This window comes from Peptostreptococcus sp. D1, assembly GCF_900112955.1.
Lineage (GTDB): Bacteria > Bacillota > Clostridia > Peptostreptococcales > Peptostreptococcaceae > Peptostreptococcus.
In genome coordinates this window covers 173,015-288,357 of the sequence record NZ_FONP01000001.1, presented here as the reverse complement: position 1 = coordinate 288,357, position 115,343 = coordinate 173,015, and the positions used below count along the sequence as shown (strand labels likewise).

General features: G+C 32.3%; 105 protein-coding genes and 2 other annotated features (2 of these 107 running past the window's edge). Of the genes, 87 read left to right on the top strand and 18 right to left on the bottom strand.

Going from position 1 to position 115,343, the window contains the following annotated elements:
* Positions 1–1,124, top strand: the 3' portion of a protein-coding gene (locus tag BM120_RS01325; protein ID WP_091992688.1) for a C39 family peptidase. The gene continues 760 nt to the left of window position 1, outside the view; 1,124 of the gene's 1,884 nt are visible here — the last part of the coding sequence; its start codon lies off the left edge, out of view; the stop codon is at positions 1,122–1,124.
* Between the two features lie 97 nt (positions 1,125–1,221).
* On the opposite strand, the gene BM120_RS01320 is transcribed toward BM120_RS01325, so the two are convergent.
* Positions 1,222–2,439, bottom strand: a complete 1,218-nt coding sequence (locus BM120_RS01320) for an aspartate kinase (protein ID WP_091992997.1) — start codon at positions 2,437–2,439, stop codon at positions 1,222–1,224.
* A gap of 397 nt (positions 2,440–2,836) precedes the next feature.
* Between BM120_RS01320 and BM120_RS01315 the strand changes: the two genes are divergently transcribed.
* Both BM120_RS01315 and BM120_RS01310 read left to right on the top strand, forming a co-directional pair.
* Positions 2,837–3,421 (top strand): DUF3793 family protein, encoded by a 585-nt coding sequence (locus tag BM120_RS01315; RefSeq protein ID WP_091992687.1) that lies wholly within the window; start codon positions 2,837–2,839, stop codon positions 3,419–3,421.
* Positions 3,422–3,435: 14 nt separating this feature from the next.
* Positions 3,436–3,864 (top strand): flavodoxin, encoded by a 429-nt coding sequence (locus BM120_RS01310; protein ID WP_091992686.1) that lies wholly within the window; start codon positions 3,436–3,438, stop codon positions 3,862–3,864.
* A 213-nt stretch (positions 3,865–4,077) separates the two neighbouring features.
* Here BM120_RS01310 and BM120_RS01305 read toward each other — a convergent pair whose 3' ends face one another.
* Complete coding sequence (locus BM120_RS01305; RefSeq protein WP_091992685.1) at positions 4,078–4,299, bottom strand: helix-turn-helix domain-containing protein; 222 nt, start codon at positions 4,297–4,299, stop codon at positions 4,078–4,080.
* Positions 4,300–4,315: 16 nt separating this feature from the next.
* Entirely contained in the window at positions 4,316–4,804 is a 489-nt protein-coding gene (locus BM120_RS01300) for a DUF2975 domain-containing protein (protein WP_091992684.1), read from the bottom strand.
* 229 nt (positions 4,805–5,033) lie between these two features.
* On the opposite strand from BM120_RS01300, the gene BM120_RS01295 reads away from it, so the two are divergent.
* The 16 genes from BM120_RS01295 (at position 5,034) to BM120_RS01220 (ending at position 21,839) form a co-directional block, all read left to right on the top strand.
* Complete coding sequence (locus BM120_RS01295) at positions 5,034–6,710, top strand: formate--tetrahydrofolate ligase (RefSeq protein WP_091992683.1); 1,677 nt, start codon at positions 5,034–5,036, stop codon at positions 6,708–6,710.
* A 286-nt stretch (positions 6,711–6,996) separates the two neighbouring features.
* Positions 6,997–7,413: a hypothetical protein gene (locus tag BM120_RS01290; protein ID WP_091992682.1), complete on the top strand. Its 417-nt coding sequence runs from the start codon at positions 6,997–6,999 to the stop codon at positions 7,411–7,413.
* A gap of 1 nt (position 7,414) precedes the next feature.
* The gene (locus tag BM120_RS01285) at positions 7,415–8,410 is read left to right on the top strand and encodes an asparaginase (protein WP_091992681.1); all 996 of its coding nucleotides are present in this window, start codon (positions 7,415–7,417) and stop codon (positions 8,408–8,410) included.
* A gap of 88 nt (positions 8,411–8,498) precedes the next feature.
* The gene (locus BM120_RS01280) at positions 8,499–8,852 is read left to right on the top strand and encodes a helix-turn-helix domain-containing protein (RefSeq protein WP_091992680.1); all 354 of its coding nucleotides are present in this window, start codon (positions 8,499–8,501) and stop codon (positions 8,850–8,852) included.
* 48 nt (positions 8,853–8,900) lie between these two features.
* Positions 8,901–9,701 carry a CRISPR-associated endoribonuclease Cas6 gene (cas6, locus tag BM120_RS01275; RefSeq protein WP_177187340.1) on the top strand — a complete coding sequence of 267 codons (801 nt, stop codon included), beginning with the start codon at positions 8,901–8,903 and terminating at the stop codon, positions 9,699–9,701.
* 72 nt (positions 9,702–9,773) lie between these two features.
* Entirely contained in the window at positions 9,774–11,519 is a 1,746-nt protein-coding gene (cas8a1, locus tag BM120_RS01270) for a type I-B CRISPR-associated protein Cas8b1/Cst1 (RefSeq protein WP_091992678.1), read from the top strand.
* Positions 11,520–11,521: 2 nt separating this feature from the next.
* Positions 11,522–12,403 (top strand): type I-B CRISPR-associated protein Cas7/Cst2/DevR, encoded by an 882-nt coding sequence (gene cas7i, locus BM120_RS01265; protein WP_091992677.1) that lies wholly within the window; start codon positions 11,522–11,524, stop codon positions 12,401–12,403.
* The gene (gene cas5, locus BM120_RS01260) at positions 12,390–13,145 is read left to right on the top strand and encodes a CRISPR-associated protein Cas5 (protein ID WP_091992676.1); all 756 of its coding nucleotides are present in this window, start codon (positions 12,390–12,392) and stop codon (positions 13,143–13,145) included. Before cas7i ends, cas5 begins: the two co-directional genes overlap by 14 nt.
* A gap of 235 nt (positions 13,146–13,380) precedes the next feature.
* A complete protein-coding gene (locus BM120_RS01255) occupies positions 13,381–13,677 on the top strand; it encodes a YeeE/YedE thiosulfate transporter family protein (RefSeq protein ID WP_091992675.1) in 297 nt (98 codons plus the stop codon).
* A gap of 220 nt (positions 13,678–13,897) precedes the next feature.
* Positions 13,898–14,536: a cyclodeaminase/cyclohydrolase family protein gene (locus BM120_RS01250; RefSeq protein ID WP_091992674.1), complete on the top strand. Its 639-nt coding sequence runs from the start codon at positions 13,898–13,900 to the stop codon at positions 14,534–14,536.
* Between the two features lie 39 nt (positions 14,537–14,575).
* Entirely contained in the window at positions 14,576–15,430 is an 855-nt protein-coding gene (locus BM120_RS01245) for a bifunctional 5,10-methylenetetrahydrofolate dehydrogenase/5,10-methenyltetrahydrofolate cyclohydrolase (protein WP_091992673.1), read from the top strand.
* A 20-nt stretch (positions 15,431–15,450) separates the two neighbouring features.
* Complete coding sequence (locus BM120_RS01240; RefSeq protein ID WP_091992672.1) at positions 15,451–17,040, top strand: ClC family H(+)/Cl(-) exchange transporter; 1,590 nt, start codon at positions 15,451–15,453, stop codon at positions 17,038–17,040.
* Between the two features lie 61 nt (positions 17,041–17,101).
* Positions 17,102–18,991: an ATP-dependent helicase gene (locus BM120_RS01235; protein WP_242941518.1), complete on the top strand. Its 1,890-nt coding sequence runs from the start codon at positions 17,102–17,104 to the stop codon at positions 18,989–18,991.
* Between the two features lie 68 nt (positions 18,992–19,059).
* Positions 19,060–19,264: a binding site (T-box leader), on the top strand.
* A 173-nt stretch (positions 19,265–19,437) separates the two neighbouring features.
* A complete protein-coding gene (locus BM120_RS01230) occupies positions 19,438–20,286 on the top strand; it encodes a transporter substrate-binding domain-containing protein (RefSeq protein ID WP_091992671.1) in 849 nt (282 codons plus the stop codon).
* A 129-nt stretch (positions 20,287–20,415) separates the two neighbouring features.
* The gene (locus tag BM120_RS01225) at positions 20,416–21,081 is read left to right on the top strand and encodes an amino acid ABC transporter permease (RefSeq protein WP_091992670.1); all 666 of its coding nucleotides are present in this window, start codon (positions 20,416–20,418) and stop codon (positions 21,079–21,081) included.
* Between the two features lie 14 nt (positions 21,082–21,095).
* Positions 21,096–21,839 (top strand): amino acid ABC transporter ATP-binding protein, encoded by a 744-nt coding sequence (locus BM120_RS01220; protein ID WP_091992669.1) that lies wholly within the window; start codon positions 21,096–21,098, stop codon positions 21,837–21,839.
* A 262-nt stretch (positions 21,840–22,101) separates the two neighbouring features.
* On the opposite strand, the gene BM120_RS01215 is transcribed toward BM120_RS01220, so the two are convergent.
* Together BM120_RS01215 and BM120_RS01210 are read right to left on the bottom strand one after the other, a co-directional pair.
* Entirely contained in the window at positions 22,102–23,784 is a 1,683-nt protein-coding gene (locus BM120_RS01215) for a MutS-related protein (protein ID WP_091992668.1), read from the bottom strand.
* Between the two features lie 296 nt (positions 23,785–24,080).
* Entirely contained in the window at positions 24,081–24,686 is a 606-nt protein-coding gene (locus BM120_RS01210; protein WP_091992667.1) for an ECF transporter S component, read from the bottom strand.
* 301 nt (positions 24,687–24,987) lie between these two features.
* Here BM120_RS01210 and BM120_RS01205 point away from each other — a divergent pair, with 301 nt between their 5' ends.
* The 7 genes from BM120_RS01205 (at position 24,988) to BM120_RS01175 (ending at position 30,298) form a co-directional block, all read left to right on the top strand.
* Complete coding sequence (locus tag BM120_RS01205) at positions 24,988–25,854, top strand: methionyl aminopeptidase (protein WP_091992666.1); 867 nt, start codon at positions 24,988–24,990, stop codon at positions 25,852–25,854.
* 32 nt (positions 25,855–25,886) lie between these two features.
* Complete coding sequence (locus BM120_RS01200) at positions 25,887–26,522, top strand: DUF3841 domain-containing protein (protein ID WP_091992665.1); 636 nt, start codon at positions 25,887–25,889, stop codon at positions 26,520–26,522.
* Positions 26,523–26,669: 147 nt separating this feature from the next.
* Positions 26,670–27,686, top strand: coding sequence for an MBL fold metallo-hydrolase (locus BM120_RS01195; RefSeq protein ID WP_091992664.1), 1,017 nt, complete (start codon positions 26,670–26,672; stop codon positions 27,684–27,686).
* A 341-nt stretch (positions 27,687–28,027) separates the two neighbouring features.
* Positions 28,028–28,546, top strand: a complete 519-nt coding sequence (gene infC, locus BM120_RS01190) for a translation initiation factor IF-3 (RefSeq protein WP_242941517.1) — start codon at positions 28,028–28,030, stop codon at positions 28,544–28,546.
* A gap of 26 nt (positions 28,547–28,572) precedes the next feature.
* Positions 28,573–28,770, top strand: coding sequence for a 50S ribosomal protein L35 (gene rpmI / locus BM120_RS01185; RefSeq protein WP_091992663.1), 198 nt, complete (start codon positions 28,573–28,575; stop codon positions 28,768–28,770).
* 24 nt (positions 28,771–28,794) lie between these two features.
* The gene (rplT, locus tag BM120_RS01180; protein WP_091992662.1) at positions 28,795–29,148 is read left to right on the top strand and encodes a 50S ribosomal protein L20; all 354 of its coding nucleotides are present in this window, start codon (positions 28,795–28,797) and stop codon (positions 29,146–29,148) included.
* Between the two features lie 493 nt (positions 29,149–29,641).
* Entirely contained in the window at positions 29,642–30,298 is a 657-nt protein-coding gene (locus BM120_RS01175) for a TetR/AcrR family transcriptional regulator (RefSeq protein ID WP_091992661.1), read from the top strand.
* Positions 30,299–30,453: 155 nt separating this feature from the next.
* Here BM120_RS01175 and BM120_RS01170 read toward each other — a convergent pair whose 3' ends face one another.
* Both BM120_RS01170 and BM120_RS01165 read right to left on the bottom strand, forming a co-directional pair.
* Positions 30,454–30,795, bottom strand: coding sequence for a hypothetical protein (locus BM120_RS01170; protein ID WP_091992660.1), 342 nt, complete (start codon positions 30,793–30,795; stop codon positions 30,454–30,456).
* Between the two features lie 16 nt (positions 30,796–30,811).
* Positions 30,812–31,222, bottom strand: coding sequence for a YtxH domain-containing protein (locus tag BM120_RS01165; protein ID WP_177187339.1), 411 nt, complete (start codon positions 31,220–31,222; stop codon positions 30,812–30,814).
* A 490-nt stretch (positions 31,223–31,712) separates the two neighbouring features.
* Between BM120_RS01165 and BM120_RS01160 the strand changes: the two genes are divergently transcribed.
* The gene (locus BM120_RS01160) at positions 31,713–32,387 is read left to right on the top strand and encodes a 3D domain-containing protein (protein ID WP_091992658.1); all 675 of its coding nucleotides are present in this window, start codon (positions 31,713–31,715) and stop codon (positions 32,385–32,387) included.
* Between the two features lie 211 nt (positions 32,388–32,598).
* Here BM120_RS01160 and BM120_RS01155 read toward each other — a convergent pair whose 3' ends face one another.
* Positions 32,599–33,168 carry a helix-turn-helix domain-containing protein gene (locus BM120_RS01155; protein WP_091992657.1) on the bottom strand — a complete coding sequence of 190 codons (570 nt, stop codon included), beginning with the start codon at positions 33,166–33,168 and terminating at the stop codon, positions 32,599–32,601.
* 405 nt (positions 33,169–33,573) lie between these two features.
* Here BM120_RS01155 and ruvC point away from each other — a divergent pair, with 405 nt between their 5' ends.
* The 12 genes from ruvC (at position 33,574) to BM120_RS01095 (ending at position 44,556) form a co-directional block, all read left to right on the top strand.
* Positions 33,574–34,068 carry a crossover junction endodeoxyribonuclease RuvC gene (gene ruvC / locus BM120_RS01150; protein WP_091992991.1) on the top strand — a complete coding sequence of 165 codons (495 nt, stop codon included), beginning with the start codon at positions 33,574–33,576 and terminating at the stop codon, positions 34,066–34,068.
* A 23-nt stretch (positions 34,069–34,091) separates the two neighbouring features.
* Entirely contained in the window at positions 34,092–34,703 is a 612-nt protein-coding gene (gene ruvA / locus BM120_RS01145; RefSeq protein ID WP_091992656.1) for a Holliday junction branch migration protein RuvA, read from the top strand.
* 53 nt (positions 34,704–34,756) lie between these two features.
* On the top strand, positions 34,757–35,743 hold the full coding sequence (ruvB, locus tag BM120_RS01140) for a Holliday junction branch migration DNA helicase RuvB (protein ID WP_278335314.1): 987 nt from the start codon (positions 34,757–34,759) through the stop codon (positions 35,741–35,743).
* 24 nt (positions 35,744–35,767) lie between these two features.
* Positions 35,768–36,793 (top strand): tRNA preQ1(34) S-adenosylmethionine ribosyltransferase-isomerase QueA, encoded by a 1,026-nt coding sequence (queA, locus tag BM120_RS01135; RefSeq protein ID WP_091992654.1) that lies wholly within the window; start codon positions 35,768–35,770, stop codon positions 36,791–36,793.
* Positions 36,794–36,815: 22 nt separating this feature from the next.
* Entirely contained in the window at positions 36,816–37,934 is a 1,119-nt protein-coding gene (gene tgt, locus BM120_RS01130) for a tRNA guanosine(34) transglycosylase Tgt (protein WP_091992653.1), read from the top strand.
* A 96-nt stretch (positions 37,935–38,030) separates the two neighbouring features.
* Positions 38,031–38,348, top strand: coding sequence for a preprotein translocase subunit YajC (gene yajC, locus BM120_RS01125; RefSeq protein WP_091992652.1), 318 nt, complete (start codon positions 38,031–38,033; stop codon positions 38,346–38,348).
* 84 nt (positions 38,349–38,432) lie between these two features.
* On the top strand, positions 38,433–38,576 hold the full coding sequence (scfA, locus tag BM120_RS01120) for a six-cysteine ranthipeptide SCIFF (RefSeq protein WP_007789995.1): 144 nt from the start codon (positions 38,433–38,435) through the stop codon (positions 38,574–38,576).
* A gap of 75 nt (positions 38,577–38,651) precedes the next feature.
* Positions 38,652–39,611 carry a cell wall-binding repeat-containing protein gene (locus tag BM120_RS01115; RefSeq protein ID WP_091992651.1) on the top strand — a complete coding sequence of 320 codons (960 nt, stop codon included), beginning with the start codon at positions 38,652–38,654 and terminating at the stop codon, positions 39,609–39,611.
* A gap of 18 nt (positions 39,612–39,629) precedes the next feature.
* On the top strand, positions 39,630–41,618 hold the full coding sequence (locus tag BM120_RS01110) for an LTA synthase family protein (RefSeq protein WP_091992650.1): 1,989 nt from the start codon (positions 39,630–39,632) through the stop codon (positions 41,616–41,618).
* 72 nt (positions 41,619–41,690) lie between these two features.
* Positions 41,691–43,067: a TrkH family potassium uptake protein gene (locus BM120_RS01105; RefSeq protein ID WP_091992649.1), complete on the top strand. Its 1,377-nt coding sequence runs from the start codon at positions 41,691–41,693 to the stop codon at positions 43,065–43,067.
* 26 nt (positions 43,068–43,093) lie between these two features.
* On the top strand, positions 43,094–43,762 hold the full coding sequence (locus BM120_RS01100) for a potassium channel family protein (RefSeq protein WP_091992648.1): 669 nt from the start codon (positions 43,094–43,096) through the stop codon (positions 43,760–43,762).
* Positions 43,763–43,773: 11 nt separating this feature from the next.
* Positions 43,774–44,556, top strand: a complete 783-nt coding sequence (locus tag BM120_RS01095; RefSeq protein ID WP_091992647.1) for a TrmH family RNA methyltransferase — start codon at positions 43,774–43,776, stop codon at positions 44,554–44,556.
* 141 nt (positions 44,557–44,697) lie between these two features.
* On the opposite strand, the gene BM120_RS01090 is transcribed toward BM120_RS01095, so the two are convergent.
* Genes BM120_RS01090 through BM120_RS01075 form a run of 4 tightly spaced genes read right to left on the bottom strand, consistent with a single transcriptional unit; the run spans position 44,698 to position 47,415 of the window.
* A complete protein-coding gene (locus BM120_RS01090; protein WP_091992646.1) occupies positions 44,698–45,003 on the bottom strand; it encodes a DUF5960 family protein in 306 nt (101 codons plus the stop codon).
* Positions 44,996–45,511: a hypothetical protein gene (locus tag BM120_RS01085; RefSeq protein WP_442956738.1), complete on the bottom strand. Its 516-nt coding sequence runs from the start codon at positions 45,509–45,511 to the stop codon at positions 44,996–44,998. The genes BM120_RS01090 and BM120_RS01085 overlap by 8 nt, the downstream gene beginning before the upstream one ends.
* A complete protein-coding gene (locus BM120_RS11030) occupies positions 45,474–46,757 on the bottom strand; it encodes a Y-family DNA polymerase (RefSeq protein WP_442956737.1) in 1,284 nt (427 codons plus the stop codon). The genes BM120_RS01085 and BM120_RS11030 overlap by 38 nt, the downstream gene beginning before the upstream one ends.
* 4 nt (positions 46,758–46,761) lie before the next feature.
* Positions 46,762–47,415: a LexA family transcriptional regulator gene (locus BM120_RS01075; protein ID WP_091992644.1), complete on the bottom strand. Its 654-nt coding sequence runs from the start codon at positions 47,413–47,415 to the stop codon at positions 46,762–46,764.
* A gap of 250 nt (positions 47,416–47,665) precedes the next feature.
* Here BM120_RS01075 and BM120_RS01070 point away from each other — a divergent pair, with 250 nt between their 5' ends.
* From BM120_RS01070 to BM120_RS00970, 20 genes are all read left to right on the top strand, one after another.
* Positions 47,666–47,860, top strand: coding sequence for a hypothetical protein (locus BM120_RS01070; RefSeq protein WP_091992643.1), 195 nt, complete (start codon positions 47,666–47,668; stop codon positions 47,858–47,860).
* 155 nt (positions 47,861–48,015) lie between these two features.
* The gene (locus BM120_RS01065; protein WP_091992642.1) at positions 48,016–48,894 is read left to right on the top strand and encodes a hypothetical protein; all 879 of its coding nucleotides are present in this window, start codon (positions 48,016–48,018) and stop codon (positions 48,892–48,894) included.
* 2 nt (positions 48,895–48,896) lie between these two features.
* Positions 48,897–50,441, top strand: coding sequence for an AAA family ATPase (locus BM120_RS01060; protein ID WP_091992641.1), 1,545 nt, complete (start codon positions 48,897–48,899; stop codon positions 50,439–50,441).
* Positions 50,442–50,520: 79 nt separating this feature from the next.
* A complete protein-coding gene (locus BM120_RS01055) occupies positions 50,521–52,038 on the top strand; it encodes a hypothetical protein (RefSeq protein WP_091992640.1) in 1,518 nt (505 codons plus the stop codon).
* A gap of 336 nt (positions 52,039–52,374) precedes the next feature.
* Positions 52,375–52,598, top strand: a binding site (T-box leader).
* Between the two features lie 45 nt (positions 52,599–52,643).
* Positions 52,644–53,675, top strand: a complete 1,032-nt coding sequence (gene pheS / locus BM120_RS01050; RefSeq protein WP_091992989.1) for a phenylalanine--tRNA ligase subunit alpha — start codon at positions 52,644–52,646, stop codon at positions 53,673–53,675.
* Positions 53,676–53,707: 32 nt separating this feature from the next.
* On the top strand, positions 53,708–56,104 hold the full coding sequence (gene pheT / locus BM120_RS01045; RefSeq protein ID WP_091992639.1) for a phenylalanine--tRNA ligase subunit beta: 2,397 nt from the start codon (positions 53,708–53,710) through the stop codon (positions 56,102–56,104).
* 102 nt (positions 56,105–56,206) lie between these two features.
* On the top strand, positions 56,207–56,782 hold the full coding sequence (locus BM120_RS01040; RefSeq protein ID WP_091992638.1) for a cell division protein ZapA: 576 nt from the start codon (positions 56,207–56,209) through the stop codon (positions 56,780–56,782).
* A gap of 76 nt (positions 56,783–56,858) precedes the next feature.
* Positions 56,859–59,426 carry a U32 family peptidase gene (locus BM120_RS01035; RefSeq protein WP_091992637.1) on the top strand — a complete coding sequence of 856 codons (2,568 nt, stop codon included), beginning with the start codon at positions 56,859–56,861 and terminating at the stop codon, positions 59,424–59,426.
* 17 nt (positions 59,427–59,443) lie between these two features.
* Positions 59,444–60,988, top strand: coding sequence for an NAD(P)H-hydrate dehydratase (locus BM120_RS01030; RefSeq protein WP_091992636.1), 1,545 nt, complete (start codon positions 59,444–59,446; stop codon positions 60,986–60,988).
* A 39-nt stretch (positions 60,989–61,027) separates the two neighbouring features.
* On the top strand, positions 61,028–61,489 hold the full coding sequence (locus tag BM120_RS01025; protein ID WP_091992635.1) for an NfeD family protein: 462 nt from the start codon (positions 61,028–61,030) through the stop codon (positions 61,487–61,489).
* An 18-nt stretch (positions 61,490–61,507) separates the two neighbouring features.
* Complete coding sequence (locus BM120_RS01020) at positions 61,508–62,512, top strand: SPFH domain-containing protein (protein WP_091992634.1); 1,005 nt, start codon at positions 61,508–61,510, stop codon at positions 62,510–62,512.
* A 494-nt stretch (positions 62,513–63,006) separates the two neighbouring features.
* Positions 63,007–63,261 (top strand): DUF6483 family protein, encoded by a 255-nt coding sequence (locus BM120_RS01015; RefSeq protein WP_242941516.1) that lies wholly within the window; start codon positions 63,007–63,009, stop codon positions 63,259–63,261.
* Positions 63,262–63,669: 408 nt separating this feature from the next.
* Complete coding sequence (locus BM120_RS01005) at positions 63,670–65,172, top strand: DUF1846 domain-containing protein (protein WP_091992632.1); 1,503 nt, start codon at positions 63,670–63,672, stop codon at positions 65,170–65,172.
* Between the two features lie 181 nt (positions 65,173–65,353).
* A complete protein-coding gene (locus BM120_RS01000) occupies positions 65,354–66,613 on the top strand; it encodes a 30S ribosomal protein S1 (RefSeq protein ID WP_091992631.1) in 1,260 nt (419 codons plus the stop codon).
* Positions 66,614–66,679: 66 nt separating this feature from the next.
* Complete coding sequence (locus tag BM120_RS00995) at positions 66,680–68,110, top strand: DUF3329 domain-containing protein (protein ID WP_091992630.1); 1,431 nt, start codon at positions 66,680–66,682, stop codon at positions 68,108–68,110.
* The gene (gene ybaK / locus BM120_RS00990) at positions 68,111–68,596 is read left to right on the top strand and encodes a Cys-tRNA(Pro) deacylase (protein ID WP_091992629.1); all 486 of its coding nucleotides are present in this window, start codon (positions 68,111–68,113) and stop codon (positions 68,594–68,596) included. It begins immediately after the preceding gene.
* 155 nt (positions 68,597–68,751) lie between these two features.
* Positions 68,752–69,591: a fumarate hydratase gene (locus BM120_RS00985; RefSeq protein WP_091992628.1), complete on the top strand. Its 840-nt coding sequence runs from the start codon at positions 68,752–68,754 to the stop codon at positions 69,589–69,591.
* Positions 69,592–69,638: 47 nt separating this feature from the next.
* Complete coding sequence (locus BM120_RS00980; protein ID WP_091992627.1) at positions 69,639–70,163, top strand: Fe-S-containing hydro-lyase; 525 nt, start codon at positions 69,639–69,641, stop codon at positions 70,161–70,163.
* Between the two features lie 53 nt (positions 70,164–70,216).
* On the top strand, positions 70,217–71,413 hold the full coding sequence (locus tag BM120_RS00975) for an NAD(P)-dependent malic enzyme (protein ID WP_278335305.1): 1,197 nt from the start codon (positions 70,217–70,219) through the stop codon (positions 71,411–71,413).
* 2 nt (positions 71,414–71,415) lie between these two features.
* Positions 71,416–72,264, top strand: coding sequence for a CvfB family protein (locus tag BM120_RS00970; protein WP_091992626.1), 849 nt, complete (start codon positions 71,416–71,418; stop codon positions 72,262–72,264).
* Between the two features lie 162 nt (positions 72,265–72,426).
* Here BM120_RS00970 and BM120_RS00965 read toward each other — a convergent pair whose 3' ends face one another.
* Positions 72,427–73,170: a HEPN domain-containing protein gene (locus BM120_RS00965; RefSeq protein WP_091992625.1), complete on the bottom strand. Its 744-nt coding sequence runs from the start codon at positions 73,168–73,170 to the stop codon at positions 72,427–72,429.
* Positions 73,160–74,473 (bottom strand): AAA family ATPase, encoded by a 1,314-nt coding sequence (locus BM120_RS00960; protein ID WP_091992624.1) that lies wholly within the window; start codon positions 74,471–74,473, stop codon positions 73,160–73,162. Before BM120_RS00960 ends, BM120_RS00965 begins: the two co-directional genes overlap by 11 nt.
* 616 nt (positions 74,474–75,089) lie before the next feature.
* Between BM120_RS00960 and BM120_RS10805 the strand changes: the two genes are divergently transcribed.
* From BM120_RS10805 to BM120_RS00865, 21 genes are all read left to right on the top strand, one after another.
* Positions 75,090–75,236 (top strand): hypothetical protein, encoded by a 147-nt coding sequence (locus tag BM120_RS10805; RefSeq protein WP_177187338.1) that lies wholly within the window; start codon positions 75,090–75,092, stop codon positions 75,234–75,236.
* Positions 75,237–75,306: 70 nt separating this feature from the next.
* Positions 75,307–75,459 carry a hypothetical protein gene (locus tag BM120_RS10800; protein WP_177187337.1) on the top strand — a complete coding sequence of 51 codons (153 nt, stop codon included), beginning with the start codon at positions 75,307–75,309 and terminating at the stop codon, positions 75,457–75,459.
* 8 nt (positions 75,460–75,467) lie between these two features.
* Positions 75,468–76,016 carry a hypothetical protein gene (locus BM120_RS00955; protein ID WP_091992623.1) on the top strand — a complete coding sequence of 183 codons (549 nt, stop codon included), beginning with the start codon at positions 75,468–75,470 and terminating at the stop codon, positions 76,014–76,016.
* Between the two features lie 610 nt (positions 76,017–76,626).
* Complete coding sequence (gene secA, locus BM120_RS00950) at positions 76,627–78,981, top strand: preprotein translocase subunit SecA (protein ID WP_091992622.1); 2,355 nt, start codon at positions 76,627–76,629, stop codon at positions 78,979–78,981.
* A 110-nt stretch (positions 78,982–79,091) separates the two neighbouring features.
* Entirely contained in the window at positions 79,092–80,453 is a 1,362-nt protein-coding gene (locus tag BM120_RS00945; RefSeq protein ID WP_091992621.1) for a DUF5009 domain-containing protein, read from the top strand.
* Between the two features lie 9 nt (positions 80,454–80,462).
* A complete protein-coding gene (locus BM120_RS00940; protein ID WP_091992620.1) occupies positions 80,463–81,785 on the top strand; it encodes a glycerophosphodiester phosphodiesterase family protein in 1,323 nt (440 codons plus the stop codon).
* A 95-nt stretch (positions 81,786–81,880) separates the two neighbouring features.
* A complete protein-coding gene (locus tag BM120_RS00935) occupies positions 81,881–83,731 on the top strand; it encodes an N-acetylmuramoyl-L-alanine amidase (RefSeq protein WP_091992619.1) in 1,851 nt (616 codons plus the stop codon).
* A gap of 214 nt (positions 83,732–83,945) precedes the next feature.
* Positions 83,946–85,067, top strand: coding sequence for a cell wall-binding repeat-containing protein (locus tag BM120_RS00930; RefSeq protein WP_091992618.1), 1,122 nt, complete (start codon positions 83,946–83,948; stop codon positions 85,065–85,067).
* Positions 85,068–85,103: 36 nt separating this feature from the next.
* On the top strand, positions 85,104–85,766 hold the full coding sequence (locus BM120_RS00925) for a sugar transferase (RefSeq protein WP_091992617.1): 663 nt from the start codon (positions 85,104–85,106) through the stop codon (positions 85,764–85,766).
* 13 nt (positions 85,767–85,779) lie between these two features.
* On the top strand, positions 85,780–86,550 hold the full coding sequence (locus BM120_RS00920) for a glycosyltransferase family 2 protein (protein WP_091992616.1): 771 nt from the start codon (positions 85,780–85,782) through the stop codon (positions 86,548–86,550).
* A gap of 22 nt (positions 86,551–86,572) precedes the next feature.
* Positions 86,573–87,385 (top strand): glycosyltransferase family 2 protein, encoded by an 813-nt coding sequence (locus BM120_RS00915; RefSeq protein WP_091992615.1) that lies wholly within the window; start codon positions 86,573–86,575, stop codon positions 87,383–87,385.
* Positions 87,386–87,395: 10 nt separating this feature from the next.
* Positions 87,396–88,583 (top strand): CDP-glycerol glycerophosphotransferase family protein, encoded by a 1,188-nt coding sequence (locus tag BM120_RS00910; RefSeq protein WP_091992614.1) that lies wholly within the window; start codon positions 87,396–87,398, stop codon positions 88,581–88,583.
* Between the two features lie 41 nt (positions 88,584–88,624).
* Entirely contained in the window at positions 88,625–89,758 is a 1,134-nt protein-coding gene (locus BM120_RS00905; RefSeq protein ID WP_091992613.1) for a hypothetical protein, read from the top strand.
* Positions 89,759–89,794: 36 nt separating this feature from the next.
* Positions 89,795–90,655, top strand: a complete 861-nt coding sequence (locus BM120_RS00900) for a glycosyltransferase family 2 protein (RefSeq protein WP_330389277.1) — start codon at positions 89,795–89,797, stop codon at positions 90,653–90,655.
* Between the two features lies 1 nt (position 90,656).
* Positions 90,657–91,952 carry a UDP-glucose dehydrogenase family protein gene (locus tag BM120_RS00895; RefSeq protein WP_091992611.1) on the top strand — a complete coding sequence of 432 codons (1,296 nt, stop codon included), beginning with the start codon at positions 90,657–90,659 and terminating at the stop codon, positions 91,950–91,952.
* Between the two features lie 7 nt (positions 91,953–91,959).
* Positions 91,960–93,072, top strand: a complete 1,113-nt coding sequence (locus tag BM120_RS00890) for a glycosyltransferase (RefSeq protein ID WP_091992610.1) — start codon at positions 91,960–91,962, stop codon at positions 93,070–93,072.
* A 135-nt stretch (positions 93,073–93,207) separates the two neighbouring features.
* A complete protein-coding gene (locus tag BM120_RS00885; protein WP_091992609.1) occupies positions 93,208–94,659 on the top strand; it encodes a polysaccharide biosynthesis protein in 1,452 nt (483 codons plus the stop codon).
* Between the two features lie 9 nt (positions 94,660–94,668).
* Positions 94,669–96,240, top strand: a complete 1,572-nt coding sequence (gene murJ, locus BM120_RS00880; RefSeq protein WP_091992608.1) for a murein biosynthesis integral membrane protein MurJ — start codon at positions 94,669–94,671, stop codon at positions 96,238–96,240.
* A 109-nt stretch (positions 96,241–96,349) separates the two neighbouring features.
* Positions 96,350–97,840, top strand: coding sequence for a C40 family peptidase (locus tag BM120_RS00875; RefSeq protein ID WP_091992607.1), 1,491 nt, complete (start codon positions 96,350–96,352; stop codon positions 97,838–97,840).
* Between the two features lie 299 nt (positions 97,841–98,139).
* Positions 98,140–100,305: a family 10 glycosylhydrolase gene (locus tag BM120_RS00870; RefSeq protein WP_091992606.1), complete on the top strand. Its 2,166-nt coding sequence runs from the start codon at positions 98,140–98,142 to the stop codon at positions 100,303–100,305.
* An 89-nt stretch (positions 100,306–100,394) separates the two neighbouring features.
* The gene (locus BM120_RS00865) at positions 100,395–101,741 is read left to right on the top strand and encodes an alanine/glycine:cation symporter family protein (protein ID WP_091992605.1); all 1,347 of its coding nucleotides are present in this window, start codon (positions 100,395–100,397) and stop codon (positions 101,739–101,741) included.
* A gap of 177 nt (positions 101,742–101,918) precedes the next feature.
* Here BM120_RS00865 and BM120_RS00860 read toward each other — a convergent pair whose 3' ends face one another.
* Both BM120_RS00860 and BM120_RS00855 read right to left on the bottom strand, forming a co-directional pair.
* Positions 101,919–102,896, bottom strand: a complete 978-nt coding sequence (locus tag BM120_RS00860; protein WP_091992604.1) for an LCP family protein — start codon at positions 102,894–102,896, stop codon at positions 101,919–101,921.
* A 227-nt stretch (positions 102,897–103,123) separates the two neighbouring features.
* Positions 103,124–104,176: an LCP family protein gene (locus BM120_RS00855; RefSeq protein ID WP_091992603.1), complete on the bottom strand. Its 1,053-nt coding sequence runs from the start codon at positions 104,174–104,176 to the stop codon at positions 103,124–103,126.
* Positions 104,177–104,338: 162 nt separating this feature from the next.
* Between BM120_RS00855 and BM120_RS00850 the strand changes: the two genes are divergently transcribed.
* The 5 genes from BM120_RS00850 to ptsP all read left to right on the top strand — a co-directional run bounded on the left by BM120_RS00850 (position 104,339) and on the right by ptsP (position 110,224).
* Positions 104,339–105,127, top strand: coding sequence for a Cof-type HAD-IIB family hydrolase (locus tag BM120_RS00850; protein ID WP_091992602.1), 789 nt, complete (start codon positions 104,339–104,341; stop codon positions 105,125–105,127).
* Positions 105,128–105,166: 39 nt separating this feature from the next.
* Positions 105,167–106,159: an N-acetylmuramoyl-L-alanine amidase family protein gene (locus tag BM120_RS00845; RefSeq protein WP_242941515.1), complete on the top strand. Its 993-nt coding sequence runs from the start codon at positions 105,167–105,169 to the stop codon at positions 106,157–106,159.
* Between the two features lie 52 nt (positions 106,160–106,211).
* Positions 106,212–107,954 (top strand): Eco57I restriction-modification methylase domain-containing protein, encoded by a 1,743-nt coding sequence (locus BM120_RS00840; protein ID WP_091992601.1) that lies wholly within the window; start codon positions 106,212–106,214, stop codon positions 107,952–107,954.
* A gap of 225 nt (positions 107,955–108,179) precedes the next feature.
* A complete protein-coding gene (locus BM120_RS00835; RefSeq protein WP_091992600.1) occupies positions 108,180–108,443 on the top strand; it encodes an HPr family phosphocarrier protein in 264 nt (87 codons plus the stop codon).
* Positions 108,444–108,508: 65 nt separating this feature from the next.
* Positions 108,509–110,224 carry a phosphoenolpyruvate--protein phosphotransferase gene (ptsP, locus tag BM120_RS00830; protein ID WP_091992599.1) on the top strand — a complete coding sequence of 572 codons (1,716 nt, stop codon included), beginning with the start codon at positions 108,509–108,511 and terminating at the stop codon, positions 110,222–110,224.
* A 185-nt stretch (positions 110,225–110,409) separates the two neighbouring features.
* Here ptsP and BM120_RS00825 read toward each other — a convergent pair whose 3' ends face one another.
* Positions 110,410–111,060 carry a hypothetical protein gene (locus BM120_RS00825; protein WP_091992598.1) on the bottom strand — a complete coding sequence of 217 codons (651 nt, stop codon included), beginning with the start codon at positions 111,058–111,060 and terminating at the stop codon, positions 110,410–110,412.
* 265 nt (positions 111,061–111,325) lie between these two features.
* Positions 111,326–112,330 carry a hypothetical protein gene (locus tag BM120_RS00820; protein ID WP_442956743.1) on the bottom strand — a complete coding sequence of 335 codons (1,005 nt, stop codon included), beginning with the start codon at positions 112,328–112,330 and terminating at the stop codon, positions 111,326–111,328.
* 155 nt (positions 112,331–112,485) lie between these two features.
* Here BM120_RS00820 and scfB point away from each other — a divergent pair, with 155 nt between their 5' ends.
* Both scfB and BM120_RS00810 read left to right on the top strand, forming a co-directional pair.
* Entirely contained in the window at positions 112,486–113,859 is a 1,374-nt protein-coding gene (gene scfB, locus BM120_RS00815; RefSeq protein ID WP_091992596.1) for a thioether cross-link-forming SCIFF peptide maturase, read from the top strand.
* Positions 113,860–113,862: 3 nt separating this feature from the next.
* Positions 113,863–115,343 carry the 5' portion of an ABC1 kinase family protein gene (locus BM120_RS00810; protein ID WP_091992595.1) on the top strand. It continues 184 nt past the right edge of the window, so the window shows 1,481 of its 1,665 coding nt (coding positions 1–1,481); the start codon lies at positions 113,863–113,865; its stop codon lies beyond the right edge, outside the window.

The window sequence follows — 115,343 nt, the reverse complement described above, 5'->3', positions numbered from 1 at the left end:
CGAAAAAGGATAATGATAAAAAAATTGAAGACAAAGCTCTTAAAAACGAATCTCTTATTAAGGGTGCTAGCTTCAGAAATGATGTGTATAAAAAAAATAGCAAAAAAAACGAACCTAGAATTAACTTCAAAAAGATGGGACTTGTGTTGTTGGTTGCTTTATTGATTATTTTGTTTATTGCGGCTGCATTGGATAAGTTTTTTTCTAACAGGAATGAAATTTCAAAAAGCACTACAACTACGAAAACTACAACAGCATCTTCTGATTCAAAAAAGACATTAGACAAATCGAAGACGGCTTCTACTGAGACAAAAGAGGAGCAAATCAAGAAAATTGAGGCTATTAGGCCAAAGCTTAGTATAAATGAAGCAGAAAGGCTAGATTATATTATTGAAAATATCGATAGTTATCCTAAGGAATTTATCAATTTGTTAGCTAGAAATCCTGAAACTGTTGATTATGTATATAGCTATAAGGACAAAGATAAGTATAATAACAAAGCACTATCAAGTAATATAAGCTCAAGCTATTATGTTGATGGCTCAGTTCCACTATTCTTGCAATGGGATAGAAGGTGGGGTTATAGACAATATGGAAAAGAAATGATAGGTCTATCTGGTTGCGGACCTACATCATTGGCAATGGTGATAAGACATTTTGACAGCTCATCAGGTGTGAATCCGTATGACGTAGCAAAATATAGTCAGGAAAGCGGATATGTATCTGATGATAATTACACTAGCTGGTCATTATTTGAAAAAGGTCTATCAAAATACGGTTTGACATCTAAGGATATAGTGCCTGTCGAGGCGAAGATGAAGAAGGCTTTGGATGACGGACATATTTTAATAGTTAGTGTGAATCCAGGTATATTTACAGAGAGAGGTCATATTATTGTTATTAAAGGATATAACAAAAATGGTGATTTCTTGATAAATGATCCGAACAGTATAGTCAACACGAACAAATCTTGGTCATTTGATGAATTGAAGGATCAAATTAGAAAAATTTGGGGAGTGAGCTCAACATCTTCAAAGATAAAAGAAGAAGGTAAGTCAAAGGAAACGACAAGCAATAGCAGTAGATCTTCAGAAGATCCAAGTATTATACAGGATATTAATTAATTTTAGTCACTAAAAAATTATCGTAAAAAAATTTGGCGTTGATGGTTTTGGATTTCATCTAAAGTTGAGATTAAAAAACCACCAGCGCCAGTTTTTATTAGTCTATCAAATCAAATTCCTTGGCTAGCTCTCTTACTGCCTTTTCACATTGATCAGAGTCTACAATAACCGATATAGTTATCTCAGAGGTACTTATCATATCTATATTTATACCTGCTTTTCCAAGTGTTCCAAACATTCTGGAAGCAATATTTGAATGAGTCATCATACCTGCACCGACAATGCTTACCTTTGCCAAGTTTTCAGTAATAACAACCTCTCTTGCACCAACATCATTAGAAATTTTTTCCAAAATAGCCTTTGCTTCTCTTGCGTCATCAAGAGAACATGTAAAAGCTATGTCATTTTGATTTTCAGTCTGAGCACTTTGAACAATCATCTGAATACCTATATTTGCAAGCGCTAATTCTTTAAATATTCTTGCAGCTACGCCAGGTTTATCTGGTACTCCAAAAACAACTACCTTTGCTATATTAAAATCGTGGGCAATGCCAGTAATTACTCCATTATGCTCCATTGGTGATACCTCCTTTTTAACAACTGTACCAATATTGTGATTGAAACTTGATCTTACGTGGATTGTAACATTATGTGATTTTCCAACTTCGACTGATCTAGAATGCAAAACCTTAGCTCCTAAATTTGCCAATTCCAACATTTCGTCATAGGAAACTGCTGAAAGCTTCTTTATATTTGGTATAATTCTAGGATCGCAAGCATATACACCATCTACATCTGTAAATATTTCGCACAAATCTGCATTCAGAGCTGCTGCGATTGAAACTGCTGATGTGTCAGAGCCACCTCTTCCAAGAGTGGCAATGTCATGGTTTTCTGTGACACCCTGAAAACCAGCAACAATTATAATATTATCATTTTTTAATTCCTTTAAAAGTCTATCTGAAACTATTTCTGTAATCATGGCCTTGCTGTGGGTTGAATCTGTTTTAATTCCAGCCTGTGGACCAGATAAAGAAAGTGCTTTTTCCCCAAGAGTGTCAATTGCCATTGCTAGCAAGGACATGGAAATTTGCTCTCCAGTAGCCAGCAATTGATCCATTTCTCTCTTCGATGGATTTTTATTTATTTCTTTTGCCAGCTTGATTAGATTATCGGTGGTTTTACCCATTGCGGATACTATTGCAACTACCTGATTTCCTTCTTTTTTTGTAGAAACAATTCTGTTAGCAACTCGCATAATTTTCTCAGTATCTGCTAGAGAGCTGCCACCGTATTTTTGAACTATGATACTCAATAAAATCACCTCACTAAAATAGTATAATCTATTCAATCTGAATTTTTTCGCATGAATATTAAAAATGATCAAATCAAACATAATACAAATATATGCAAAAAACTGCATGAATTGAAAAATTTTCAATAGTTGGAAAAAATATTTGCTAAAAGAATAGTTATAGAACATTATAATAAATTTCCTATGTGTTGTAAATACTTATATTTTAAAAAAATACTATTTAATAAATATAAAAAAATTGGAAATTATCAGAAAAAAATAAGAAAAAATAAATATATTTTAATAATAATTGAAAATATTTTTCAATTGTGTTGACAAAAAAATAAAAACTGAATATAATGATATTAGATAGTTATTGATATTAAAAATCAATAGCTTTGTGGAGGTGATATTTTCTATGTTAAATTCTAAATTCGAAAAGATGCTTGCTAATTATTGTTCGCCTGTTTTGTTGGGGAAAAAAGTATCTAACTTGGTTTCGATAATTAAATCAGAGATACCTGAGATATCAATAGTATTGGAGCAGTATAATTCACAATTTAATAGATATGATTTGTATTTTAAAAATATTTGTGAATGCGAGAATAGGATGCTGATTTTCGTTTATAAGAAGTCTTTGCTAGAAAAGCATTTTTTTGATAAAGAAGTTGGAAGATTGCTGGTTGAGTTTGGATATTCGGCAGATTGTACTTTAGATGAGAATTTGTCAATATTAGAGAAGAGAATGATAAACAGCACATTTCCTCATGAAATTGGTCTTTTTTTGGGATATCCAATAAATGACGTGATGGGCTTTATCGATAATAAAGGACAGAACTATAAGTACTGTGGATATTGGAAGGTTTACAAAAATGTTGAAAAGACTAAGCAAATCTTCAAATCATACGATAATATGAAAAGTATTATTAATAAAAGACTTGATTGTGGAGAATGTATAGAAAATATTTTAATCCGAACAAAAAATAATTTACAGATTGCATAGGTGGAGGTTAAATCATGAAAAAAGTTGGAGTATTTTATTGGAGTGGAACAGGAAACACAGAAAAAATGGCAGAAGCTATAGGTGTAGGCTTGGGAAATGCTGGAGTTGAGTTTGATTTAGTTAATATTTCGAGTGATTCAAAAAGTATATCTGATTATGAAATGCTTATGTTTGGTTGCCCTTCAATGGGAATGGAAGTTCTTGAGGAAGCAGAATTTGAGCCGTTTTTTGAAGAAGCAGAAAAATCGATTTCAGGAAAGAAGGTTGCTTTATTTGGCTCATATGGATGGGGTGATGGCGAATGGATGAGAAATTGGCAGGACAGAGTTAATGATGCTGGTGCCGACTTGTTTGATGATGAAGGATTAATAGTTAATGAAACTCCAGATGACGCTGCGATAAAAAAATGCGAAGAATTTGGTAGCAAGTTCGCACAGTATTAAATATATATAAGATAAAAATGGGGCTGACTTATAAGAGTTCCAAATAGAAGGTATACCCACATTCTCTATATATGAAAATGAATGTAGGGTATGCCTTTTTGTTTGTTTTGTCGCTTACATTACAATTTTATGCAAAAAATTACCGTAAATAAAACCTACGGCAATTTAGTTTTTTTGAGATAGCACTATATTTTTTTAGAAATAATTTGGCAATTATACTTCATCTATGTCATCATCAATGTATTCCAGTATATCACCAGGTTGGCAATTGAGAGCTTTGCATATATCGTTCAAAGTCGAAAATCTTATTGCTTTTGCTTTGCCAGTTTTTAGTATAGACAAATTTGCATTTGTAATAGAGATCTTCTTGGCTAATTCTTTTGAAGATATTCCTTCTTTTATCATTATTAAATCTAAATTTACTTTTATGCTCATTTATATCTCCTTTATTTTATATAGTCAGATCATATTCCTGCTTTATTAGAACTGATTTTTTGTATATATCGGAAATTATAAGTAATACAAGGGTAGCCATCGTAAATACTGTTGTTTCAAATGTAAATACAATTCTAAAAAAACCTATATCAAATAGAGTTATTGCACCTTGAGTGTTATTTGGATTTAAGGATTCTACTAAAACACGTAAAATTGTTATTGCTAGAAAAGAATACGAAATAGTGAAAATTCTATTTGCATTTTCTAATGAAAATGGAGAATGTTTACTACTATGGTATATTTTTATTACATGATATTGAGTAATGATTAGTAAAATCAAGGTAACTGTTGTAAATAATATCTTTGAAATATTATTTATATTAGATGTTGAAATAGCATTATCTCCGAATATAAAATTGATAATGTAGAATATAAAGCCCCCAATATATATTAAAAATAGTGCATGAATAAAAAAGCTCGTGATTTTTTTAAAAAGATTGTTCATATCAATTCTCCTCTCAATATATTTGTTATTGAACTAATTATAACATAATTAATATCGAAAAACAATAATAAAATATCGAAAAACAATAAATAATTTAAACTATATATTGACTAATAAAAAAAAATAATATATACTATAAATACGAAAAATAAAATATAGTTCGTCTTTATACGAATTATTTGTGCTTGAAATATTGTTAATATATTATGTATGGATGGAGGAATGTGTAATGAATTTTAAGTCTGATATTGAAATTGCTCAAGAGGCAAAGCCACAGGATATAAGAGATATAGCAAAGAAAATAGAACTGTCAGAAGACGATATTGAACTATACGGAAAATACAAAGCGAAGATAGATTATAATGTTCTTCAGAGAACAAAAAGTAAAAATGGTAAATTGATTTTAACTACGGCGATAAATCCAACGCCTGCTGGTGAGGGTAAAACCACTACTTCTATTGGTGTAGCGGATGCTCTTTCTAAGCTAGGTAAAAACGTTATCGCTGCTCTTAGAGAGCCTTCAATGGGACCTGTATTTGGAATAAAAGGCGGAGCAGCTGGAGGCGGATATGCTCAGGTTATTCCAATGGAAGATATCAACCTTCATTTTACAGGAGATATGCACGCAATTGGAGCTGCAAATAATCTGTTGGCGGCAATGATTGATAATCATATCTATCAAGGAAACAAGCTTAATATTAATCCAAAACGTGTGGTTTGGAGAAGATGTGTTGATATGAACGATAGGCAACTAAGAAATATTGTGGATGGTCTAGGAAAGAAGGTCGATGGTGTTACGAGAGAAGACGGTTTTGATATCACTGTGGCTTCAGAAGTTATGGCTACATTTTGTCTTTCTAACAATATTTCTGAATTAAAGGAGAATCTTGGTAATATAGTTGTAGGTTACTCTTATGATGGAAAGCCAGTGACTGCGAGAGAATTAAATGCAAATGGGGCGATGGCGGCAATATTAAAAGATGCTTTAAAACCAAATCTAGTTCAAACTCTTGAAGGAACACCGGCAATTATTCATGGAGGACCTTTTGCTAATATAGCACATGGTTGTAATTCGATTATTGCGACAAAGATGGCAATGCATATGAGTGACTATGTTGTTACTGAAGCCGGATTTGGAGCTGATCTTGGAGCAGAAAAATTCTTGGATATCAAGTGTAGAAAAGCAGGTATAAGACCGGATGCTGTAATAATTGTTGCGACTGTAAGAGCCTTAAAATACAATGGAGGTGTAGCAAAGGAAGATCTCAACGAAGAAAACTTAGGCGCTCTAGAAAAGGGATTACCAAATCTGCTAAAGCATATTGAAAATATCACAAAAGTATATAAGCTACCAGCAGTAGTTGCAATCAATAGATTCCCTCTTGATACAGTGGCAGAGCTAGAATTGGTTGAAAAAAAATGTAATGAGCTTGGAGTAAATGTCGCATTATCAGAAGTTTGGGCAAAAGGTGGAGATGGTGGAATTGAAGTTGCAAAAGAGGTAATAAAGCTTATTGAAAGTAACGAAAATAATTTTGAGTACTGCTATGATGAAAATCAAACTATTAAAGAAAAGCTGGATGCAATAGCAACGAAAATATATGGGGCAGATGGTGTGGATTTTACAGCAGATGCACTTAAGCAAATGAAGGAATTAGAAAGTCTAGGCTTTGGCAATCTTCCAATATGTATTGCAAAAACGCAATACTCACTTTCCGATGACCAGACAAAGCTTGGTAGACCAACTGGATTTAGAATAATGGTCAGAGATATGACTGTTTCTGCGGGTGCTGGATTTATAGTAGTATTGACTGGAGCTATTATGAAGATGCCTGGATTACCAAAGCTTCCAGCTGCAGAGAGAATAGATGTTGATGAGAATGGAATTATTTCAGGTTTGTTCTAAAAATTGTGTGTGGTTACCAGAATATTGTACAAAAAAATTTTAATAAATATAAAAAATACATCGGTATTGATAGATTCAATTTGAATAGATTTCAATAAGAATTTTTCAAGACCGATGTTTTTCGTTTTTAAAATACCAAAAATATATCATAAAATGAAGATAACAAAAATATCCAGAGAAAAAATAAAAATAATATGTACATATATAATATTTTTTTATGAATATAAATTTTGTTTTTCATAAAAATGTTGTATAATTATTTACAGAAAAAATTTTTGGAGGAGCTATGAATAAATTAATGATGAAAAATACTATTCTGTCGATAATATCGCTAATAGGTTATCTATTATTGCTGAAAGGCGGAGTGGAAGCGATAATAAAAATAATAAATAGAGATTTTGTGTTATGGAATACCTATATTACAAATGGGGATATAATGACGCTATTAGCATCTATAATCGGATTTCTGATTATTTTGCACAAGATGAGAAACTCAAAGCAAAGTCAGTCAGTTGAAGAAGAAAATAGAAAACATCAGTTCTATAGAATGGTGATAATATTAGTAGTTCTTGTTGGAACGATTGCATATAATAGACCTATGTTCAAGGTAGGTCTGATGAGTATAAAACTGACATATCTAATAATATTTGCACTGGTATTGATAATAGGTGTAAAATTAATAAAGCGTGGAGGAGAGAAATAGAATGAAAAATATTCTTTTGATTGCCACTGGTGGCACAATTGCTTCTAAGCCGACCGATGTAGGACTAGTTCCTAGTATTACTAGCGAAGAAATTATTGAATTTGTTCCCCAAATTGAGAAGCTTTGCAAAATTTCAACAATACAATTAATGAACATAGATAGTAGCAATATGAGTCCCGAAGGATGGATAAAAATAGCAAATTGTATAAGGGAAAGCTATGAAAGGTACGATGGATTTGTAATAACTCATGGAACAGACACATTGGCATACACCGGCTCGGCATTGTCGTATTTGATACAAAATTCAGCAAAGCCCATAGTTTTGACAGGATCTCAGAAGTCAATATATCTACAGGATACAGATGCGAGAAAAAATTTGTATGATTCATTTATCTTTGTATGTGATGAAAAATCCTCTGGTGTTCATATAGTTTTTGATTCAAAGGTAATTGTAGGAACTAGAGCCAGAAAAACGAGAACACATAGCTACAACGCTTTTGATAGTATTGACTATCCAATTGTCGCAATAATTTTTAATGAGAAAGTCATTTACTACATAAATGAAGAAATAAATCAGCCTGTGAAATTTTATGATGAATTAAACTTAAATGTAAATATTATAAAATTGATTCCAGGTATAAGTAATAAAGTGTTTGAATTCGTTGGAGAAATTTCTGATGTGATTGTGGTGGAAGGCTTTGGTGTAGGAGGATTGCCAACCTATGATGATGAAAGGTTGCTTTCTAAGACAATACAAAAATTAACTCAGCAGGGAAAAATAATTGTATTTACAACCTCTGTTCCTCATGAGGGAAGTAATATTGAGGTGTATCAAGTCGGAAATGAGATAAAGGGAAGCATTAATTTGCTTGAAAACTTTAATATGACACTGGAGTCAACAGTGTGTAAATTGATGTGGATAACAGCGAAAACAAAGGTTTTCTCAGAAGTAGAGAAAATGTTTTATAAATCGATTTCACACGATATAGTATATTAAAAAAACAGCTAATTCAGTATTATTAAAGGTTGAACCGACCCCCAGAAGTTAGACTTAAAAATCTAACGATTGGGAGGTCGGTTTTTTCATGGCAAAATATTCTTTTGAAAGTAGGAAAAAAATAGTGTCTGAATACTTATCAGGAAATAAAAGTCCACGCTATTTAGCAAGAAAATATGGTATTACAAATAAGAGGGTAATATTAAATTGGGCAGCTATTTATAAGACACTCGGTGATGATGGCTTAATTCGTTCAAGGAAAAATGAAGATGTATATGTATTGGCAAAAAAGATTTCTACTGATACAAGTGAGCTTAAATATTATGATGTCGATGATAAAGTAGGATGGGAAAAATACTTTCTTTGTAAGAAAAATGTAGGGCGAGTACGTATCAATTATCACGTATTCTACTTTTTCCCTTATAGTACATTATACACGTGATAAAATTTTTCCATCTTTATGTTGAAAGATTATTTTACGTATGCTATCATGAAACTAAATAATGAAATGAGAGTTTGTATAAGTAATATTGTTTCTAAGGAAAGAGGTGGTATTTTGAGAATAACAATTGAGTTTGAGTTAATTAGCCATGAAATTCCTAAAGATAAAGGGAAAATGTTTGCTTCATGGCTGAAAAACTGCATTGAAAAATATGATAAAGAAATGTATAATCTGCTTTACAAATCTGGACCAAAGGATAAAGAGTTTACCTACTCTATATACCTTGGCCAAAATGTTAAGTTTAATAGAGATACGATTACGGTACCAAACGATTACATCAAAGTTTTTTTCTCATGTTATGATTTGGTTCAGAGTATCCATTTTTTTAACATATTTACAGAATCAATAAACAAGTTATACTCATACAAAGGAACTGATTTTATAGCAAGAAAAATTTTTCTTGAAAAAGAAGAAGTTTTCCTATCAGGCGAAGTAATTTTCAAGGCTGTGAGTCCGATTGTTGTTAGAGAACATTACAATAATGATAACGAAAATAATTATTTTCACAATTTAGACACAGTAAAAGGTAAACAAGTTTTTGAGAAAAATATAAAACATAGATTATTGAAAAAGTTTGGCGAAAAGTCAAAATATGATTTGGACAATATAGATATTAAAATTCTGAATAATAGAATGGTTACAGTGAGGCATCATAATATCAATATACCGTCAAATCTATGCGTTTTAAAAGTGCATGCCAAAGAATATATTTTAAAATATCTTTATTATTCAGGCACATTGAGTAGTTTGAATGCAAGTGGATTCGGAATGGTAAGAATGGTGAAATAGTTAAATAAATAATTTGTTAGGTAAAACTATTATTAAAATTTAAATAAAAACTGATGAAAGGGGGAATATTGATTGGAAGATATTATTAAAATAACACTCGGCGATTGGCAATATAACGCAGGGATAGTTGGAATGTACAACATACTGAAGCATTCAGGTAAAGATATTGTTGAATTTACAAGTAATTATGTAAAAGGCGAAAATAAGGAAAATGTTAATTCTAATTTTGAAATATGCTTCCCAATAGAATATCTTGAAAATTTTGCCAATGATTATTTCGATTATTTGATAGACACATATATTAATCAAATCAGTTATGGTAAGATAGTAGGGTTTAAGGTTGATGCTGAAAGAATAATAAGTATTGAATACGAGGATTTTTCTGATGAAAAGATAGTAGAAGCTGTTGAAAAAATCAATAAATATATAAAGAACTGTCTTCACTATTATATTAAGAGTGCTAGTTATAAAGCTGCATTAGAATTAATACCTAATTCCGATGTTTTAGTTAAGGAAATCATTGAAATAAAGTCAATAAAAATTAGTAAAAAAAACAAACCTTCTATTTCAGAAATAAAAAATATTTGCAATAAGCTGATAAAAGTAATTAGCTCATTGGAAGGACCTATGTATAGAAAATATATTGGTGGAAAGAATGTAATTTATACATTGATAAAAAGAAATTGGGATAAAGTAAGCGTGTTGAATGCACAAGTTAAAGAAAAAAATATACTTAAAGAGTTTGACAATTATTTTGTTTTTCCTGCAATCGAATATATGAAAACTGATAAAGTGAAATATAAATATAATTGTTTTTTATGTGATTCAAGAATAAAAGATATGAATAATAATCTGAGTTTTTTGACTAATACTGGTTTTGATGTTGCTAGGAAGTCCTCACATATTTGGAATTTCCAAAATGACATTGCTATTTGTGATGTTTGTAAATTGGTATATGCTTGTATGCCTGCAGGATTTGTATATGGTTTTGATAAGGGCGTTTTTATAAACAGTAATTTAAATATTAAAGCATTGACACACGTGAATTCAAAGCTGAAAAATAATGTGCTAGAAGGTTTTAATAATAACAAAAAAAGTATGACCTATAAGGGTGTGGTAGAGGCAATAATATATGAAAGAAATAATCAAATTATAAAATATGAATTATCAGATGTACAAGTTGTGTTTTTTGAAAATGACAAATATGTATTTAGTATTTTAAGTGAAAATATATTAAATGTTATCTATGAATCTAGAACTCAACTTAACTATATAAAAAATGGTTATTTTGTTGAAAATAAAAAGTACTATTATCTTTATGAGGAGGTTTTAAAGAAATTATTAAACAATCAGAATCTATTTTCATTGATAAATAGATTGATGCACTATTATATTTCAAATAAACGAAGTTGTTTCTTCAGTTTAACAAGTTTAGAATGCATGCTACGTGTAAATTTAAATTATTTGAAAGGGGTTGGACTTATGTCAGAATTGAATAATAGTGATATTTCTATAATAAGAAATTATGGATGGCATGTAAGAATGGGGTATGATTCAAAAGGGGCAGTTAAAAAAATTGACGGTATATCTTATAGTATGCTAAATGCTCTAAAGACTTCAAACGTAAATGCTTTTATGGATTTACTTATTAGATGTTATATGTATATAGATAAAGAGATTCCAAAAAAATTTATCGAATGTTTGTCGACTGAGGAAGAATTCAAGACAATTGGTTATGCGTTTATACTGGGCTTCAATGGTGCAAATTTCGAAAAAAATGAAGAAAAAGATAATAATAAATTGAGTTGGGAGGAATAATCATGAAAATAAAAGGAATAACTATGACAATTGTGTTTGAAGCTGAAAGTGCAAATTATGGTGAATCTGTTGGAAATATAGCGTCTTTAAAAAAGATGTCAAGAGGAAAGGGCGAACAATATACTTACATTTCTAGACAAGCACTATCATACAATATTGTCGAACAGCTAAGAGAACCGTTGGCGAGCGTGATTTCAGAGGGGAGTGCAGAAAAAGGAGTAATTCAGTATAGTAAAGAATGCACGATAAAAGACTTTCCCGAACTAGATTTCTTTGGATATTTGAAAACTCAAAAAGATAGTAACGGATTAAAGCGTTCTGCAAAAGTAAGACTTTCAAATGCAATCTCATTGGAAACATATAAAGGTGACTTGGATTTTCTAACTAACAAAGGGCTTGCTGATAGAATTAATGCGAACATGAATATTGCTCAATCTGAAATTCATCATTCACTTTACAAGTATACAGTTACAATCGATTTGGATGAGATTGGGTATGATGACTCGGATAGTTCAAACATTATTGATTTGAATTTTGAAGAAAAATCAAGAAGAGTTCAAAAACTATTGGATACAATATCTATGTTATATAGAGATATCAGGGGAAGGCGAGAAGATTTGAAACCATTATTCATAATTGGAGGAATTTACGATATAAAGAATCCGTTTTTCCACAATATCGTTGAGGTAAAGGATAATTCTTTGGATGTGAAACAGATAAAAGAGGGATTATTTAGTCAAATTAAAGCCGATACGATGGTTGGAGTTTATAAAGGCAAATTTGATAATAGTGAGGAAATAATTTCTGAATTGAATGCTACAAGTGTTCCTGATTTCTTTGATAGTTTGAAGAAGAGGGTGAAGGAATATTATGAGAGCAATTAAACTTTTTTTAAGACAAGAAACAGCAAATTACAAAAAGGCAAATAGTTTTCAACTAAAAGAAACGTATCCTCTTCCACCATATTCAACAATAATTGGAATGGTGCACAACTTGTGTAGCTACACTGAGTACAAAGAAATGGATATCAGTGTTCAGGGAAAATATTTTTCCAAAACAAATGATTTATTTACTTTATATGAATTTAAAAATGCAATGAAATTCGAAAAAGGCAGGCATAGCATTCAAGTTGGTGAGTATGGTATATCAAGAGGTATTTCAAATACCGAACTTCTGGTTGATGTTGAGTTAATAATTCATATTGTTCCTAAAGAACAATCTCTAATTGAGGAAATATATAACGCGTTTTTGTTTCCTAAAGAATATATAAGTTTGGGGAGAAGAGAAGATTTAGTTGTTTTGGAAAAGCTAGAAATAGTGGAATTTGATGAAATTATACTAGAAAATGATACAGAATTAAGAAATAAGTATTCCACATATATTCCAATTGAAAACTATGTAAAAGAAGATATTGTAATGGGAAAAAGAACAGGCTTTGGTAATATTACAAAGGGAACTATGTATAATCTTACAAAAAACTATAAAATTGTAAATTTTGGAAACAAGAGATCGCCAAAGTATTTTAGAAAATGGAATAAGGTTAAGGTTATCTATGGAACGCATATATCATTGAGTGAAGACATGACTGTATTTTGTGATGGCGAGGATATATTTTTTCTTTCTTAAAGTATTGGGTTATTTCAATACTTATGAAATAATTCTGACATGATTTAATTATTTTTATGAAAAATTAGATATTACAAAAAATAAGCTTGTAATTCAACTATTTATTATTTTTATAAATTTATGTGAATTATTATGATTTTCTTTGTAGCAAAAATTGATGAATTTTTGAAGTGGTGTATCAAAATAAAGAATGATACTCCACTATTTTTTATTATATTAATTTAATGGTTTGTATTTGCTAATTGGTGTTACAAAAGCAGGTTGGGGAGCGAGTATTCCTTATGGTTTATTTACTGCAAAATTATTTTCTCAGACAGCTTCAGCTGACTGGAAAATTACTACAAAATCTGGCGTTTTTTATGCATTAGATAGTCTATGTATGGGATTTGGAACAATACTTTTTAATGTTTGTAATGTTGGTGTACTTTATACACCTATCGTAAATTTCTCACTTTCGAGATGGATATTATTGATAGTATTGGTAGCAGCTGGAATACTTGGAAATAAAGTCGAAAGAAAATTAAATGTATAATGTATTAAAGCAGATTTTTGTTATTTGATATAGGCTCAATTATCACTCGTATAATTCATTTCTTGGAATTTGAATTGGGAGTTTTTGTGATTTATATCATGTACATTTTTTCAGTCTATATATTGTTAAAATCTGTTCGTTCACATATAATAAATAGTGACGAAATTTTTTGTAGGTATGCATGATATTTTCATGCTAAGATTTGTGAAGGGGGTATTGTATGGAAAATAGAAAGTATGTAGAGTTTTCTCTTGAAGATTTTTCAAATGAGGTCGCTGCGAAAAAGACCATGCCAGGTGGGGGTAGTGTTGCGGCATATTGTGCTTCGTTGTCATCCGCTCTTGCATCCATGGTCGGAAATTTTACAGTAGGAAAGAAGAAATATCAACAATATGATGAGGATGTAAGGGTAATTATTGAAAAAGCGAAGGAGTATGAAAAAATTTCTTTGGATTTGGTAGATGAAGATGTCGAAGCATATTTACCACTTTCAAATGCGTATAAATTGCCAAGTGATACAGAAGAAGAAAAGAAATTAAAGCAGATTACGATTCAGGATTGTTTGAAAGCTGCTGCATCAGTTCCATTAAAAACATTACAGATTTCAAATGAAATATTGAAGCTTCATGAAGAACTTTTGGTTAAAGGTTCAAATATGCTAATAAGCGATGTTGGGGTTGGTGTTATGATGTTAAAGGCATCAGTGCTTAGTGCAAAATTAAATATTTTGATTAATATAAAATATATAGATGATGAAAATTTTGTAAACCAATACAAACTGGAGCTAGAGTCTTTGGAGAAAAATATATGTGAGAGCTGTGATAGAATATATCAATCAGTTGTGGAAAAACTTATCTAGCAAAAGAAATTGTAAATATATATGAGGAGGGAATAGTTATTGGAAAATAAAGTGTTAAAGGGCAAGCCTGTAGCAGATAAGCTGACGGAAAAAATAATATCTGAAATTGAAGATATTTTTGTAAAAACTGGCAAGAAGCCAACTCTTGCAATGATTAGAGTTGGGAATAGGGAAGATGATCTTTCTTATCAGAGAGCGGCTTCAAATAGATGTAAAAAGTGTGGAATAGATACTGTTGTCGTTGAACTGAATGAAAATTGTTCGATGGATGAATATATAGATTCGTTGGAAAAACTTAATGGCGACACTTCAGTAACGGCGATTTTGTGTTTTAGACCGTTGCCAAAGGGATTAGACGAAGATGCTATAAAAAATATTATTTCTCCTGAAAAGGATGTGGATTGCTTTTCTCCTATTAATTTAGCTAAGCTGTTTTCTGGTGAAAAAGATGGATTTGTTCCTTGTACGCCGATGGGTGTAGTAGAAATTCTCGATTTTTATGGAATTGATGTTGAAGGAAAGAATGTTGTAGTAATAGGAAGATCGATGGTAGTTGGAAAGCCTCTTTCGATAATGCTGACAAATAGGAATGCAACAGTAACTATATGTCATTCGAAATCCAAAAATTTGAGCGAAATATGTAGCAAGGCTGATATATTGATTTCTTGCATTGGTGTTGGTCGTTTTGTGAAAAAAGAATTTGTCAGAGAGGGTGCGGTCGTTATTGATGTTGGTATCAATTTTGACGAAGATGGAAATATGATGGGCGACGTCGACTATGACGAGGTTTTAGAGCAATCTGGAGGAATAACTCCTGTTCCGGGTGGAGTTGGAGCAGTAACGACTTCAATATTGGCGAGCCAGGTATTAAAAGCGTTTAAAAATACATTATAATTCTTTTTAGAGGTGATTTTATGTTTATTAGACGTGCAAGAAAAAATCGTGAGGAGCAGAGTATAGGTGATATTCTCGAATCTACTAAAACTCTAAAATATAATATGATTTTTTACTCCTTCTTAATCGGGATACTCAGTGGTCTTGTGATTGTTGCATACAGAATTTTGGGCGAAAAGTTATTTGAAATTGTAATTGAATTATATGGAAAAGCATCAGGAAAACCGCTCAATATGGTAGTAGTCCTTCTGTGCCTTATCATTGCTTCATTATTCATATCTTTTTGCGTAAAGCAAGAGCCTAATATTTCAGGCTCTGGTATTCCTCAAGTAGAAGGAATTATTACTAGAAGAATTAAGGTAAATTGGAAAAAGGTGTTATTCTTTAAATTTATTGGTGGGATAATTTCATTGGCTGCTGGATTGTCAGTTGGTAGAGAGGGTCCATCAATTCAGATGGGTGCAGCAGTTGGAGAAGGTGTTTCAAGAAATGCGAATAGACTTGATAGCGAGCAAAAGTATCTTATAACAAGTGGTGCTTCTGCAGGCTTGGCTGCAGCATTTAATGCACCCTTGGCAGGTGTTATGTTTGCATTGGAAGAGGTTCATAAAAATTTTTCGCCTGTCGTTTTGACATCTGCCATGATTTCAGCAGTAACTGCGGATATGGTTAGCAAATCCATTCTTGGTATGAATCCATCTCTAAGGTTTTCTGTTTTAAAAATTATTCCTATAAAATATTACTGGACACTGATAATATTAGGTGTTTTGGTAGGCTTAAGTGCTTACATATTTAACCATGGGTTACTTATTACAAAGCATTTTTACAAAAAATTGCCTATAATATTAGAGCTCAAAATAATGATACCATTTATTTTTTCTGGAATTTTGGGGATGACAGTTCCACAGTTAATTGGTGGTGGTCATGAGATAATTACCAAGCTGAGTGTAGTCGATTATAGTATTATAGCATTGCTTGCCTTTTTAGTTATTAAATACTTGTTCACATTTATATCCTTTGGCTCTGGCGTGCCAGGAGGAATTTTCTTTCCATTGTTGGCATTGGGTGCAATGATAGGTAGTATATTTGGAATTTTTTGTGTAAAGTTTTTAGGGATACCTAGGGAGTATATTATTAATTTTGCTGTATTGGCGATGGCTGGACATTTTGCTGCTATTGTTAAGGCTCCAATTACTGGGATAATACTTATTTTTGAGATGACCGGTTCATTTGAGCATCTGCTATCACTCGCTTTAGTGGTTTTCTCAGCCTTGATTACATCAGATTTGCTTGGAGTCGAGCCTGTGTATGATCTATTGCTAAAGGGTATTTTGACATCAAAGGGAAAGGATATCGAGATTATAGAAAATGATAAAAAAACTCTGATGGAATTTGCTGTACATATGGGAAGCAAGGCTGAGGGTAAGTATATATCGGAAATTGATTGGCCACAAAACTGCTTGGTGGTATCTGTATACAGAGGTGATACTGAAATTTTGCCAAGAGGAAAGACTATGATATTGGAGGGGGATATGCTGACTGTTATGGTAAATCAATCAGACTACCCGAAAATGTTGGATTATTTGAATGAGCTTACAATAGGTGCGTAGTGGAATTATTTTCCATGTAAAATAAATAATTTATCTAAAAAAATATAAAGGAGGGATTGGATTGTCTAACATATTGAATACATTAAATCGAAATCAACGTATTGCCGTTGAACATATTGATGGACCTTGCTTGGTTCTTGCCGGACCTGGATCTGGAAAAACAAGAGTAATAGCACATAGAATTTATAATATGATAAAAAACCATGATATCCCTCCTACCAGAATTTTGGCTATTAGCTTCACAAAGGCTTCATCGGACGATATTAAGAAAAAAACACTTGATTTTGCAAGGGATGACAGAGTGAAGAAGGTTAATTTCGGTACCTTTCATTCTTCGTTTTTTAGGATATTGAGAAAATATAGTGGAATTAATCTTGAGGATATTATTTCAGAAAATGATAGATATAAATTGATGAAAATTGTCTTGAGGCAGCTTAAAATTTCAAACATCAGTGATGATGATATAGCTGCGATATTGTCAGATATTTCTTATGTTAAAAATGAGATGATTGAGCCGATATTGTATAATTGTGAATCTTTTGAATCAGAGGTTTTCTCACAGATTTTTGACCTTTATGAAAGAGGAAAAAATAGTGTTAACAAGATTGATTTTGATGATATGCTTATTATGACATACAAGCTGCTGTTGGAAAATGAAGATATTTTGGAAATAGTGAGAAGTGTATACAAATATATTCTAATTGATGAATTTCAAGATGTAAATAAAGTCCAATTTGAAGTAATTAAATTGATTGCCAAGCCTCTGAACAATGTCTTTGTAGTTGGCGATGAGGATCAAAGTATTTATGGATTTAGAGGTGCAAGACCTGATTTTATGTTAAATTTTTCAAAGTATTTCGATGCTGCTAAAACTGTTATTCTGGAAAAAAATTACAGATCTGATAAAAATATTGTAGAATTGTCGCAAAGACTGATAAAAAACAACAAAAATAGGTACGAAAAAAGAGTATTTCCATACAGAACGACAAAAGGAAATATCTGCTATATTTATCCAAAGGATATTGAAGATGAAGCAAATATTATCGCAGAAGGAATAAAAAATGCTGTGGAAAAAGAAGAAAATGAGTATTCTGATTTTGCCGTTATTTATAGGACAAACAGGCAGTCAAGAGCACTTGTTGACTCGTTTATGAATAATCGAATACCGTTTGTATTAAAAGATTCAGCAAAAAGTATTTTTGATCATTGGGCAAGCATGGACATGATTGCATATATGAGAATTGCCATGAATATTGCTACAAATGAGGAATGGGCAAGAGTTATTAATAAACCATTTAGATATATTTCGAAAATAGCAGTGGATAAAGCGGTTAAAAGTGTGGATTTTTTTGAAGCTTTACTGAATAATCCTGATATAAAAGAGTTTCAAAAAAGAGATTTAAGGGATGTATATGAAGATTTGTTGTATATTCGAACACTGGCACCAGAGTATGCGATTTCATATATTAGAACAACCTTGGATTATGACAGATACATACTTGAATACTGTCATGAAAGGAAGATAAAAGCAAAAGGTATTGTGGATATTTTAGACGAGCTTGAGAGCTCATCAAAAAGCTTTAAATCTAGCTTCGACTTTTTTAAGCATATTGATGAGGTGCGAGAAGAGCTTAAAAAGAAAAATATCCAACAGAAAAAAAGCTCTTTGGACGATTTGCTAGATGAAGGTGTTGTATTGACTACAATGCATAGCTCCAAAGGGCTTGAGTTTAAAAATGTTTTTATTGCTGGAGTCATTGACGGAATAGTTCCCTATATTAATTCTGAAGATGAAAATATAGATGAAAATCATGAAGAAGAGGAAAGAAGATTATTTTATGTTGGAATAACTAGGGCAAAAGATAATTTGACAATTAGTATTCCAGCAAAGAAATATAACAAAAAAGCTGAAAAATCAAGATTTATAAAAGGTATAGAAAATGAATTTTAAAAAAATAAAAAAATATATTGACAATAGTTTATTCGGTGAGTATAATATAGTTCATAGCTAAATAGTTTATAAAATCAGTGATAGAGAAAGTAGCTTTACCGAATTTTCAGCGAGTTGGGGTATGGTGTGAGCCCAATATTGGAAGTATTTGTGAAAAGAGCTCTGGAGATTATTGGAAGAAATTTAGTATTCTAATAGGTTTCCCGCCTTAAGGGGTTGAGAGGGCAGTTTATCTGTCAATAAGAGTGGTAACGCGGTATATTCGTTTCTTGGTCATTTATGACTGAGGGATTTTTTTATACATGATTATTCTTATTGTGTAGCTGTCAACAAGAGTGGTAACGCGGTATATTCGTCTCTTGGTCATTATGGCCAAGAGACTTTTTTATAAATTAAGGTTTATTTTTTAAAAGATTTTTAAAGTATTTTGATAAGGAGTTACAAAGATGAAAAAAGGATTAAAGAAATTAATGGCATTGGGATTAGTAGCTGTATTGGCAGTAGGTATGGCAGGCTGTGGAAGTAAAAAGGAGGAAAAAAATTCATCAGCTGGAGCAACTAAGCTTGAGCAGATTAAGAAGGATGGAAAGTTAATTGTTGGTACTTCACCAGATTATCCTCCATTTGAATTTATTATTTCAGAAGATGGAAAGAGTAAGATAGTTGGAGCTGATATCGAATTGGCACAAAAATTTGCTGACAAATTGGGAGTAAAGCTTGAAATTAAATCGATGGATTTCGATTCACTATTACCGGCACTGCAATCTGATGCTGTTGATTTAGTAATTACAGGTATGACGCCTGATGAAACTCGTAAAAAATCAGTAGACTTTACAGATATTTACTTTATGGGTAAAAATGGTGTGATAGTGAGAGATAGCGATTCTGGAAAATTGAAATCAGAAAATGACTTAAAGAAGATGAAGCTAGGTGTTCAAAAGGGATCTACTCAGGAAATATATGTTAAAAAACAGTTAAAAATTACTGATTACAAGGCTTTAACATCTGTTCCGGATTTAGTAATGGATTTGAAGAATGGAAATATAGATGCGGTAGTATTAAATGATAAAGTTGCAAGCATAAATGCAGGAAAATATGATGGCGTAAAAGTTGTTGAAAGCTTAGCATTAACTAGCGGTGGAGATGAAGAATTGATGGCGGTAGCAGTAAAGAAAGGCGACAATAAAGAGCTACTAGCAGCATTGAATGAAGAAATTAAGACTCTAAAGGATAGTGGAGAATACGATAAGATATTGGCTAATGCAGTTGACCTAGTATCAAAAGAAAAGAAATAATTAGCTTAATTTAAGCTAATTATACTAATAATGTAATATATGTAACAAACATAGAGATAAAAATAAGTATAGAAATTAAAATAAACATAGAAACAAAAGAAGATCAGGATTTTTTTAAGGAGTTAGATTATGGGATATTTATTAGATTATTCGGACCTGTTTGTAAAAGGTACGAAGGTTACGATATTGCTATCGATTGTTGCGTTATGCTTTGGATTTGTTCTGGGGTTAATTGCTTGTATAGCAAAAATTTCAAATTTTAAAATTTTCAAGGTTATTTCAAATATTTATATAGAGGTAATAAGAGATACACCTTTGATGGTTCAGCTGTCAATTATATACTTTGGTTTACCGACCTTGTTGAATATCAAATATCCAGATTTTTTGGGGCTTGGTCCAGAATTTACAGCCGGCGCAATAGCATTGACTCTTAATTCAGGTGCATATATAGCAGAAATATTGAGATCAGGAATCGAGTCAGTAAACAAGGGTCAAATGGAAGCAAGTCGTTCCTTAGGAATGAACTACTGGCAATCAATGAGATATGTTATTGTTCCACAGGCAATTAAAAACATATTACCAGCATTGGCGAATGAATTTGTGTCACTTGTAAAGGAAACTGCAATTGTTTCTACAGTAGGTATTATGGATATTATGTTTGTTGCTGGTGCTGTAAAGAACACTACATTTAAATCATTTGGACCATACTTGTTAGCCGCTTTGGTTTACTTTGTACTTACATTTGTTCTTTCAAGATTGGTTGCTCTTCTTGAAAAGAAAATGGCAGCTAAATAGGGAGGTTGTATGAAATGAAAGAAAAAGAGGTTTTACTAGAAATAAAGGATTTACATAAATCATTTGGAAATCTTGAAGTAATAAAGGGTATAGATTTAGAAATTGATAAAGGTGATATCGTTGTAATAATCGGTCCATCCGGCTCAGGAAAAAGCACTGTCTTAAGATGTATGAATTTGTTGGAACAGCCTACAGCTGGAGATATAGTGTTTGAAGGTCAGAGTATAATGGAAAATAAAAAGAATATAGATAAAATCAGAGAAAATATCGGCATGGTTTTTCAAAATTTTAACCTATTTCCAAATAAATCTATAATAGAAAACATCACTCTTGCACCTATGAAAGTAAAAGGAATAAGCAAAGCAGATGCTGAAAAAAAGGCAGAAGAATTGCTTACAAGAGTGGGTCTTATAGAAAAAAAGAATTCTTTCCCTAATCAGTTATCTGGTGGACAACAGCAGCGTATTGCTATTGCAAGAGCTTTGGCAATGGAACCAGATATGATGCTGTTCGACGAGCCTACTTCAGCATTAGATCCAGAAATGGTTAAGGAAGTTCTTGATGTTATAAAAGAGCTTGCAGATGAAGGAATGACAATGGCGATAGTGACTCATGAAATGGGATTTGCAAAAGAAGTTGCTGATAGAGTTATTTTCGTTGATGGAGGAAAAATTGTTGAGGACGGTTCGCCTGAGGAAGTATTTAATAATCCAAAGAGCGAAAGAGCAAAAGACTTCTTTGCAAAAATATTAATATAAGATTTTTAAGAACAAAAATGAAAATAGGAAATAAAGTAGTTAATTATTCAAATCAATCTAAAGTTTTAGAATGATTTGTTTATATTATACATAATCTAGTATTGAGAAGTTTGTTAGCTATTGCTTTCAAAAGCTTTTCATACCTAGGTAGAAATCTCCTTATCAAAAACAGTGTAGCAAATTTGCTACACTGTTTTACGGTTGTAATTGATTTAAATTATCGTCAACGTTATTTGACATGGAGTCTTTATTTTGAAAAATTCTAATAATCTCGTGATTTTACAACAGGTTCATTTAGTGCCTCCAAGTAAATTTCTTTTGGAAATCCTACAATTCTAATTATTTCGAGAGCATTTGTGCTTTTAGCAGGACCATTTTTTAGCTTGTAATCAAACTTCATATTGTCATTTTCAATCAGCTCGCTAAAGTGATAGTTTTCAAAATGATTTAGTGAAGAAATAAGCTCCAAGTCATGTGTAGCAATAAACATCGATGTGTCATGTTTATTAGATAGGTAATTAAGAAGTGCAAATGTCGAGTTAATTCTTTCAACAGTGTTTGTTCCTCTAAACAGCTCGTCCATTATTATCAAGTGCTTAATATCATTATTTTTTACAGAATCCACGATTTTTTTTACAGCTTTTGCTTCAGACATAAAGTAACTATCACCACTTGAAATATCATCCTCACTATTCATTGAACTTGTGATTTTATGAATACAACATATAGCTGATTCTGCAAAGCATATTCCAAAGGTTTGTGCAAATATCTGATTGATACCAATTAATTTCAAAAATGTTGATTTCCCAGAGGCATTTGATCCAGATAATATTATTTTGGGATTACACACTGTTATACTGTTCGGTACAGGTGATTTTAAAAGAGGGTGATATGTATTTTCGTAGTGAATAACATCGCTATCCCATTTGACCTTGCAATAATTTTTGTTATAATCAAGGTAGCTTGCCATGCCCAAAACAGCATCAAGCTTTCCGACTTCCTCAACCAATATTCTGATATCGTTTATATGATTATTAATCAAATCCCTTACAAGGAAGAAATTAATTGGTTCAATTAGAAAAAACATTGAAACCAAAGTAGACAACGCAGACATTTCAGAGGTCATATCATTAAATGAAGTGTATCTAGCTAGTTTAGAATTTAATTCATTTAGATTATCTGTGGTAGCTGTTATTTTATTTATTCTGTCGTAAAGAATGTCTGGAGATAATATCTTTATTCTGTTTGCAACTTGTATAATTTTTCCAATTTCTTTAAAGTTTTTCAAGTGCGAGTAGATTTCTTTTTTTATTTTTTCGCTTAGTACAATATTTGTTAATAATGACACTATTAGCAATATTAATGCAAATTTTTTGTTAATAAAGAATAGTAATATGGAAAAAAGTGGAAGTGCTCCTAATACAATATATATTTTTGGATTAAATTCACTTGGATCAATTCCATTTTCTAGAAATAGTGAAACATCTGTTTTTAAGTTTTCGCCAATTTTTGCTAAACTTTGCTTGATTCTTTTTGCTGTTGGTATATTTGATTTTATTTCAGAGATCTCACTAAATGTTGTTTCAATATCATCAATATTGTATTTGGGATTTTTAAGAAGATATTTAAGCATAACCGTTCCTAAATATGACTCGGTGTGATCTATTTCTGAAAGCAATAAATCCATATTAAAATCATTCCAGGTTTTATCATTGATTTCTGAGTTTTTTGATATGTATTTTGATAATAAAATAATATTATTATTTTGTTCCTTTTTTTCTTTTTTTGTTCCCCAATTTGTATCTATAGATTTTTTTATATAATCTGAATATCGTATTTTTAAGATCAAATTGTATATGGCAATGAAAATGAATAATATAAATGCGAAAAAAATAATCTCATACAATTTATCAATATTAGTAAAAAGTGAATCAAAATCCTCCATGAAATATCCTCCTCTAAATATAGTTAGAAATAGATTGAAAAACAAAACTGTTTACTGAGAATATTATATCATAATAATTTACTAAATACTACAATAGGCTAAATCATAGAAGCTTATAGCGTGGTAGCTTGTAGAAAAATTATTATGCTAAAAATTATTTATTTCAACAAAAAATAAAAAAATAGAAGCAACATATTATAAAATGACAAAGCATTTTAGTGGAGTATAATAATGGTACTTCTATTTCAAATTAGGCATTTTATGATAATACTTATTTTTATAATTAAATATAAGTATTATGCTGCTTTTTTACTTTTTTGATAGTTAACCAATAAATTAGATTTAATTAGTATTGGTCTTAATGATGCATATATCAAATTGGCTATTACGACTGTTGTTATTGCATTGAAAAAAGTGACTCCTGCACTCAATTTTGCTAAAATTGTAGCTGCATCTGTTGGTTGACCTATTATATACACTTTGTAAAAATACCCAACAATTGGATCTGCTACGACATTAAAACCCATTCCGATTATTGAAGCAATAATCGCCCATTTAATAATATATTTTTTGTCATCACTTCCATTTATCTTTGCGTATTTATGAGCAATTGCTCCAACAATAAGTCCTATACAAAGCTTTAAAATAAATGTTTTTGGAGCAACAATTATATATACTGGATCTAGTAGATCGGCAATAGTCATACCAATAGCACCTGCTAATCCACCGTATACACCACCTATTAATAATGCTGCTAACACCAAGAATACATTTCCAAAATGTATTGAAGTTGCATCTCCACCTGGAACTGGAATCTTTATTTGCAAAAATGTGAAAGTCACAAAGCAAAGTGCAGCTAATATTGCTGTTTGAGTAATCAAAGTAAGTTTTTCGTTTCTCATGTAATCCTCCTTATCAAATTTTTTATTATCAATCCATAATTATCGACGTAATTTCTATAAATAAAACAATTACTACTTCATGATACAGATACAATTTTATATACTATTTCAAATAAAGTCAATTATAATGGTATTTTTAATATAAAAAACAAAATTGTATCGATACAATTTTCGGCTAATCATAACTTTAAAAAAAATGTTATAGAACAATACAAAATGTGGTATCATTAAATATATAATAGAGATGTAGCTTAGAGAAAAGGAAGGGGAATGTGGTGTAAAGTTGCACCATGGTAGAATTATGCAAAATAGAAATGATAAGTGCTGGTGTGGCAGCGAAAAAAAGTATAAGAAGTGCCACATGGAAATTGATGAAAAAATAAGAGAATTTGAGCTAAAAGGACACATAGTTCCTGATAGGGGTATGATAAAAACGCCTAGAGAAATAGAAATGATCAAGGCTAGTGCTATAGTAAACACAGGTATATTAGACCATGTGTCTAAAAATATAAGGGTTGGTATGAGTACTGAGGATATTGATAAGCTGGTTTATGATTTTACGACTGAGCATGGTGCTATTCCAGCACCTCTTGATTATGAAGGATTTCCAAAGAGCTGTTGTACTTCGATCAATAATGAAGTTTGTCATGGTATTCCTGACAAGAACGTTATTTTAAAGGAAGGCGATATTATTAATGTTGATGTTTCGACTATTAAGGATGGTTATTTTTCCGATGCATCGAGAATGTTTGTAATGAAAGGAGCCTCTGATGAAGCGAAAAAATTAGTCGAAATTACGAAGGGGTGTTTGGAAGTAGGTATTGAACAGGTTAAGCCATGGGGACATATAGGGGATATTGGAGCTGCCATTCAGGAATATGCTGAGTCTAGAGGATACTCTGTAGTAACGATGTTTGGTGGGCATGGAATTGGTAATGAATTCCATGAAGAACCTTTTGTTTCTCATGTGGGAGTGAAGGATACAGGTATGCTGATGGTTCCAGGGATGATTTTTACGATTGAGCCGATGATAAATATCGGAAAGCCTCAGGTTTATGTTGATAAGAAAAATGGTTGGACTTCGTACACAAAGGATGGAAGTCTTTCAGCACAATGGGAACATCAGATATTGGTAACTGAGGATGGTTATGAAATAATTTCTTATTAAGGGAATTTAATCAATGAATCGGAGGTGTTGATATGGACTATAGTAGAATTAATCCGTACTCGAGAAACGGTAAAACTTTGCTATTTACTAGCCAAGATGAGAGATCGCTAAAAGTATTGGAAGAAAAAGGAAGATTTATCAATAAAAAAATATATATTAAGGAACATATGGATGATATTTCTCCATTGATACTGATGTGTTATGATTGGTTTGTCGATGCTGCAAAGGAGAGAGTCTCAAAACCAGATGATGTGGAATATCAGATTTGGTGCTCTGTCAGTGCCAGGAATTGTATGAGACCATACGAAGGTGAAGTTGCGTACGTTCTTGAGGTTCCAAACGAGGAGATAATATATTTTGATGGATTGAAATGGGACTATGTTCTGAATTTACACTATGTTCCGACGAACGATGATGATTTGGAAAAATACAGGGCTGAAATCAAGGAAAAAGGATATAAAAATTCTTTTGAATTTATTCAAGGTCGCTATGCTAGACAGTACCCATTGGAAGAAAAACGAATAAAGGATAGTTGGATTAGAGTATTCGACGTGGATAGCTGGAATATTTTTTGTGTCCAAGCAAATATATGGGAAATAAAAAAAGATTGGATTAAACATATAGTGAGACCAGGAGAGTCCATACCTGAAGAATATATATTGGACTAGGACTGGCAATTTAAGGTACTACTATACATTTGTATAGTAGCACGTGATTAAATCCACATCGAAGTATTTGCTTAAATATACGGACGATGAAATATATAAATAAATTTATTTTAGAGTGATTATTAGGGAAGATGTGAGAGGTTAAAAATGGAACAATTATGTAAAAATATTTACTCCTTTCCTGTTGTATTGCCAAACAGCCCATTAAAAGCTATTCATATTTATGTAATAAAGGGTGAAAATGAGAGCTATGTGCTGGATACAGGGTACAATATGAAAGAGTCCAAAGAAAGTATGGTCGCTGGTCTAAAGGAGCTTGGACTACAGATTAAAGATGTTTCGCTGATAGTTACACATCTTCATTCTGATCATTCAGGCTTGATATCTTATTTTTACGAGGAAGGCTGCGATATTTATACGAGTGATGAAGATGGAAAATTGCTTGAGATTACAGCTACTGGAGAATATTGGAGCAAATCGTTGGATTTGATAACAAAATATGGAATAGAAGAAGAGTTTGATGTTACAGATAATCCGGGATACAAATATCAGCTATCAAGTCAGTTTGAGTACACAGCTCTAAAAGAGGGTGATACGATTGATATTGGAGAGTATTGCTTTGAAGTTCTGGATTTGGTTGGTCACACTCCGGGACATATAGGCTTATATGAAAGAGAGCATAAGATATTATTTTGTGCAGATACTATTCTAAATACAATCACTCCGAATATTACTTTTTGGGGGGTTGAGTACAAAAATATGCTAGAAAAGTATCTAAATACAATACATAAATTGAAGAAATTAGATGTAGATTATTGCTTTTCAACACATAGAGATCTGGTGACCGACCATAAAGCAAGAATTGATGAAATTACAGAGCATCATTTTGAGAGATTGGCTGAGGTGTTTAATTCACTAGAGGATGGAAAAGAATATACGATTAGAAATATTGCATCTAATATTAAATGGAGAATCAGAGCAAATAGCTGGGATGAATTTCCGCCAGCTCAGAAATACTTTGCTTCAGGTGAAACAATGGCTCATGTAGAGCTGTTGGTGAATTATGGATATGTCAATATAAGGGAAAGCAATGGAGTATTGTATTTTTCGAGAAATAAGAGTAATATTGATGATATAAGAGATAAGATTATTATTCAATCATAGTAAGTTTGTTATTGTAGCTTAGTTAATATGATATTTTAAATACAATAATTTAAATATGATATTTTGAAAATCATATTTTGAAAAACATTGTGCTTAACGAATTTTATGAAGATTTTCACATAATAGCGAAAAAAACTATTGACATATATGCATAGTATGCTGTATAGTAGATAGGTAGATAAAAACAAGTAGAATCCGTTCTCACCTTACGGCAATGCTTAGTAAGGTTAATAAGTTTATGCGTACAGTGTTTTTTGTCGCTCAATTTGAACTTATGGCGGATTTTATAATCCGTCTTTTTTTATTTTAGTAAGTGTATTTTAAACGACAAGAAAGTAGAGGTGTTCTGTATTAGTAAGGAATTAGCAATCAATGAGGAAATCAATGTAAAGGAAGTAAGAGTATTATCTGAAGCTGGTGAACAGTTGGGGATTATGCCTACGAAAGAAGCTTTGAATATCGCAAATTCAAAGAATTTGGACCTTGCAATGATATCGCCAAATGCTGAACCACCTGTTTGTAAAATGATGGACTATGGAAAGTACAAATATGAGCAGGCAAGGAAGGAAAAAGAAGCGAAGAAAAAACAGAAGACTATTAATATCAAAGAAGTAAGACTTAGACCAGGTATTGGTGACAATGATTTGAAGACAAAGGCAAACCAAGCTGTCAAGTTCCTACAAAAGGGAGACAAAGTTAAGGTTGAGCTGAGATTTAGAGGTAGGGAATTAGGTCACAAAGATATTGGTAAAGAAGTCATGCATAAGTTTATTGGAATGTTAAATGAGTTTGGAGAACCAGGAAAGCCCCCAAAATTTGAAGGGAATAATATGGTTGCAATAATAGATCCAAAGAAATAGATAATAATTGAGAGGAGGACTTTGTTATGCCAAAGATGAAGACACATAGAGGTGCAGCAAAAAGATTAAAAAGAACAGGAAGCGGTAAGTTGAAAAGAGCGAAGGCTTATAAGAGTCATATACTTACAAAAAAATCAGCTAAGACTAAAATGAACTTGAGACAATCTACATTAGTTAGTGATGGAGATGCAAGAAGAATAGCACAGTTATTACCATACAAGTAAGATTAAGGATACGGAGGATTTAAAATGGCAAGAGTAAAGAAGGGTATGAACGCCCATAAGAGACATAAAAAAGTATTAAAGCTTGCAAAGGGATACCAGGGATCAAGAAGTAAGCTTTACAAGACTTCAAACCAGTTCGTAATGAAGGCATTGAAGAATGCTTATATCGGTAGAAAGCAGAAAAAGAGAGATTTCAGAAAGCTTTGGATTCAGAGAATAAATGCTGCTTGTAGAATGAATGATATGTCATATTCTAAGTTCATGAACGGTCTAAAGAAGGCTGGAATAGAAGTAAATAGAAAGATGCTTTCAGAATTAGCTATTGCTGATCCAAATGGATTTGCACAGCTAGTAGATGTAGCTAAGAAGAGCCTATAATTAGATATTTTGATTATTGACCTTGTAAATTTGATTTCAAATTTGCGAGGTTTTTTTATTTTTTGAAGTTCTAAACAATTTATTCTGTTTTTTAAATCTCTGAATATATATTGTAAAAACATATAATAAGTATAGGTAATAACCATGATTATTATAGTTAAAAAAACTTATAAAGATAGTTGTGATATGATAAGATTTCTATTAATAACAATAATGTATATTAATTTATTGCTTATGATATGTATTTATAATGCTGGCTATTTGTATTAGTATTATTAAAGCGTTTAGACAAGAAAGAAAATAGTAGTGCTTTTAAAATGTTTTTCTAAAAATAAGGGTTTATTTATTTCGACCCTTATTTTCGTGGAGTATTTTATTGCCTATAGAATACTTGAGGTGTAGGTATAGAAAGATTTCTAATATATTTTTCTTTAATTATTTGAGATTTCGTTGTATACTATTTCTATTAAAGTTATTTTATAGGAGGTTTTGAATGAAAGAATTGAATTCTTACAAGATTATGAGCATGAAAAATCTGATAAATTCTGCTAGGACAATTCTTGAAAAAGAAGGCATAGATGCTATAACAATCAGAAAAGTGGGGGATTTATCTGGATTTAACAGTGCGACAATGTATAATTATTTTGAAAACTTGGAGCATTTAAAAGTTTTCGTGTGTCTTTTTTCATTTGAGGAATATTTAGATGATATAAAGAATTATATCAAGAAATCTGATGATGAGATAATGTATAATTATTTTGCTGTATGGGAGTGTTTTCTGCTTCATACCATGAAAAATGTAGATGTGTTTTATACTCTGTTTTTCAATCAATTAAATAGAAGTATTTCCGAATATGTTGACGAGTATTATAGTGTTTTCCCTAGAGAAGAAAAAGACTATGGTGATGTAATTAATTCAATGTTAAAAAACTACTCAATAGAAAGTAGAAACATACTTATGGTGAAAGATATCGCAAGAAAAGGGTATATTGAAGAGAGTTCAATTGATTTCATTAATGATCTTACATCGTTTACATACGAGTCTATTCTGTTTAGAGTGTATAAAGGCTTTATGAGTCCAGAGGAAGGAAAATCTCAAATTATGAAGTATGTAAGGTCGATACTTGAATCGAAGCTAATAAAAAAATAGAGCAAATATTTTCTAATATTAATGGTTTGATTTATATATTACAAATATTGCAAAAAAATAGATAAAAATAATTGTTTTAAATTTAAAATGCCGTCGGTAAAGCTGTTTTACCAACGGCATTTTTTGTAAAAATTGTATGAATAAGTGTAATTCTATTATTTCTTCTTCATAACATCCTTAACTATTCCAGCGACATCGATTGATGTTTTTATTCCGGTTTTAATTTTTTCCTTTGCTATCAGTACATCGGATGAAACATCGACTGCCACATCTGTAATATCCTTTGCATTGTCCACCACCTCGTCAACACTTGATACTATAGAAGGTAATTTTGCTATGGTAAGACCAACATTTGTACTATTTCTTACTATTAAGTCATCAATGCTAGAAATTAGATTTGCCAACTTTTTCAGAACGATAATTAGAAAAACTAGAGCAATACAGCCTAGGATTGCTAATATAAATAAAATTGTCTGTGTATTTACTGTAACTGTCATCTTAAACTTTCAACTCCTATTTGTTATCTTTCAATTCGGATTTATCTGCAAATTCCGAATTAGATTTTTCGATTTCATCTGGTTCTTTTATAAATGAGGTCTTAATTTCGATTAAATCATTATTTTTGCTGAAGTATTCTTTGATTCTTCTTTTTGATTCTGCTATTTTGGCTTTTTTATCCTCGATTGAGCTTTCGACACTTTTTAGCATTTTTTTTGATTTGTTTTCCAGATTTTCTTTGGTATTTCCTATGTCAGATTTTATTTTTAGGATGGTTTCTTTTCCAGATTTTGGTGCAAGAAGCAGTCCACATACAACTCCAATGACTAAGCATGGTAAGGAATACTTTGCAATATTAGCAATTTTCCTTTTTCTTCTTGAACGTATAATTTCTTGCCTTTTTCTTTTAATTGCATTTATTATCATATTTTTGCAGCTCCCTTTCATCAAATTGCGTATTGAAAAAACATATTTTGTTAATTGTTTTTTCTAAATATTACTTTATCTATAATGATATACTTTATAGATAAGTATGTCAATTGCAAGAGGAATACTAATTGATTTTATGGATAAAGTTGAAATGGAGACATCTGAAAAAATATAAGGAGCACAAAAAAAGATTACAAGAATGTAATTTTTTGTAGGTTAAAAATGTTGAAAAAGCAATATAATTTATATTGCTTTAAATATCAAGACAAAAAAAGTTGCATTTTTGTAAAAAATATAATAGAATATAAAAGTATTGTAAATAAAAATGTCAAAAATGTTACTATAAAAATTTTATGATTTGATTTAAGTAACAAAATAGAAACTATCTAAAAAAATCAATTTGCACAAAAAGAGAATAAAGAAGCTTATGGCATTTTTGTTCTCTTTATTAAGCAAGCTTTATTTTGGATACTAAATGGAGGTTAATATGATTAAAAGTATTAAATTGAAGGTATGTGTTTTATTTACTGTATTGTTATTGGGAATGGTAGTGCTGATATCAGAAGGATCAATTTCTTTCGCCGAGACTACAAGCAATGCTCAGTCAACTATTTTAAGAGGATGGAAAAAAGAAAATAACAAATATGTATATATTAATTCAAAAGGGAAAAAACTTATAGGCTGGAATAAGCTAAATGGGCTTATGTATTATTTTAGTACTAAAGGTGAGATGGTTACAGGAGTGCAGGTAATAGCTGGAAAGCAACATTTATTTGGAGATGATGGTGTTTATAAGGGTGTACTATCTGTAAAAACAACACAAAATGGTGCTGATTATGCCATAACGGGAGGTAAGACTTATTATTATGACAAAAAGGGAAATAAATTAGGTACTGGTAAGAAGTATATTTCTAACGCAAGTGCTTACACAGGAGATACTACTACTGCTTCAGGACAGAGACCAAGATGGGGAACGATAGCTGTTGATCCGAAGGTGATTCCTTTTGGTTCCAGGGTTTATGTTCCGTATTTTGATAAAGTGTTTATAGCAAATGATACTGGTGGAATCATCAAGGGAACGATGATAGATATATTTATGAATTCTGCAACAGAAATGAATAATTTTGGTAGAAGAAACCTTGAAATAATCGTCCTTGACTAAGCTAGGTTGGATATATTTAAATTAATAGAGAATGTATTGTACGCATGTACTTATGCGTACAATACATTCTCTATTTAATTAATATTATTATAATATTCGATATAATCGGAAATAATTTTCACTAATCCCAAAACAATGTACGTATTTGATTTTGTATAATGATGTTTGTCTGATTCTTTTATCGCACAAGACATCGAATAAGACGATTTTTTCATAATACTTCCTTTGTATTACTTGCAAAGTAAAGCACTGAAACATTGTGAGCTGAGTTATTTTCAAGCTTATAGCTCATCCTTGGAATAAATCTTATGGTATCACCCTTTTTTAATACAACAGATTCTTTGTTTTCAGTACATACTGTTAACGTACCCTTTTCTACCAGAATTAACTCCTCAAGTTCATTTACACCAAATGGTACTAATGGTGTTTCTGTATGAGGATATAAAGTTATTCTAAACAAGTCGGCACTAAGGTTAGTAGACTTTTTTGTCAGTAATTGAAATTCTATATTGCTTTTTCTTGAATCCTTGATGTACCCTTGATCTTCAACTCGTTTTACAAGCTTTTCTAGACTAACTTGATCCTCAAATAATGTAGAAATGGAAATGTTCATAGTTCTTGCTATTGAGTCTAATACACTTAGACTCGGATTTCCGATTCCTCTTTCTAACTGGCTTAGTAGAGCTGTACTAATACCAGATACTTTAGAGAAATCCTTTATAGTCAAATTTTTCATTTTTCTATAATTTGTTAAGCGTGTTCCTATCTGTTCAATGTCCATCGAATAACCCCCTTACTAAATAAAGTAATTTTTTTCCAAACAACAAAACAACGAAATCAATGCGATTAATGGCTCTATAATAGGTTAAATGAATAATCGCAAAACAATTATATCATTTTTTTATAATAAATGATAGCTATTATTGTAAAAATTTTTAAATTTAAATAGTTAATTTTAATGTATTATTGCTTTTTCAACAAAAAACAATAACGCACTATTTTGTTATATTAAATATTTTTTTATTATAATATTTACAGAGCTTATATTTATGAAATTTTTGTTATTGAAAGTAAGGAAATTATGGTATAATTATTTAACAGTGTTTTCTATTTATGAAATTCTATTTTTATTGAGCAGTTGAATTTCAGAAAATGAATAAAATTGAGGAGTAGATTGACAAATTTTATGATAATATTAGGAATTGACCCTGGATTAGCGATAATTGGTTATGGGGTTATTGAATACAAAAACAATAGATTTAGAACTATAGATTATGGGGCAATTACTACTCCAGCTAAAATGGATAATGTTGATAGGCTGGAACTTATTTATAAGGGGATGGATGAGCTGTTCAAAATGTATAATATTGATGAGATTGGAATCGAAGAATTATTCTTCAATAAAAATGTTAAAACTGCTATAACAGTTGCTCAGGCAAGGGGAGTAATTTTATTATCATGCAAGCATAATAATAAGCCTGTGTTTGAGTACACTCCTTTGCAGATTAAACAAGGTGTTTGTGGTTATGGTAGAGCGGATAAGTCTCAAGTTCAAAAAATGATTACATCTTTTTTGGGATTAAAATCTATACCAAAACCAGATGATGTAGCTGATGCTTTAGCTGTAGGTATTTGTCATGCTCATGCGAATAGACTTGGGAAAGAATTAAGCAAGTATTAATAAAGGATGGTATTGATAAAGGTATGATTGCGTATATTAAGGGAATAATTGAAGAAATAGGAATAGACTCCTTGGTTATTGAAAATAATGGGCTGGGATACAAGCTATTAGTATCCACGAACACAGTTTCCAAAGTTGCCGTTGGAGAAAAGCATAAAATATATTCAAAAATGATAGTGAGAGAAGATGATATAAGTCTTTGTGGATTTTATTCCAAAGAGGAATTGGAAATGTTTGAGCTTTTGACCTCGGTGTCAAAAATTGGAACGAAGGTAGGCTTGGGAATTCTTTCATTTGCTTCTCCAAATGTGCTAAATGGATATATTTTAAATGCTGATATTGCTGCTTTGTCAAAGGCACCAGGGGTTGGTAAAAAAACAGCAGAGAGAATAGTTCTAGAATTAAAGGATAAGGTATCCAAATTGGTTGTCGATGAAGGCTATTCCATTGAAATTGCTGACAGTAGAATTGGTGACGTAGTTGCAAGCGAAGCTGTTGAAGCATTACTTGGATTAGGATATACAAGAATTGAATCCGAAGGTGCTGTCAATTTTGTGAAACAGCCTGGGATGAGTGTTGAAGATGTCATCAGAAAAGGATTGGAATATATTATGAAAACGGGAATGAAGTTTTAGGAGGTAGACTATAATTGGAAAGTATAGACAGTGAAAGAATTATTACCTCAACTATGAAGGCTGAAGATTTTGATATCGAGAATAATTTGCGACCAAAATCTCTTGATGAATATTTGGGACAGGAAAAATCAAAGGAACAGCTGAGGATTTTTATTGATGCGGCATTGAATAGAAATGAACCACTTGATCATGTGTTACTGTATGGACCACCTGGTCTTGGAAAAACTACTTTGGCTGGAATTATAGCCAGTGAAATGGGTGTTAATTTGAGAGTAACATCTGGACCTGCAATTGAAAGAGCAGGTGATTTGGCAGCAATTTTGACCAATTTACAAGAAAATGATGTTCTTTTTATTGACGAGATACACAGAATAAATAGAAGTGTTGAAGAAGTTTTATATCCAGCAATGGAGGATTTCTCTCTTGATATAATTATTGGTAAAGGTCCATCCGCAAGGAGTATAAGGCTCGATTTGCCGAGGTTTACACTTATAGGTGCAACGACAAGGGCTGGTATGCTGACAAATCCATTAAGAGATAGGTTTGGTGTTATTTGTAAGTTGGATTATTACAATGTTGACGAGTTGTCGAAAATCGTAAAAAGATCATCAAAAATATTAAATGCAGAGATTTTGGATGACGGAGCAATTCAAATTGCGAGACGTTCACGTGGAACACCCAGAATCGCCAATAGACTGTTAAAAAGAGTGAGGGATTATGCACAGGTTAAATTTGATGGTAATATTACAGATGAAGTAGCGAACGATGCCCTGGAGTTGATAGGAGTTGATTCTTTGGGACTTGATTTTGTTGATAAAAAATTACTTCAAACAATTATTGAAAAGTTTAGAGGTGGACCAGTTGGTCTCGACACACTTGCAGCGTCAATAGGAGAGGATAGAAATACCATCGAGGACGTATATGAGCCATATTTGTTACAGCTTGGTTTCATAAATAGGGCTCCGAGAGGCAGAGTAGCCATGCCATTGGCATATGAACATCTAGGTATACCTTATGATGCAAACAGTAAAAAGGGGTAAAAAATAACAAAGGAAGAATTTTAAATGAAAACGAGTGATTTTTACTATGATTTACCGGAAGATCTTATTGCTCAGGTGCCGATAGAGGATAGAGCCAGTTCTAAATTATTGGTACTAAATAAGTCGACTGGTAAAATCAAACATGATATATTTAAAAATATAGTTTCGTACTTAAAGGAAGGGGATTGCTTGGTATTAAATGATACCAGAGTTATTCCAGCCAGACTGATAGGCGAAAAGAAAGATACTGGTGGAAGGGTTGAGTTTTTGCTCTTAAAGAGAAATGAGGACGATACTTGGGAGACCTTGGTCAAGCCAGGAAAAAAGGCTAGAATAGGAAGTGAGATATCTTTTGGCAATGGTAAATTGATAGCCAAGGTTGTGGATATTGTCGAGGATGGAAAGAGAATAGTAAGATTTGATTATGATGGTATTTTTGAGGAGGTACTTTACGAGCTTGGTAAGATGCCACTGCCACCTTATATTACTGAAACATTGCAGGACAACGAACGATATCAGACCGTTTATTCGAAAACCTCTGGGTCTGCAGCAGCTCCAACAGCAGGACTTCACTTTACTGAAGAATTGTTGGCTGACATAAGACGCAAAGGTATAAATATAGCTTTTGTGACACTTCATGTGGGATTGGGTACTTTTAGACCTGTGAAGGTTGATGATGTCAATGATCACAAGATGCATTCAGAATTTTATATGGTATCGGATGAGTCGGCAGAGCTAATCAATTCAGTTAAAAAAAGCGGTGGCAGAGTCATTTGTGTTGGAACGACTAGCTGTAGAACTATTGAATCGGCTTGTGACGATCAGGGAAACGTGATGTCAGGATCCGGTTGGACAGATATTTTTATTTATCCAGGTTATAAGTTCAAAATTGTGGATAATTTAATAACAAATTTTCATTTGCCAGAATCGACATTGATAATGCTAGTGAGTGCTTTGTCATCTAGGGAGACTATTTTGAAAGCCTATAAAGAGGCTGTGAAGGAAAAATACAGATTTTTTAGTTTTGGAGATGCCATGTTTTTGGAATAATGTTTTTTAAAAAAGGAGATATATGTACGCAGTTAGATATGAATTAATAAAAAAATGTAGACAGTCTGGAGCTAGATTGGGAAGGCTTCATACTCCCCATGGGATTATTGAAACACCAATCTTTATGCCAGTTGGAACTCAGGCGACTGTGAAGTCAATGACACCGGAGGAATTAAAGGAAATTGGTTCTCAGATAATTTTGAGCAATACATATCATTTATATATGAGACCAGGTTACGAATTGATAAAAAAAGCTGGTGGACTGCATGAATTTATGCAGTGGGATAAGCCAATACTAACAGATAGTGGTGGATTTCAGGTATTTAGTTTGGGTCCATTGAGAAAAATAACTGAAGAGGGAGTTGAGTTTAGATCACATCTTGACGGATCGAGACATACTATAACTCCTGAAAAAGCCGTTGAAATTCAAACAGCTTTGGGATCGGATATTATGATGGCATTTGATGAATGTGCACCATACCCGGCTGATAGAGATTATGTAAAAAAATCTTTGGAGAGAACTACTAGATGGTTACGAAGATGTAAGGATGCGCATAAAAATACAGAAAACCAAGCCTTGTTTGGAATCGTCCAAGGTGGAATGTACAAGGATTTGAGAGAACAGTCCGCAAGAGAGATTACTGCAATTGATTTACCAGGATACGCAATCGGTGGATTGAGTGTTGGTGAGCCAAAGGACATAATGTACGATATTTTGGGACATACTGTGCAATTTTTACCAGAAGATAAACCGAGGTATTTGATGGGGGTTGGTTCTCCTGATGATCTTTTGGAAGGCGTAATTAGAGGCGTGGATATGTTTGATTGCGTTCTTCCTACAAGAATTGCAAGGAATGGAACTGCGATGACTAGTCAAGGTAAGGTAGTTGTGAGAAATGCTACTTATGCTGAGGATTTTTCGTCCTTGGATCCAGAATGTGACTGCTATACCTGTAGAAATTATACTAAGGCATATATCAGACATTTGATTAAGGCAAATGAGATATTAGGAGCTAGATTGCTGACAATTCATAATTTAAGGTTCCTTTTAAAATTGATGGAAAATATTAGAACAGCCATACATGAAGACCGATTATTGGATTTTAAGGAAGAGTTTTTAAAAAAGTATTATCAGAAATAAGATTTGCAACAAAATTCGAATTAGTTTATAATGTTAGTGGAAATATAAATTAGTTTGAGCATAATAATTTTCAAATTAGAATAGGGAGGAAATGCCATGCCAAAGAATCAAGTGATAATGAGTATAGGCTTGTGGGTTGTAATCTTTGTAGCGTTCTATTTCATATTGATTAGACCTCAAAAGAAAAAAGACCAAAAGCTTAGAGAAATGAGAGATTCAATCGAAAAAGGAGATACTGTAGTAACAATCGGAGGAATTATCGCAAAGGTTACTAGAGTAGAGGAAGATAAAATAATATTGGAGCTTGGACCTAATAGAACAAAAGTGCCATTTGAAAAATGGGCCATTGGAAGGGTTATAGAAAAAGCTTCCAAGGATGAGGCTACAGAAGTGGAAGAAAAAATCGAAGTATAAATCAATTAATATGACAAAACTGTTACAAAATATTACAATATGTGATATAATGAGACATATATTATTTTTAATAGGGGGATTACGATGGAAAAGAAGCATGTAAAAACTCTTTCTAAGGCTACTTTAAAGGAAAGTGCAGCTAAGGGTGGATGTGGTGAATGTCAAACTTCATGTCAATCTGCTTGTAAAACTTCTTGTACAGTTGCTAACCAAGAGTGTGAAAGATAGTATTCTTTACTTAAACAGCCTTTTTTGGCTGTTTATTTTTTTAAAAATAATATTTTATTATTGGAGGTGCAGTTTATGAAATTAAGAAATAAAGCTATAGCTATGATGCTGGCATTGACAACTATAGTGTTTAGTGGAGTATCATCAAATGCCATAACAATTCAACAAATACAGCAGATTAAAGGCTTAGATAGATATTCGACGGCTAGTTCAATAGCGGGTGAAATGGGCAGTTACGATTCAGTTATTCTTGTCAATGCTGACAATAATAAATTGTCCGATGGTTTGAGTGCGAGTGGATTATCAGGTGTTTTAAAAGCTCCGATATTGTTAGTGAGCAAAAATAGTATACCAAATGAAACTCAATTAAGGCTTGAAATAGCAAAAAACATTTATATTATAGGCTCTGAAAATTCTATCAGCAGCTCATTAGAGCACAAGTTGAAGGATTCCGAAAAAGGTGGATTTTCGGTTACTAGGATAGGTGGAAAAGATAGATTTGAAACAAGTAGTAATGTTGCCAAAATGATTTTGAGCATTAAAGGAAGTGTCGGAAAAGCATTTGTGGCAAACGGTTATAAGGGAGATGCAGATGCTATGAGTATTTCCTCTGTAGCAGCCAGAGACGGTGAACCGGTATTGCTTACTGATGGTACAAAGGTTGATGCAACTACTTCTAATATTTTGGAATCAACTAGCAAGGTCTATGCGATAGGTGGTATCAATTCGATTTCAACAAGCCTAATTAGAAGTATAGGTGCAAATAGGTTAAGTGGAAACGATAGATTTGAAACAAATGCACAGGTTATCAATGCATTTTACTCTGAAAAACCACAACAATATTTTTTGAGTGATGGATATAAATTGGTTGATGCGTTGACTGGTAGTCCTTTGGCAGGAAAGTCTTTGAGCCCAATCGTTTTGGTGAATGGATATAGCAATAAGTCAATATTGAGCGGTGCACAGAGAATGATATCCTTGGGTGGCATAAGTACATCTGTACTTAACGCATGTGTTGCGGCTGCAAACAAGTAATATTGGCAAGTAAGAAAAATGAAGAAAAATAACAAATTTGAAAACTATGAACTGATTTCCATATTGGGCTTATCTATTATAATTTTCATAGTTATTGAAATAATTTCGAGAAAGAGCATTTTGGATTTTTTTACTTTTGTCATAGAGAGTCCTCTTAACGCTGTAGTGAATATATTTGTGCTGTTGAGTATTTTTGGTATGACTGTGTTCATCAAAAGAAAGAGATTTTCATATTTTATAATTTCGTTTATTTTGATATCTCTTTCGGTTGTAAGCTCTTTTCTGATGAGTATTAGAGGAATGCCTCTTTCTCCATACGATTTTATGAGCTATAAAGAGGCTGCGAATGTAGCAAATGCTTTTTTTGACATTAAAGCTGAAATTATGGCTATAGTGCTGATAGTTTTGTTTTTAATTATTTGTGTTTGGATATTTAAAAAAGATAAAAAGAGTATTTGGATAACTGGAGTTAGGAATATATTCATTTATGTTTCTATTGTGTTGTTGTCGATTATTGTTATTCCACAGCTCAAGACTAATAAGATAATAAATGTCATTGCGTGGGACGTAGGGCTATCATTCAAAAATAATGGTTTTGCCTATTCATTTGCAGATGAGACATTGTCCATTATAAGGACAAAACCAGATGGATACAGTGAAGAAGCGATTAAATCTATCAGATATGAGGTAGAAAAAATCGCCAAGGAAAGACAAAAAAATGAATCCTATTCAAAATTAACACCCGATATAATCATGGTACAATTGGAGTCGTTTATGGATCCGACCAGAATAGAGGGAATTACATTTGACAAAGATCCTATGCCGAATATGAGAAAATTAATGAAAAAATATACATCTGGATTTATGAATGTTCCAGTTATAGGCGGCGGAACAGCAAGAACTGAGTATGAGGTGCTGAGTGGGAGTAATTTTGATTTCCTTCAGCAAGGTGAGATTCCGTACCATACTTTTCTATCTGAAAAGCCATCGCTTTCTATTGCGAGTAATTTGAACAGTATTGGGTACAAAACTGTGGCAATACACAATTTTGAAAAAAATTTTTACAATAGAGATGGTGGATTAGAGCATTTGGGCTTTGGCAAATTTATTCCCTTAGAGGTGATGACAAATGTTGAATATACATCTGTAGGATGGCCAAAAGACAATGGCTTGACAAGATATATTACTCAAGAAATTGAAAATAAGGACGGAAAACCAAGCTTTGTTTTTACTGTTTCAACTGAGGGACATGGTAGATATCCTACTAAGGATATGCAAAGCAGTAATTACGATATTAGTATAGCAAAATCAACCTTGTCAAAGTCAGATCAAAATCAAATTCTTTTTTACGCAAATTTAGTATATAATATGGATAAATTTGTGGGAGATTTGGTAAAGGAAATAAATAAGTTAAAAAAGCCGACTGTTCTTGTATTGTATGGAGATCATTTGCCAGCTTTGAATGTTATTACTGAAAAGAAATCGAATATAGATAAATTTGCATCTATTTTTACCATAGTGAATAATTTCGGTGTTCCGAAAAAGTCAGTTCCAAGTGATTTTCAAGCATATCAGTTGAGTACCATGACACTTGATACAGCAGGACAAAATCTAGATCCTATGAATTTAATTCATAAATATTTGAAAAATGACAAAGAATATATGAAAAAATTGGAGATGGTACAATATGATATTCTGTTTGGAAAACAATATTTTTTAAAGTCTGATGAATTACCAAAAAAAACGGTGATGAAAATAGGCAATGATGAAATGAAGCTAGAGAATATTGAAAATGTAGGTGGAGAATTTTATCTTAAAGGCTCTGGCTTTAATAGACAGGTAACCGTATTTTTAGATGGAAAAAGAGTTGATTCCGATTACGAAAATGAAACTACTATCAAGCTTTATGACAATTTCTATACTGGAGAGAAGGAGATAATGCTGAGACTGATAGATAAGGAAGGAAGTGTAATTCAGGAGTCCAACAAGTTTAAATATAATTTTTAGTACATACCAAACAAAAAAATAAAGTGAATCTATTGCTTTATTTTTTTGTTTGGTTGATTTTTCGGAGGAAAAATGGACAGCTTTAAGAAACGTAAAAAATCATTTTTATATAAATATAGACCTGGGCAAATAATGGTATTGGGTTTCGCTGGGGTGATTTTGGCAGGAACACTTATTTTGATGCTTCCGATATCTTCAAATAGTGGAGAGGTAACAAATTTTTTTGACTGTCTTTTTACTGCAACATCTTCTGTGTGTGTTACTGGACTGGTTGTGCTTGATACCAGTTTACATTGGAGTGTTTTTGGAAAGACGGTTATTATTTTACTAATACAGATTGGTGGAATGGGATTTATGTCTATTGGGGCGTTGATTTCATTTATTTTTGGAACTAAGATAAATATTAGAAAAAGAATGCTGCTTCAAGAGTCCTTAAATCAAAATCAGCTTTCGGGTGTTGTTAGATTGATTAGACGAGTGCTTATATTCACTGTCAGCATTGAGCTTGTTGGAGCTTTACTGCTTTCAATTGTGTTTATACCGAGGCTTGGATTGATAGATGGGATTGGATATAGCATTTTTCATTCTATCTCAGCATTTTGCAATGCTGGGTTTGATTTGATGGGAAGGCATAGTGGTGAATTTTCGTCTATGCTGATGTTTTATAATAATTCCATTGTTGTTTTGACTTTATCAGTGCTTGTAATTTTGGGAGGTATTGGTTTTCCTGTATTGATTTGCATAAAATACAACAAGCTTAGGTTTAAAAAATATGATTTAAGCTCTAAATTGGCAATAATTACGACAATTATATTGTTAATTATAGGTACATTGGTTATATTTTGTGGTGAGTATTCCAATGCGAGTAGCATCGGTACAATGAGTATTGTAGACAAATTAAAGGTTGCGTTTTTTCAATCTATGACTACTAGAACAGCTGGATTTGCAACGATTGATTTCAATAGCTTTAGAGCGAATACTCTTTTTGTTTTAATAGTATTGATGTTTATTGGAGCTTCGCCTGCATCTACAGGAGGTGGGATTAAAACTACTACCCTTGCTGTAATATTTATATCTGTAGTATCCTTCTTAAAAAATGAGAATGATATAAATGTGTTTAAGAAAAAAATCGATGTATTGACATTTAGAAAGGCACTTGGTGTATTTTTCATTGCAATAGCGATATTTGTAGTTGGTACATATGTTTTGACTATAACTCAGAATGAAAAATTTGGATTGATGCAAAGTGCATTTGAAGTATCATCATCGCTGGCTACAGTTGGATTATCAATGGCTGGTTCTTCAAATCTAAATCTTTTTGGCAAGGTTTTTATCTCGTTGCTGATGTTTTTGGGGAGAGTTGGCTCTTTAACTGTATTCACGTATTTTATGAATGATACTGTTCAGAATAAAATTAGATATCCGGAAGAAAAAATATTGATTGGGTAAATTTAAGTTAGGTTAAGAGGTAAGAAATGAAGCAATATGTTGTAATTGGGGCTGGAAGATTTGGAAAATCTCTAGCGATGACTTTGTACGAATCAGGCCAGGATGTCTTGGTAGTTGATAATAATGAAGAGGTTGCACAACATTTATCTGAGGTTTTGGACAATGTTATAGTTGCTGATGCTTCAGATGAATATGCGATTAAAAAAATAGGTCTTAGTAATTTTGATGTTGCAATTATTGCAATTGGAACAAATCTTAGAGCATCAATAATGGCTACACTTTTGGCAAAGGAATCTGGAATACCGATGGTTATCAGTAAAGCTACAGATAATCTTCAAGCCGAAGTTTTAAGAAAAATTGGTGCAAACAGAGTTGTATTTCCAGAACACGATATGGGAGTGAAGGTGGCAAAATCCCTTACTATTAACAACTTGGTCGATTATATGGAATTAGACAGCAAGCATTCCATATTTGAGATGAAGGTTCCTAATAGTTGGATTGGAAAATCTTTGATAGACTTGGATGTGAGAGGGAAGTATTCATTGACTGTAATTGGTGTTAAAAACAAGGATATTTTTGATGTTCCTGCAAATCCTGTACAGATTTTTGGAGAGGATGATATCGTTGTAGTTGCAGGTAAAAAGGATGTCATTGAAAAATTGGTGATCAAAGAGTCTAATATGAGTAATTTCTAAGGGAGAATTTTATGAAGACTATCAAAAGTAAGGACAATGAGAAAATTAAGCTAGTAAAATCTTTACATAAATCGAAGTATAGAAATAGGGAGAATAAGTTTTTTTCTGAGGGATTGAGAACTATAGAATTGGCGCTTCAGTATAATGCAGATATCGTATTTTCAATAATTAGTGAGAGTTTTTTTCAAGATGTCAAAAATAAGGATTTTATAGATATTTTGGATAGTAAGGCGAATTTGTTTGTAGTGAGTGATTCGCTGTTTAACTCAATTTGTACGACTGAAAATACACAGGGAGTACTGGCTGTTTTTGATATTGACGATATGTCGATTAATATTTTTAATGGAGAAGTTCACAAAAAAATAATTCTTTTAGATAGAGTGCAGGATCCTGGGAATGTTGGGACAATAATTAGAACTGCTGATGCTGCTGGATTTGATTTGGTTATATTGACTAAAGGCTGCGTTGACATATTCAATCCCAAGGTTGTCAGAGCTACAATGGGATCTCTATTTTACATGGACGTAATAGTAGCTGACGAAAATGATATACTGGAAAAATTGAGTGCTTCAAAGGTTCAGATAGTATCCGGTTCTCTTGATGCCAATAGTTATTTTGATGAGGTTTCATATGATGAGTCAGTGGCATTGGTAGTTGGGAATGAGGCAAATGGTGTAAATCAGCTTTGGTATGATAATTCAGATATTCTCGTTAAGATTCCCATGTTTGGAAAAGCAGAATCTCTGAATGTGGCTATATCCTCTGCCATATTGATGTATAAGATAGTCAGGTAAGTAATATTGATATAAAGCTCGCATTATCCGTTTTATTTTGTTTATCGTGATTTAAAAGTATACTGTTTCAGATACTAATTTAGACTATACTGATTTGAATCACGATAGTTTATTGATTATGCGAGCTTTTTTGTAATATTATCATATATTATCCCTATTGTTTTTTATAGAATATCTATGTCCCACATATTCATACATTTTAACGGATTCATTTTCATTATGTGGGTGTTCTCTAAATATAAAATAATGGTCTAACCCGTCTTTGGAGTTTCCACCATTTAATCTAAAATAGCTTTTATTAGTAGAAACCATTAATTTGAGGATGTCATCTGCAATAAAGGTTAATGGAATGTTAAAATCAGCAAATTTGTAGAAATCATCCTCAAATTTTTTGTAGTTGCTACTAAAGTAGTCAAACTGAATACTATTTTTTTCTAATTTATCCATTGTCTTCCTCCGCAATATCTAACCTAAGTATTTGAGAAAACAAAAAACTTCGTGTTTTATCATCTGTCTTAAAGTATATTTTTTCGCAGTCTATATCACAAATAGTGCCTATGTAAGGCTCTTTTCTATCGGACGTGAACAGTAAAATAGTTACACCGTGCTGGTACATTTGGTATATTATTATCATCTTTTCTTCTGGATCCATTTCCTCAGAAAAGCTGGATTCATTTTTCAATTTAGTTAGAGCAGTCGTATGTTCGGATATAAAGAAGCTCATCCATTTTGCCATACCTCTATCAACGTATTCTCTTGCAACCTTATAAGGTAGGTAAGATCTATCTATCATTTTGTACCATCCATTCCACCGCAATGTCCACCTATCAATTTGCTCCTTTGACGGACTCTGGATCCTTCCATCAAGGATGTACCTTTTTGTATTGCCAGGTAACCAAACTTGTCTCTTATACCGTCTATTGCATTTTCCAGATTTTCTTTTTTTGCATTTCAATTGGATCGTCAAAAAGCGAAAAAACCTGATATTCTCTTTTTTGAAGCTGTTCATACCTCACTCCAATTCTTCTGACAGAGCCACCATTAAACTTGCATCTAAACAAATCTATAACGTGTTTTATCAAATCTTCTGTATGATGAGTTGGCTTAATTTTTTTGCTCGCATTTATAGATTTATGATCGTCGTTATGGATAAATCCGATATAGATTGACACTACACAGGCATCTTTATCTATTCTTCTTAGGCGTATGGCAACTTGTTCTGCAATCTCTTTTAGAACTATTTCTATTTCGGATTGCTTTGTATAATTTCTAGGAAGAACCTGAGAATTACCCAATCCCTTTGATTGTGGCTTATAGGGGACTGTGACCTTGCTCTCATCTACACCATTTGCATGAAACCATAGCTGGACACCCATCACACCAAATTCCTTTTTAAGGTATTCGGGGTTAAAGTTTGCTAGCTCTTTTATCGAGTATATTCCGATTTTGTTTAGTCTTTTTGCTGTTCTACTTCCGATTCCCCAAAAATCTACGAGATTATCGATTCCCCAAACCTTTGTCTCAATATCTTCATATGACCAATTTGCCCTCATACTTTTTGTTTTTTTTGCCTCGTTGTCGAGGGCTAGTTTTGCCAATAGTGGATTGGCGTTACTCATTCCTATTGCAGAATAGATTCCTATTTCTCTCCAAATATCATTTTGAATCCTTGAGCAGACTATATCCAATTTGTCTTTTCTACTGACGGTGCTGTCTCCAACAAAATAGTTTATGGAGGTCGTTAGGTCTATGAATGCCTCGTCGATTGAATATGGGCAAATTTCACTTGGGGAGGCAAAGTTTTGGAATATTTTTTGAATTTTTATGTTTTCCTGTATATACAGTGCCATACGTGGTGGTACTATAAAGGTTTTTTCTGCCCATTGTTCTACAAATTCGATGTATTTTTTTGTCACATTAATATTTTGTCTGGATGCATTTTCAAAGCTGAATTTGCGTGTGTTTATATCAAATGGCAAATCTCTGGCTCTACCTACATTGCTTCTTCCGAATACTTCTTTGAATACAGGTGAGCCAGCAAGTATTAGACCATTGTAGTTGTCGAAATTACTCATTACGCACAGAGATGTGTTTAGAGGGTGAAGTCCTCTTTGAACACACTCAACACTAGCATAAAAAGATTTCATATCTACAAAAGCGATATCTGAACGAGGTTCTCTGGAATAGTCAATAATTGTCATGATACTATTTCTCCATAGGTCTGAAGCTATCCACGACCAAGCCTACTACTCTGACTTCATCTATTGAGGCTAGAATGTCGTCATATTTTTTATTTATTGAAACCAGTCTTATTTTTTCGCTTTCCAGATAAACCTTTTTGATGTAGGTATTTTCTCTGTACACGACAGCATAGACCTGTCCATCAAAATCAAACCCAGTATTTTTTATTAGGGCGACGTCACCATCTCTATACTTTGGTTCCATAGAGTCACCCTTTATCCAAGATGCTATATCATGTGAAATATTTTTATCGAAATATACTGTGTCGTATCCACTATTCTCGTCGTACCATTCACCTTTGCCGGCTGAAAGCTCTGCATGAACTCTGTATAGTGTAAGCTGTGATGAGTATAGCTCATTTGCATAATTCATAAGCTTGTATCTATTTAATTCATTTAACCTTAGATATTTATGTACAATCTCGTAGTCAGACTCAAAGTAATCTATATCAACATTGTAAAACTCGGCTAGCTTTTTTAGGTTTTTGCTGTTTGGCTGATAGGTGCCAACCTCCCAGCTTGAGTAGGCGGAACGTGTAACACCGATGTATTTGGCAATTTTTGTCTGAGAGTAACCGTACTCAAGCCTTATTTTCTTCAGGTTATCATGTGAAAACATGGTTTGTGCCTCCTTTTAAATTGTCAAGTTATAACTTTACAAACAGTATAACATTTTTGTGATAATTTGAAAATATTTTTTTAAAAAATTATATATTTTATCTTAGTTTAACATAATGTGTTGACAACTAAGAATCCATTCTATAACGATTCATCCTTTATGTTGACAAATTTCGAAAAAACGAATATTATTATATGTAGCAAAACTGAAGTCAGTCTGCCAGTATCAAGCACAGTTTAGGAGGCGAACAATGGAACTGAGAAAAACATCTATTTCATTGTTGCTGGATGTAATAAATTGTTTTAAGATGAAGGTAATAGATATTATAGATGGATATAGAACAATAAAGGAAACAGCATGGTATTGGAATATCACAGAAAGGCAAGTTCAATATTTATGTGCAAATGGGCAAGTTGAAGGCGTGGTAAAATTTGGGCGAGTGTGAGCGATTCCCCAACAGGCAAAAAAGTCAAAAGACGGTATAATTACTACTGATGAATACCGAAATTAGAAAAAATGATAAATTTTTAAAAAAAATGACAGATATTGTCTATGTAGTTTGATATAATGAAGATAAACAATATATAGGAGGAATTGGCAATGGCTAAGACAATTAAGTTTAATTTAATTCTTGACAACTATCCGGTAAGAAATATTGAGGGATTACAAGAGCATTTTTCAATCGAGGATATGCTTAAATATTTTGAAAACGGTTTATTATTACGCTGGCTGAATGTAAGAGGCTATGAAAAACAGTATGCTGCTGTTGAAGCCATCGATAAATCATTGAACAGAAAAGAAATCGTAATGGCATTAGTTAAAATCTTTGAAGTAGTCGAAATGGATGATGAGGACATCGAAAAGGCAATAGCCATTCTTACATACTTGGATGAAGAAAAAAAGTTGAATGTAATATACAGAGAGAATGCTTTTGCAAAGAATAAGGTCGTGGATGACTATCATTCAGGGTATACTGCATTAGTTTTCCATATGGAAGAAAATAAAGAAAATATGGCTCTCTTAAAAGCAGATGTAATTCAAATGGAAAGAGAGTATTTTGGACTGTTTGAATTGAATCATTATGAGTTGTTTTTCAGATTGTTTGAATCTGCACCAAAAGCTATTTTTGCAATTCTTACAAGAGATGCATTTAGAAAGTTTTGGATTGGGGAAAAAGCAAATGAAAAAATAAATACAATTATCAAAAAAGAACTGTTAGCAACCACTAAAGCAAAAGAAATTCTTGGTGATGATTTGAAAATTGTTAAGAGAGATACTCAAGCAATGTGGGATCCAATTGAAAGACCTGAGGTTAAATTGATGGTTATTTCTATTAAGTCTGGAACTTTCATCAAAAATGCTGGTGAATTTTCGGAAAAACTGGATTATACTGATGTGAATTATAAACTTATGAAGTTTAATGGTTTAGAATATCAGTGTAATGATGCAGATTATGAATTATTGTATATGGAGGTATAAGTATGAATAATAATGCAAGAGATTTATTATCTTCGTATATTGATGCGTTATACCCTATTATCTATATCAACCATTTTGACTTTAAGGTTATTGACGATATAATTTCGGATATAATAGATGGCAGGAAAGTTATAGAATACAATAATGGGTTAGGTATCGTTGATTTTAATACAAAATCTACGATGAAAGAGTGTGATTTATTAAATCTTTTAAGACTTATAAAGGACGATGGATATGAGCATTCAATGTTCATTGTTTTGAAGGACGTTCACGATCAATTAGATAATCCAGATATTATTTCTATGCTGAAATATATTGCAGAGAGAAATTTATACAATGAAAACTATAATGCATCAATTTTTATTGTATCGAGTAAACTTTTCATCCCAAAAGAACTTGAAGATTTGATAACTGTGTTTGATATTCCGTTACCGACGGTTACAGAAATTAAGAGTATCATGACAGATTTTACTAAAGATTTGGATATAGATGTATCAGAAGATGTAATGAGTGAAATATCCTTGTCCTTCAAAGGATTAAATGAATTTCAGATAAAGCAAATTTTGAATTTGGCATACCAGGATGGTGGTTGTCTGGATTTTGATGATAAGCAGTTAATTCTTAGTCAGAAGGAACAGCTAATAAAGAAAGCCGGTCTGTTGGAAATGATACCTGTCCACGAAACTATTGAGGACATTGGTGGTCTTGAAAATCTGAAAGAATGGCTTTATAAAAAGGAATTTATTTTTAATCAGTTGGATAAGGCTATTAAATTCGGTGTGGATATACCAAAGGGAATTATGATTGTCGGTATGCCTGGATGCGGAAAAAGTTTGGCAGCAAAGGCAACAGCCAAGCTATTTGAGATTCCGTTGGTGAGACTTGATGTTGGACGTTTATTAGGTAAGTATATTGGTGAATCCGAAGAAAATATGAGAAAGACTTTGAAGCTTTCAGAGGCAATTAGTCCCTGTGTTCTTTGGATAGATGAAATTGAGAAAGCGTTTTCTGGTGTTGGTGGTTTTGGTGGTGGCAGTGATGTGACTACACGCTTATTTGGTCAGTTCTTAACTTGGATGCAGGAAAAAGAAAATACTGTTTTTATTGTGGCTACTGCAAATGATATTTCTAAAATCCCACCTGAGTTTTTGAGAAAAGGTAGATTTGATGAGTTGTTCTACGTTGATTTTCCAAATGATGAAGAACGCAGAAAAATTATAGAAATTCATCTTAAGAAACGTAACAAGTGGAGCAAAGAACTTGATATTATTTCCCTTGTGAAATTAACAGATGGTTATAATGGTGCTGACTTAGAGGCTATAGTAAAAGATGCGATTGAAGATTGTTTTATTGACGGTAAAGAACATTTAACAACAGAAGATTTAAAAAAAGCAAAAAAGAATATTGAGTCAATTTCCAGTACATTGAAAAAACGCATTGAGGAAATCAAAGAGGCTGTAAAAGATATGGATTTAAAGCCAGCAAGTAATCCGAAAAATAAAATAGCGATAAAACCAACTCTTAAAAAGACAGTTGTAAAGGAATAAAATGTAGTAAAAAAGGAAGAATGCTCTTCTTTGCTTCCTATTGTTTTAAATAGCCACTATGGAAAGGATAAGGTGTGAAATGGAAAAACAACAAGAATATTTTGAATTTGATTTTTCAAAAAGAATCTTATCAGAAGAAGAAGCCCATGGTGCTTCCAAAATTCAAAGAGAATTTTTAGAAAGTTATGTTGATTCTAAAGATAAGATTCATGTTGAAGAGTGGTTACTACAAGAGCTTAAAAAACAGCTTCCTGAAAGAACATCTGAAGAAATACATGAAATGAGTAGCGAAATTATTACTTCACTTAAAATAACGGAGGAAATGAAGGTATCTCAACAGAAGGCTTTTGCATCAGGTAGAAGCAAAGAGAGTTGGTTTGCTTCAACTGTGCTACAATCAACATCATATATGTCAGAATGGGAAAGTGCAAGGTATTTGCAGAATTTAGATAATGCTGTTAAAATTGCGAATACTGCAATGAACGAAGCTATAACTACAAAAGGTAGTGGGTACACAATACCAAGCAAGAATCCTAATTTGGATGGATTTATTGCAGAGCAACATCATGTGAATTCCTTCAATATGGATGCTGCCACAAAAGGAAGTGGTTTGAGGGCGGGAGTACAAGCACTGAAACCAGGTGAAACGTATACTAAAAATGGCTTTGATGTAGTTATCAAAGATGCTAATGGAAAAAGAATACATCAGTATCAGATGAAATACGGTGCTACAGCAGAAGATACGATTCGTATGCTGAAGTCTGGAAATTATAATAACCAGACAATTGTGGTGCCGGCAGAACAAGTCGAGTCTGTACAAAAATACTTTCCCAATAAGACCGTTACTTCGACAATAGGTGATGGAGACGTAAAGAGTAATCCTCTAACAAAAGAACAGGCAAAAGAACTGCAAAAACAGGCACAGAAAGGTAACTTTATGGATGCCGATTGGAATGACTATGTTGCGAAAGATATAGCATTAGGAATCAGTAAGCAGACTGGATATGTTTGTTTGCAAGGTGCTGCTGTTGGTGCAGGAATGGCTGTTGCAACAAAGATTTGGAACGGAGAGTCTATTGACGGAGAAGAAGTAGTAGAATCCGCTATCGATTCAGGTGTTGATTTTGGTGTAAAAACAGCAACAGCAGCAGCTTTGAAAGTAGCATCAGAAAAAGGGGTTCTAAAAGCAATACCTAAAGGAACTAAGGGTAGCACTTTTGCCAATATTGCTTTTGTAGCAATTGAAAATGTTAAGGTTTTAGGTAAGGTTGCTACTGGAGAATTGACTGCAAAAGAAGGTATTGATGCTATGCAACAAACTACAGGTGCTTGCGTGGCTGGTCTAGCAGCATCTATGGGGGGAGCTGAAATTGGTGCTTCTATTGGAGCTGTTTTAGGACCTGTTGGAGCTGCTGTTGGTGGATTCGCTGGTGGTACTATTGGATATATGGCTGGTTCAAAAGCTGGAAAGGCTGTTGTGAAGGGCGTTCAAAAGGTGAGTGACAATGCAGTTGAGATTGTGAAATCAGTTGGTAGTGCGGTAGTTGGTGGTATTAAATCTGTTGCACGAGGTTTTGCGAGTCTGTTTGGATTTTAATTATTTTGCACTAATCATGTATGTATGATAGGGGCATTTTTATGGTGATTAATATTCAAAAATAAAAAGGAAGAGTCGTAAATATTGATAAATATCAAAATCGGGCATTCTATATAAAAAAGGGAATTCAAAGTTCAGATTAATATAAGTAGGATAATTATTATAGAGGTATATAGAATTTATGTGTTGACGACTATGAAAAACTTTCTTGTTAGAGTAACATATGTGTTGACAACTAAGAAAAAATTTTGAGAAAAATTCAAAAAATTACTTGCATTATGTATTTTTTTTTGTTAAAATACATTCATAGTTTTCAGAAAATATAAATATTTAATACTAAATGCTATGAAGGAGAAAAGTACCAAAATACGTGTGATTTAGAGAGAAGTTGGTTGGTGAAAAACTTTTTACTGTGTGTTGGGAAGTTCACTCTGGAGCAGCTTTATTGAAATAGTAGTAGATAAAGACGTGATGTGCGTTAAACTTTTGAGGTGGTTTGCAATTTATTTGTGCAGACTATTAGGGTGGTACCGCGATTTCAGACCTTTTTCGTCCCTATGGATGGAAAGGGTCTTTTTTATTTGTATAGAGAAAGGAAGATTGGTATGCAGGAAAAATTAAAACAATTGAAAAAAGAAGCTGAAGAAAAGATAGCGTCAGCGGTTAATTTAGACGAAATTGAAAAATTGAGAGTAGAGTATCTTGGTAAAAAGGGAGATCTGACAAAAATATTGAAGGATATGGGTAGGCTTTCAAACGAAGAAAGACCGATTATAGGAAAGCTTGGAAATGAAGTCAGAGAAATGATAACTACTGCCATAAATGAAAAAAAGGAAGCAGTTAAGCAGGTTATTTTGGATAAGAAATTAGAAGCTGAAACTATTGATGTTACGATGCCAGGTACTGAGTATAAAATTGGTAAGAAGCATATCATAAGCAGAATGATAGATGAAGTTACAGAAATATTTATGGGTATGGGATTCTCAATAGCAGAAGGACCTGAAATTGAAACAGTTAGAAATAACTTCGATGCACTTAATGCACCAAAGGATCATCCATCTAGAGATATGTCTGATACATTCTACATTACAGAAGATATATTATTGAGAACACAGACTTCACCTGTTCAGATAAGAACTATGGAGGCGGCTGTTAAGACAGGTGACCTTCCTCTGAAGATAATAGTTCCAGGACGATGCTTCAGAAGTGATAGTCCAGATGCGACACACTCACCTATGTTCCATCAGATTGAAGTATTGGTAGTAGGAAAGGATATAACCTTTGCGGAATTTAAGGGTACAATGGAAACCTTTGTAAGGAAGCTATTTGGTCCTGAAACAAAGACGAAATTCAGACCACACAACTTCCCGTTTACAGAGCCGAGTGCAGAAATTGACGTTTCTTGCTTTAAGTGTGGTGGTAAAGGCTGTTCTGTATGTAAGGGAGAAGGCTGGATAGAAATACTAGGTGCTGGTATGGTTCATCCTAATGTATTGAGAAATTGTGGTATAGATCCTGATGAATACAGTGGCTTTGCTGCCGGTATGGGTGTTGAAAGATTGGGAATGCTTAAATATGGAATTGACGATATAAGATTGATGTTTGAAAATGATGTTAGATTTTTGGAACAATTTTAGTTTCATAATGAATTTATATTGGGAGGAAAAATATGTTAGTTTCTTTAAAATGGTTAAAAGAATATGTTGATATAAATTTAGATGCCAAAACATTTGGTGACAAAATGACAATGACAGGTACAAAAACAGAAACTGTTGAATATTATGGTGAAGAAATATCGAATGTAGTAGTAGGTAAGATAATGAGGATTGAAAAGCATCCAGATGCCGATAAGCTGGTTATAACCAAAGTAGATGTGGGTGCTGAGAATCTAGTTCAAATTGTAACTGGGGCGAAAAATGTAAAAGAGAATGATTACATACCAGTTGCATTGGATGGAGCAATACTTCCAGGTGGAATAACGATTAAAAGCGGTAAGCTGAGAGGTATTGATTCAAACGGAATGCTTTGTTCGGCTAAGGAGCTTGGAATAGATGAAAAATATATTGAAGATTATAAGAAAAATGGTATATATATTCTCGATATGGAGGATAGCTATGAAGTCGGAAAAGATATCAAGGCTGTATTGGGACTAAATGATGCTGTAATAGATTTTGAATTGACCTCAAATAGACCTGATTGCAAGTGTATGCTGGGGATAGCTAGAGAAGCTGCCGTCACTTTAAATGAAAAGATAAAATATCCAGAAATAAGTGTTAAAGAAGAATCTGAAAAAAATATAGATGTTGAAGTCAGTATAGAAAATCCTGAATTATGTAGTGGATACCTTGCCAGAAGAGTAACAGATGTAGTTATTGAAAAATCTCCATACTGGATGCAGAGAAGATTGGTAGAATCGGGTGTAAGACCGATAAATAACATTGTTGATATAACGAACTATGTTATGCTTGAAACAGGACAACCAATGCATGCATTCGACATGAGAGAAATTGGAAATAATAAAATCGTTGTGAAGAATGCCAATGAGGGCGATATGTTCGTAACACTTGATGGTCAGGAGAGAAAGCTCGATGCAGATACGCTAATGATAACAAATGGTGCAAAATATCTAGGCGTTGCAGGTGTAATGGGCGGAGAAGAATCGGAAATCAAAGATGATACAACTGAAATAATGCTGGAATCAGCATTATTCAATCCAGAAAATATCAGAAAAACATCAAAGAAGCTAGGGCTTAGAACAGAAGCTTCTTCAAGATTTGAAAAACCAATTGCACAGACTACTGCTGAGATGGCACTTGAGAGAGCTGCACAATTAATAGAGCTGCTTGGTGCAGGTAAGGTTATGAAGGGTGTAGTCGACAATAGAACTAATGAGGCTAAAAAACAGACTATTACAGTCAGTCCGAGGAGAATAAATGCTAGACTGGGAATTGAATTATCAATGGATGAATTTTGCGATATTCTTAGAAGCTTGGAATTTGTTTGTGATTTAAAATCTGAAGATGAATTGCATTTAGAGGTGCCATATTTTAGATTGGATATCGAACAGGAAGCTGATATTTTTGAAGAAATTGCGAGAATATACGGATTTGAAAATTTGCCATCCATACAGCTACAAGGGAATACTACAGCAGGTGTTAGAACAGATAAACAAAAATTCTTAGATGGAGTAAAGAGTGCGGCTATATCCTGTGGGCTATATGAATCATTGACTTATTCATTTGTGAGTCCAAGAGGGCTTGACAAGATAAGAGTTCCTCAGGACTCAAGACTTAGAAATGTCGTAAAGCTATTAAACCCATTGGGAGAAGATACCTCTATAATGAGAAGCACCCTGATTCCAAATATGCTTGATGTTATATACACGAACTCCTCTAGAAATATAGATGAGGTAGGGCTATTCGAAAGCGGACACGTATTTACGCCCGAGGAAATGGCTGGTGTTGAGGAAACAAGACTTTGTATAGGTATGTATGGCAAAAAAGTAGATTTCTTCACTTTGAAGGGTGTTGTTGAAAAGATATTCGAAAGAAATGGATTGAAAGGTCAAAAATATATTTTAGAATCTGCAAATACTACTTTCCATCCAGGTAGATGTGCAAATATAGTAGTTGGTGATAAAAAGATAGCAACATTGGGTGAAATTCATCCAGAAGTTCTTAACAACTATGGTATAAACAAGAGAGTTTATGTTGCCGAGATAGATATAGATACAGTGTATAGCTTAGCTGATAATACGATTGTATTTAAACCACTTCCAAAATTCCCAGCAGTGACAAGAGATATAGCTCTATTAGTTAAATCTGATGTTGAAGCTGGTGATATAGATGAAATAATTATGTCAAACGGACAAGGTATTGTGGAAACTTGTAAGCTATTCGATGTTTACAGAGGTGAGCAGATAGGTAAGGGATATAAGTCAATAGCCTACTCTATAGTATATAGAAGTCTGGAAAAAACACTTACAGATATTGATGTTGCTCCAGTGCACGAAAAAATTCTTACAGAGCTTGAAAATAAATTGGGTGCGAAGCTTAGAGAACAGTAAATATTAAATATAAACATTTTTCTTATTGTACTTTATTATATCAGAAATGTTTGATATAATAAGGTACAGGAAATGTTTATTGAAGGGTGGTGTATTGAATTAATGAATAAGGTTAGTGTAACTATTGATGGTATTGAGTATCATATTACAGGAGAAAAAAATGAAGCCGAAATTGTAAAGGTTGCAAAGTTCATTGACGGAGAGTTAAAGCAGATTAGTAAATCAGCACCATCACTTAGTAAAATCAGTGCTGCGATATTGACATCTGTAAATATTGCGGACAAGCTTTTTGACAGTAGCTTGGAAGTTGAGAGATTGAAAAGAGAGATTGAAGAAATAACTGAAAATTATTCTTCAAAGACAATTGATGTTGAAAAAGAGTTTGATTCGGTATTGAGCAAATTGGAAGAGGCTGAAAAGAATGCTGAAGAGCTTGGCAAAAAAGTAATTGTTTTGGAACATGAGTTGAGCAGAAAGGATGAAATTATCAGAAATAATTCTGCTAATGCTCCTGTTGTTGTGGATGAAGACTATGAAAAGAAGATAAGGTCACTAGAATTATATATCAAAGAGATGGAAAATAAAGTGGCTGTGGCAGAAAGCATGGCTACAGAGTTCCAAAATAAAGCATATAACATTCAATTGAACTATGAGGAATTAAAAAAGAGCATTAAATAGAGATTAAAATGGACTGCAAAATATGTGGTCCTTTTTTATCATATATAGCGAAAGGCGATGTAATTTGAGAGGAATAATGAATAGTAATTTGGAATTATTGGCTCCAGTTGGAGGCTTTGAATCATTGAAGGCTGCTATCCAAAATGGTGCTAATGCAGTGTATTTGGGCGGAAAAGAATTTAGTGCAAGAGCGAGTGCAAATAATTTTGATAGGGAAGAGCTTGTATTGGCAGTAAAGTACGCACATATTAGAGGCTGCAAGGTGTTTGTTACGGTAAATACCATAATAAAGGAAAATGAAAAGGTTGATTTTATTGAATATATTAGATTTTTACATGAAATAATGGTGGACGCGCTGATATTACAAGATATAGGCATGGCGACGTTGATAAAGAGATTATTACCAGATTTTGAGCTACATGCAAGTACTCAAATGGCAGCTCATTCTTTAAACGATGTAAAATATCTAGAAGAAATTGGTTTCAGTAGAGTGGTGTTGGCTAGAGAATTAAATATTGATGAAATAAAAACTATTTGCGATAATACAAGTGCCGATATAGAAGTGTTTGTACATGGTGCATTATGTGTATGCTATTCAGGACAATGTCTGATGAGTTCAGAATTGGGAAGCAGGTCCGGTAATAGAGGGAGATGTGCTCAGCCCTGTAGACAAAAATATAGGCTATTTAATGATGAAAGCAACGAGTATGTGGAAACTGACGGTGAATATCTACTAAGTCCGAGAGATTTGAATTCTATTGAAAATATTTCCCAAATAATAGATTCAGGAGTATTATCACTCAAAATAGAGGGAAGGATGAAGCGTCCGGAATATGTGGCGACAGTTGTAGGTGCGTATAGAGATGCAATAGTCGATTATATGGAAAATGGAAATAGCAGGATTGATCAGGAAAGGATAGATGACCTATATACGATATTCAACAGAAAATTTACAAAGGGCTACATTTTGGGAGAAGTTGGAAAAGCTGTGATGAATCCCGAAAAGCCGAACAATAGAGGTCTATATATTGGAAAAGTGGTGTCATACAATAAAAAGTCGAAAAAGCTTGGGATTAAGCTTGAGAAAATACTCCGAAAAGGCGATGGAATAAACATAGGTGGAGGAACAATAGGTAGAATAATAAAAAGAGGATCTATATACGACCTTGGTGAGTCTGGAGAAACGATTGAAATAGATTATATAGGAAGTATTGAAAAGGGTACGGATATATATAAAACTAGCGATGGAAGATTGCTAGAAAAAGTGAAAAATACATACGAAACAAACAAGGAACAGATAAAAATTCCAATAAGTGCCAATTTTTTAGCCGAATACGGAGATCAAGGGATGTTGATTCTTCAGGACACAAATGGGAATTGTGTGAGCGTTAAAGGTCAAAAATTGGTAGAAAAAGCCCAAAAGGTGCCTTTAACTAAGGAAAAAATTAAAGCTCAGATTTCAAAGCTTGGAGATACACCATTTGTTATTGATGAAATTCAGGTTACATTAGGAGAGAATATAAGCCTGCCTGTCAGTGAGATCAACAATATTAGACGAAAAGCTGTCGAAGAGTTATGCGATGTCAGAGCAAAGGTTAGGTTTAGAAAACATAACTATGATAAGCTGAACTTATATGTACTAGAGGAAAAAAACAGAGAAAAAAAATACTTATATAGCAATATTGAAAAGCATGATGAAATAACTGTAATGGACAATGATATATATTTTCAAAGGGCAAAATTAAATGTCAGCTGTGGTAATTTGGAGCAATTAGAGGTTATATGTGCTTTTGGTGTTGATAAAATATACTATAATGACATAGATTCTTTTGAGGATGCTCTTGAAATAGCATTTAAGCATGGTAAAAATATTTCTCTATACTTGCCAAGGATAATTAGAACGGGGGAAGCTCATATATATAAAAAAATATATGAAATGTATGATGCTTTGAAATCATATTCAGAACGAGGAGTATTCTGTGGATTTAGAATATCAAATTATGGTGAATTATTACAGCTGAAGAGTATTGGATATAAAAATGAAGATATAGATATATCATCGTGGATGAACGTGACAAATTCAGAGTCGATAAATTATTACCGCTCACAAAAAGTGGGAAATATATGCTTGTCTCAGGAAGTATCCTTAAAGCAAATTAAGGATATGAATTTACCAAGGTATCAAAATATAGAGTACGTGGTTTATGGAAGAACTGAAATGATGATAAGTGAGTACTGTCCAATGGGAGTTTTGACAAAGGATTGTAAAAGAAATAAGAGGGATGCATATTGCAAAAAAGCTGTATATTATCTTGAAGCATCAGATAATTCTAGGTATAGACTATCACAAGACAAAAGCTGTAGGACTACAATTTTTTCTGATTCAGTAGTGAATTTATGTGAGTATTTAGATGAATTGTATTATTATGGTGTAGATTCATTTGAAATTGCACTGCATTTTGAGGTGAGTAGTGAAATAGAAAAAATAATATCAAATTTTGAAAGAATGGTAAAAAAAATCAACAATTTAGAATATAATGTAAATAGTAATGATAAAGACAAAAAAACAGCTTGTAAATATTGTGGTAGTAGTAATATTGATGAAGTGTTTACGACAGGACATTTGTTTAAAGAAATTGATTAGCTTTCGGGGGTGATGTAATGACTTTAATATGTGATGGAGAAATTACGAAAAATATTGATAGGTACTGTATTGAAAATATGGGCATTCCAGAGATAATACTTATGGAAAATGCAGCAAAATCAGCTGTAGATAGGATTAAGTGGTTGTCAGAAGATGGTAAACTAAGTTTTGAGAGATTATTGTTCTTTTGTGGAGCTGGGAATAATGGTGGAGATGGGTTTGCGATGGCAAGGCATTTTAAGAATATGGGAGCAGATGTTGACGTTATCGTGTTCGGCGATATCAAAAAAATGTCACCAGCTACAAGAACTAATCTCGAGATAATATCTAATATGGATATTTACCTTGAATTTTTGACTGAAGAAAATATTTTTGAGTTAAATAATAAAATAATAGAGATATCAAAGGATAAGGATTTGTTGATAGATTGTGTGTTTGGTGTTGGATTGAATAGAGAAATAGATGGATATCTTAGAACAGCAATATCAAGCGTTAACGAAGCCAGAGATATGTATTCGAATAAACTAAGACTAGTATCGATCGATTGCCCATCTGGACTAAATTCAACAAATGGAAGCATAATGGGGGTTTCAATAGTTTCAGACTTTACAGTCACCTTTGAGTTTTTTAAAAAAGGATTTTTGAGATATGGAGCAGAAAAATATACAGGTGAGATATTTGTCGAAAAAATAGGAGTTCCTGAAAATGCAGTATTTGATAGAGGAGAGTATGCAGAATTTATAGATCGAAAATATATACACGCTAATTTAAAAAGCATAGATAGCTATGTCCATAAAGGTGATATGGGAAAGGTATGTGTATTTGCTGGGAGTACAGGATTTACAGGTGCTGGATTTATATCAGCTAGAGCTTGCTCAAGAACGGGATCGGGGCTGACTACATTAATATGTGACGAAAACATTCAAGCTATTATGTCAGAAAAACTAGATGAAGAAATGACTTGTAATATAAATGAATGGGAAAAAGTAAGCTCTTTGCTAGAAAAATCTGATGCCATCGCATTTGGACCAGGTGTAGGTATTACGGAGCATAAGCAAAAGCTATTGGATTTTTTAATTGACAAATATGATAAGCCTAAAGTTATAGATGCAGATGGGCTGAAAATGATAGATTTCAATTGGCTACATAAAAAGAGCAACACGATATTTACTCCACATATAGGAGAATTTTCTCAAATGGTAAATTTGAGTGTGGAAGATATTGAATCAGACAGGATGGCGATATCAAAGAATTTTGCGAAAGAGCATGGCGTTGTTTTGGTATTAAAGGGGAAAAATACCATTGTTACAGATGGTGATAAAGTAATGGTTAATACAACTGGAAATCCTGGAATGGCTAACGGCGGAATGGGCGATGCACTGACTGGAATAATTTTATCATTATGTGGACAGGGTTACGATAATTTTACTGCTGCCTGCATTGGTGTTTACTTGCATGGACTTTGTGGAGATATAGTTTTTGAGGAGAATAACACTGTTAATGCAACAAAGCTGATAAAAATTATACCCAATATTATGAAAATATTGTATAATAAGAATTAAGAAACAAGTAAGCCTAAATTATGTGAGGAGGTTTTGACATTGTTTGGAATTAGTATTAAAATTATATGGCTAATAGTTGCCATCGTCTTTGGTATTGCAGAGGTCATGACACTTGGTCTGACCATGATATGGTTTTCAGTTGGAGCGATTTTCGCCATGGGTACTGCATTTTTGACGGACAATGTATTCATTCAGATTTTAGTTTTTATTTTGATTTCAGTAGTGTTGCTTTTTGTTTTTACAAGAAAGCTCATTAAATTGAACATAGATAAGAACAATAAATTCTGGTCTACAACAGAGACAAATACGGAGGCCTTTATCGATAAAAGAGGATTTATTATTAAAAAGATAACTCCTGAAGAAAGTGGTTTGGCGAAGGTAAAGGGAGAAGAATGGACTGCAGTAGCAGTCGATCCGTATGAAACTATAGACAAGGGTGAAGAAATTGTTGTCAAATCTATTGAAGGTGTAAAATTAGTGGTTGAAAAAGTGAAAAAATAATAAGGGGGATATTTAAAAATGTTTGGAAAAATTTTTACGACGGTTCTGATAGCTATTGTAGTTATAGTAGCTATTAGATGCATCAGAATAGTGAAGCAGGCTAGAATGGGTATTGTAATGAGACTTGGTAAATTTCACAAGGAAGCTAAGACAGGAATTCATATATTAGTTCCATTTATCGATGCCATGTCTTATATGATCGATTTGAGAGAAATGGTAGTAGATTTTCCACCGCAGCCGGTTATTACAAAGGATAACGTAACAATGCAGATAGATACAGTTGTGTATTACAAGGTTACTGATCCAAAAAGCTATGTATTTGAAATTGCAAATCCAATCTCAGCTATCGAAAACTTGACTGCGACTACTTTGAGAAATATCATAGGAGATCTTGATTTGGATGAAACTTTGACATCTAGAGATCTTATCAATACTCGTATGAGAACGATACTTGATGAAGCGACTGATATTTGGGGAATAAAGGTAAACAGAGTGGAATTAAAAAATATAATGCCACCTAGAGATATACAGGCTGCTATGGAAAAACAGATGAGAGCCGAAAGAGAAAGACGTGAAGCTATCTTACAGGCAGAAGGTGAAAAGCAGTCAAAGATTCTTATTGCAGAGGGTGAAAAGCAATCGGCAATATTGAAGGCAGAGGCTAAAAAGGAAGCTATGATAAGAGAAGCAGAGGGTGAAAAACAGTCTAAAATTCTACAGGCAGAAGGTGAAGCTGAAGCTATTAGACAGACATTTGAAGCTAGAGCAGAGGGTGAAGCTGTCGTTATTAGGCAGACTCAGGAAGCAAATGCAGATGGCTTGAGAAAGGTATTTGCCGCTATGAAGGAATCAGATGTGGATGACAACATCTTGGCTCTTAAGTCAATGGAAGCGTTGGTAAAGCTTGGTGAAAGCGAATCATCAAAGCTTGTTTTGCCATCTGAAGCAGTAAATTTCCTAGGAACTTTCAAAGGAATAAAGGAAGTTTTGTCAGATTCAAAAGAGATGAATGAAACGAAGTAGTATAGATAAATATAAAATTTGCTATATTCTAGGCAATTTAAAATATACTTTATTCTAAGTAATTTGTTAATATAGAAGCATATTTATATGCAGATAAGTTAAATAATGATTAAATAATTAAAGACACTGGCTTCGTATGAATTATAATATATGTGGTCGGTGTCTTTTTAAATTTTACTTCTTTGTAAAATAATGTTGACAAAGTCAAAATTAAAATATTTTTATACTTGAGAAATAAAAAATGAACAGTATAAATGTCCATGCATCTTTTTTTATGATAAAATATATGTTAGAATATAGAAAATAATATCATAATAAGTTCATGATAGAAATTTATAAGAGTATAAATAAAATTGAAAAAATTCCGTTTTCATTTGGAGGTATAATATGGGATTAGTGGATAGGATTAGAAATGAAAATAGAGAAAGAGTATTTAAGGAGCTTCTAGGGAAAAATATAGCGAGCTAAAAAATTTTGATATTCTTTACAACACAATGGAAGAATTTTTGTTGATTGATATAAAAAGACTTGTTATAGAGGGGAATATAAATAAGGCTGAAGACACGTTGTTTTCATATATAGAAAAAAATAAAGATATTAATGTAATGTTTATAGCGGGCGAGTTTTATACAATGCTGATGGATATGAGTGATGAAGAATTGAAGACGAATGATTTTTCTAGAGCTGAGATAAATGCTTGGTTAGAAGAGATTAGAAAAATATTTAAGGCAAAAATACTAACATTGTAGATAATATTAATAAGAATGAAACAGTTGTGTTTGAGTACGTACTGTTTCTTTTTTAATGTTGAAATTAAAAACTAAGGGCAGATATCGAAAATAGAACATAAGGCTTTTATTTTGATAGTGGTATATATATTTATAGTTAAAAATTTTATTATTGATAATGTAGCATATCTGTCAACAGTTAAAAATTTAGAATTAAAAAACGATAAAAAAGCTATTGAAGTTTTCCCTAAAAAATATTATAATAAATACTTAGTAATTTTTACAAAAAAACACACAGTAGATATTCTACTGCATGTTAATATGATATATTGATTTTATGATGGAACTCAATGATATCACACTATTAATATTGTGTCAATGTTTTTTTGAAAAAATACTGAAAAAATATTAATGTAGGAGAGTAGAATTATGAGAATTGGTTTTGATCACAACAAATATCTTGAGGAGCAATCTAAGTATATACTTGAAAGGGTAAATAACTTTGATAAATTGTACATAGAATTTGGAGGAAAATTGATTGGCGATTTGCATGCAAAAAGAGTATTACCAGGATTTGATGAGAATGCCAAGATAAAAGTTCTGAGTCATATTAAGGAAAAGGTTGAAGTTGTAATTTGTGTATATGCAGGTGACATTGAGCGAAATAAGGTTCGTGGTGACTTAGGAATAACGTATGATATGGAGGTTATGAGATTGATTGATGACCTAAGAGGATACAATTTAGATGTAAACTCTGTGGTTATAACGAGATATGAAGATCAACCTGCTGCTACAATTTTTATCAACAAGCTGGAAAGGCGTGGAATAAAAGTCTATAGACATAGATCGACAAAGGGATACCCAACTGATGTAGATACAATCGTGAGTGAGGATGGATTTGGGTCAAATCCATATATAGAAACAAAGAAGCCAATCGTTGTAGTAACGGCTCCAGGTCCAAATAGTGGAAAGCTGGGGACTTGTCTTAGTCAGCTCTATCATGAAAGCAGATTAGGAAAAACTGCTGGATATTCTAAATATGAAACATTTCCAGTTTGGAATTTGCCACTAAAGCATCCGGTTAATATTGCTTATGAGGCTGCTACTGTGGATTTGAAAGATGTAAATATGATAGACTCGTTCCATTTAGAAAAATATGGTGAGACAACTGTAAATTATAATAGAGATATAGAGCTATTTCCAGTTTTAAAGAAAATAATTGAAAAGATTACAAATAAAGAAAGCATGTTCCAGTCTCCTACAGATATGGGAGTTAACAGAGTTGGTTTTGGAATAATTGATGACGATGTTGTTAGATATGCTTCATATCAAGAAATTATTAGAAGGTATTTCAAAACATTATGCGAATATAAAAAGGGTACTTTGGATAAGGACGCTGTTTCAAGAATAAAATTGATAATGGAAGAGTTGGAGCTAAAGCCTGAAGATAGAAAGGTTGTAACTATTGCTAGAAGTTATGGTGAAGATAAGGCTCCAAATTGTGTTCTTTGTGAAAAAAATGCAGTAGCGTTAGAATTGGAAAATGGGAAAATAATTACTGGGAAATTTTCTGAATTAATGAATGGATCTGCAGCGGTAATACTTAATGCTATCAAGGAATTGGCAGAAATTCAGGATGATATTCATCTAATCTCTCCGGTTGTTTTAGAGCCAATTATAAATTTAAAGCGAAATATATTGAATAGTAGAAATATTGCTTTGAACGCTGAAGAGGTCTTGATGGCATTGAGTATAAGTGCTGTAACAAATCCTTTGGCACAATATGCATTGAGAAGATTAGAGGGGATAAAGGGATGTCAAGCGCATTCTACGGTGATACTTTCAAAAAATGATGAACAAGTATTTAGGAAGCTTGGAATAGATGTTACCTGTGAACCAGAGTTTCAGTCAACAAATCTTTACGAAGGATAGAAATAATTTTGAATAAATAAAATTAACTTTTGTTGAAAATTTCCTTTCTTAATTCTAATTCAGAATCTTATATACTATAATTAAAAATTTATTTAAAAATATTAGAATTTTTATGTATATTGCAGAACTATGTGTTATAATAGTATATATGGATATTATGCGACGAAAGGATGTTATTATAATGGAAAACAATTTTACTATGCAAGAATTACTTGACATGCAGGAAAAAGAGTTAAGTAAAATTAATGTTGGTGAAGAAATCACTGGAAAGATTGAGCAGATAAGCAAGGATGAGCTTATTTTAAAGCTTGAAGTTGGTTTTGATGGTGTAATACCAGCAAGTGAACTTAATTTGGAGAAAGGTCAAGTTATTTCTGATGTATATAAAATAGATGATGAGGTGACTGGAATCATAACTAATATTAGTTACAAAGATGCCACTATCAAAATTTCTAAATTAAAACTAGAACAACAGGCAGATTTAAAGGAATTAATTGATGCAATGGAAAACAGAACAATAATAAATGTTCATTCATTCAAGGCATTGGATAGAGGATTGTATGTTAAGTATAAATCATACACAATGTTTATGCCTATTTCTCAGATCGATACTAAATTTGTAAAGGATACAAGTGTATATGTTGGTCAGGATTTAGACTGCTATGTAAAGGAAGTAAATCCAAGAAAGAACAGAATAATTGTGTCTCACAGAGAAGTTGCTCAGGAAATTCTTGATAAGGAAAGAAAAGAAAAAAGAGAGCAGATAAAGGCTGAAAGAGAAGCAGAAAGAGCTAGAATTAAAGCCGAAAGAGAACAAGCAAAGGCTGAAAGAGAAGCATTGTTTGAATCACTTGTTGTTGGTGAAAAGAGAAGTGGTAGGGTTACAAATATTATGCCTTATGGTGCATTTATTGACCTTGGAGGAATTGAAGGTCTTGCTCATATAAATAATATTTCTTGGGATAGAATAGAGTCTGTTGAATCTGTATTAAGTGTTGATGATCAGGTTGATGTATTCATTCAGAGTATTGATCCAGAAACAAAGAGAATTGCTTTGGCATTAAAAGATCCAAATAAGGATCCGTGGAAGCTGATAGCTGATGAAGTGCAATTATATTCAGTAGTTGAGGCTGAGGTTTTAAGAATCATAGATAAGGGTGCTTTCGTTGAAGTTAAACCAGGAATAGAAGCTTATTTACCAATTGGTGAATTGAGTGAAGCTAGAATAAATAAAGTTGAAGATGTAGTTAATATTGGAGACAGAATAAAGGCAGCTATAATCAAGTTTAATCCAGAAACTAAGAGAATGATGCTTTCAATCAGAGAATTAACTAGAGAACCAGAAGAAGATTTATCTCAGTATATGTCCGTTGGAGATGACACTATCGGTAATATAGGTGATGTTTTAAAGGAAAAAAGTGAATCTTCAATAGAAGAATAAATTTAGTTTACATACAAATGAGGGCTGTGTCAGCCCTCTTTTAAAATATTAAAAAGGAAAAATGAGATGAGAAGAGAGTATAAAAAAAATAGCTTTGCATTTGAAAAAATTAATTTTTCTATGATATTTGTGTTTTTAGTGATATTCTTTTTTATGCTTACCCTTAATTCCTATACTCCATATGTAGCTGATGATTTTAATAATATGTTCACTCAAGATTCGTATAGAGTTAATTCTATAATGGAGGTTTTTGCGAATCAGCAATACAGATACAACAATACGAATGGAAGAACGGTGGCTCATACCATTGCTGGGGTAGTTTTAATGATGGATAAATACTTGATCAATGTATTAAACTCACTAGTTTTTTGTTTGTTTATTTACATTATATATAATTATTCGAAATTACACGATTATTTTGGCATTAATATTGAGCAGAAAAATTACAAGAGACTGATTCAAAGGAATAAATATGGGAGAAAAGGATACAAAGCTTTGTATATTTTGTTTATTTTTCTATCATTATGGTATTTTACACCTGTTTTCGGACAAAATTTTTTATGGGTGATTGGATCTGCCAATTATCTTTGGACTAACGTAATAATTTTGACAATTTTATTTGTAGTAAGAAGAACTGCCATTCTTAAGGTTCCGCTCAATAATGTAATAATGACGCTGATTTTTATTCTTCTATCCTTCTTTTCTGGATGGACCAATGAAAACTCTGTTCCAGCTATTATAGTATTGATATTTTATTATATGCTTGTCATGAAAAAGCATAAAGCTGACGGAATACTTTTTATTGTAATGATGTTGATCAGCATGATAACAGGATTTGCCGTTATGTTAACCGCTCCGGGAAACTTTATAAGGGCGACTTATTTCGAAAAGGGTGGAACTTTTTTTGAAAAAATATCAGACAGAATGGCGGGTATGAATGAGAAATTTGTAGAGTATTTTTTTGTTTTACTATTAATAGCAATAGTTGCTGCAATAATATCTAGAATTTTCTATCTGTATAAAAATTTTGAATCGGAAGCATTTATTGTTGGAGCTTTGGTATCATACTATTCTATGCTGTTGTCGCCTACATTTCCGTTGAGAGCGGGAATTAGCACCGTTTATTTATTGATTATATCAATAGTTATGAGCTTATCAGTTATTGGAAGAGTGAATGTGAGAGTCTGCAGTGGCGTTATTTTGTGCATGTTGTTGTTTTTGGGATATATGTTCTATGATACAGTGCCAGATGCAATGATTGCAAATAAAGAATATTTTAGGAAATATTCTGCAAGGGAAATGATAATAATAGATAGTAAAACTTTTGGTAAGGTCGAAAATATCGAAATTCCACCAGTTATCACTGAAAACAAATATGTTGCAGCGTATGGGCTGGAGGATGCAAAATACGATAAAGATGATTGGATTAATTATGCGATTTCTAGGTATTATGGTGTGAAATCAGTTATTTTGCAAAATCAAGAGAGGAATAAGTAAATGTCTAAAAAAATAGCTAAGACAAATGTGATGAGAATATTGGATAGCATCAAAATAAAATATAACCAATATGTATATCCGGTGATAGATTGCCATATTGATGGTATATCTGTGGCAAATCATATCGGAAAGGATTGCAGTATTGTTTACAAGACTTTGGTGGCACAAGGTCATAGCAAAAGCTTTTATGTGTTTGTTATTCCAGTTGCTGAAAATCTGGATTTAAAAAAAGCATCGAAGTCTTGTAATGAAAAAAACATCGAGATGATTCATGTCAAGGATATCAACAAGGTTACTGGCTATATTAGAGGTGGATGCTCACCTATTGGTATGAAAAAACAGTATAGAACATTTATTGATGAGAGCGCAAGCAATATCGATAAAATTATCGTCAGTGCTGGCAAGCTTGGATATCAGGTTGAATTGAGCGTCGAGGACTTAATAAAGCTAACAGGAGCAAGCCTATCAGATATTGTAGTACGGTAGAATATTTGATTGATTTTGATGTAGCAGGATAATAAGCACAATAAAAATGTTAAATATAATAAAAACATTAAATATATTGAATATATAAAACATAATAATATTGAACATATTCAATATATTATGATAATTAGATATTAATAAAAGAAGGTGTAGTTTTGAGAGAGATAGATTCTAGACTTATTGAGGAAGCCGTTAGAAATATGTGCATAGATGTATGTATAAATCTTGATGACAGTGTTTTAAAGTCTCTTGAGCATAATAAATCCAGGGAAGAAAATGCTGTGGCAATAAATATTTTAGACATACTGATTGAAAATGCCGAAATTGCTAAAAATAAGAGGATTCCTCTTTGCCAAGATACTGGTGTGGCAGTATTTTTTGTAAGGGTTGGGCAGGATTTACATATAAAGGGAAAAAACATTTCTTCAGCTATAAATGAAGGAGTTAGAAGGGGATATACTGAAGGGTATTTAAGGAAATCTGTGGTATCACCTATAGATAGAATTAATACTGGAGACAATACTCCTGCGATAATTCATTATGATATAGTTGATGGAGATTGCTTGGAAATTGAGCTTGCAGCCAAAGGATTTGGAAGCGAAAATATGAGCAAGCTAAAAATGTTAAAGCCATCTGATGGAATTGAAGGAATAAAGCAATTCATTCTTGATACGGTAAGGGATGCTGGACCAAATCCATGTCCGCCGATTGTTGTAGGTGTTGGAATTGGTGGGACGGTAGACAAATGCTCAGTTATTGCTAAAAAAGCACTTTTTAGAGAAATAGGAAAGCACAATTCGGAAAATGAAATTAAGAATTTAGAAATTGAAATGCTAGAAAAAATAAATTCACTTGGGATAGGTCCACAGGGATTAGGAGGAAATACTACTGCTCTGGCTGTCAATATTGAGACCTTTCCGACTCATATTGCTGGTTTGCCAGTAGTTGTAAATATTAATTGTCATTCATCCAGGCACAAAAAAATTGTGTTGTAGAAAAATACAGTATAATACTATAAATGTTTTACACGAGGAGAAAAGAAATGATCGAGTTAAATTCGCCATTTTCAGAGGAAGAAATTAGAAATTTGAAAGCTGGAGATATTGTCAGAATCAGTGGAGTTTTGTATACTGCAAGAGACGCAGCTCATAAAAGATTGTGCGAGTCAATTAAGCTTAAGGAAGAGCTTCCGTTTGATGTTAAGGATCAGGGGATATATTACGTTGGTCCATCCCCGACAAAGCCGGGGGAGATTATTGGTGCTGCAGGACCGACCACGAGCTATAGGATGGATGATTTGACGATACCACTTTTGGAAAAAGGTCTGAGAATAATGATTGGGAAAGGCAAGAGAAGTGATGAAGTTATTTTTGGTATGAATAGATATGGTGCAGTTTATCTAGTTGCAATTGGTGGAGCAGGTGCGTACATTTCGAGCTCAATTAAGAGCAGTGAAATTGTAGCGTACGAGGATTTGGGGCCTGAGGCTATAAGAAAAATAGAGGTTGAAAATATGATTTTGACTGTATGTATTGATACTGAGGGCAATAATTTGTATGAACACTAGAGATTGATAAAAAACTATTTCGTATTTTTCAAAGTAATGAAAGGAACTTAGATATGTCAGAAAATAATATTAACTATTCAAAAGAGGCATTGAAGATGCATATGAATAAAAGGGGCAAAATCGAGGTTGTCAGTAAGGTAAAGGTCGAAAACAAAGATGATCTTTCAATAGCATACACTCCGGGCGTTGCCCAGCCTTGTATAGAAATCAATAAAAATGTTGAAGCTGTGTATAAATATACTTCCAAAGGAAATCTTGTGGCTGTGGTAAGTGATGGATCTGCTGTTTTGGGACTTGGGAATATCGGTGCTGAGGCTTCTATACCCGTCATGGAGGGGAAGGCGATATTGTTTAAGGAATTTGCGGGCGTGGATTCATTTCCTGTTTGTTTGAAAACGCAAGATGTAGATGAAATTGTCAATGCTGTTAAATTGATTGAGCCAGTTTTTGGAGGGATAAATCTGGAGGACATATCAGCGCCAAGATGCTTCGAGATTGAACGAAGATTGAAACAAGAGCTTAATATACCTGTTTTTCACGATGATCAACATGGTACAGCAATCATTGTTACGGCCGGTATTCTAAATTCGATAAGATTGTTGGGTAACAAAAAAATTGAAGAGCTTGAAATAGTAATAAATGGTGCTGGAGCAGCGGGTATTGCGATTTGCAAAATGCTGCTAGATATGAATGTAAAAAATATTGTATTGTGTGACAAATATGGTATTTTGGAGGAAAACAGCAGAGATATAAATTGGGCGCAAGAAGAGATGCTTAAATATACTAATAAGAATAAAGAAACAGGGACATTGGTTGATGCTGTAAAAGGAAAGGATGTGTTTATCGGTGTTTCTAGACCAAAGATGCTTACATCTGAAATGATAAAAACGATGGCAAAGGACCCGATTGTTTTTGCGATGGCAAATCCGATTCCGGAGATAATGCCTGATGAAGCAAAGGAATCAGGAGTTTTTGTATTGGGAACGGGTAGAAGTGATTTTCCAAATCAAGTGAACAATGTACTTGCATTTCCGGGAGTTTTTAAAGGAGCCTTGGAATGTAGAGCAAGTGAAATAAATGAGGAGATGAAGGTGGCTGCGGCAAAAGCCATAGCAAATTTCATACCAGTTGAAAAATTGAGTAGAGAATATATACTGCCAAATGCATTTGAGCCAGGCGTTGCAGATGCAGTTGCAGATGCAGTTAAAAGGGCTGCAGTTGATACGAAAGTAAATAAAATTGAGGTATAAAATTGATAGAAATTGGCAAATACAACAAATTAAAGGTGAAAAGAGAAAAAGAATATGGTTATTTTTTAGATGGGAAAACTAAAAATTCAAATGACGATATATTGCTTCCAAAGAGCAAGATAACAAAATCGCAAGAAATTAAGCTCGGAGAAGAGGTTGAAGTTTTTGTTTATAGAGATTCTCAAAGGAGATTGGTGGCTACACAGGAAAAACCGAAGGCAATTGTTGATGAAATTGCAATATTAAGAGTCTGTGATAATTCTGAAATAGGCAGCTTTGTGGATATTGGTCTTGATAGGGATATACTTGTACCTTTTAGAGAGAAAAAGTATCCGCTATATGTAGATAGCTATTATCCTTTCTATATATATCTGGATAAAACGGGAAGATTGGCAGCTACCACAAATATAGATATTCATTTAGAAGCTGCGAATGGACTGTTGAAAATAGGCGATATGTGCAGTGGATATGTGTTCGGATTTCAGACGAATGGAACAGCTCTAGTATGCATAGAGCCAAATTTTTATGGAATAATCCTAAAAGAGGAGGTATATGCTTCTCTTAGAGAGGGAGATTATCTAACTGATCTGAGAGTCATAAAAATTTATGATGATGGAAGATTGGGACTTTCTGCTAGAAAAGAGAGAATTGAGGAAATGCAGGGCTTGGAAAAGGAAATATTGTCCTATATGGAGGGTAATGATGGCTTTATGAGATTTAATGACAAGGCAGATCCTGAAGAATTGAGAATAGTGTTTAATACAAGTAAGAAAAACTTTAAGAGAACTCTTGGTGTGATGATGAAGAAAGGGTTAATAAAGCAAGATGCTCAAGGTACATGGCTAAAATAGAAGCTAATATACGTATCTTGAGCATTGGATGATGGAGATATGAAAAACTCGCACATTTTGTAGTCATGTAATGATGAAGACTGATGCTGCGAGTTTTTTAGGTTGTACAATATTTATTGTGCTATATCTATATCTTTTGTTGATTGTTATGTATTTGATATATCAGAAGCTTTCGTTGTTAGATGAGGAGCTAAGGTCTTCTGATGAGTTTGTTATCGAGTGCACAATTTGATAATTGACAGATTCAATAAAATACTGTATTATATCCAAAGCATTTGATACAAAATCTTCGGATAAATCATTTTTGTTGTTGCTGTTTGGGCGAAAATCAAGTTCATGAACTATTGAATTTCTTCTATCTACTAATTCATCTATATATTTTTTCATCTGAGTGATACTGTTCAATTGTTTGAAGCGCATAGTCATTCTTGGTTGTATTGCCTTCCATATATTAAAATCTAAGATATAGTTCATATTCCTGTCTATGGATGTAGATTTTTGTATTGTATAATTTGATGTAACTTCGTAAATAGCATCGCTAAGTATTTTTTCTTTTTCAACCATATTAAAATTATTTTTGTCAAAGCTATTCAAAACAGTTATTGGTATTAAAAAGCTATTGAAATTCTTTCCGGGCTGCGCCTTTCCTCTGAATATTTGGAGTATAACGGCTTTTTCAATATCATGCATATATTTGTCCATAGTTGCACATATCAGAACTATACAATATCTGTATATATTGATATCTTCAGTATTCGAGTTTATCAATTGTCTGATGTATTTCGTGTTTGAGCGAAACATTTGCATGGGTTGGTTTAGATCATCATCAATTAAATCCAAGCCGGTTTTTCTAGGAATTATTTTTGGTTTTGGTCTGTTAAATGAGCTTTTATATTTATTCGACATGGTCATCTCTCCTTAAAGCATTTATTCCACCATATTTTCCTGAAAGATATGCACTTCTAAAGTTTTCATTCTGGCTAACGTCAATGATGTCAGCAAGGGAGTACAATCTTGTTTCATTGAAATTTTTATCAGTTATATAAATTTCATCTTTTCTCAATGAGTTTATTTCCAATAGATCCGTAGTATGAGTTGTAGTGATAAGTTGTCCATTTATATTTTCAACCGGATTTTGGAATAGCTCTATAATATATTTTGAAATAAGAGGGTGGATAAAAGACGTCATTTCATCGACAATAAGTGTTTTACCTTTATTGAGAGCATCAAAAATAAATGCGTATAGTGAGTATATCTTTATTGTACCCTCGGATTCTTCATATAGGTTAAAAACTACATCCTTTTCGTTTCCATCAGTATCAAAGCCTATTTTGTATGTATTGATGGTATATTTTGAATTTGTTTCTCCGTTTGACTTTTTATTGATAAAATTATTTTCTATCAACTCATCGTATAATCGATGCTTTATAGATTCGTTAATATCATCTCTCTGTAAAGTGGAGTCAATTTTTTCTGCCACAATCTTACTTATATTCGTATAGCTGATATCACTCAACATTCTGGAAATTTTGTTATAAAAAAGTTTATCTTTTTCTAATAGATATTCTATAGTTTTTTTCAAATTTTCCTTTGAATTCGAGTTGCTCAGAACAATTAAGTCATTTTCAATCCAGCTAGTAAAAGCATTAACTCTCTCATCAAAAATTGACAAAGCTCCAACGGATAGCTTTTTATCCTTGTCTATTCCCAGCATTTTAATTATGATTTCTTTATCTATGTCGTAATCAAACTCCATTGAATCTAAATTTCTATTTATTAGTTCGACGAAATCATAATTTTCATCAATTAAAAGAAGCTTTTCTAGTATAATTGAATTGTGATCGAGAATAACCTGATAATCATATATGAATTTTCCTACAGCTATTCGTATTTGATACTTTGTTGGTTTGATAGTGTAAAGGTCATCAAGTCTGTATGGATTGAATTTGAATATATCCACGTCCAATAAAGAAAGATCTGTGATTTTTGAATATACTATCTGATTTTTTAGATTTTCAATAGATCTTATAAGATTGCTCTTCCCTGATGCATTAAAACCATAAATTACGGCTGTTGGTAAAATGTAAAGATCATCAAAGTGTTTATGTAATTTCACTTTTTTAGAGTTTTTCACATTTGTAGAAATCATAGAAAACGTGACTTCATCCTTTAACGATAAAGAGTTTTCAACTGAAAAATCAATTAACATTGTGATACCTCCCTGATTACTATATAATCACTAACATATAAATAACGAAATAATGCCTTTAGCATTTGAAAAAGCATTAATATTTGAAATACCTTTATATCTTTATTTTATCATAAATTTGAACTAACAAACATATTAATAATAACTATATTTGCTATTTAGAGATGAGCTGATGCTTTTTTAGAAACAAAAAGAGAGGTCGACTCATTCAACCTCTCTTTTTCTGTGAGAAATACTTAAAAGAAATGTAATTTTTTAAGTACCTATATTATACAATAAGTTTAACAAAAAGTCTAATAATTTTTACGATAAAATAACTTTATCTATGATTTAATTCTAATTGTATTTTTGTAAATGATGTGGGACTTTTTTAGAGATAAAATATTATCAACTTGTTTTTAATTTATCGTTACTTTAATTATACAGTATTTTCTATCTTTTTTTATTATTTGTCTCACATCAATTGTAACATTACAATTTTATTAAGCGATTTATAATATAAATATTGTTTTTTAAAATTGAATTTGATATAATAAAAATACATATATATTTAAATATAAATAATTATTTATATAAGTTATATTTTTTGGAGGAATAGCTATGAGAAAGGAAAACGTTGTTAATTTATAGTGTCGTGTGTATATCATCTTTAATTTTAACTACAGTCGTAACTTCCTATGGAAATGTACTAAGTACCGAAAATACGGAGTACAATATGCTAGAAAATAAAGATCAAATTAGAATTGAAGCTGAAAAAATTTAAAGGTATTAGAAAATGAATTGGATATGAATACTTTACTGAACGCTATGCGATATATAATTTTAAAGCCGAGATGACTAATGATAGAGTAAAAATAACGGATAGATATGATTATAAAGAAGGAGCTTATTTTGTAGTAGCTGGTATTGCTGTTGATGCCATAGCTAGATTACAAAAATCAGGGAAATTTGTAGATTTTCCGTTAAGAATACATTTAAAAAGATAGGTAATGTTATGAAGAAAAAAATTGCATTGATTTTTTTATTAATTATTTTGTCTATATTGGGAATTTATTTTTTAAAAAATATTTCTCCTAGATTAAAAAGCTCAGAAGATGTATTTGTAAGTAAAAATATTTCTGAAAATGAAACTAAGGAGATATTAAAAGCTATAAGGTTAAATATTGATTTTAACAAAGCTGAGGAGGCTTACAATAGTCTAAATTTTCCGTCAGATGGTTATAGATATATTATAATAAAAACAGATAAATCAATAACAAAAAGGTTTCATGATGTATATAGTAATAATGAAATCAGTGAAAAAACAAATGATAAAAAACTGAAGTATAAAGACATAAGCCAAGATGAAGCGATTCAAATTTTAGAAGAGCATTGCAGTGAAAAAGAATTATTGAAATTAATAGAAACGGATTTTAATAATAAAGATTCCGCATTTGCTATGATGGAAGTTAATAATTCTGGTGAAGATAGCGGCTTATTTGATGAAACATATATAATTTCTTGTAGAGGAAATACTATTTATGTCTTTTATCATAAGATATAAATTTTATCATAAGATATAAATATGCTGCTAAATATTAATAACTGTATAGATTGATATTTGATTTGTTTAATTTATATACACTCAAAATAAACATTATAAATGAAAGGAACTCAACGATAATTATATGTATAGTTAAGTTCCTTTTTTATTAGATTGATTGTACAACCAAATAGGACAACTAAATACAAAAATAATTCATCATTATTTCTGTATCAGAATTGTAATTACAACACAACAATATAAAAAGAGAAATATGATGAATTAACTTAGTTCTAACACAAAACAGAGAGCCTTTAAACATCTAACTTCATATGAAAGAGGTTTAAATAAAATACATAAATAGTATTTTAAGAAAGTTTCTGGCTAAAGGCAAATTTATTAATTCTTATGAAGCTGCTGCACTCTGGAGATGTAATGCTATTATTTTTCGATACTATGACATAGCTAGGGAAAAGCTTACTATTTAATATTTCAATTTAGGAAAAAATAAAAAATAAGTATAAAATTTTTCTAAATATCTATTTTTATTGCATTTTGTCAATTACATAGAATAATTTTTATGATATAATTATATAGATTATGTAGATTTGCAGGAAAAGAGGTAGTGAGAATGTCATTATTAGATGCGCTGCTTAGCAAGCAAGACGATAGCGAAGTAGGCAAATTAAATAAAATTGTAGATAGAATAGATGCATTGGAAGATGGAATGAAAGCACTGACAGACGAAGAGCTTTCAAATAAAACTATTGAGTTTAAGGAAAGATTAAAGCATGGAGAAACTCTTGATGATCTTCTTGAAGAGGCATTTGCAGTTGCAAGAGAGGCAACAAGAAGAACTCTTGGTATGAGACAGTATAGAGTTCAGCTGGTAGGTGGTATAGTTCTTCATCAAGGAAAAATAGCTGAAATGAAAACTGGTGAAGGTAAAACCTTGGTGTCTGTGGCACCATGTTATTTGAACTCTCTTAAAGAAGAAGGTGTCCATGTAATAACTGTAAATGATTATTTGGCAGAAAGAGATGCCGATACGGTTAGACCGGTGTTTGATTTATTAGGACTAACTGTTGGTGTAATCATAACAGGACAAGATCCAAATACTAGAAGAGAGCAATATAATTGTGATATTTCTTATGGTACAAACTCTGAGTTTGGATTTGACTATCTTAGAGACAATATGGTTAAAAAATTCTCTGAAAAAGTACAAAGAAAGCTCTCATTTTGTATTATAGACGAGGTTGACTCGATATTAATTGATGAAGCGAGAACTCCACTAATCATTTCTGGTGAGGGGGATCCGATAAGTGAATTATATTATAGGGCTGATGATTTTATTAGAACAATAGAGGAAGATGATTTTGAATTAGATAAAAAGGAGCATACAGTATCTTTAACAGAATCAGGCTTTAGAAAGGCTGAAAACTTCTTTAAAATTAGAACAATTACAAATTTGAATAATATGGCAATATATCATCATATAAATCAAGCACTTACAGCACATAAATTGATGAGTATAGATGATGATTATGTTGTAAAAGATGGTGAAGTGTTTATTGTAGATGAATATACTGGAAGAATAATGGATGGACGAAGGTTCTCAGACGGACTTCATCAAGCATTGGAAGCAAAGGAAGGGGTAGAAATTCAGCTAGATAATAAGACAATGGCAACAGTTACATATCAGAATTTTTTCAGGATGTATAGGAAAATTTCAGGGATGACTGGTACTGCGAAAACTGAAGAAAATGAGTTTGAACAAACCTATCATATGAATGTTGTCCAGATTCCTACAAATAAGCCTGTAATTAGAAAAGATTTGGATGATAAGGTATATATGTCTGAGAAGGAAAAATTTGATGCGGTTGTTGAAGAGATTCAGCAGATACATTCTACTGGACAGCCTATACTTGTCGGTACTGCGACTGTTGAAAAGTCAGAGTATCTATCAGGGCTTTTGAATAAGAAAAATCTTAAACATGAGATATTAAATGCGAAAAATGATAAAAGAGAAGCTGAAATTATTGAAAAGGCGGGACTTCTTGGAAATATTACAATAGCTACGAATATGGCAGGTAGAGGTACTGATATAAAGCTTGGCAACGGAGATCCTAAGATGGAAGAGGAGGTAATTTCATTGGGTGGACTTTACGTTCTAGGTACTGAAAGACATGAGTCGAGAAGAATCGATAACCAATTGAGAGGTAGATCTGGAAGACAGGGTGATCCAGGGACTTCAAGATTTTTTGTGAGTATAGAGGATGAAATAATAAAACTATATGGTGGTGCTTCAATAAAGAAATTGGGGAAAAAATTGAAACCCGATTCTCATGGAGCGATTTCGAGCAAGTCTCTTACAAAGGCTATAACTAATGCACAAAAGGGGATAGAAGGAAGGAATTTTGAACAGAGAAAAGATGTACTAAAGTATGATAATGTGATTGATAAGCAGAGAAAGGTCATATATGCTGAGAGAGACAATGTTTTAAAAGGGATTGATTTAAAAGATACAGTAATGGATATGGCCAAGCAGACTATAGATGAATATGTTAATAAGTATATCAACGCAAAGCCAAGAAATTACTTTAAGTATATGAAGGCACTTTATTCAGCATTTATGCCACCAGATACAATATTAATACCGGGTATGAGTGAGATGACTCCAGAAGAGATAGGTCAATTTACATTGGACATTGTAAATAATATATACGATTTGAAATTAATGATGGTGGGAGAAGAGTTTTTTTCACATGAACAAAAAGAGATACTGTTGAGAGTTGTAGATACATATTGGGTTGATCATATAGATCTTATGGATCAGATGAGACAAAGTGTAGGATTGGTAGCTGTTGGTCAAAAGGACCCTGTAAAGGAGTATACAATTGAAGCATATGAGATGTTTAAAACATTGAATAAAAAGATAAGGCTTGAAACTCTAAAATTTGTTTTTTCATTTGAAGGAATGGAATAGAAAATATGAGTATAATTTATAGATCCAGCATTACATATAGTTGTATTTGCTGGATTTATTTATGACACTAATTATGATATAATGAAAATATATTTTTAGGGGTGGTGCAAATGGAAGATAAGATTACTTTTAATGATAAAGCTAGATACCAGCTTCGACGACTATACGAAGTTATAAGAAGCTATGTAATAGAAAAGAAAAATATAGATAGAAAATTTCATTATATGAGAGTGAGATCTATAGATGTATTGAGAGGTATTCTAACAATTTTGGTTATGATGATAATATCTCAAGGCTTGGAGGATTCTGTAAGTAAGAATTTTATAATCTCAGAATGGGATGGGGTAACCTTAGCGGATGTTGTGTTGCCATTTTTTATTCTTATTATGGGTGCATCAATACCATTTTATATAAAAAAATATCATGAAAATAGAAATAAAATCTCATTGATAATAAAAAAATCTTTGATTAGAGCATTACTTTTATTATTGTTGGGGTTGATATTTAGCATTCTATTTCTTGAGTCTGATAAATATGTTAGAATTACGGGTCCACTTCAATTACTAGCGATTAATTACATAATGAGTATTTTGGCATACATGATATTTTTAAAACTTAGAGTCAAAAATAACGTTATAACATATGTATTTGCTATCATAGGTGTATTGATAGCAATGATATTTTCTATCATTTTTATCAATGGGGGGCGAGAAGCTGCTACAAATATATTTGTAAGGACTGATATATCGTTAATAGGTGAATATAAGAGTTTATCGTTAGCGGATCCAGAGGGTATAATGGCAATTTTTAGTTCGATCTCATTGGGATTTTTGGGAATTTCTTTTGGGTGTATTCTCAATAAAAAACATATTGATAAAAAATATGTTGGATATAGAAGACCGATGAAAATAAGAAATGATGGCTTTAGCAAGGAGAATCTCCTTGTGGATATCAAAAGCTGGATTAACTACAAATCGATAAAATCATTATTAAGCAATTACTATAGGTTTAACAATGAGGTAAAAAAAGTGATTCATTTGCTAATGTTTTCATTGATATATTTGGTGCTATTTTTTGTAACAAAATACTGGATTCCAGTAAATCGAAATGTATTTAGCATCAGCTTTGTCATGATTGATTGCTTTTATTTTTCAATGATGTTGGTTGTGGCGTATGTGATGTGTGATATTGTCAAGCTTAGGTTTGGTGTAAATTATTTGGGTAATATTGGTAAGAATACGATTCTTGTTATTTTTATAGTCCAGATTGTCCACAAATTATTGTCGATGATTAAAATAAAGTCTATATTTACTGGGACATGGTTACCATTCAATAACTGGTTCACTACGGATTTTATTTTGCCGATATTTGGCATTGAATTCTCATCTACAGTCTATTCGGTTTTCATTACGGTAATATGGATATTGCTTTTTAATTTGCTGGATAGATATGATATAAAGGTGAATTTATAGGGGGTAGGCATGAAAGGACAATTTGATAAAGAGCAGATAAAAGAAGTTGTGAAGCAGACATTTATACTTTTGGTTTCTTTAATGCTGATAATCGGCTTTTTTAAGTTATTCTACTCTTATTCTAGCCAAAGAAAAATGATTTCGGAATTTGAAAATACTAATATCAGAGAAAAATTGATTACAAATAATAAGGCTGCAAATATGGGTAAGCCATACAAAATAAAAGATGGTATCGTATATATGCCACTTTTAGAATTATGCAAAAATTTTAATACAGATGCGACTTATAAATTTACTCCTAACGGAGGTATTGAGCTCAAATATAGAAAATCAACATATCTACTTCAAAGAGGTTCAAATGAAGTGAGATTTTTGGGGAATGAAAACATATTAAAAATGGATGGCGTTGTTGTGTTTATGAACAACACTATATATGTGCCGCTGGACTTTATTTATAAGGTTTTGGATGTAAATGTAGTTCAATCTAGTGATGGAACTGTGTATATGGATAATTATCCTAAAAAATTCAATTATAGCTGGGTTAAAGAAAACAGATATATCGCTCATGCTATGGGAGGTATTGATGGTAATACATACACTAATTCCAAAGAGGCAATGGAAAAAAGCTATGAAAGAGGTCTTAGAGTTTTGGAAGCTGATATTTCATTGTCCTCTGATGACAAGCTTGTTCTTATTCATTCGTTTGAAAAGGATGGATTGGCACAGTTAGGTCTACCAGTATCTTGGGCACTAAAGCCACCGACGGAAAAGGAGTTTCTAGAGAAAAAGATTTTGGGAAGGTATACTACTATGAAATTTTCAGATGTAGCTGCATTTATGAAAAAGCATAAGGATGTATATATCGTCATCGACTTGAAAAATAATGATATAAAGGATGTTGAAAAATGCTATAAAAAAATAGTAGAAATTGCAAAAAAAGAAGATCAATCTATTTTGAAGAGAATAATCCCTCAGATTTATTATGAACAGATGTATAGACCATTGATGAATATTTATGATTTTAAGTCGATTATTTTTACGACATATAGAATAGAAGAACTTGAGGTTAATAGGATTGTAGATTTTTCCTATGAGCACGGAATAAAAATTGTTGCAGTAAATAAGTTTAAATTTTCAAAGGAGCTAACAGATAAGCTGGTAGACAGAGGAATTGGATTATATATGTTTACTTACAATGATGAAAGCGTTGTGAATTCGCTGAGAAATCTATATGTCAGTGGTTTTTATACCGATTTTTTGCCAAAAGACAAAATCAATAGAGATTCGGATGGCAAGGTAATCGTGAATGAGAAAAAAAATAATACAAATTAAATTAATAAAAAAGGTTACAAAAATGTTACATTTGTGTTATAATATACTAAGTTCTTAAGAGGATAGTTAAATAATAATGAAAAAGGGGGAATTGTATGAGATCTTTTAGGAATAAAATCATAGGGGTAATTTTTAGTTTGATTTTGGTATTGACATCATTTTCAAGTGTGTATGCTGATACTAGTGATGTTGATCTTCAAACTTCATCATATGAAAATTTAAGTGAAGCAAATGATATTGAAATTGAAAATATGAAAGTTGAATTAGGTGTTGGAAAAATATCAGATATTGATGCAGCTGATTCTAATGAGAGCTATAGCTCGATTGATAGCTTGGATGAAAATCATACAAAAACATCTTCTCAGTTGACTTCATTGTATGGTGCAGACAGAATAAAAACAGCTATAAAGGTTAGTAAGACTGGTTGGTATGCTGCTGACACTGTTGTAATCGTAAATAGCCAAAATACGATGATGGGAATTGTTGCAACACCTCTTGCGACATCGCTTAATGCACCGATATTAATCACAGGAGCTAATTCGCTTGACTCTTCTGTAGCAGCTGAACTGTCTAGACTTAAACCAAGTAACGTAATAGTTATTGGAGATAGAAATTTGATTTCAAAAGCAGTTTCTGACAGAGTAAAGTCGATAACTGGAGCAAATATTGAAAGAATTTTCGGTTCAAATTCCAAGGATATTTCATTAGCAGTTGCAAAGAGGATTTCAGCTATAAAGCATGTGAATACTGCATATGTAGTAAGCGAAGCAAATGGTGTAGCTGATGCATTGACAATAGCATCAAAGGCTGGTAGTACAAAGAATCCTGTTATAGTGGTCGATAAAAATATGGTTAGTACAAATACCTTTGCATATTTAAGAGACAATATATCAACTGTATTTTATATTGGAGGTGTAAACTCTATTTCAAACACTCTTCTTAATAAAATAAATACAGTAGTTGATAATGCAGGCTCAATCAATAGAATTTATGGTTCTGATAGACATGATACTAATGTTAATGTTATAAACAGGTTTTATAAAGACAAGAATATTCCTGTTCTTGTAGTTACTAAATCAGACAATCAAGGCTTGATTGACACTGTTTGTGCAGGTCCTTTTGCAGCATTATATAATGCTCCGATTTTGATAACAAATAAGACATATGTTCCTGCAGTTACAAAGAACTTTTTGAGGAAGGTAAGTGTAACAAGGGTGTACCAAATAGGTGGTGGTATAAGCTCAAGTGTTTCAAGTACGATAAAAAATCCTGGATCAAACTCATCCTCGCAAAGTAATGCGAATTCTGGTTCAAATAGCTCTACTGATAGAGTTGTGCCAAATGTGTCAAAACCGCAGGTTGGTGATGTTATCAGCGGAAGCATCAAAGGGAAAACAATAGTGATTGATCCTGGTCATGGTGGAAAAGACTCAGGAGCAAGTGGCTTGTATAACACTTATGAAAAAAACTGGACCTTGACAACAGCATTGGCGTGTGCAGATTATTTGACAAGAGCTGGAGCCAATGTTGTAATGACGAGAAAAACAGATATTTATCCGACCTTGCAAGACCGAGCGGATATAAGCAATAATTCTGGTGCTGTTCTGTTCTGCAGTATTCACTATAATAAGGGTGGAAATATCGTTAATGAAGCTACAGGTGAAATGAGTGGTAATGGAGTAGAAGTATTTAAGGGCGATGGAGAAAGTGCGAATGCTGTTGCTCGAAATATTTTGAATAGTATATTGAATGGATTTAACCTTAGAAACAGAGGTGTCAAAGATGGGACTCACTTGTATGTAATAGCAAATACTGTTGCTCCGGCAGTGCTAGTTGAGGGTGGATTTATGTCTAGCTCAAGAGATGTAAGCATGTTAAATAGTCAAGCAGCATTGAAAAAGATGGGAGTTCAAATTGCAAAGGGAATAATAGCTTCCTTTAAATAAAACAAGTCATGTGACTGGTCAGAGATTATTAATCAAATTTAATTGGTTAATTAATTATGACCAGTCTTTTTGTATTTATATAAAGGGGTTGATTTTAAAAGGTGTTTATAGGAAAGGATCGTAAATTATTTTCGAAAAAAATTTCATTAGAGTTTAAATATATCTTGATTTATAGTATAATAGAATAGCTACAATAACAATTAGGAGTATTGATATGAAAAAATATTTAAAATATATGATATTGGCAGTGTTGGCATTATGTGTATACAAAGCTATCGATAAGGCTTTGGATAGGATGTATTTGGGTCAATATACAATTAATGATTATACAGATGATACTAGATTTACGACTGTAAATAAGGTTATAGACAAGAGATTTAAAAAATCAGATGTTGCGATTCTAATAAATACTGAATATATTGATCAGGTTGTTTCCACTGCACCATATGCTTATGGCAAGAATATTCCTGTATTTTATACTGAAAAACAGAAGGTATTAAAGCCTGTTTATGATAAAATGGAAGAGCTTGGTGTAAAAAAAGTGATTCTTGTAGGTGGTGTAAATTCTTTATCAGAGTCAGTGGAGAGAAGTCTTGAAAGAAATGGTTATAAATTTGAACGGATAAATGAATCAAGAGGTATAAATTTCTCAATAAAAGTTGCAGAGCTGATGATGAATGACAATAAAATCAGTGAGATTGCTGTAGTTACTAATGATGAGTTTGATCTTCCGAATGCAATTTCGTTTTCGCCATATTCTCAGAAAAACAAAATACCTATACTAGTTACGTCAAATACTCAAAATGACTATTTAAAAATAAGAAAACTAATCAGGAATAATAATATAAAAAAAATATATTTAATTGGAAATAAGGGATACTTAAATTCAAATTTTGATAGGTTGGCAAATGTAAATATTCAGAAAATAGAAGGTAAAGACAGATACGATTTTAATAAGAAGCTGATTAAGACTATTTATGGAAAAAGCGATAATGGAAATGTTTATATATCAAAAGGTGGAGAACTGTTGCACAAACGTCATATCGGTTCGGGACAGTTGATAAATGCGATTGCAATTTCTCCATTGGCTGCGGATAATGACTCACCATTATTGTTTATAGAAAATAATTATTTTGAAAACCAAGAAAGCAAAATAGTAGAAAAGAATGGGTACAAAATATTGAATCAAGTCGGTTTCAAAATAGAAAGAAGAAATTATTTTAATATCGAAAGAATGAAAAATGCTACGACAGCTGTACTAATCTTGATTTCGATAATGATGGCCGTGAGAGTTTCACGTAATAATTATGATGAAGATAATGAAAAAGTATTTTAGAAAAATATTTAGGTGTAAAATTGAAGGGAGAAAATTATGTCTTTTTGCGAGTATTCGGGAGAAGATCCGATATTAAAAGAATATATTGAAAAAATAGACTATAGTATCGTTAGAAAAGGTATGGTATTCGATTTATATCAGAGATTTTTTGATATACTGTTGTCTTTCGTTGGATTGCTTATTGGTGTACCAATAATACTGTTTTTTGGTATGTTGATAAAAATAGAGGATAGAGGTCCGATTTTGTATAAACAGGAAAGATTGGGTAAATATGGGCGAGAATTTTATGTTTACAAGCTGAGGTCTATGAGAACTGATGCCGAAAAATTTGGGGCACAATGGGCGGAAAAAGATGACCCGAGAATAACTAAAGTCGGTAGGTTTATCAGAAAAACAAGAATTGATGAAATTCCTCAGCTTATAAACATTTTAAAAGGGGATATGGGTATCATAGGTCCAAGACCTGAGAGATCTGTTTTTACTAAGGAATTTGAAGAAGCGTTTCCTAATTTTGTTTATAGGTTAGCTATTAAGCCAGGATTGACTGGATGGGCTCAGGTTAATGGTGGATACGAAATTGGTCCGGGTGAAAAATTGGAATATGATTTATATTATATAAAAAATAGAAGTGTTATGTTAGATATTAAAATTGTACTGATGACGGCAAAAGTAATTTTTACTGGAGATGGTGCAAGATAGAAGGGGATTTTCGATGTGTAAAGATTTTATTGATGGACTTGTTTCTGTTATAGTTCCTGTTTATAATGCCGAACGATATATTAGAGAGACTCTTGACAGTATAATTGGACAGACTTATAAAAATATTGAAGTAATATGTGTTGATGATATGTCAAATGATTCATCAAGAGAAATAATAAAGGAATATGAATCAAAATATTCCAATATAAAATCTATTTTGCTGTCAGAAAATGCAGGGGTTGCAAACGCGAGAAATGTAGGTATTGAAAATGCTAGAGGGAGATATATTGCTTTTTTAGATAGCGACGATCTTTGGCTTCAAGACAAAATTGATAAGCAAATTGATTTTATGATAAAAAATGGGTATTGTTTTACATTTACAGGATACAGATTTATTGATTCAGAAAGTCAAAAATTAAATACGATTGTTCATGCAAAATCAGAGCTGGCTTATGAAGATATGCTTAGACACAATGCTATTTCATGTCTTACGGTGGTTATCGATAGGTACATTGTAAAAGAAATCCGTATGAAAAAAATTCATCATGAAGATTATGTGGCCTGGCTTGATATATTAAAGCAAGGACATAAAGCACATGGCTTAGATGAATTGTTGGCTTTATATAGAACAAGACGAGGTTCGCTTTCTGGAAATAAGCTTAGGGCAGCTTGTTGGACTTGGAATATACTTAGGAATGAGGAAAAATTAGGCTTTATCAAGGCATTGTATTATTTTAGTAATTATGCAGTGATAAATGTTTACAAGCATTTCCTATCTAAGTGACAATATTAAAGGGAGAAGATAAATGAAAATAAGTTTATTAATAGGAACATATGGAACTAGGATTAAAGAGATGGAGGTTCTATTCGATAGTATAGAAAGACAAACTCATAAAGATTTTGAGGTTATAGTAGGATCTCAAACCAATCATGCTGAAGTTAAACAATTATTGAGCAAATACAGCTTTGCTCATAAACACATTGTTGCCGAGGGTACTGGATGTTCAAAGAGTAGAAATGCTACAATGGAGTATTGTACTGGCGATATATACACATTTACTGATGACGATTGTTGGTACACAGATACGGCATTGGAGGAAGTCAATTCTCACTTTGAAAAGTACAATCCTGATGTAGCGATTTTTCAGAATTTTGATCCCGTGACAAAAAAATCCACAGCCAATTATCCCCAAAATGAGATTCTCGGAATATCGAGAATGCAGACACTAAAGCAAATAACTTTTGATATGTGGTTTAACTCTAGCAGCATTGATCCGCATACAAATAGATTTGACGAAAGATTTGGTATTGGGACAAAGTATAATTCTGGAGAAGAAAATGTGTTTATTATGGATGCGTATAACAATGGAAAACGAAAAATGTATTACTTTCCAATAATAGTTGCTTACCACCCATACAAAAAAGTGAATTATATAGATGAAAATTCTATGATAGGCAAAGGTCCTTTGTTCAAGCGACTTTTTGGCGGATTTTTTGGATTTATATTGTTTATTGCTTTTTGTATCAAAAAGAGAAGTGAAATAAAATTAAACAATGATGGCAAGTATACTTCTATTGTGATAAAGGCAGTAAAGGAGCAGTTCAATTTTAAATTATAAGAGGTAAAAAATGGGTTATTTAGAAAAAATTTCTCGCTTGTCAAGGCAGGCGGTAGAAATGACCAAGTATAGAAAAATTGCAGAAAAATATAAGGGTGAAGATAAGTATAAAGATATGTGGCTAATCTCTGAAAGAGGTATTGAGGCAAAAGACAATGGATATGTTTTTTTTAAATACCTTAGAGAAAATCATCCGGAAATTAACGCATGGTTTCTTATTGATTCATCGCATAAAAAAGATTATGATAAAGTGAAGGATCTTGGTAATATTATAGAATACGGAAGTCTAGAACACAAGATTGCATTCTTTTTAAGCGATGTACTTATTTCTAGTCATACAGGTTTTTTAGAGCCTTGGAATTATAAATTATACAAGCTTATTTTTGATAGGGATAACAAGAAAAAATTTGTATTTCTCCAGCATGGTGTGATTTTATCAGATTTGAGTAAGTATTATAATTCATCAAATAAAATTGATTTGTTCATTACGACTACAAGGGCGGAGTATGAATCAATTTGTCAAAAAAATTATGGATTTGACAAGGGTGTTGTCGTTCAAACCGGACTTGCTAGATATGACAATTTGAATGAATTCAAATTGAAGAAACAGATATTATTGATGCCTTCATGGAGAATGAATATAATAAATCCATCCTATAAGAAAAAAGGTAAGGGCAGTGATGCTGTTTTTTCAAATTCCGATTACTTTAAGGCATTGAATTCCTTAATAAACAATAGTAAGCTAATAGATCTGCTTGAATCAAATGGGGTTGATATGATATTTTATCCACATTTCGAGATGCAACCATATAATCATTTATATGATATTAATAGCGATAGAATTGTCATAGCAGATAGGGAGGAATATGATGTTCAGACCTTGTTAAAAGAATCCTTGATGATGATAACGGATATTTCTTCTGTAGCGTTTGATTTTGCATATATGAAAAAGCCACTAGTTTATTATCAAAAGGTTCCTGATGATAAATACAACCAGGGATATTTTGATTACATTGAGGATGGTTTTGGAGAGGTAATATTAGATGAAAAAAATTTGATAGATATTATTGAGTCATATTTTAGTAATGGCTTTGAAATGAAAGATAAATATGTAAAAAGAGTAGATAGAAGCTTCAATATAAGAGATAATAATAATTCTCAGAGAATTTTTAACGCTATTATCGATTTGATTGGTTAGATTGTTTACATTTTTACAGATAAGGTTAAGAGGAAAGATTGATGAAAATTAATAAGTGGAAAAATTTTTTAGGAGTGTTGTTAGTGTTTCTGGCTGCATTCAAGTATTATTCGGTTATTTTCGATTATGCTAATCTTAATAAATATTGTATGCTGTTGTCATTATTATTATCGACACTTCTGATATTGATAAATTATAAGAAGTACAATTTAATACATTTGGGATTTTTTGTGATACTTTCAATACAGTTTGTCATGTCGAAAAATATCACATTGCTGTATTCATATTATTTATGCTTGGGTTTATTTGCATTGGATTTTAGATATCTGATCAAATGGTTTGTGATATTTAATGCAGTATTTTTCTCAATCTTCTTGATTACAAACCTTATTGGTATAAATCCAACTGAGTATATTGAGGGTAGAAATGATTTCGGCTTTGGTAATCCGAACGCAGCGTTTATAAGCATGTTTATGCTGTGGTCATCATTTTTTTATTTAATCTACGACAGCAAAAAGAATATTGATTTTATTTTGATGCTATTGATGGTTGCACTTATCTATTCTCAAACCGTTACTAGAACAGGTCTATTGACTGCAGTAGGAACGATTTTTGCGTATATTATATTAAAAAATATAGATATTCAGAAGAAAGTTTATAAAATATTGATAGGTGTGTTTCCTTTATTTATGACTTTCTTGAGTTTGATAATAGCATTATTTATGAGCAATAATTACCTAATAAACAAAATTCTGTCTCACAGACCAGTATATTGGAGAACATATTTGATGCATCCTACAAAAGGCGTTAATCTTTTCGGATATGTTTCAAATATTAGAGAGATTCTTTTCACACAGAGAATGCCTTTGGATAGTGGATATATATGGTCATTATACAGTCAAGGCTTGGTAGTATTTGTAATGCTGATTGTGTTTTATTCATTTACAATGTATATATTGTGTAAAGAAAATAAAAAAGCAGAAATATTGTTTATGACTAGTGTATTGATATACTGTTTTGCTGAAAGTATAATGTTGGAAGTATCAACTAATATGAGCTTGGTATTGGTTGTCTATGGAATATATAGAATGAATAAGTTTAATATTTGGGAGGCTTTAGAAGATAGAATATTAAAAAAGAGGAAAAGCAAAGCAATTGACAAAGTAGACAGATAAGAGAGCTCTTGACAAGAGCTTGATATATTTGGTCAATTGAATGATGCTGAATTGAAGTGTTTGGAATGGGAAGTTAGAGTATCGTTTAAGAAGTTATCGGGGAGAAGAATTATGAAAGACGGATTAGTATCGATAATTACTCCAGTATACAATGCTGAAGAATTTATTGTACAAACAATTGAATCTGTTCAAGCTCAGACCTATAGTGATTGGGAGTTGTTGTTGATAGATGATTGCTCTACCGATTCATCTGCTGAGTTAATAAAATCATTTACAGATAATGACAATAGAATAAGATATGTAAAGCTTAATAAGAATTCTGGTGCCGCTGTAACGAGAAATACTGGGTTGGCTATGGCTAAAGGTAGATATATTGCTTTTTTAGATAGTGATGATATTTGGAAAGCTCAAAAGCTTGAGAAGCAAATGGAATTAATCAAAGAGAAAGATATCGGATTTGTGTTTACTTCCTATAGATATGTTATGCAGGATGGCAGTCCTATGTCGAAAGTTGCGAGAGCGCCTGAGAAAATCGACTACAATGGGCTTTTGAAGAACACGATTATTGGTTGCTCAACAGTATTGATTGACAAAAAACTAATCGGTGACTTCAGGATGGCAAATGTAAGGCGTGGTCAAGATACGGCTACATGGTTGCAATTGTTGAAAAAAGCTGACTATGCATATGGAATATATGATGATTTAGTTTGGTATAGAGTTGTTAGTGGATCTCTTTCTGATAACAAGTTTACAGCGATAAAGAGAACTTGGAATACTTATCGTAATGTAGAGCATTTAAGCTTGCCAAAAGCAATGTATGTATTTATTTTCTATGCTTATAATGCTGTTAAAAAGAGATTAATTAGAGATAAAGACGAAATAGACAGGAGTAGATAATGTGAAAATTGTAGTTGCTGGTACTGGTTATGTTGGCTTGGTGACAGGTGTTTGCTTAGCAGAGAAGGGTGGACATCATATCGTTTGCGTGGATGTAAATTCAGAAAAAATATCTATGTTGAAAAATGGTATATCACCAATATATGAAAATGGATTGGAAGAATTAATAAAAAAGAATAACGATTTAAATAGAATTGAATTTACTTCTGATTTTGAATCGGCATATGGTGATGCAGATGCTGTATTTATTGCGGTTGGTACTCCAGAGAGAAGTGATGGCTCCGCTAATCTAGATTATTTAAAGTTGGCTGCGAAGACTATTGCAGAAAATGCTAAAAAAGATATATTAGTGATAATTAAGTCGACGGTACCGATAGGAACCAATGAGCAAATTGAAAAATATGTTAATAAACATAAAAGAGAAAACATTAGAATTGAAGTTGCGTCAAATCCAGAATTTTTAGCTCAGGGTTCGGCGGTAAGGGATACATTTGAAGCTACCAGAATTGTAATTGGAGCTGAAAGTGAATGGGCTAGAGATATTTTGCTGGATATATACAAAAACTTCGATAATCATAAATTGGTTACCAACAGAAATTCAGCTGAGATGATAAAATATGCTTCAAATGATTTTCTGGCTCTGAAAATTTCGTATATGAATGATATAGCAAATTTATGTGAAATTGTTGGGGCAGATATTGAAGAGGTGGCTTTGGGCATGAGCTTTGACAACCGGATAGGTAGTAATTTTCTTAATGCTGGAATTGGATATGGTGGATCATGCTTTCCAAAAGATACAAAGGCTCTTCATTGGTTGTCAAATTCTAATGGATATGAATTAAAGACGATAAAGGCGGCAATAGAAGTAAATGAAATACAAAAGCTGAAATTGGCAAAAAAATCATCTGATTTTGTAGAATCGTTTAATAGCTTAAAGGTCGCGATTCTTGGATTGACATACAAGCCAGGTACCGATGACCTTAGAGAGGCACCCTCTATTGTAAATATAAGATATTTACTTGAAAGAGGAGCAGAGGTAGTAGCCTTTGATCCTGTCGGTATCAATAATGCAAAGAAAATATTTGGTGATACTATAACATATGTAAACGACATTGATTCTGCAATTTCGAAGGCTGAAATGTGTTTTATTATGACAGAGTGGGAGGTTATAAAAAACTATGATGTATCAAATTATAAAAGATTGATGAAAAGACCTCTTGTTTTTGATGGAAGAAACTGCTATAAAATAAGTGAAATGAAGGATAATGGTATAGAGTATTATTCTATAGGAAGGTAGTGTTTTGATGAAGAAAATATGTTATTTGGCAGATGCTTCAAATCCTCATGTAAAAAAGTATTGCAATTTTTTTCTTAAAAAAGGATATGATATTTCAGTAATATCTCTTAATGGTGGAGAAATAGATGGTGTAAAGGTATATGACTTCAATGCAAATGTGGGTGAATTAAGGAATAAAGGTATTTTTAAAAAATTTGGATATTTAAATAACATCGGCGAGATAAAAGGATTAATCAATACTATTAAGCCAGATATTTTTCATGCACAGTATGCGAGTAGTTATGGTTTTTTGGGAAGTTTAATAGGATACAAGCCATTTATCATTTCGGTTTGGGGAACAGATATCTATGATTTTCCGAGAAACGGAATCATTCAAAAATTAATAATAAAGCATAATTTTAGAAAAGCTGACTACATATTTTCAAATAGTGTCGATATGGCTAGAGAAGCAAATTTATATACTGATAAAAGAGTTGATATAACATACTTTGGTGTGGATATGGAAAGGTTTATTCCTTTAGAAAATTCAAAGGATGAAAAATTCTTTACATTTGGTATAGTTAAAAGCTTGGAAAAAAAGTACGGGATAAAGTATTTGATTGAAGCTTATGAAATGCTATACAAAAAGTATGATGGCGAAAAAGATGGAAAAAGACTACGACTTTTGATTGGTGGAAATGGTCAAGAGAGAGAGGCACTTGAAATTCAAGCTAAAAATTCCGATGTGAACGACTCTATAACTTTTTTGGGTAGGGTGCAGCCGATAGATATAGTTAGAACATACAATAGCTGTGATGTCTGTGTATTTCCTTCCCTGAGAGAGGGCTTTGGAGTATCGGCTATTGAAGCTCAGGCTTGTGAAACTCCTGTAATTATCACGAATGTTGGAGGTCATCCCGAGTCTGTTGATGCTGGAAAAACTGGAATAATAGTTGAGCCAAAATCTAGTGATGAGCTTTTTAGGGCAATGGAAAAATTGATGCTTGATGGCAAAATGAGAATTGATATGGGAAAATCTGGAAGAGTATTTGTTAGAGATCATTATAGATTTGAAGACAATTTCGAGGATATATCGAAAATTTATGCTGATATACTTGAAAAGTATCCGATTAATAAGTAAACTATAAATAAGTAAGAACTTTGTATTGCATTTTAATTTTTCCGAATTAAGTGGCTTACAAAGTTTTTTTAGTAAAGGTTTATTTATGGAAATTAAATAATAATTGAATAAGATTGTTATAGATGGAGAGATAATATGACTAAAAGTTATGGTATTATAAGGGTAATGATTATTGGTGCAGGTGAGGCAGCACAAATGGTCATTAATGAAATAAACAGGAACCTATCTATGTTAAATAGGGTTGTCGTAGCAATAATAGATGATGCTGTAGAGCTTGTTGGTGAAAAAATATGTGGACATGAGGTTCTTGGAAATACAAATGAAATAAAACAAATTTGTGAAAAGCTGGAAGTGGATGAAATAATTTTTTCTATCGCAAATATATCTATTTCTAGAAAAAAAGAGATTTTGGATATTTGTAGAACTACAGGCTGCCACACAAGGACAATTCCGAGTATCTCAGAGATTATTAACGGAAGGGTGAATTTTAAGGCTATAAGAGATGTAGATATTGAAGATTTATTGGGTAGAGATCCGGTTTTTTTTGATATGGAAAAAATAAAATTATACTTGAATGAAAAAACAATATTGGTTACTGGTGGAGGAGGAACGATTGGATCAGAATTGTGTAGACAAATATCCAGCTACGGACCAAAGAAAATGATAATTTTGGATAACTACGAGAATAATGCTTATAATATACAGCAAGAATTGAAGATGAAGTATGGAGAACGCTTGGATCTTGATGTTATAATTGCAAATATTAGAGAATACAATAGATTGGACAAAATATTCGACAGGTATAGACCTGACATTGTTTTTCATGCAGCCGCACATAAACATGTTCCGTTGATGGAAACAAACAAGACAGAGGCAATAAAAAACAATGTTTTTGGGACTTTAAATCTTGTGAGGTTGGCAGATGAATATGAAATTCAAAAGTTTGTTCTGATTTCCAGTGATAAAGCTGTCAATCCAACAAATTTGATGGGGGCAACTAAAAGGCTGTGTGAGATAATCATCCAGATATACAATACAATCAGCAACACTGAGTTTGTTGCAGTGAGGTTTGGAAATGTATTGGGAAGCAGTGGCTCGGTTGTTCCGCTATTTAAAAAACAAATAGCTGCTGGTGGACCAGTAACTGTTACTCATAAGGATATAATAAGGTATTTTATGACGATACCAGAAGCTGTAACACTTGTTATGCAAGCCGGTGCGATGGCACATGGTGGAGAAATATTTGTCTTGGATATGGGAGATCCAGTGAGAATAGATGACCTTGCGAGAAATTTGATAAGATTGAGTGGATTTGAGCCAGACAAAGATATTGAGATAGTGTATACAGGCTTGAGATTGGGCGAAAAGCTTTTTGAGGAATTATTAATGGCAGAAGAAGGTCTTGGTAAAACAGAGCATAATAAAATATTTATAGGGAGCCCACAGTCATTTGATAGTGAGGATGTATTTTCATTGATAGATAGATTAAAGCAAGTCGTAAAAAACGAAGAAGATGAGAAGGTAGATGAATTGATGAGGCTATTGGTTGATACATATGTGAAACCAGAGTATGTCAATAATATATAGAGGTGTAAAATGTCGAAAACTGCAAAAGCAACCTTCTTTTTGATGGTTGTTACTATTCTTTCAAAAATTATAGGATTGGCAAGAGACAGTGTCCTAGCATCTGCATATGGTACAGGGATGTATGTTGCTGTGTATAACACTGCTAATAAAATTCCAGTAGTACTGTTTGCCGTAATTGGCTCGGCATTGGCTACCAGCCTAATTCCGTTATACAATAAACTTTCAAATGAAGATTCTGAGGAAAGGGCGCTATCCTTCTTAAATTCAGTTATCAATATTGTGGTTATTGCATGTCTAGTAATTTCTGTGGGAGGTATATTGGCTGCTGGTCCACTAGTAAAGATTTTTGCTGTGGGCTATGAAGGTGAAGCTTTTAGGCTGTGCGTTCAGGTTACAAGGATATTGCTACCGACAATTATTTTTGTGGGATTGGCAAATATTTTTACTGCCTATCTTCAGATAAAAAAGAGGTTTGTAATACCAGGGTTAATAGGATTTCCTTATAGCATAATAATAATTATATCAATACTTTTAAGTACGAGAACTAATTTTTATGTACTAATCTTTGGAGCATTTATCGCAATTGCTTCAAAGACCATATTTCAGATTCCGTTTATTTACAAGGAGGGATATAAATATTCGAGAAAAATAGATTTGCACGATCAGGTTATGAAGGATATGATGATATTGGTCATACCTGTTATAATAGGTGTTGGTGCAAATCAGATAAACTCTGTTGTTGATGAATCTCTGGCGTCTCTCTTGGGGACAAGCATTGTGGCGTCATTTGGGTATGCCAGAAGACTCTATGAATTTGTTCAAGCGTTGTTCATCACTTCTATATTGTCAGTTGTGTATCCGAAGTTTTCACGTTTAGTCGTGAGTGACAAAATAGATAGATTTGTAGATAGTATGATTCAGACGATGAATGTGATAATAATAGTATTAGTTCCTATAGTGATAGGCTGTGGAGTTCTTGCTAAACCTATAGTTGAAGCTTTATTTCAACGAAATGCGTTTACTGCAGAGGATACTATAATTACTGCGAATATACTCATTATTTATGTGACAGGTGTTTTAGCATTTGCGTTGAGAGACGTTATGTCAAGAGGTTTCTATTCTCTTGAGGATAGCAAAACTCCGATGACAAATGGTGTAATTGCGATAATTTTCAATGTTGGATTGAATCTTATATTTATAAAACCACTTGGATATAAAGGGCTTGCTTTGGCAACATCCATATCGGCGTATATAGGTCTTTTCTTGTTCTTTAGAAGCATGAACAAGAAAGTTAATTACTTCAGTCCTAAAAAAAATATTATCGTTTTTACAAAATGCTTTATATCTGCAGCTGTGATGGGTATTGTGGTAAGATTTATTTTCAATATGATGACTCCACATCTTAATCAAGGGTTGATATTTAAGGCAGCAAATCTTGGTATTTCTGTGATGCTGGGGGCATTGGTATATGCCATAATAATGTATTTTATGAAAGTAGAAGAGTATAATATTTTGGTTAATCTATTTACAAGGGGAATTAAAGGAAGAATAAAAAGATTACAAAAAAATATTAAAAAGTAACAAAAAATAACAAAAATTTATATAAAGGTTACAATTTGTAAATTTTTACCTTGCAAATTGTAACCTTTTATGTTAGAATTGTATTAGTGATGATGCAAAGGAGGTAGACATGCAGTATAAAAAACGGAATAAGAAGGTAATTGCTTTGGCTTTGGCTGGGTTTATTCTAACATCTAGTATTGGAACAGAAATATCTTTTGCAAATACTATTGAACAAACAGAAAGTATAAGTGCTGAAGAGCAAGAATCTGCAAGTTCACAAAATCAAGACAATACTACAGATAGTAGTGATGGTTACACGAATGAAAATGGCGAATTTGCTACGAGTGAAGATGTTTCTGGACAAAATGAAGCTCAACAACAAAACAGTGGAGCTGAAGAAAGTGCTACACTTGATGGTTACGAAGTAAATGTTGAGGGAAAAGCTATAAAAACAGCTGCCCAAAAACTGAATGGATTTGTGAAGGATGGAAACAAATGGCGTTTCTATGTTAATAATGTCCAGGTTAAGGGATGGGTAGATTATAAAGGAATAAAATACTATATTATAAATACATATGCCCTTCCACAAAATATGTGGAGAAATATTAAAGGCTATAAGTACTACTTTAATAAAGATGGTGTTATGATTAAAAATCAAAAGATATTAATAGATGGTAAAGAATATCAGTTTGATGGCAATGGTCATTTAATAAATAATAACAACTCTGTTAAGGTTGGAGTTGTTTCGACTCAGCAGCAAGAGGAGTATAAAAGGGGAGAACAAATTCTTATCGATTCTGTGAATAATGGTAAGAATTTTGTCAAGAATGGATTGTTTAGTGAAGAAGGAAAGTGGTATAAATATGAAAATGGCAATAGAACTAGAGGCTGGTTTAAAGACGGAAATAAAACATATTTCTTTTTAAACACACTTAATAGAGCTGAAAATATATGGAGAGCAATAAATGGAAAGAAATACTATTTTGAGGCCGATGGTACTATGGTTGCCAACAAGATTAGATATATCGATGGAAAAACATACTTTTTTAATGCAGATGGATCTCTAAATACGAATATAAAAACTACGCTTATTCAAAAAGACGTTGATGTAAGGCGTGAATCTAATAACTCTTCAGCAGTAGTTGGAAGATTCATTAAAGGTAACGGAGTAAGAATACTTGAGGAAAATGGTAGCTTTGCAAAAGTACAAAGTGCTGATGGTACAATTTCAGGTTGGATTCCTAACACATCATATATTAGTGAATCTGAGAAGAAGATTAATAATGTAATTGCAGTTGCGAAATCAAAACTTGGATCTTCATATGTCTGGGGAGCGACTGGTCCAAATTCATTTGACTGTTCTGGATTAATGCTTTATTCTTTTAAAAATGGTGCAAACGTAAATTTGCCAAGAGTATCAAGGCAGCAGGCTACTGTTGGAAAATATGTTTCTAAATCTGAGTTGAAGCCAGGAGATTTGATATTCTGGGGCTCACCAATTCGTCACGTAGGAATGTATTTGGGTAATGGCAAATATATTCATGCGCCGGAGCCAGGTACCTCTGTAAGAATTTCTACTCTTGGATCATACACGACAGCTAGAAGAATAATTCAATAGAGATTAATTTTTTGGAAGGTGAGTTTTTTCTCACCTTTTAATTTATTAATAAAGAAAAAAATGGTATGATTTAATTTTGTGCCTAATAAATAAAAGAAAAAACAAGAATGATATTAATATTATTTTTAAATAAATTATATAGTTAAAAATGCTATTGTTTTAACTACATAAGCGTGATAAAATAGTATTAATGTTATAATAATGTACAATAAAAAAACATATAAAATACAAAATTTGTTTTTTCTTTAGCGTGGCCTCGATTGAGTATACCAAAAATAAAAAATCAATAGGAGGGTAAAATGAAGAAAAGGTTATCTATTGTACTATTTGTATTGACAATTGTTTCAGTACTACTAATTTTGAAACCGTCTTCGTCAAGTGCATCAGAGCAAGAAATGAGGGCAGCTTGGGTTTCTACAGTTTTTAATATCGATTGGCCATCAAAAGGGTCACAAGGTAATGCAGCAAAACAAAAACAGGAGTATATTAATCTCTTAGAAAAATTAAAATCAGCAGGAATTAACACCGTTGTAATTCAGGTTAGACCGGAGTCGGATGCACTATATAGGTCTAGCATAAATCCATGGTCTAGATATCTAACGGGTGTTCAAGGCAAAAATCCTGGTTACGATCCATTACAGTTTGTATTAGACGAATCTCATAAAAGAGGCATAAAGGTACATGCCTGGTTTAATCCATACAGAGCAAGTATTTATGAGGACATTAGCTCTACTGCGAGTAATAACGCTATTAATACTCACAGAGATTGGGTTGTGAAGCACGGAAATAAATGGTATTACGATCCAGGTATTCCGGCAGTGAGAGATTATATAGTAAATACGGTTTCTGAGGTTGTCAGAAATTATAGCATTGATGGAGTTCATTTTGATGATTATTTCTATCCGGCTACAGATTTCAATGATAGTAGATCATTTGCAAAATATGGCTCTGGAAACAAAGAGCAGTGGAGAAGAAGAAATGTAAGTACAATGATTGATCAGGTTCATAGAGCAGTAAAATCAATAAAGCCAAATGTTGATTTTGGTGTCAGCCCAGCAGGTATTTGGAGAAATAGAAGTAATGATTCAAATGGTTCAAATACTTCTGGTGGAGAATCATATGCTAAACATTATGCAGACACTAGATATTGGATAAAAAATAATTTAGTGGATTATGTGGTTCCTCAGGTATATTGGAGAATTGGTCATTCGAAGGCTGACTATGCGACACTTGTAAAGTGGTGGTCAGATCAAGTTAGAGGTACAGGAGTAAAGCTATACATTGGTCAAGGTATTTACAAGCATGGTCAAAATGAATATGGAGGAGAGGATGTTGCAGCTGAAATAAAGCAGCAAATTAATTTAAACAGAAGATATTCTGAAATCAAGGGTAGCATTTATTTCTCAGCAAGAGACATTGCCAATATTGATCAAATATATAATGATTTGAAATCTCTTTATGGATCATATAATGGCAACTTTGGAGCAGGCTCAGATAACAATACATCTTCAGGGACAGGCTCAACAGGTAGATTGCCGTATCAGAATGAGATGATGGGCAATGACAGAGCTGAAACAGCTATTCAAATAAGTAAAAAAAGCTATCCAAATGGAGCTCAAACGGCGATATTGGTAAATGGTAATGACTTGGTAAATGCAGTGGTTTCGAGTCCATTGGCATCACAAAGGAATGCACCGATACTTTTGAGTTTTGCTGGCGGAGTTAGCTTAAATACCGCAAATGAGATAAAACGATTGAAAGTAAGTGAATTGATAGTCATTGGCGATGGCAACTCAATAACACAGCATGATATAAATACAGTTAAAAGAGTAAATTCAAATATAAATATTGACAGGATAAACTCTTCGGATCCAGAGAAAGTATCAAGAATTATTTTTGATAAAATAAGCGAAACAAGAGCTGTGGATTCAGTGTTTATAGCAAGTAAAAATGCTTTACCAGATGCACTTTCTATAGCATCGAAGGCTGGTGTACAGAAAACTCCGATACTAATTTCTTCTAACGACAGTATTTTAGACGAAAATGTTGCTTCTATTAGAGATAATGGAATAAGCAATATATATTTTATCGGCGGACCAAATGTATTATCAGATAATGTAATTGCACAGGTTGGAAATGCGATTGGATTAGATTTATCACAATATAGAATATATGGAGAGGATAGAATAGATACTAATACAAAGGTATTGGAGAAATTTTATGGTAATAAATTTTCGCAAAAAGCTTTCTTAACGAGAAGTGATGCTCCAATTGATGCGATAACAGTAAGTGCTTTTGCACAGAAGTCAGACTCTCCAGTTATTTTAGTTGGTAGATCTGTATCTGATTACCAGAGACAGATTCTCTCAGAAAGAATGGCGAGTTTAGTGTATAGGGTTGGTGGTGGAATTAACTTAAATTCGTATAAAACTATCTATAGCTTACTTGGTGGTGATATGAAGTAGATTATTGTCCCCCCAAGTATATAGCTTGATATTAATTAACATTTTGTTAAATAATATAAAAATCATATTACCTTGGGGGGTGTTTTTCTATGGAAGGACTATTAGAATTAGTCAAAGCCATAAATGGTATTTTATGGGGAAAGGTTTTACTTTTTTTACTTGTAGGTTGTGGTATTTTCTTTACAATTAATCTGAGAGGAATACAGGTAAGAAAATTTGGTAAGGCTTTCAAACAGGCATTTGGAGGTTTTTCTCTAAAAGGTGAAAAAGCTGGTAAGGATGGTATGACCTCTTTTCAATCACTTGCAACTGCTATAGCAGCTCAGGTTGGTACTGGTAATCTTGCTGGTGCTGCAACTGCAATTGTGTCAGGTGGACCAGGTGCAATTTTCTGGATGTGGTTGAGTGCGTTTTTTGGAATGGCAACTATTTTTGCTGAAGCAGTTCTTGCTCAGTTATTTAAAAAAGATGTAAATGGACAGGTTACTGGTGGTCCGGCATATTATTTGAGATATGGTGTGAAGAGTAAATTTTTATCAACACTTTTTGCAGTATCGATAATAATTGCACTTGGGTTTATAGGTAACATGGTACAAGCCAATTCCATAGGTTCGGCTTTCAAATCAGCTTTCAATATTAACCCACTAATTGTAGGAATTGTTTTAGCTGTTATTTCGGGATTTATTTTCATTGGTGGTATTGGAAGAATTGCATCATTTACTGAAAAGCTAGTTCCTGTAATGGCGGCATTTTATATTATTGGTGGTGTTATAATATTAATTGTTATGGGTGGAAAGACAGTTGATGCGATTAGAATGATATTTGTTGGTGCATTTAACCCTTCTGCAGTTCTTGGTGGTGCAGCCGGTGTAGCAGTAAAGGATGCTATTAGATATGGTGTTGCTAGAGGATTATTCTCTAATGAAGCAGGTATGGGCTCTACTCCACATGCTCATGCTGTTGCCAAGGTTGACGATCCTACTCAACAGGGATTAGTTGCCATAGTTGGTGTGTTTATTGATACATTTATAGTTTTGAATATCACTGCATTGGTAATAATTGCCACTGGAGCAGATAGAATAGGAGAAAAGGGAATTACGGTAACTCAAAAGGCATTTGAGGCTGGCTTTGGATCATTTGGATTGATATTTGTTGCAGTTGCATTGCTATTCTTTGCATTCTCAACTATAATAGGCTGGTATTTCTTTGCTGAAGCAAATGTGACATATTTGTTTGGTGAGAAGTCACTTATGCCTTTTAGAGTAATCGTTTTGGTATTTATCATATTGGGTACAGCTCTACAGGTCGATTTAGTATGGGAGCTAGCAGATATGTTCAATGCGATAATGGTTATACCGAATGTTATAGGTTTGGTATACTTATCTAAAAAGGTAAAGGATGCTATGAACAGTGCAGAATCTAAAAAAATAATTTAAAATCTTCTACTAAGTTTATTAGTTTTCAAATAAAAAGCTTGCATATCTATCTGTTTAGATGGATGCTGCAAGCTTTTTAAATGTTTTTTATTTATGTTTTATTTGCCTTGTGTTAGAGAGCAGAAAAGTATTTTGTGATTTAGAGTGTATGAAATCTACATTTAAATACTGGGGTTTTTAGTTTTTGGATTCATCGAATTGTACATCATTAAAGATAAAGCTTTTAAGTATCTTTATTGATTCTGGCTCAAATCTAAGTACCCATCCGTAGCTTCCATAAATTCCGCCAGTTGAATATTTTTCTGATGATACAATTGGAAACTCCATTTGTTTAATTGAGCCAGTACCTATTCTTAACACATCAATACTATACTTTATCATCTTTGTTGTACTCATATTTGTGCTGATATAAGGTGCTGCTGCCTTTATCAAAAATGGGTATTTTAGCTTCGACGTATTTTTAATTTCCTTTAGCAGATTGGAAACAATCATTCTCTGTCTGTTATCTCTACCAAATGCACTGTCATTTTTTCTTATTCTAGCAAAGGAAAGTGCTTGGTATCCATTTAATTTTTGTGAGCCTACCCTTGTTATCAATGTCATTTCCCCCTTATCTGGATTTTCACTCCATTTATAGGTTTCAGGTATGAATTTATTCATCTCTGTCATTTCATCCTCGGTTACGTTAACGGTTACACCACCTATGGCATCAATGATTGATATAAATGATTGGAAGTTGATTAATACAACATCATCTAAATCTATCTCGAAATTAGATTCAATGGTGTCAATTAAAAGTTTTTCCTTGCCATAAGCGTATGCATGAGTCAACTTTGAATAGCCATAGCCAGGAATGTTTACAAACGCATCTCTAGCTAGTGATGTTATCTTGAGACTGTCATTTACATTGTCTATTGTCAGTATCATCATAGAATCTGTTCTTGAAGCATTTTCTCCAGGTCTAGCATCAGATCCTAAAATAAGTATATTTTTTATTCCATCTTTATGGGCATATGAATGCTTTTCCAAAGAGCCTGTGTCGATGTTGCTTGAGTTTATTTTACTTAAATATGAAACTGATAGACCAAATATGGCCAAGGGTGTTGCTAGTAAAACCAGAAGTAATATTATCATTAATTGTTTTAGTCTTTTCATAAAATTGCACCTCTCTAGTTTAATTCTATACCAGTAATATTAAATTAGGCATAACTGACGACGATTTTTAAGAATTTGTTAATATTGATAAAATCATAAAAAAATTGTAAGATTTATTCGTAGCGAAAAAATCTTACAATTTTGTTTTCGTTATTTTATAGAGATATGAGCTTATATTACCGATAATATTTTAGATTTGTGTGTTATCTTAATATCCATATATTATTCTAATATCCATATGATTTATATCTCATATATTCGCTGTTTTCAGGATACTGAGATTTTTTACCAGATGCTTTCCAATTTTCATCAGCATCAAGGAGTTTTTGTTTGTCAAGATTCTTGTTGTTGAAAATAAAGTCATGTAAAAATTTAACTTCATATTGTTCAAATGGTATTACATATCCAGATTCAGGTAATCTGATTTCGTTCTCTGGATGAAGTGGAAATTGCATAGTATTGATATGGAAATTTCCTATAGACAAAACCTCTTTTCCTAGAAGCATTATATCTGATGGACTCATATTTGTTTTTACATATGGCATAACAGCATCAAGAAGCTCTGGATACTTTGTAAAGGATGTGGATTCGACTTTCTTAAGAATTGCCTCAATTAGAACTCTCTGTCTATTATCTCTTTGCATTGTTCCATCATTTTTTCTAATTCTTGCATATGTAAGAGCTTGGTATCCTTTCAAATGTTGTTTTCCAGATTTTGTAATATACTCAATCTTATTTTTATTTTTCTTTTTATCCCATGAATAGGCTTCCTTGATAAACTTATTCATTTCATTAATTTCACTTGGCTGGATGTCGATTTCAACTCCACCAAGAGCATCTACTATATCGATGAACGTGTAAAAATCCACTTTCGCATAATTTTGTATATCAAGCTTAAAATTATTTTCAATAGTTTCAATCAGCAATTTTTCTTCACCATATGCGTATGCATGTGTGAGTTTTTCATAACCATGATTTGGAATACTAACATAAACATCTCTTCCTAGAGAGGTCAATTTTAATGATTTATGCTTTCCATCGACTGTCAAAATCATCATGGAGTCCGATCTAGATATGGTTTCTCCAGGTCTGGCATCAGAGCCTATAAGAAGAATGTTTGTAATGCTATTATCATATTTATAGTCGTTATTTGCCAGTATTGAAAAATCGCCATTTACCTGCATTGTCTTTAGTTTTGAATAAATAATACCAGCAAATGCTATAGGTATTATTACAACTAATATAGCTAAAATAATTACGAATTTTTTTAGCCAAGACATTTTATCACCCTCTTTTCTGTAAAAGTCACTACAATATTATAGTTTATATTTTTCATCAAGTAAATAGAAATATTAAAATTTTATGATTTAAGATGAATAATTTTATCTAGTGTTTACAAGTATGGTATAATATTAGATGAAAAAGAATTAAGGAGGTAATTGATGGTTAGATTAGTTGCAGTTGACATGGATGGAACTTTCTTGGATGATAATAAGAAAAAATCTCCAGAATTTGGAAAAGTTTTGAATGCTTTAAAGGATAGAGGAGTTACATTTTGTGTTGCAAGTGGAAGGCAGATGGCAAGTATAAAAGATGAATTTGCTGGATATGAGGAAGGGATTGTATTCATTTCTGATAATGGAACTGTGATAGATATAGAGGGAACAACCTATTGTATTTCGATGTTTGAAGAAGATCTTTCAAAACAAATATTAAATACTTTAAAAAGTATGCCGGATAAAAAAACTGTGTATTGTGGAGTAGAGTATTCCTATATAGATTCAGATGACGAGTTGTCAATTAGAAATGCGAAGCTATATTTACCAAAACATGCCATTGTAAAGGATTTCTTTGAAATAGATGAGCCTCCTGTGAAGATTTCCGTATACTCTGAAAACGGATACGACAGTGATTTTAAACAGCTTCAGGATAAATTTTCAGATGTGGCTACAATATGTACATCAGGATTTGAATGGTTAGATATAGTACCAAAGGGCTCAAGTAAAGGTGTTGCTTTAAAGAGAGCTCAGGAAATTCTGGGTATACCAAAAGAAGAATGTATGGCATTTGGCGATCAGATGAATGATTTTGATATGTTAAATCAGGTTTATTATAGTTACGCCATGGAGAATGCAGTTGATGAAATAAAGCAAATAAGCAGATATACAGCTCCTTCGAACAATGAATATGGTGTAATTACTGTATTAAAAGAATTTTTTGGTATTGAATGATTTTTATTGGTGCGAGTAAAATGATTAAGTGGTGATATTATGGCGAAAAATACCTATAATGTAAGAAACACCAAGCGAGGTGGTAGAAAAAAGAACAATTCTATTAGAAATAGTAAAAGAAATTCTAGTAGCAATCATATGAATAGAAAGAGTAAAGCTTCAAGAAGATTAAACCTAAAAAAACTGTTTTTTTTGGTTTTGATGGTTTTTGTTCTGATTTTTTGCCTATACAAGGTTACATCAGGCTTTATTGGTAAATTTAGAAGTGATAACAGTACGAAAACAGTTAAGAAATTGAATGCTGAGGAAATTCAAAAGCAAAAGGATAATGTTATTAACATAATGATAGATCCTGCAAAGGGTGGAAATAACGAAGGGCTGTCGACAAAAAAATTAAAGCTTTCAGAAAAAGATATTAATTTGGATATTGCCAGATTAGTAAGTACAAATCTATCAAAATACAAAGATGTTAATGTAATTCTTTCAAGAGAGTATGATGAAGATATGTCTGTCAAGGAAAGAGCTAAAATGGCAAAAAATAATAATATGGATATTATTGTTTCTATTAGGTTGAATGCTCAGGCTAATGGAGATGATGCGAATGGGATTGACACATACTATACAGATCCAAAGGAGAAGCCGTCTATAGTTTCAGATGCAAGTGAAGAAAAAAAGGATGATAGCTCCAGTTCTGATATGACAAAGAAAACAATAACCATAGCAGATGAATCAAAAGTAGAAAAGAGAGAAGAACTTTCAAAGAAATTGGCAATCAAAATTCAAGAAACTACAATTTCATTTGTTAAATTGAGAGATCGTGGTGTGGTAAATCAAAGCTATGATATTCTTAAATACGCTGAAATGCCATCAGTGATTATTCATGCTGGGTTTATTACAAATAAATCAGATTCAGCAATTTTGGAGGATAAGGAAAAATTAAAAGATTTGGCAGATGGAATTAGCACTGGTATATTGAGCTTTATCGACACTAACAGAAAAGAGATAAAGGCAGACAGAATTAATTATAGATAAATTTTGTGTAAAAGCTTGTAATATAGACATTAATTGTAGATGAGGTAAATACGTGGATCATTACAAATCAGGACAGAAATTTTGGGATAGTTTATCCAAAAAAAAATGTAAGGCTGAGGGGATATATTATACTTCTTCTGATATTGTAAATTTTATGATAGATATTACATTTGATACTATTATCAGAAATAAAAAAATTTACAAAGAAAAGGATTTGATTTATTTAAAAATACTTGATATTGCATCTGGTAGTGGTTTTTTCTATTTTGAGGTAATTGATAGATTTCTAAATTTTAGAAAAAATTGGCTTGAGGAGCTTGATGACAATAGATTAAAAGTAAATAAATCGATAAATGAGTATTTCTCTTATGGTAGAGAGCTTAGCATTGAGGATATATTGATAAACATAAAGGATAATGTGTTTGCAATTGAAAAGGATAGAGAATCAGTTGACTTTTCTAGAGATATTTTCAGTAAGAAATATGAAGAGCTTGTAAATTTCTCAAAGGTTGATTTTTCACATAATATTATAGAGGGTGATGCTTTATTCTACAGAGAAGGGAATATATTTGAATCAAGGTTTGACCTTTTGATAGGAAATCCACCTTATGTTGGTAGTAAGGAGATTTCAAACGATTACTCAAAGCTTCTTCGAGAAAATTATGCTGATGTATATAAGGATAAGTCCGATTTATATTATTGCTTTTTTAAAGCTGCAGTGGATTTGCTGAAGATAGGCGGAATATGCACATATATTGTTCCAAGGTATTTTTTTGAAGCAGAATCAGGTAAGTACCTTAGAAAATATTTGAGAAATCATATAAAGATAATTTCAATAGTTGATTTGAGAGATCCAGATGCGTTTTCAAGCAATGTTGGAACATCGAGCTGTATTATTACATTTGAAAAAGTTTCTGATTCGCTTGAAGACAATGCGTTTTCCGATATTCTTATTGAGATACTTTCGATTTCAAGTGTAGATGGTAGAATAAAAAGAGAGCGTGGATTCCTTATGATGAGCGAGGACAACTGGTGTATATTAAATGAACGGGAGATGGAGATTTCAACAAAATTGTCACAAAAAGAACATTATAAGCTAGGAGATATTGTGGATTTTCATCAGGGAATAATAACAGGCTGTGATAGTGCATTTATTTTCGAGTCGAGTTCTGAAGTGATAAAAAATTTGGATGTTGATGTGAAAAAGAGTTGGATAAAGTCGAAGCATATAAAAAAATATGGAGTGGAAAATTCTGAGCTGGTTCTTGTATATAGCAATGATTTGCAGGCGGATGAAATTGATGAGAAATACCTTAAAAAGCTGGAAATCTTCAAAGAAAGATTACTTAATCGCAGGGAAGTAAGGCTTGGAGCTAGAAGATGGTTTGATCTTCAGTGGGGAAGAAATAAGGAATTATTTTGCAAAAGTAAAATTATTTTTCCGTTCAAAAGCAGAGACAATAGATTTGCATTGGACAATGATAATATTTATTTTAGTGCTGATGTTTACTCTATGACGATAAAGAAAGAGCTTGAAGGTGAAATTTCCTATGAATACATATTGGGACTGCTCAATTCAGAGGTTTATGAAATATATCTAAGGTCCTTTTTGAAAAAAATGGGAAAGGGTATTGTAGAGTACTACCCATATTCATTAAATAGAGCCTGTATATTTATCGACGAAAATTATGGAGATATAGAAAAATTGTCAAAAAAAATCTTGAGTACTAGTGATGAAAATGAAAAAAAGCATTTGCAAGAGCGGATTGATGCATTGATTTTTTCTTGTTTGTAAAAAAATATAAAAAATAAAATAATATATGTAGTATTTTACTTAAAAATGGGGTAAAATATATGTAAGATTTTATTGATACGCAGTATTGATGAAATAAATATATTGCGCTTCAATAGCAATAAATGGTTTAATTTAGTTAATTATTATACAATTGGCTTGTATATAAATAGATAAGTGTTATACAATAGAGTTGTATAATCGATTATTTTAAAAGTGGAGGTTATTATGGAAAAAAAGGTAACAATTATTAATGAGACAGGTCTACATGCGAGACCAGCTAGTTTATTTGTAAAGAAAGCGTCAGAATTCAAATCAAGTGTTGAGCTTGTTTACGATGGTGAAAAGGTCAATGCTAAATCTATTATGGGAATAATGAAGCTTGGTTTGGCTAAGGGAACTGAGATAGTAATAGAAACACATGGAGAAGACGAAGAGTTGGCACTAAATGAAATGGTACAATTAGTGGAAAACGGTTTTGGAGAAAAATAAATAAAGGTTTAAATGTTAAGGGTTTTGCTCTTAGCATTTTTTGTATTATTTGAGGAGGAAAGATTATGGTTATTAAAGGTATTGGAGCATCTCCTGGTATTGCGATAGGAAAAATATTGGTATTAGAAAATACTGAGATGATAATCGAGAAGAGAGAAAACTCTGATGTTGAAAAAGAACTTGTAAAATTAAGTGATGCAGTGGAAATTTCAAAGGCTGAGCTTCAAAATGTAAAAGAAAAAGTTAAAAATGAGCTAGGCGAAGAGGAATCTGAAATATTTGGTGCACATCTGTTGGTTTTAGATGATCCAGAGTTTATTGGAGAGGCTGAAAATAAAATAAAAAATGAATCTGTAAACGCTGAATATGCTTTGGACAGCGTAAAGGAAATGTTTGTTTCTATTTTTGAATCTATGGACAATGATTATATGAGGGAAAGAGCTGCTGACATAAAGGATGTTACAAATAGAGTATTGAGACATATTCTTGGGATAAAGGTTGTAGATTTGTCATCCTTAGATGAAGAGGTAATATTGGTTGCTAACGACTTAACTCCTTCTGATACTGCTGTTATGGATAAGTCTAAGGTGTTGGGATTCTTGACAAATATTGGTGGACGAACTTCTCATACTGCTATTATGGCAAGGACTCTTGAAATTGCTGCTATAGTTGGATTAAATGACATCACAGAGAAGGCAAACGATGGCGAATTTGTAATTTTTGATGGAGACAAAGGCGAAGTAATAATAAATCCAACGCAGCTAGAAATAGATTTATACACTGAAAAGAAAAAAGCATTTGAGATCGATAAAAAATCTCTTGAGCTTCTAAAGGGGAAACAATCGATAACTATTGATGGAAGGGTTGTTGAGCTGGCAGGTAATATTGGTACTCCGAATGACGTAGAGGGTCTTATTAAAAATGATGCAGAGGGTGTTGGTCTATATAGAACAGAATTTTTGTATATGGATAGCAATGAGCTTCCTAGTGAAGAAGTTCAGTTTGAGGCTTATAGGGCAGTGCTTGAAGGTATGAATGGCAAGCCTATCGTAATTAGAACTCTTGACATAGGTGGAGACAAAAAATTAAGCTATTTTGAAATGGATGAGGAAATGAATCCCTTCTTGGGATACAGAGCAATCAGATTGTGTTTGGATAGAACTGATATTTTTAAAACACAATTGAGGGCACTATATAGAGCATCAATGTTTGGCAAGCTTAGAATAATGTTTCCAATGATATCCTCATTGGAAGAATTGCTATCTGCAAAAAAAGTGTGTGAGGATGTAAAGCACGAGCTTGAGAAAGAGGGTGTAGCTTATTCTGATGATGTTGAAATTGGAATGATGATAGAAATACCTTCTGCTGCAGTGATTTCTGATATACTTGCAAAGCATGTGGATTTTTTCTCTATTGGTACAAATGATTTGATTCAGTATACATGTGCAGTTGATAGGATGAACCAAAAAATCAGTTATCTTTATAATCAATTTAATCCGGCAGTTCTTCGATTGATAAGATTGGTTATAAAGAACGCTCATGCTGAGGGAAAATGGGTTGGAATGTGTGGAGAATCTGCTGGTGATCAGAAGATGATTCCTATTCTACTTGGCTTTGGATTGGATGAATTCTCGATGTCTCCAATTTCTATCTTAAGAGCTAGAAGGTTGATAAATTCTGTAAGTAAAAGCGATATGGAAAAGCTATCAGAAGATATTTTAGCTTTATCTACAGCGGAAGAAATCGAATCTTATATGGATAATTTTATAGCGAATAGATAATAAAAATATACAATAATAACCTATAGTAAAAAAATAAAAATATACAATAAAAACAAAAAATTGAATAAAAACAAAAACTAAAAAATACTAGATATTAATCTAGTATTTTTTAGAGTCTAAAAAGACTTTGAAGTGATTATGGTAGTTTTGTAAACAAAACGTAATAGCGTAATAATTGTATTAGACTAATTTAGAATAGTTTTTAGTCTGTTGTTTCTTGAGTTCAAATCAAGATTATCAGTTTTTGTAAGCTTAACTGAATATCTCTTTCCATCGACAAAGAAAACAATAATCTTGTTATTATTGAAATTATATTCTCTATATTTTTCCATTTTTAAGCTACTGATTTTCTGTAACTTTTCTATATCTGTATCATTTGAAAGCTCGTAGTGGGCATCAGATTTCATCAACAGGTTAATTAAATTTTTTTCTTCGCCTATTTCATAAATACGATACTTCTTAACAATTTTTTCTAGTTGCTCAATATCCAAAGCGACATTGATTGGAGAACCGCTGTCATCCTTAGATATATTGCCACACAAATCCTGTTCATGAACAGGGTATAATTCATTATCATTAACATCAATAACTTTGTTGAAATGAACATACTGTTTATTGTTCACGTAGCCTTCATTTTTTACTTCAACAAAACCTGGGATGTAACCGATACAAAAAGATTCTATCGATTCCTTGTGAAACTTGTTTGAGATTGGTAAAATCTTTGTTGTATTATTCTTTTCATCAATATCTAAAACAATTGCATAATCCAAAGAGTAAGTATCTTTGTCAACATTATCTAGAGCAAAAAAATTATATCTAACAACATCACCCAACATAAGTTTGTACCTCCGTTTTATTTTAGAAAACCTTTTTCTATATAAAATATTATCATATTTTATTGTATAAGTCTAGTCTTTTTTATGAAAAAATATAAAAATGACCAATATTTTATAAAATTCTATTTTAATATGACATACTATTTATAGATTCATTGATAATTATGATGTATTATAAAAAATGAATTTTCGAAAAAAGAGCTGACCAAAAATTTATTTTTGGTCAGCTCTAAAACTATATATTTGATGTTAATATTTTTTATGGTTAATTTGAATTATATGCACTAATAAATGCGTTTACAAATATTTGTCTAGCTTCAGCTATTTGACTTGAATTGATTGGATTATCACCCTCAATATCATTAAACATTTGAGCCGCTACTTGTTTTAAATTTGATGCATCTCCACCACTTTGCTTGTAGCTGGTACCAGCACTATAACCTGCATTCTTGATTTCACCTCTTATACTGCTGTTAAGACTAGAAACCTTTGGAACAAACTCGCTACTATTTTCTGATATTATTTGATCCTTTCCGCTATTTTGACTGTTTGATCCAGATGCTTTTCCAGAATTGCTTGAAGACGAATTATTCTTACTAGAGCCATTGTTAGTGTCTTCTGACTTGCTTGAAGAGCTGTCTTTTGACTTATTTTTATTGTCCTTATCGCTTGATTTGTTTACATCGGTATTTTTATCCTTGTTTTCAGCGTTTGGATCTAAAGGCTCATCCTGAGTAGGGGACTTGCCTCTTATTTTTTCAATATCAGTTCTTATTTGATCCATCCTTTTCTTGAAATCCTTAAATAGCTCGTCGTATTCTTTTAATTTTTTTTCATATGTAGCAGAGTCATTGACAACACTGTCTGACATTTCCAAAGAAATTGAATACATCTTTTTCAATACTTCCTTTGCATCAAACAAAGGCTTATATTTTGTAGTGAGATTGCCCAGCAGGGTCTCTCCGTTTTTTATTGAGTCCTTTGCAGTGATAGCATCCCTTTCAAGCTGAGGATCTTTGCTTATATCGCTCAAAATTTTAAGATTATTTTTCAAATCATTGTAGTAAGAAAGAACTTCCTTGTATTCAATTACAATGTCTTCAACATTTTCCTTTGTTATTTCAGTTATATATTCAATTTTCGTAGTAGTCGTTTGTGTTTTATCTGGTTCATCTGTGCTTTTCTTCGAGCAAGCTGCAAGTGAGGTTGCAACGAGCGTGACAGACAACAATGAAGCCAGAGTTTTCATAAAAAGCTTCAATACATACACCTCCCATACACTAATTATGTTCATTATATCACAAAACATAATGAAAATACAAAAAAAATATTTTCTCTAATGATGTAACCTTTTGTAATTCTAGTAATTAGTGCTAAAAATATGGTATAATATACAGATGGAAATTATATCAAGGAGGAAAAAATTTGAAAATGATACATAAATATAACATGAATGGACTCAACATAGTGATAGATGTAAATGGTGGAGCTGTTCATGTTGTTGATGATATAACATATAAGGTATTAGATTATTATGAGGACAAATCTATTGATGAAATAAAGAATATTTTGCGAAGCGAATACAAAGAGGAGCAAATCGACGAATCGTATAATGAAATCAAGCAATTGGTTGAAGAGGGATTGCTATACAGTGAAGATGAATATGAGCTACATCCAAGCTTTGTAGATAGAAAACCAGTGGTTAAGGCTCTATGTCTAAATGTTGCTCACGATTGTAACTTGAAGTGCAAATATTGTTTTGCAAAGCAAGGTGATTTTGGTGGTAAAGCAGAGCTGATGCCACTAGATATAGGAAAAAAGGCAATAGATTTTTTGATTGAAAATAGTGGCAATAGAAGAAATCTTGAGATAGATTTCTTTGGTGGTGAACCATTGATGAATTGGGATGTCGTAAAAGAATTAGTTAAATATGGTAGGGAAAAAGAGCTTCCTGCAAATAAAAACATCAGGTTTACAATAACGACAAATGGAGTGCTATTGGATGACGAGAAAATAGATTTTATAAATGAGCATATGCATAATGTGGTCTTGTCGCTTGATGGAAGACGAGAAATAAATGACTTAATGAGACCAACAGTCAATGATAGAGGAAGCTATGATGTTATAGTTCCAAAGTTCCAAAAGCTTGTAAGACAGAGATCAAAGGATAAATTTTATTACGTAAGAGGTACATTCACTAGAGATAATCTTGACTTTTCAAAGGATATCGAGCATTTTTCTGATTTGGGATTTGAATTGACTTCAATTGAACCAGTTGTAGATGATGAATCAAATCCATTTGCTCTTAGAGAAGAGGATTTGCCTAAGATCTTTGAGGAATATGAAAGCTATGCAGATATACTTGCGAAAAGACAATTGAGAGGTGAAAAATTTAAATTTTTTCACTTTATGGTAGATTTGAATCAGGGACCATGTGTTATTAAGAGAATTACTGGCTGTGGTGCTGGAAATGAGTATCTTTCAGTAGTCCCTAATGGAGATATTTTTCCATGTCATCAATTTGTTGGTAAGGATGAATTTATTTTGGGAAATATAAATGATACTGAAATTCTAATTCCGGAAAGTGTAAAGAGTATGTTTAAAAATGCTCATGTATATAATAAAGAAAAGTGCAAGACCTGTTGGAATAAGTTTTATTGCTCTGGTGGTTGCCACGCAAATGCGATAAACTTTAATGGTGATATTTCAAAGCCTTATTATTTGGGGTGTGAAATGCAAAAGAAAAGAACAGAGTGTGCGATAATGATACAGGCTAAGTTATTGACTGAGGGTGAGTAATATATGAGAGTAAGCTATAAATATCTTGGAAGATATAGAGAAATTGCATCAGTACTTATTAAATATGGGTTTGGCTTTATCGTTGATAAGCTAAACAAGGATTCGGTTGCGGGAAAGATAATAACAAGGGCTCCAAAAGACGATGTCAAAGCCATGACAACTGGTCAACGTTTGAGACGCGCTTTTGAAGAGCTAGGACCTACATATATAAAAATAGGGCAAATTGTAAGCACCAGAAAAGATATCTTTGACGATGAGATAATTGAAGAGTTGAGTAAATTGAGGGATGACGTAGAGCCTTTTGATGATACGATTGCGATGGAAATTATTGAAGAGGAGTTGGGCTCCAGTATAGAGGACGTTTTTTCATTTATAAGCTCAAAGCCTATTGCAGCAGCTTCCATTGGTCAGGTATATGAAGGTGTGCTAAAGGATGGAAAAAAAGTTGTAATCAAGGTGCAAAGACCCGGAATTGACAATATAATAAAAGCTGATATTAGCATATTAAAAAGAATATCAAGCAATTTGGATATGCTTAAAAAAGATTGGAACATAGATATTTATGAGTTTATCTCTGAGATGGAGATTCAACTAATTAGGGAGTTGGATTATAAATTTGAAGCTGTTAATGGAATGAAGCTTGGCAGCATTTTCAAGCACAGTAGAGAAGTAGTTATTCCAGAGATATATAATGACTATACGACAAAAAAAATGTTGGTTATGGAAAAGATTGAGGGGATATGTCTTTCTGATATTGACAAGCATAATAAGACTGATTATGAAAAGAAGGCAATTGTAGAAAGAGGAGTTAAATCCTTTTTTAGGCAGGTAATGACATGTGGTTTTTTTCATGCGGATCCACATCCAGGAAATATCTTTATAATGGATGATGATAGAATTGCATATGTGGATTTTGGGATGATTGGAATTATTGACGACAGAACTCTATCATACTTAAACCAGCTTATTTTATCTTCTACTAGCAAAAATATTGATAAGCTTATTCGTATTTTGACAGATATGAATGCATTGCCAGCCAATAACAATGACGAGATGCTAAGACGAGATTTGTTGCTTTTGATTCACTATTATTACGATATTCCTTTTGACAAGCTGAGTATTGCTGAAATTTTGGATGAAGTCTTTAGGTTTATGAGGAATTACAGGATTACATTGCCTTCTCAGCTTGTTATATTAGGTAAAACGATTGTCACTTTGGAGGGTACGGCGAGAGGTCTATATAAAGATTTTAGCGTAGAGACAATCGCTAGTTCATACCTAAAATATTATAAGCAAGAGAAGCTAGATTTAAAAAGAAATCTAAAGAATGCAAAATACAATTTGGATGAGTATTATTATGATTTAATCAGAGTGCCGAATCAAATAAAGACGATACTGGGAATTCTAGAAAAAAACAATATGAAGCTGGATATAGGAGAATTTAAATCTCCAAAGCTGGAGGAGTCAATTAGAAAGCTTATGAC

Coding starts and splice junctions, on each gene's coding strand:
- BM120_RS01315 (WP_091992687.1), top strand. CDS start 2,837: ATGTTAAATTCTAAATTCGAAAAGATGCTTGCTAATTATTGTTCGCCT.
- BM120_RS01310 (WP_091992686.1), top strand. CDS start 3,436: ATGAAAAAAGTTGGAGTATTTTATTGGAGTGGAACAGGAAACACAGAA.
- BM120_RS01305 (WP_091992685.1), bottom strand. CDS start 4,299: ATGAGCATAAAAGTAAATTTAGATTTAATAATGATAAAAGAAGGAATA.
- BM120_RS01300 (WP_091992684.1), bottom strand. CDS start 4,804: ATGAACAATCTTTTTAAAAAAATCACGAGCTTTTTTATTCATGCACTA.
- BM120_RS01295 (WP_091992683.1), top strand. CDS start 5,034: ATGAATTTTAAGTCTGATATTGAAATTGCTCAAGAGGCAAAGCCACAG.
- BM120_RS01290 (WP_091992682.1), top strand. CDS start 6,997: ATGAATAAATTAATGATGAAAAATACTATTCTGTCGATAATATCGCTA.
- BM120_RS01285 (WP_091992681.1), top strand. CDS start 7,415: ATGAAAAATATTCTTTTGATTGCCACTGGTGGCACAATTGCTTCTAAG.
- BM120_RS01280 (WP_091992680.1), top strand. CDS start 8,499: ATGGCAAAATATTCTTTTGAAAGTAGGAAAAAAATAGTGTCTGAATAC.
- cas6 (WP_177187340.1), top strand. CDS start 8,901: ATGAAACTAAATAATGAAATGAGAGTTTGTATAAGTAATATTGTTTCT.
- cas7i (WP_091992677.1), top strand. CDS start 11,522: ATGAAAATAAAAGGAATAACTATGACAATTGTGTTTGAAGCTGAAAGT.
- cas5 (WP_091992676.1), top strand. CDS start 12,390: ATGAGAGCAATTAAACTTTTTTTAAGACAAGAAACAGCAAATTACAAA.
- BM120_RS01250 (WP_091992674.1), top strand. CDS start 13,898: ATGGAAAATAGAAAGTATGTAGAGTTTTCTCTTGAAGATTTTTCAAAT.
- BM120_RS01240 (WP_091992672.1), top strand. CDS start 15,451: ATGTTTATTAGACGTGCAAGAAAAAATCGTGAGGAGCAGAGTATAGGT.
- BM120_RS01230 (WP_091992671.1), top strand. CDS start 19,438: ATGAAAAAAGGATTAAAGAAATTAATGGCATTGGGATTAGTAGCTGTA.
- BM120_RS01225 (WP_091992670.1), top strand. CDS start 20,416: ATGGGATATTTATTAGATTATTCGGACCTGTTTGTAAAAGGTACGAAG.
- BM120_RS01220 (WP_091992669.1), top strand. CDS start 21,096: ATGAAAGAAAAAGAGGTTTTACTAGAAATAAAGGATTTACATAAATCA.
- BM120_RS01215 (WP_091992668.1), bottom strand. CDS start 23,784: ATGGAGGATTTTGATTCACTTTTTACTAATATTGATAAATTGTATGAG.
- BM120_RS01210 (WP_091992667.1), bottom strand. CDS start 24,686: ATGAGAAACGAAAAACTTACTTTGATTACTCAAACAGCAATATTAGCT.
- BM120_RS01205 (WP_091992666.1), top strand. CDS start 24,988: ATGCAAAATAGAAATGATAAGTGCTGGTGTGGCAGCGAAAAAAAGTAT.
- BM120_RS01200 (WP_091992665.1), top strand. CDS start 25,887: ATGGACTATAGTAGAATTAATCCGTACTCGAGAAACGGTAAAACTTTG.
- BM120_RS01195 (WP_091992664.1), top strand. CDS start 26,670: ATGGAACAATTATGTAAAAATATTTACTCCTTTCCTGTTGTATTGCCA.
- rpmI (WP_091992663.1), top strand. CDS start 28,573: ATGCCAAAGATGAAGACACATAGAGGTGCAGCAAAAAGATTAAAAAGA.
- rplT (WP_091992662.1), top strand. CDS start 28,795: ATGGCAAGAGTAAAGAAGGGTATGAACGCCCATAAGAGACATAAAAAA.
- BM120_RS01175 (WP_091992661.1), top strand. CDS start 29,642: ATGAAAGAATTGAATTCTTACAAGATTATGAGCATGAAAAATCTGATA.
- BM120_RS01170 (WP_091992660.1), bottom strand. CDS start 30,795: ATGACAGTTACAGTAAATACACAGACAATTTTATTTATATTAGCAATC.
- BM120_RS01165 (WP_177187339.1), bottom strand. CDS start 31,222: ATGATAATAAATGCAATTAAAAGAAAAAGGCAAGAAATTATACGTTCA.
- BM120_RS01160 (WP_091992658.1), top strand. CDS start 31,713: ATGATTAAAAGTATTAAATTGAAGGTATGTGTTTTATTTACTGTATTG.
- BM120_RS01155 (WP_091992657.1), bottom strand. CDS start 33,168: ATGGACATTGAACAGATAGGAACACGCTTAACAAATTATAGAAAAATG.
- ruvC (WP_091992991.1), top strand. CDS start 33,574: ATGATAATATTAGGAATTGACCCTGGATTAGCGATAATTGGTTATGGG.
- ruvA (WP_091992656.1), top strand. CDS start 34,092: ATGATTGCGTATATTAAGGGAATAATTGAAGAAATAGGAATAGACTCC.
- ruvB (WP_278335314.1), top strand. CDS start 34,757: ATGAAGGCTGAAGATTTTGATATCGAGAATAATTTGCGACCAAAATCT.
- queA (WP_091992654.1), top strand. CDS start 35,768: ATGAAAACGAGTGATTTTTACTATGATTTACCGGAAGATCTTATTGCT.
- tgt (WP_091992653.1), top strand. CDS start 36,816: ATGTACGCAGTTAGATATGAATTAATAAAAAAATGTAGACAGTCTGGA.
- yajC (WP_091992652.1), top strand. CDS start 38,031: ATGCCAAAGAATCAAGTGATAATGAGTATAGGCTTGTGGGTTGTAATC.
- scfA (WP_007789995.1), top strand. CDS start 38,433: ATGGAAAAGAAGCATGTAAAAACTCTTTCTAAGGCTACTTTAAAGGAA.
- BM120_RS01115 (WP_091992651.1), top strand. CDS start 38,652: ATGAAATTAAGAAATAAAGCTATAGCTATGATGCTGGCATTGACAACT.
- BM120_RS01110 (WP_091992650.1), top strand. CDS start 39,630: ATGAAGAAAAATAACAAATTTGAAAACTATGAACTGATTTCCATATTG.
- BM120_RS01105 (WP_091992649.1), top strand. CDS start 41,691: ATGGACAGCTTTAAGAAACGTAAAAAATCATTTTTATATAAATATAGA.
- BM120_RS01100 (WP_091992648.1), top strand. CDS start 43,094: ATGAAGCAATATGTTGTAATTGGGGCTGGAAGATTTGGAAAATCTCTA.
- BM120_RS01095 (WP_091992647.1), top strand. CDS start 43,774: ATGAAGACTATCAAAAGTAAGGACAATGAGAAAATTAAGCTAGTAAAA.
- BM120_RS01090 (WP_091992646.1), bottom strand. CDS start 45,003: ATGGATAAATTAGAAAAAAATAGTATTCAGTTTGACTACTTTAGTAGC.
- BM120_RS11030 (WP_442956737.1), bottom strand. CDS start 46,757: ATGACAATTATTGACTATTCCAGAGAACCTCGTTCAGATATCGCTTTT.
- BM120_RS01075 (WP_091992644.1), bottom strand. CDS start 47,415: ATGTTTTCACATGATAACCTGAAGAAAATAAGGCTTGAGTACGGTTAC.
- BM120_RS01070 (WP_091992643.1), top strand. CDS start 47,666: ATGGAACTGAGAAAAACATCTATTTCATTGTTGCTGGATGTAATAAAT.
- BM120_RS01065 (WP_091992642.1), top strand. CDS start 48,016: ATGGCTAAGACAATTAAGTTTAATTTAATTCTTGACAACTATCCGGTA.
- BM120_RS01060 (WP_091992641.1), top strand. CDS start 48,897: ATGAATAATAATGCAAGAGATTTATTATCTTCGTATATTGATGCGTTA.
- BM120_RS01055 (WP_091992640.1), top strand. CDS start 50,521: ATGGAAAAACAACAAGAATATTTTGAATTTGATTTTTCAAAAAGAATC.
- pheS (WP_091992989.1), top strand. CDS start 52,644: ATGCAGGAAAAATTAAAACAATTGAAAAAAGAAGCTGAAGAAAAGATA.
- pheT (WP_091992639.1), top strand. CDS start 53,708: ATGTTAGTTTCTTTAAAATGGTTAAAAGAATATGTTGATATAAATTTA.
- BM120_RS01040 (WP_091992638.1), top strand. CDS start 56,207: ATGAATAAGGTTAGTGTAACTATTGATGGTATTGAGTATCATATTACA.
- BM120_RS01035 (WP_091992637.1), top strand. CDS start 56,859: ATGAATAGTAATTTGGAATTATTGGCTCCAGTTGGAGGCTTTGAATCA.
- BM120_RS01030 (WP_091992636.1), top strand. CDS start 59,444: ATGACTTTAATATGTGATGGAGAAATTACGAAAAATATTGATAGGTAC.
- BM120_RS01020 (WP_091992634.1), top strand. CDS start 61,508: ATGTTTGGAAAAATTTTTACGACGGTTCTGATAGCTATTGTAGTTATA.
- BM120_RS01015 (WP_242941516.1), top strand. CDS start 63,007: ATGGAAGAATTTTTGTTGATTGATATAAAAAGACTTGTTATAGAGGGG.
- BM120_RS01005 (WP_091992632.1), top strand. CDS start 63,670: ATGAGAATTGGTTTTGATCACAACAAATATCTTGAGGAGCAATCTAAG.
- BM120_RS01000 (WP_091992631.1), top strand. CDS start 65,354: ATGGAAAACAATTTTACTATGCAAGAATTACTTGACATGCAGGAAAAA.
- BM120_RS00995 (WP_091992630.1), top strand. CDS start 66,680: ATGAGAAGAGAGTATAAAAAAAATAGCTTTGCATTTGAAAAAATTAAT.
- ybaK (WP_091992629.1), top strand. CDS start 68,111: ATGTCTAAAAAAATAGCTAAGACAAATGTGATGAGAATATTGGATAGC.
- BM120_RS00980 (WP_091992627.1), top strand. CDS start 69,639: ATGATCGAGTTAAATTCGCCATTTTCAGAGGAAGAAATTAGAAATTTG.
- BM120_RS00975 (WP_278335305.1), top strand. CDS start 70,217: ATGTCAGAAAATAATATTAACTATTCAAAAGAGGCATTGAAGATGCAT.
- BM120_RS00965 (WP_091992625.1), bottom strand. CDS start 73,170: ATGTCGAATAAATATAAAAGCTCATTTAACAGACCAAAACCAAAAATA.
- BM120_RS00960 (WP_091992624.1), bottom strand. CDS start 74,473: ATGTTAATTGATTTTTCAGTTGAAAACTCTTTATCGTTAAAGGATGAA.
- BM120_RS10800 (WP_177187337.1), top strand. CDS start 75,307: ATGACTAATGATAGAGTAAAAATAACGGATAGATATGATTATAAAGAA.
- BM120_RS00955 (WP_091992623.1), top strand. CDS start 75,468: ATGAAGAAAAAAATTGCATTGATTTTTTTATTAATTATTTTGTCTATA.
- secA (WP_091992622.1), top strand. CDS start 76,627: ATGTCATTATTAGATGCGCTGCTTAGCAAGCAAGACGATAGCGAAGTA.
- BM120_RS00945 (WP_091992621.1), top strand. CDS start 79,092: ATGGAAGATAAGATTACTTTTAATGATAAAGCTAGATACCAGCTTCGA.
- BM120_RS00940 (WP_091992620.1), top strand. CDS start 80,463: ATGAAAGGACAATTTGATAAAGAGCAGATAAAAGAAGTTGTGAAGCAG.
- BM120_RS00935 (WP_091992619.1), top strand. CDS start 81,881: ATGAGATCTTTTAGGAATAAAATCATAGGGGTAATTTTTAGTTTGATT.
- BM120_RS00930 (WP_091992618.1), top strand. CDS start 83,946: ATGAAAAAATATTTAAAATATATGATATTGGCAGTGTTGGCATTATGT.
- BM120_RS00925 (WP_091992617.1), top strand. CDS start 85,104: ATGTCTTTTTGCGAGTATTCGGGAGAAGATCCGATATTAAAAGAATAT.
- BM120_RS00920 (WP_091992616.1), top strand. CDS start 85,780: ATGTGTAAAGATTTTATTGATGGACTTGTTTCTGTTATAGTTCCTGTT.
- BM120_RS00915 (WP_091992615.1), top strand. CDS start 86,573: ATGAAAATAAGTTTATTAATAGGAACATATGGAACTAGGATTAAAGAG.
- BM120_RS00910 (WP_091992614.1), top strand. CDS start 87,396: ATGGGTTATTTAGAAAAAATTTCTCGCTTGTCAAGGCAGGCGGTAGAA.
- BM120_RS00905 (WP_091992613.1), top strand. CDS start 88,625: ATGAAAATTAATAAGTGGAAAAATTTTTTAGGAGTGTTGTTAGTGTTT.
- BM120_RS00890 (WP_091992610.1), top strand. CDS start 91,960: ATGAAGAAAATATGTTATTTGGCAGATGCTTCAAATCCTCATGTAAAA.
- BM120_RS00885 (WP_091992609.1), top strand. CDS start 93,208: ATGACTAAAAGTTATGGTATTATAAGGGTAATGATTATTGGTGCAGGT.
- murJ (WP_091992608.1), top strand. CDS start 94,669: ATGTCGAAAACTGCAAAAGCAACCTTCTTTTTGATGGTTGTTACTATT.
- BM120_RS00875 (WP_091992607.1), top strand. CDS start 96,350: ATGCAGTATAAAAAACGGAATAAGAAGGTAATTGCTTTGGCTTTGGCT.
- BM120_RS00870 (WP_091992606.1), top strand. CDS start 98,140: ATGAAGAAAAGGTTATCTATTGTACTATTTGTATTGACAATTGTTTCA.
- BM120_RS00865 (WP_091992605.1), top strand. CDS start 100,395: ATGGAAGGACTATTAGAATTAGTCAAAGCCATAAATGGTATTTTATGG.
- BM120_RS00860 (WP_091992604.1), bottom strand. CDS start 102,896: ATGAAAAGACTAAAACAATTAATGATAATATTACTTCTGGTTTTACTA.
- BM120_RS00855 (WP_091992603.1), bottom strand. CDS start 104,176: ATGTCTTGGCTAAAAAAATTCGTAATTATTTTAGCTATATTAGTTGTA.
- BM120_RS00850 (WP_091992602.1), top strand. CDS start 104,339: ATGGTTAGATTAGTTGCAGTTGACATGGATGGAACTTTCTTGGATGAT.
- BM120_RS00845 (WP_242941515.1), top strand. CDS start 105,167: ATGGCGAAAAATACCTATAATGTAAGAAACACCAAGCGAGGTGGTAGA.
- BM120_RS00835 (WP_091992600.1), top strand. CDS start 108,180: ATGGAAAAAAAGGTAACAATTATTAATGAGACAGGTCTACATGCGAGA.
- ptsP (WP_091992599.1), top strand. CDS start 108,509: ATGGTTATTAAAGGTATTGGAGCATCTCCTGGTATTGCGATAGGAAAA.
- BM120_RS00825 (WP_091992598.1), bottom strand. CDS start 111,060: ATGTTGGGTGATGTTGTTAGATATAATTTTTTTGCTCTAGATAATGTT.